105 protein-coding genes, 1 riboswitch and 1 other annotated feature (2 of these 107 cut by a window edge) are annotated in these 115,343 nt (G+C 42.9%); of the genes, 76 read left to right on the forward strand and 29 right to left on the reverse strand.

The window, feature by feature from the left end; genetic code table 11:
- On the forward strand, positions 1-698 hold the 3' portion of the coding sequence (gene lolE / locus ELZ11_RS02785; RefSeq protein WP_137355839.1) for a lipoprotein-releasing ABC transporter permease subunit LolE. It extends 547 nt beyond the left edge of the window; only the last 698 of its 1,245 coding nucleotides appear in the window; its start codon lies beyond the left edge, outside the window; the stop codon is at positions 696-698.
- Between the two features lie 159 nt (positions 699-857).
- Here the strand turns inward: lolE and ELZ11_RS02790 are convergent, their stop codons facing one another.
- A complete protein-coding gene (locus tag ELZ11_RS02790; RefSeq protein WP_137355840.1) occupies positions 858-1,367 on the reverse strand; it encodes a DUF2062 domain-containing protein in 510 nt (169 codons plus the stop codon).
- 17 nt (positions 1,368-1,384) lie between these two features.
- On the opposite strand from ELZ11_RS02790, the gene ELZ11_RS02795 reads away from it, so the two are divergent.
- The 19 genes from ELZ11_RS02795 to ELZ11_RS02885 all read left to right on the forward strand — a co-directional run bounded on the left by ELZ11_RS02795 (position 1,385) and on the right by ELZ11_RS02885 (position 24,913).
- Positions 1,385-3,631: a DNA internalization-related competence protein ComEC/Rec2 gene (locus tag ELZ11_RS02795; protein WP_244291590.1), complete on the forward strand. Its 2,247-nt coding sequence runs from the start codon at positions 1,385-1,387 to the stop codon at positions 3,629-3,631.
- A 31-nt stretch (positions 3,632-3,662) separates the two neighbouring features.
- On the forward strand, positions 3,663-5,411 hold the full coding sequence (msbA, locus tag ELZ11_RS02800) for a lipid A ABC transporter ATP-binding protein/permease MsbA (RefSeq protein ID WP_137355841.1): 1,749 nt from the start codon (positions 3,663-3,665) through the stop codon (positions 5,409-5,411).
- Positions 5,412-5,423: 12 nt separating this feature from the next.
- Entirely contained in the window at positions 5,424-6,431 is a 1,008-nt protein-coding gene (gene lpxK / locus ELZ11_RS02805; RefSeq protein WP_137355842.1) for a tetraacyldisaccharide 4'-kinase, read from the forward strand.
- On the forward strand, positions 6,412-6,591 hold the full coding sequence (locus ELZ11_RS02810) for a Trm112 family protein (RefSeq protein ID WP_137355843.1): 180 nt from the start codon (positions 6,412-6,414) through the stop codon (positions 6,589-6,591). Before lpxK ends, ELZ11_RS02810 begins: the two co-directional genes overlap by 20 nt.
- Positions 6,591-7,343 carry a 3-deoxy-manno-octulosonate cytidylyltransferase gene (kdsB, locus tag ELZ11_RS02815; protein ID WP_137355844.1) on the forward strand — a complete coding sequence of 251 codons (753 nt, stop codon included), beginning with the start codon at positions 6,591-6,593 and terminating at the stop codon, positions 7,341-7,343. The genes ELZ11_RS02810 and kdsB overlap by 1 nt, the downstream gene beginning before the upstream one ends.
- Before the next feature lie 142 nt (positions 7,344-7,485).
- Positions 7,486-8,286 (forward strand): GGDEF domain-containing protein, encoded by an 801-nt coding sequence (locus tag ELZ11_RS02820; protein WP_167494612.1) that lies wholly within the window; start codon positions 7,486-7,488, stop codon positions 8,284-8,286.
- 138 nt (positions 8,287-8,424) lie between these two features.
- Positions 8,425-9,105 carry a (d)CMP kinase gene (cmk, locus tag ELZ11_RS02825; protein ID WP_137355846.1) on the forward strand — a complete coding sequence of 227 codons (681 nt, stop codon included), beginning with the start codon at positions 8,425-8,427 and terminating at the stop codon, positions 9,103-9,105.
- A 106-nt stretch (positions 9,106-9,211) separates the two neighbouring features.
- Positions 9,212-10,882 (forward strand): 30S ribosomal protein S1, encoded by a 1,671-nt coding sequence (gene rpsA, locus ELZ11_RS02830; protein ID WP_137355847.1) that lies wholly within the window; start codon positions 9,212-9,214, stop codon positions 10,880-10,882.
- A gap of 99 nt (positions 10,883-10,981) precedes the next feature.
- Positions 10,982-11,266 carry an integration host factor subunit beta gene (gene ihfB, locus ELZ11_RS02835; protein ID WP_137355848.1) on the forward strand — a complete coding sequence of 95 codons (285 nt, stop codon included), beginning with the start codon at positions 10,982-10,984 and terminating at the stop codon, positions 11,264-11,266.
- A 141-nt stretch (positions 11,267-11,407) separates the two neighbouring features.
- Positions 11,408-11,680 (forward strand): LapA family protein, encoded by a 273-nt coding sequence (locus tag ELZ11_RS02840; protein ID WP_137355849.1) that lies wholly within the window; start codon positions 11,408-11,410, stop codon positions 11,678-11,680.
- A 24-nt stretch (positions 11,681-11,704) separates the two neighbouring features.
- Positions 11,705-12,874 (forward strand): lipopolysaccharide assembly protein LapB, encoded by a 1,170-nt coding sequence (gene lapB, locus ELZ11_RS02845; protein ID WP_137355850.1) that lies wholly within the window; start codon positions 11,705-11,707, stop codon positions 12,872-12,874.
- Between the two features lie 97 nt (positions 12,875-12,971).
- Positions 12,972-13,673, forward strand: coding sequence for an orotidine-5'-phosphate decarboxylase (gene pyrF / locus ELZ11_RS02850; protein WP_137355851.1), 702 nt, complete (start codon positions 12,972-12,974; stop codon positions 13,671-13,673).
- A gap of 460 nt (positions 13,674-14,133) precedes the next feature.
- Positions 14,134-15,156 carry an ABC transporter permease subunit gene (locus tag ELZ11_RS02855; protein WP_137355852.1) on the forward strand — a complete coding sequence of 341 codons (1,023 nt, stop codon included), beginning with the start codon at positions 14,134-14,136 and terminating at the stop codon, positions 15,154-15,156.
- Positions 15,153-16,196: an ABC transporter permease gene (locus ELZ11_RS02860; RefSeq protein WP_137355853.1), complete on the forward strand. Its 1,044-nt coding sequence runs from the start codon at positions 15,153-15,155 to the stop codon at positions 16,194-16,196. The genes ELZ11_RS02855 and ELZ11_RS02860 overlap by 4 nt, the downstream gene beginning before the upstream one ends.
- A 24-nt stretch (positions 16,197-16,220) precedes the next feature.
- A complete protein-coding gene (locus tag ELZ11_RS02865) occupies positions 16,221-18,062 on the forward strand; it encodes an extracellular solute-binding protein (RefSeq protein WP_137355854.1) in 1,842 nt (613 codons plus the stop codon).
- A 17-nt stretch (positions 18,063-18,079) separates the two neighbouring features.
- Positions 18,080-18,946: an ABC transporter ATP-binding protein gene (locus ELZ11_RS02870; protein WP_137355855.1), complete on the forward strand. Its 867-nt coding sequence runs from the start codon at positions 18,080-18,082 to the stop codon at positions 18,944-18,946.
- Positions 18,947-18,951: 5 nt separating this feature from the next.
- Positions 18,952-19,758, forward strand: coding sequence for an ABC transporter ATP-binding protein (locus ELZ11_RS02875; protein WP_137355856.1), 807 nt, complete (start codon positions 18,952-18,954; stop codon positions 19,756-19,758).
- 200 nt (positions 19,759-19,958) lie between these two features.
- Positions 19,959-20,795: a hypothetical protein gene (locus ELZ11_RS02880; RefSeq protein WP_137355857.1), complete on the forward strand. Its 837-nt coding sequence runs from the start codon at positions 19,959-19,961 to the stop codon at positions 20,793-20,795.
- A 29-nt stretch (positions 20,796-20,824) separates the two neighbouring features.
- Positions 20,825-24,913 carry a zinc-dependent metalloprotease gene (locus ELZ11_RS02885; RefSeq protein WP_137355858.1) on the forward strand — a complete coding sequence of 1,363 codons (4,089 nt, stop codon included), beginning with the start codon at positions 20,825-20,827 and terminating at the stop codon, positions 24,911-24,913.
- 83 nt (positions 24,914-24,996) lie between these two features.
- Here ELZ11_RS02885 and miaE read toward each other — a convergent pair whose 3' ends face one another.
- Together miaE and ELZ11_RS02895 are read right to left on the reverse strand one after the other, a co-directional pair.
- Positions 24,997-25,770: a tRNA isopentenyl-2-thiomethyl-A-37 hydroxylase MiaE gene (gene miaE / locus ELZ11_RS02890; RefSeq protein WP_137355859.1), complete on the reverse strand. Its 774-nt coding sequence runs from the start codon at positions 25,768-25,770 to the stop codon at positions 24,997-24,999.
- A 69-nt stretch (positions 25,771-25,839) separates the two neighbouring features.
- The gene (locus ELZ11_RS02895) at positions 25,840-26,604 is read right to left on the reverse strand and encodes a DNA repair protein (protein ID WP_137355860.1); all 765 of its coding nucleotides are present in this window, start codon (positions 26,602-26,604) and stop codon (positions 25,840-25,842) included.
- Positions 26,605-26,934: 330 nt separating this feature from the next.
- Between ELZ11_RS02895 and cysB the strand changes: the two genes are divergently transcribed.
- Entirely contained in the window at positions 26,935-27,909 is a 975-nt protein-coding gene (gene cysB / locus ELZ11_RS02900) for an HTH-type transcriptional regulator CysB (protein ID WP_137355861.1), read from the forward strand.
- A gap of 72 nt (positions 27,910-27,981) precedes the next feature.
- Complete coding sequence (locus ELZ11_RS02905) at positions 27,982-29,172, forward strand: methyltransferase (RefSeq protein WP_137355862.1); 1,191 nt, start codon at positions 27,982-27,984, stop codon at positions 29,170-29,172.
- Between the two features lie 49 nt (positions 29,173-29,221).
- Here ELZ11_RS02905 and ald read toward each other — a convergent pair whose 3' ends face one another.
- Complete coding sequence (gene ald, locus ELZ11_RS02910) at positions 29,222-30,346, reverse strand: alanine dehydrogenase (RefSeq protein ID WP_137355863.1); 1,125 nt, start codon at positions 30,344-30,346, stop codon at positions 29,222-29,224.
- A gap of 156 nt (positions 30,347-30,502) precedes the next feature.
- On the opposite strand from ald, the gene lrp reads away from it, so the two are divergent.
- From lrp to ELZ11_RS02940, 6 genes are all read left to right on the forward strand, one after another.
- Entirely contained in the window at positions 30,503-30,997 is a 495-nt protein-coding gene (gene lrp / locus ELZ11_RS02915; protein ID WP_137355864.1) for a leucine-responsive transcriptional regulator Lrp, read from the forward strand.
- Positions 30,998-31,161: 164 nt separating this feature from the next.
- Entirely contained in the window at positions 31,162-34,206 is a 3,045-nt protein-coding gene (locus ELZ11_RS02920) for a DNA translocase FtsK 4TM domain-containing protein (protein WP_137355865.1), read from the forward strand.
- A 74-nt stretch (positions 34,207-34,280) separates the two neighbouring features.
- A complete protein-coding gene (lolA, locus tag ELZ11_RS02925) occupies positions 34,281-34,877 on the forward strand; it encodes an outer membrane lipoprotein periplasmic chaperone LolA (protein WP_137355866.1) in 597 nt (198 codons plus the stop codon).
- Positions 34,878-34,887: 10 nt separating this feature from the next.
- Positions 34,888-36,237 carry a replication-associated recombination protein A gene (locus tag ELZ11_RS02930; RefSeq protein ID WP_137355867.1) on the forward strand — a complete coding sequence of 450 codons (1,350 nt, stop codon included), beginning with the start codon at positions 34,888-34,890 and terminating at the stop codon, positions 36,235-36,237.
- A gap of 143 nt (positions 36,238-36,380) precedes the next feature.
- Positions 36,381-37,688 carry a serine--tRNA ligase gene (gene serS, locus ELZ11_RS02935; RefSeq protein ID WP_137355868.1) on the forward strand — a complete coding sequence of 436 codons (1,308 nt, stop codon included), beginning with the start codon at positions 36,381-36,383 and terminating at the stop codon, positions 37,686-37,688.
- 279 nt (positions 37,689-37,967) lie between these two features.
- Positions 37,968-38,234, forward strand: a complete 267-nt coding sequence (locus tag ELZ11_RS02940; RefSeq protein ID WP_137355869.1) for a DksA/TraR family C4-type zinc finger protein — start codon at positions 37,968-37,970, stop codon at positions 38,232-38,234.
- A gap of 65 nt (positions 38,235-38,299) precedes the next feature.
- Here the strand turns inward: ELZ11_RS02940 and bioA are convergent, their stop codons facing one another.
- Entirely contained in the window at positions 38,300-39,577 is a 1,278-nt protein-coding gene (gene bioA, locus ELZ11_RS02945; protein ID WP_137355870.1) for an adenosylmethionine--8-amino-7-oxononanoate transaminase, read from the reverse strand.
- Positions 39,578-39,742: 165 nt separating this feature from the next.
- Here bioA and bioB point away from each other — a divergent pair, with 165 nt between their 5' ends.
- The 4 genes from bioB to bioD are packed head-to-tail and all read left to right on the forward strand — an operon-like array spanning position 39,743 to position 43,428.
- Entirely contained in the window at positions 39,743-40,795 is a 1,053-nt protein-coding gene (gene bioB / locus ELZ11_RS02950; protein WP_137355871.1) for a biotin synthase BioB, read from the forward strand.
- Positions 40,782-41,945: an 8-amino-7-oxononanoate synthase gene (gene bioF / locus ELZ11_RS02955; RefSeq protein WP_137355872.1), complete on the forward strand. Its 1,164-nt coding sequence runs from the start codon at positions 40,782-40,784 to the stop codon at positions 41,943-41,945. Before bioB ends, bioF begins: the two co-directional genes overlap by 14 nt.
- Positions 41,945-42,748 carry a malonyl-ACP O-methyltransferase BioC gene (bioC, locus tag ELZ11_RS02960; RefSeq protein ID WP_137355873.1) on the forward strand — a complete coding sequence of 268 codons (804 nt, stop codon included), beginning with the start codon at positions 41,945-41,947 and terminating at the stop codon, positions 42,746-42,748. The genes bioF and bioC overlap by 1 nt, the downstream gene beginning before the upstream one ends.
- Positions 42,745-43,428 carry a dethiobiotin synthase gene (gene bioD / locus ELZ11_RS02965; protein WP_137355874.1) on the forward strand — a complete coding sequence of 228 codons (684 nt, stop codon included), beginning with the start codon at positions 42,745-42,747 and terminating at the stop codon, positions 43,426-43,428. The genes bioC and bioD overlap by 4 nt, the downstream gene beginning before the upstream one ends.
- A gap of 75 nt (positions 43,429-43,503) precedes the next feature.
- Here bioD and ELZ11_RS02970 read toward each other — a convergent pair whose 3' ends face one another.
- A complete protein-coding gene (locus ELZ11_RS02970) occupies positions 43,504-43,719 on the reverse strand; it encodes a hypothetical protein (protein ID WP_137355875.1) in 216 nt (71 codons plus the stop codon).
- Positions 43,720-43,940: 221 nt separating this feature from the next.
- On the opposite strand from ELZ11_RS02970, the gene htpX reads away from it, so the two are divergent.
- The gene (gene htpX / locus ELZ11_RS02975; protein ID WP_137355876.1) at positions 43,941-44,810 is read left to right on the forward strand and encodes a protease HtpX; all 870 of its coding nucleotides are present in this window, start codon (positions 43,941-43,943) and stop codon (positions 44,808-44,810) included.
- Positions 44,811-45,078: 268 nt separating this feature from the next.
- Here htpX and purB read toward each other — a convergent pair whose 3' ends face one another.
- The 3 genes from purB to mnmA all read right to left on the reverse strand — a co-directional run bounded on the left by purB (position 45,079) and on the right by mnmA (position 48,380).
- Entirely contained in the window at positions 45,079-46,449 is a 1,371-nt protein-coding gene (gene purB, locus ELZ11_RS02980) for an adenylosuccinate lyase (protein WP_137355877.1), read from the reverse strand.
- 139 nt (positions 46,450-46,588) lie between these two features.
- A complete protein-coding gene (gene hflD / locus ELZ11_RS02985; protein ID WP_137355878.1) occupies positions 46,589-47,206 on the reverse strand; it encodes a high frequency lysogenization protein HflD in 618 nt (205 codons plus the stop codon).
- Positions 47,207-47,255: 49 nt separating this feature from the next.
- Complete coding sequence (gene mnmA, locus ELZ11_RS02990) at positions 47,256-48,380, reverse strand: tRNA 2-thiouridine(34) synthase MnmA (RefSeq protein WP_137355879.1); 1,125 nt, start codon at positions 48,378-48,380, stop codon at positions 47,256-47,258.
- A gap of 203 nt (positions 48,381-48,583) precedes the next feature.
- Here mnmA and ELZ11_RS02995 point away from each other — a divergent pair, with 203 nt between their 5' ends.
- Positions 48,584-48,853, forward strand: a complete 270-nt coding sequence (locus tag ELZ11_RS02995; RefSeq protein ID WP_137355880.1) for a hypothetical protein — start codon at positions 48,584-48,586, stop codon at positions 48,851-48,853.
- A 103-nt stretch (positions 48,854-48,956) separates the two neighbouring features.
- Complete coding sequence (locus ELZ11_RS03000) at positions 48,957-50,261, forward strand: inosine/guanosine kinase (RefSeq protein WP_137355881.1); 1,305 nt, start codon at positions 48,957-48,959, stop codon at positions 50,259-50,261.
- Positions 50,262-50,340: 79 nt separating this feature from the next.
- On the opposite strand, the gene ELZ11_RS03005 is transcribed toward ELZ11_RS03000, so the two are convergent.
- Positions 50,341-50,748: an H-NS family histone-like protein gene (locus tag ELZ11_RS03005; RefSeq protein ID WP_137355882.1), complete on the reverse strand. Its 408-nt coding sequence runs from the start codon at positions 50,746-50,748 to the stop codon at positions 50,341-50,343.
- A gap of 399 nt (positions 50,749-51,147) precedes the next feature.
- Positions 51,148-51,326, forward strand: a riboswitch (Lysine riboswitch).
- A gap of 108 nt (positions 51,327-51,434) precedes the next feature.
- Between ELZ11_RS03005 and ELZ11_RS03010 the strand changes: the two genes are divergently transcribed.
- The 10 genes from ELZ11_RS03010 (at position 51,435) to hisIE (ending at position 62,377) form a co-directional block, all read left to right on the forward strand.
- On the forward strand, positions 51,435-53,030 hold the full coding sequence (locus tag ELZ11_RS03010) for a Na+/H+ antiporter NhaC family protein (RefSeq protein ID WP_137355883.1): 1,596 nt from the start codon (positions 51,435-51,437) through the stop codon (positions 53,028-53,030).
- Between the two features lie 184 nt (positions 53,031-53,214).
- Positions 53,215-53,349: a sequence feature (His leader region), on the forward strand.
- A gap of 54 nt (positions 53,350-53,403) precedes the next feature.
- A complete protein-coding gene (gene hisG / locus ELZ11_RS03015; protein WP_137355884.1) occupies positions 53,404-54,300 on the forward strand; it encodes an ATP phosphoribosyltransferase in 897 nt (298 codons plus the stop codon).
- Complete coding sequence (gene hisD, locus ELZ11_RS03020) at positions 54,300-55,601, forward strand: histidinol dehydrogenase (RefSeq protein WP_137355885.1); 1,302 nt, start codon at positions 54,300-54,302, stop codon at positions 55,599-55,601. The genes hisG and hisD overlap by 1 nt, the downstream gene beginning before the upstream one ends.
- Before the next feature lie 9 nt (positions 55,602-55,610).
- Positions 55,611-56,651 (forward strand): histidinol-phosphate transaminase, encoded by a 1,041-nt coding sequence (gene hisC / locus ELZ11_RS03025; RefSeq protein WP_137355886.1) that lies wholly within the window; start codon positions 55,611-55,613, stop codon positions 56,649-56,651.
- A 132-nt stretch (positions 56,652-56,783) separates the two neighbouring features.
- Positions 56,784-57,872: a bifunctional histidinol-phosphatase/imidazoleglycerol-phosphate dehydratase HisB gene (gene hisB, locus ELZ11_RS03030; protein WP_137355887.1), complete on the forward strand. Its 1,089-nt coding sequence runs from the start codon at positions 56,784-56,786 to the stop codon at positions 57,870-57,872.
- A 9-nt stretch (positions 57,873-57,881) separates the two neighbouring features.
- The gene (hisH, locus tag ELZ11_RS03035; RefSeq protein WP_137355888.1) at positions 57,882-58,496 is read left to right on the forward strand and encodes an imidazole glycerol phosphate synthase subunit HisH; all 615 of its coding nucleotides are present in this window, start codon (positions 57,882-57,884) and stop codon (positions 58,494-58,496) included.
- A gap of 43 nt (positions 58,497-58,539) precedes the next feature.
- Positions 58,540-59,271 carry a 1-(5-phosphoribosyl)-5-[(5-phosphoribosylamino)methylideneamino]imidazole-4-carboxamide isomerase gene (gene hisA / locus ELZ11_RS03040; RefSeq protein ID WP_137355889.1) on the forward strand — a complete coding sequence of 244 codons (732 nt, stop codon included), beginning with the start codon at positions 58,540-58,542 and terminating at the stop codon, positions 59,269-59,271.
- A gap of 174 nt (positions 59,272-59,445) precedes the next feature.
- Positions 59,446-60,660, forward strand: a complete 1,215-nt coding sequence (locus ELZ11_RS03045) for a hypothetical protein (protein WP_137355890.1) — start codon at positions 59,446-59,448, stop codon at positions 60,658-60,660.
- A gap of 311 nt (positions 60,661-60,971) precedes the next feature.
- Complete coding sequence (gene hisF / locus ELZ11_RS03050) at positions 60,972-61,745, forward strand: imidazole glycerol phosphate synthase subunit HisF (RefSeq protein WP_137355891.1); 774 nt, start codon at positions 60,972-60,974, stop codon at positions 61,743-61,745.
- Complete coding sequence (gene hisIE / locus ELZ11_RS03055; RefSeq protein WP_137355892.1) at positions 61,742-62,377, forward strand: bifunctional phosphoribosyl-AMP cyclohydrolase/phosphoribosyl-ATP diphosphatase HisIE; 636 nt, start codon at positions 61,742-61,744, stop codon at positions 62,375-62,377. Before hisF ends, hisIE begins: the two co-directional genes overlap by 4 nt.
- 60 nt (positions 62,378-62,437) lie before the next feature.
- Here the strand turns inward: hisIE and ELZ11_RS03060 are convergent, their stop codons facing one another.
- The 4 genes from ELZ11_RS03060 to ELZ11_RS03075 form a co-directional block, all read right to left on the reverse strand.
- A complete protein-coding gene (locus ELZ11_RS03060) occupies positions 62,438-62,953 on the reverse strand; it encodes a YchJ family protein (RefSeq protein WP_137355893.1) in 516 nt (171 codons plus the stop codon).
- Between the two features lie 66 nt (positions 62,954-63,019).
- The gene (locus ELZ11_RS03065; RefSeq protein WP_137355894.1) at positions 63,020-64,231 is read right to left on the reverse strand and encodes an EAL and HDOD domain-containing protein; all 1,212 of its coding nucleotides are present in this window, start codon (positions 64,229-64,231) and stop codon (positions 63,020-63,022) included.
- Between the two features lie 126 nt (positions 64,232-64,357).
- A complete protein-coding gene (gene lpxH, locus ELZ11_RS03070; RefSeq protein ID WP_137355895.1) occupies positions 64,358-65,089 on the reverse strand; it encodes a UDP-2,3-diacylglucosamine diphosphatase in 732 nt (243 codons plus the stop codon).
- 71 nt (positions 65,090-65,160) lie between these two features.
- Positions 65,161-65,655 (reverse strand): peptidylprolyl isomerase, encoded by a 495-nt coding sequence (locus ELZ11_RS03075; protein ID WP_137355896.1) that lies wholly within the window; start codon positions 65,653-65,655, stop codon positions 65,161-65,163.
- 190 nt (positions 65,656-65,845) lie between these two features.
- Here ELZ11_RS03075 and cysS point away from each other — a divergent pair, with 190 nt between their 5' ends.
- Together cysS and ELZ11_RS03085 are read left to right on the forward strand one after the other, a co-directional pair.
- On the forward strand, positions 65,846-67,228 hold the full coding sequence (gene cysS / locus ELZ11_RS03080; protein ID WP_137355897.1) for a cysteine--tRNA ligase: 1,383 nt from the start codon (positions 65,846-65,848) through the stop codon (positions 67,226-67,228).
- Positions 67,229-67,296: 68 nt separating this feature from the next.
- Positions 67,297-67,875, forward strand: a complete 579-nt coding sequence (locus ELZ11_RS03085; protein WP_137355898.1) for a thymidine kinase — start codon at positions 67,297-67,299, stop codon at positions 67,873-67,875.
- 45 nt (positions 67,876-67,920) lie between these two features.
- Here ELZ11_RS03085 and ELZ11_RS03090 read toward each other — a convergent pair whose 3' ends face one another.
- The 3 genes from ELZ11_RS03090 to ELZ11_RS03100 form a co-directional block, all read right to left on the reverse strand.
- The gene (locus ELZ11_RS03090) at positions 67,921-68,559 is read right to left on the reverse strand and encodes a YdcF family protein (RefSeq protein ID WP_137355899.1); all 639 of its coding nucleotides are present in this window, start codon (positions 68,557-68,559) and stop codon (positions 67,921-67,923) included.
- Positions 68,552-69,394 carry an NAD(P)H-binding protein gene (locus ELZ11_RS03095; protein ID WP_137355900.1) on the reverse strand — a complete coding sequence of 281 codons (843 nt, stop codon included), beginning with the start codon at positions 69,392-69,394 and terminating at the stop codon, positions 68,552-68,554. Before ELZ11_RS03095 ends, ELZ11_RS03090 begins: the two co-directional genes overlap by 8 nt.
- 105 nt (positions 69,395-69,499) lie before the next feature.
- The gene (locus ELZ11_RS03100) at positions 69,500-69,730 is read right to left on the reverse strand and encodes a TIGR02647 family protein (protein WP_137355901.1); all 231 of its coding nucleotides are present in this window, start codon (positions 69,728-69,730) and stop codon (positions 69,500-69,502) included.
- Between the two features lie 264 nt (positions 69,731-69,994).
- Here ELZ11_RS03100 and ELZ11_RS03105 point away from each other — a divergent pair, with 264 nt between their 5' ends.
- A complete protein-coding gene (locus ELZ11_RS03105) occupies positions 69,995-71,302 on the forward strand; it encodes an ATPase (RefSeq protein ID WP_137355902.1) in 1,308 nt (435 codons plus the stop codon).
- Between the two features lie 351 nt (positions 71,303-71,653).
- The gene (focA, locus tag ELZ11_RS03110) at positions 71,654-72,496 is read left to right on the forward strand and encodes a formate transporter FocA (RefSeq protein ID WP_137355903.1); all 843 of its coding nucleotides are present in this window, start codon (positions 71,654-71,656) and stop codon (positions 72,494-72,496) included.
- Between the two features lie 221 nt (positions 72,497-72,717).
- Here the strand turns inward: focA and ELZ11_RS03115 are convergent, their stop codons facing one another.
- Positions 72,718-73,515 (reverse strand): ABC transporter permease, encoded by a 798-nt coding sequence (locus tag ELZ11_RS03115; RefSeq protein WP_137355904.1) that lies wholly within the window; start codon positions 73,513-73,515, stop codon positions 72,718-72,720.
- 441 nt (positions 73,516-73,956) lie between these two features.
- Between ELZ11_RS03115 and torE the strand changes: the two genes are divergently transcribed.
- The 5 genes from torE to ELZ11_RS03140 all read left to right on the forward strand — a co-directional run bounded on the left by torE (position 73,957) and on the right by ELZ11_RS03140 (position 81,291).
- On the forward strand, positions 73,957-74,139 hold the full coding sequence (torE, locus tag ELZ11_RS03120; protein WP_137355905.1) for a trimethylamine N-oxide reductase system protein TorE: 183 nt from the start codon (positions 73,957-73,959) through the stop codon (positions 74,137-74,139).
- A 50-nt stretch (positions 74,140-74,189) separates the two neighbouring features.
- On the forward strand, positions 74,190-75,371 hold the full coding sequence (gene torC / locus ELZ11_RS03125) for a pentaheme c-type cytochrome TorC (protein WP_137355906.1): 1,182 nt from the start codon (positions 74,190-74,192) through the stop codon (positions 75,369-75,371).
- Positions 75,372-75,394: 23 nt separating this feature from the next.
- The gene (gene torA / locus ELZ11_RS03130; RefSeq protein ID WP_137355907.1) at positions 75,395-77,857 is read left to right on the forward strand and encodes a trimethylamine-N-oxide reductase TorA; all 2,463 of its coding nucleotides are present in this window, start codon (positions 75,395-75,397) and stop codon (positions 77,855-77,857) included.
- Between the two features lie 473 nt (positions 77,858-78,330).
- Positions 78,331-79,299, forward strand: coding sequence for a porin (locus tag ELZ11_RS03135; protein ID WP_137355908.1), 969 nt, complete (start codon positions 78,331-78,333; stop codon positions 79,297-79,299).
- 252 nt (positions 79,300-79,551) lie between these two features.
- Entirely contained in the window at positions 79,552-81,291 is a 1,740-nt protein-coding gene (locus ELZ11_RS03140) for a glycoside hydrolase family 36 protein (RefSeq protein WP_137355909.1), read from the forward strand.
- A 159-nt stretch (positions 81,292-81,450) separates the two neighbouring features.
- Here the strand turns inward: ELZ11_RS03140 and ELZ11_RS03145 are convergent, their stop codons facing one another.
- Positions 81,451-82,650, reverse strand: a complete 1,200-nt coding sequence (locus ELZ11_RS03145; RefSeq protein ID WP_137355910.1) for a putative manganese transporter — start codon at positions 82,648-82,650, stop codon at positions 81,451-81,453.
- Positions 82,651-82,729: 79 nt separating this feature from the next.
- Positions 82,730-83,455: a transporter substrate-binding domain-containing protein gene (locus tag ELZ11_RS03150; protein WP_137355911.1), complete on the reverse strand. Its 726-nt coding sequence runs from the start codon at positions 83,453-83,455 to the stop codon at positions 82,730-82,732.
- A 221-nt stretch (positions 83,456-83,676) separates the two neighbouring features.
- Here ELZ11_RS03150 and ELZ11_RS03155 point away from each other — a divergent pair, with 221 nt between their 5' ends.
- Entirely contained in the window at positions 83,677-84,582 is a 906-nt protein-coding gene (locus tag ELZ11_RS03155) for a manganese-dependent inorganic pyrophosphatase (protein ID WP_137355912.1), read from the forward strand.
- A 121-nt stretch (positions 84,583-84,703) separates the two neighbouring features.
- On the forward strand, positions 84,704-85,093 hold the full coding sequence (locus ELZ11_RS03160) for a DUF2750 domain-containing protein (RefSeq protein ID WP_137355913.1): 390 nt from the start codon (positions 84,704-84,706) through the stop codon (positions 85,091-85,093).
- A 38-nt stretch (positions 85,094-85,131) separates the two neighbouring features.
- Here the strand turns inward: ELZ11_RS03160 and ELZ11_RS03165 are convergent, their stop codons facing one another.
- The 7 genes from ELZ11_RS03165 to pspF all read right to left on the reverse strand — a co-directional run bounded on the left by ELZ11_RS03165 (position 85,132) and on the right by pspF (position 92,301).
- Complete coding sequence (locus ELZ11_RS03165) at positions 85,132-85,950, reverse strand: DUF2927 domain-containing protein (RefSeq protein WP_137355914.1); 819 nt, start codon at positions 85,948-85,950, stop codon at positions 85,132-85,134.
- Positions 85,951-85,955: 5 nt separating this feature from the next.
- Complete coding sequence (locus ELZ11_RS03170; RefSeq protein ID WP_137355915.1) at positions 85,956-86,738, reverse strand: peptide ABC transporter ATP-binding protein; 783 nt, start codon at positions 86,736-86,738, stop codon at positions 85,956-85,958.
- Positions 86,735-87,736 (reverse strand): peptide ABC transporter ATP-binding protein, encoded by a 1,002-nt coding sequence (locus ELZ11_RS03175; RefSeq protein ID WP_137355916.1) that lies wholly within the window; start codon positions 87,734-87,736, stop codon positions 86,735-86,737. The genes ELZ11_RS03170 and ELZ11_RS03175 overlap by 4 nt, the downstream gene beginning before the upstream one ends.
- Positions 87,736-88,623 (reverse strand): putrescine export ABC transporter permease SapC, encoded by an 888-nt coding sequence (sapC, locus tag ELZ11_RS03180; protein ID WP_137355917.1) that lies wholly within the window; start codon positions 88,621-88,623, stop codon positions 87,736-87,738. The genes ELZ11_RS03175 and sapC overlap by 1 nt, the downstream gene beginning before the upstream one ends.
- Positions 88,610-89,572, reverse strand: coding sequence for an ABC transporter permease (locus ELZ11_RS03185; protein WP_137355918.1), 963 nt, complete (start codon positions 89,570-89,572; stop codon positions 88,610-88,612). The genes sapC and ELZ11_RS03185 overlap by 14 nt, the downstream gene beginning before the upstream one ends.
- The gene (gene sapA / locus ELZ11_RS03190) at positions 89,572-91,194 is read right to left on the reverse strand and encodes an ABC transporter substrate-binding protein SapA (RefSeq protein WP_137355919.1); all 1,623 of its coding nucleotides are present in this window, start codon (positions 91,192-91,194) and stop codon (positions 89,572-89,574) included. Before sapA ends, ELZ11_RS03185 begins: the two co-directional genes overlap by 1 nt.
- A gap of 102 nt (positions 91,195-91,296) precedes the next feature.
- Positions 91,297-92,301 (reverse strand): phage shock protein operon transcriptional activator, encoded by a 1,005-nt coding sequence (gene pspF / locus ELZ11_RS03195; RefSeq protein WP_137355920.1) that lies wholly within the window; start codon positions 92,299-92,301, stop codon positions 91,297-91,299.
- A gap of 179 nt (positions 92,302-92,480) precedes the next feature.
- Between pspF and pspA the strand changes: the two genes are divergently transcribed.
- From pspA to ELZ11_RS03240, 9 genes are all read left to right on the forward strand, one after another.
- The gene (gene pspA, locus ELZ11_RS03200; protein WP_137355921.1) at positions 92,481-93,152 is read left to right on the forward strand and encodes a phage shock protein PspA; all 672 of its coding nucleotides are present in this window, start codon (positions 92,481-92,483) and stop codon (positions 93,150-93,152) included.
- A gap of 14 nt (positions 93,153-93,166) precedes the next feature.
- A complete protein-coding gene (gene pspB / locus ELZ11_RS03205) occupies positions 93,167-93,400 on the forward strand; it encodes an envelope stress response membrane protein PspB (RefSeq protein ID WP_137355922.1) in 234 nt (77 codons plus the stop codon).
- A complete protein-coding gene (pspC, locus tag ELZ11_RS03210) occupies positions 93,393-93,779 on the forward strand; it encodes an envelope stress response membrane protein PspC (protein WP_137355923.1) in 387 nt (128 codons plus the stop codon). The genes pspB and pspC overlap by 8 nt, the downstream gene beginning before the upstream one ends.
- Before the next feature lie 154 nt (positions 93,780-93,933).
- On the forward strand, positions 93,934-94,968 hold the full coding sequence (locus ELZ11_RS03215) for an efflux RND transporter periplasmic adaptor subunit (RefSeq protein WP_137355924.1): 1,035 nt from the start codon (positions 93,934-93,936) through the stop codon (positions 94,966-94,968).
- Position 94,969: 1 nt separating this feature from the next.
- Positions 94,970-96,055: an efflux RND transporter periplasmic adaptor subunit gene (locus tag ELZ11_RS03220; protein ID WP_137355925.1), complete on the forward strand. Its 1,086-nt coding sequence runs from the start codon at positions 94,970-94,972 to the stop codon at positions 96,053-96,055.
- Positions 96,048-99,143: an efflux RND transporter permease subunit gene (locus ELZ11_RS03225; protein ID WP_137355926.1), complete on the forward strand. Its 3,096-nt coding sequence runs from the start codon at positions 96,048-96,050 to the stop codon at positions 99,141-99,143. Before ELZ11_RS03220 ends, ELZ11_RS03225 begins: the two co-directional genes overlap by 8 nt.
- 53 nt (positions 99,144-99,196) lie before the next feature.
- Positions 99,197-99,754, forward strand: a complete 558-nt coding sequence (locus ELZ11_RS03230) for a DNA-3-methyladenine glycosylase I (RefSeq protein ID WP_137355927.1) — start codon at positions 99,197-99,199, stop codon at positions 99,752-99,754.
- Between the two features lie 129 nt (positions 99,755-99,883).
- Entirely contained in the window at positions 99,884-101,356 is a 1,473-nt protein-coding gene (locus tag ELZ11_RS03235) for a diguanylate cyclase (RefSeq protein ID WP_137355928.1), read from the forward strand.
- 100 nt (positions 101,357-101,456) lie between these two features.
- Positions 101,457-101,915, forward strand: a complete 459-nt coding sequence (locus ELZ11_RS03240; protein WP_137355929.1) for a globin family protein — start codon at positions 101,457-101,459, stop codon at positions 101,913-101,915.
- Positions 101,916-101,973: 58 nt separating this feature from the next.
- On the opposite strand, the gene ELZ11_RS03245 is transcribed toward ELZ11_RS03240, so the two are convergent.
- Complete coding sequence (locus ELZ11_RS03245) at positions 101,974-103,185, reverse strand: cystathionine beta-lyase (protein ID WP_137355930.1); 1,212 nt, start codon at positions 103,183-103,185, stop codon at positions 101,974-101,976.
- A 98-nt stretch (positions 103,186-103,283) separates the two neighbouring features.
- The gene (gene cls, locus ELZ11_RS03250; protein WP_137355931.1) at positions 103,284-104,738 is read right to left on the reverse strand and encodes a cardiolipin synthase; all 1,455 of its coding nucleotides are present in this window, start codon (positions 104,736-104,738) and stop codon (positions 103,284-103,286) included.
- 350 nt (positions 104,739-105,088) lie between these two features.
- On the opposite strand from cls, the gene ELZ11_RS03255 reads away from it, so the two are divergent.
- From ELZ11_RS03255 to ELZ11_RS03305, 11 genes are all read left to right on the forward strand, one after another.
- Positions 105,089-106,522 carry a sodium-dependent transporter gene (locus tag ELZ11_RS03255; RefSeq protein WP_137355932.1) on the forward strand — a complete coding sequence of 478 codons (1,434 nt, stop codon included), beginning with the start codon at positions 105,089-105,091 and terminating at the stop codon, positions 106,520-106,522.
- Between the two features lie 319 nt (positions 106,523-106,841).
- Positions 106,842-108,458, forward strand: coding sequence for a methyl-accepting chemotaxis protein (locus tag ELZ11_RS03260; protein ID WP_137355933.1), 1,617 nt, complete (start codon positions 106,842-106,844; stop codon positions 108,456-108,458).
- 98 nt (positions 108,459-108,556) lie between these two features.
- Positions 108,557-109,255, forward strand: a complete 699-nt coding sequence (locus tag ELZ11_RS03265; RefSeq protein WP_137355934.1) for a TIGR01621 family pseudouridine synthase — start codon at positions 108,557-108,559, stop codon at positions 109,253-109,255.
- 8 nt (positions 109,256-109,263) lie between these two features.
- A complete protein-coding gene (locus ELZ11_RS03270) occupies positions 109,264-110,202 on the forward strand; it encodes a class I SAM-dependent methyltransferase (protein WP_137355935.1) in 939 nt (312 codons plus the stop codon).
- 441 nt (positions 110,203-110,643) lie between these two features.
- A complete protein-coding gene (locus ELZ11_RS03275) occupies positions 110,644-110,847 on the forward strand; it encodes a Flp family type IVb pilin (protein ID WP_137355936.1) in 204 nt (67 codons plus the stop codon).
- 4 nt (positions 110,848-110,851) lie between these two features.
- On the forward strand, positions 110,852-111,289 hold the full coding sequence (locus tag ELZ11_RS03280) for an A24 family peptidase (protein WP_244291601.1): 438 nt from the start codon (positions 110,852-110,854) through the stop codon (positions 111,287-111,289).
- 10 nt (positions 111,290-111,299) lie between these two features.
- Positions 111,300-112,094 carry a Flp pilus assembly protein CpaB gene (gene cpaB / locus ELZ11_RS03285; RefSeq protein WP_137355938.1) on the forward strand — a complete coding sequence of 265 codons (795 nt, stop codon included), beginning with the start codon at positions 111,300-111,302 and terminating at the stop codon, positions 112,092-112,094.
- Between the two features lie 13 nt (positions 112,095-112,107).
- Positions 112,108-113,439, forward strand: a complete 1,332-nt coding sequence (locus tag ELZ11_RS03290; RefSeq protein ID WP_137355939.1) for a type II and III secretion system protein family protein — start codon at positions 112,108-112,110, stop codon at positions 113,437-113,439.
- The gene (locus tag ELZ11_RS03295; RefSeq protein ID WP_137355940.1) at positions 113,436-113,942 is read left to right on the forward strand and encodes a hypothetical protein; all 507 of its coding nucleotides are present in this window, start codon (positions 113,436-113,438) and stop codon (positions 113,940-113,942) included. The genes ELZ11_RS03290 and ELZ11_RS03295 overlap by 4 nt, the downstream gene beginning before the upstream one ends.
- Before the next feature lie 11 nt (positions 113,943-113,953).
- Complete coding sequence (locus ELZ11_RS03300; protein ID WP_137355941.1) at positions 113,954-115,189, forward strand: CpaE/TadZ family protein; 1,236 nt, start codon at positions 113,954-113,956, stop codon at positions 115,187-115,189.
- Positions 115,189-115,343, forward strand: partial view of a TadA family conjugal transfer-associated ATPase gene (locus tag ELZ11_RS03305; protein ID WP_137355942.1) — the 5' portion only. 1,126 nt of this gene lie beyond the right edge of the window; only the first 155 of its 1,281 coding nucleotides appear in the window; its start codon is at positions 115,189-115,191; the stop codon falls past the right edge of the window. Before ELZ11_RS03300 ends, ELZ11_RS03305 begins: the two co-directional genes overlap by 1 nt.

Raw genomic sequence — 115,343 nt, forward strand, 5'->3', positions numbered from 1 at the left:
AACGAGTTCGAGTTAAAGTGGTAGGGCTGTTATCGTTAAATGGGCAGATAGACCATAACTTGGCGCTTGTACCGATTGAAGATGCTCAAAGCTACGCGAACTTGGAAAGCGGTGTGACTGGTGTATCGCTGAAAGTTAGTGATGTTCTCAACGCGAATACAATTGTCCGCGAAGTTGGGAATACGCTTGATGTTTATGTCTATTTACGGAGTTGGCAGCAAAAGTTTGGTTTTTTGTATCGAGATATTCAGTTAGTCAGAACCATTATGTATTTGGTGATGGTGCTAGTGATTGGTGTTGCCTGTTTTAATATTGTGTCTACGCTAATGATGGCGGTGAAAGATCGAGCAGCAGAGATCGCGATACTTAGAACTATGGGCGCAACTGATGGTTTGATTAAACGAATTTTTGTGTGGCAGGGTGTTTTTTCTGGTGTTCTTGGCAGCTTGATCGGTAGCGTGATTGGCGTATTGGTTGCGTTAAACCTCACTAGTATGATTAAGATGCTAGAAACATTGATCGGTCATCAGTTTTTATCTGGGGATATCTATTTCGTCGATTTTCTTCCGTCTCAACTCAATATAGTTGACGTATTAGTGGTATCCGGTACAGCAACCATTTTAAGTTTGTTGGCGACTTGGTACCCAGCTTCACGTGCCGCGCAGCTAAACCCCGCATCAGTATTAAGCTCTAAGTAGTTTTATCATCAGATGTAAAAAAGGACCCAGATGGGTCCTTTTTTGTTTTACCTTATTGAAACTCACACTTCGTTACCGACATTTGCATGTAAAAGTGATTACCATGCTTGGTTTTCAAATAAGACTCTCTTTTTTACGAATTACACTCAATACACTAGCTTAGCGTGCTTGACGTTTTTGCCAGCTTCTTACTACAGAGTAACGCCATAGGCCTTTAATTCCGAAATAGCCGATGATTGCTGAAATCGTACCGCATATTAGGCAACCCAAAAGGAAAGGGGGCCCGATTGTTGTCATCTGCGCCATGATGAAATCCCAAGACAACTGGAAGTGAAATGGCTGCGGTGGGACGTGTAATACAAATGCGCCAACTTTATAAGCGAAATAGAAAAGCACAGGCATAGTCACGGGGTTACTGATCCAAACTAATGCAACGGATAATGGCAAGTTCACACCGCAAAGCATCGCAAGACCTGCAGACATGATCATTTGGCTTGGCAGAGGAACAAACGCCATAAATAAGCCAACGGCAAAAGCGCCTGCAGCGGAACGGCGATTTAAACACCATAAATTAGGGTTGTATAAAACATTGCCAAAAACTTTCAATGCCTTCTGACGTTTAATCAGCTCATGGTCTGGCATAAATCGCTTGATAAACTTTCTTGGCATAATGGGAAAGGACTCTCTTGTTTAGCTACTGGTTTCTAATTTCTTTTGCTGTAACCATTGTCACGTCCGAGTTTTGGCCGTGGTTACCAAGTTCGGTTTGGTTAATGTTTCTGTTAGTGGCATGGGGTACCTCTATCAAGTATAGGGTGTTACCGCTAACAGGAGGTCTACTTTGTGCGTGCTTCCTTATTATCCTACAAGGAAACTTGCTAAAGCTTCAGACGCATCAACTGTTCCAATCTGGCCAGAATACTACCATAAATGCTTCAGTTGTTAGTCTTTTTAAGCAAAATATACACGGTTATGAAAGCTTAATTATAGTTAGATCAATTGGAGGCGAAAAAAGCATCTTATTCTCTAATTCTAAATTAAAAGTTTATACGCCTTTTCCATTAAAGTTGGGTGACACCGTTGAGTTGTCGGTCACTTTAAAGCCAATATATGGAAAATTGAATGCCGCCGGGTTTGATAAAGAGCGGGTATTTTTCAGTAGACAGATTATCGCTAGCGCTCATTACGTAAATGGTACTTCGTTCAGAGTTCACTCGCCAGTAAGCTTAAGGCATCAGTGGTTTCAAGAAGTAACTAAGAGTATCGAAAACCTCAAACATTCAGGTTTAATATTAGCGCTAGCTTTTGGTTATCGCGAAGCCATCACTGAAAACGTGTGGCAAGGTTTACAGGCCAGTGGGTTGTTACATTTGGTCGCAATTTCAGGCCTGCACATTGGTATCGCATTTGGAATCGGCTACTGGCTTGGAGTGGTTTGGAGGTGGTTTAAGCCCAAATGGTTATGGTTACCTTTCGTTTTTGGGCTAAGTTTGGCGTGGAGTTATTCATGGCTTGCTGGTTTTTCTTTGCCAACTCAACGCGCTTTTATTATGTGCTTATTAGCGAGTTTGCTGATTTTGACGCAAACTCGGGTTTCCATTCCTAGGTACGTACTTATTAGCCTTTGCTTGGTACTTTCGATAAATCCGTTTTCGGTAATGTCGAACAGTTTCTGGCTGTCATTTAGCGCTGTAGCGGCAGTATTATATTGCGTCGTTCGAATGAACTATTCGCCGAAAAGCATTTCAGGAAAGTTAGCTTATGCGATTAAGCTTCAGGTCTATGTTAGCTTATTGCTTCTTCCTGCATCGGCGTTGTTTTTGGGGGGAATAAGCCCGCTTTCATTCTTTTTTAACTTGATGTTCCTCCCTTGGTTTTCTTTGGTCGTGGTTCCGCTTCTCTTCTTCGCTTTATTCGTCTCTATCTTCCTTACTTCCCTAAACATTAATGCTTGGTGGCTTGTCGATGCAGCACTCTGGCCAGTCACGTGGAGTTCTGGATATGCAGAAGGTCATTGGTTGGACATTAGCCAAGAGGCACTTTATTTGTTAGTGCTTTTAGCTAGCGTATTGTTGTTTTCATTTGTCTTAAAAAGAAAAGCTATCTTGACGATTGGTGTGCTTATTCTGTTCTCGACGCTGACTCAATCAAAGGATACATCACTGACTGTCGATGTTTTAGATGTTGGGCACGGGTTGGCAGTTACGTTAGTGAAAAATGATAGAGCCATATTGTATGACACCGGAACGACGTGGGCTGGTGGTGATATTGCTGGAGCGGTTATCAAACCTGTATTGAATAAACAGGGTGTTTTTAATTTAGACGGGCTTATTGTTAGTCATTTCGACTCAGATCACGCAGGGGGTTACCAGTCGATTTTGCAAGATTTCCAGCCGACTTGGGTGCGTAGTAGTCAAAAGTTAAAAGATCATTTGCCGTGTATAGAAGGTGAGGTTTGGTATTGGCAATCCGTTAAATTTGAAAGTGTATGGCCGCCAAATACGTCTAATCGAGCTTATAACCCACATTCTTGCGTCGTGAAAGCTACAGAAGCTCATAGTGATGTGTCCATACTGCTGACTGGTGATATCGACGCCTTGAGTGAGTGGCTCTTAATTAGAAAACCAGAGGTTCTAGATAGTGACATCATGTTGGTTCCTCATCATGGTAGTAGCACGTCATCAACCGAACGGTTTATCAGGGCTGTTTCTCCTAAATTGGCGATTGCATCTCTTGCGAAAGGGAATAGATGGGGAATGCCCAATCTGGCCGTTGTAAATCGTTATACTTCGAATGGTGTTAAGTGGGTGGACACAGGGGAATCCGGTCAAATTACCATCAAGCTTGAAGGGCAGAGTTGGAGTTTTACCAGTTTAAGAGATGAACGATGGCCTTCATGGTATAGGCAGATGCTACGGAAGGGAGTAGAATAGTGGGAATATTGTAAGAAAATAAAGCACTTCTATGTCAACACAAACCGACGAAACTACTTGGGTAACCTTTAAGAGACTTTGGACTTATATACGTTTATATAAGTCAGGGTTGGCTGTAGCTGTGGTTGCTCTGGTGGTTAATGCTATCTCTGACACTTATATGATTTCGCTTCTTAAACCTTTATTGGATGAAGGTTTTGGTAACGCGGAGTCTGATTTCTTGCGCACATTACCGCTAATCATCTTTGCAATGATGTTTATCCGAGGTGTCAGTGGGTTCGTGTCGACTTATTGCCTTAGCTGGGTTTCCGGAAACGTGGTTATGGAGATCAGGCGGAAAATATTTAGTCATTTCATGCATATGCCCGTGTCTTTTTTTGATAAAGAACAAACCGGTGCGTTGTTGTCTCGTATCACCTACGATTCCGAACAAGTTTCAGCAGCAACAAGTAAAGCCTTAGTGAGCATCGTCCGTGAAGGGGCAAGTATTATAGGTTTACTGGTTTTGATGTTTTGGAACAGTTGGCAGCTGTCTTTAGTGTTATTTGCTGTCGCTCCGTTAGTCGCCTGGGGCATTAGTATTGTATCCAAGCGTTTTAGAAAGATTTCTAAAAACATGCAAACGGCGATGGGTAAAGTGACGGCTTCCGCTGAGCAAATGCTGAAAGGTCATAAAGTGGTACTGAGTTACGGCGGCCAAGATGTAGAGAAAAAGCGCTTTGATAATGTAAGCAATCAAATGCGTCAGCAAACAATGAAGTTAGTGACTGCACAAGCCGCGGCAAACCCGATCATTCAAATGATTGGCTCAATTGCGATTGTGACGATTCTGGTTCTTGCAAGTGTTGATTCGATACGTACTGAGTTGACCCCAGGTACATTTACGGTCGTATTTTCAGCAATGTTTGGTTTGATGCGTCCTTTGAAGGCGTTGACTAATGTAACTTCTGAATTCCAACGTGGTATGGCAGCGAGTCAGACGTTGTTTGGATTGATGGACCTTGATGTTGAAGAAGACAAAGGGACGCTCAAAGTAGATCGCGCCAAAGGCGATATTGAAGTTAAAGATATAACGTTTACCTATGAAGGTAGCGAGAAGCCAGCGTTGGAAGAAGTTAGCTTCTCAATTCCGAAAGGTAAAACTGTAGCATTGGTAGGGCGTTCAGGTTCTGGTAAAAGTACCATCGCGAATCTGTTTACACGCTTCTATGATGTTGATTCAGGGCATATTGAGCTTGATGGTCATGACGTTAGAGATTATGAATTACGTAACCTTCGAGGTCATTTTGCATTGGTATCGCAAAACGTTCATTTATTTAACGATACGTTAGCGAACAATATCGCTTACGCTGCTGAAGAGAATTATACCCGTGAACAAATTGAGCATGCGGCAAAGCTAGCCCATGCTACGGAGTTTATTGATGGGATGGAGCTTGGGCTCGATACCCTCATTGGCGAAAACGGTGCAAGCCTGTCTGGTGGGCAAAGACAGCGGATCGCAATTGCGCGAGCGTTGTTACGAGACGCACCTGTTTTAATTTTAGATGAAGCCACTTCTGCTCTAGATACTGAATCTGAACGTGCAATCCAGTCTGCTTTAGATGAACTTCAGAAAGACAAAACGGTGTTAGTTATTGCACACCGCCTGTCTACAATAGAAGAAGCGGATGAAATCTTAGTCGTGGATGAAGGTCGAATCATTGAGCGAGGCCCTCATGCCCAGCTGATTGAAAAAGATGGCGCTTATGCTCAGTTGCATCGTATTCAATTCGGTGATTAAGGCTTCATAATCGTGATTGAAAAAATATGGTTCGAAAATCATCCTCTTAAATACGTGTTGTGGCCATTGTTATGGCCACTTAGTGTTGTTTTTCGTTGGGTGAGTACATCACGTAAAAACGCGTTTGAGTCTGGTAAAAAGCCAGTCTACCGACCGCCAGTCCCTGTTATTGTTGTTGGTAATATCACTGCGGGGGGGAATGGTAAAACTCCAGTAGTCATTTGGTTAGTTGAAACACTAATCAAACAAGGCTTTAAGCCAGGAGTTGTGTCTCGTGGATACGGAGCCAAAGCCCCTCAGTATCCATTAATAGTCGACAGTAGTACGCCAACTTCCCATTGTGGTGATGAACCAAAATTAATATTTAAACGAACAGGAATACCTGTTGCGGTCGATCCTGTACGCGCAAATGCTGTTAAATCTCTTTTAGAGTATGACGTAGATGTTGTTGTTACCGATGATGGTCTACAGCACTATGCGTTAGCGCGCGATATAGAGTTTGTGATAGTTGATGGGGCTCGCCGCTTTGGCAGCGAATTATCAATACCATTAGGCCCTATGCGTGAGCCTACCTCCCGCTTGAACGATGTCGATTTCATCGTGACTAACGGCGGAGAGCCTCAAGTTGGCGAAATTTCAATGTCACTGGCGCCTAGTTCTGCTGTGAATCTGCAGACAGGTGAGCGAAAGTCAGTTTCGGAATTGAAAGAGTTGGTAGCATTTGCTGGCATTGGTCATCCCCCTAGGTTTTTTAAAACGCTTGAGATGTTAGATGCCCAGGTAGTAAAAACAAAAGGTTTCGCTGACCATCAAGACTTTAAGCAACAAGAGTTAGAAGAGCTTGCAAGCCAAGGCTCTAACGTCATAATGACAGAAAAAGATGCTGTTAAGTGTAGTAACTTTGCTAAACCAAATTGGTGGTATCTACCAGTGTCAGCACAGTTAGATACGCAGTCTGAGCAGCGTATATTGAACAAAATTAATGAGGTTATGGAATACTATGGATCACCGTCTACTTGAAATTGTGGCTTGTCCAGTATGCAAAGGTAAACTGACTTTTGATAAAGATAAGCAAGAGCTGATTTGTAAACTAGACCGCCTAGCGTATCCAATTAAAGAGGGTATTCCAGTACTTCTTGAGCCAGAAGCTCGTGAGATGTCTGTGGACGAGGGCAAATAATGTCATTTACTGTTGTTATTCCTGCTAGGTATCAGTCTACTCGTCTTCCTGGAAAACCTTTGGCTGATATTGCCGGTAAGCCGATGATTCAATGGGTTCATGAACAGGCAGAAAAAGCTGGGGCTGAACGCGTTATTATTGCGACTGACGATAGTCGTGTAGAAGCGGCTGCTCTGGCGTTCGGGGCAACAGTGTGTATGACGTCAGACAAACATGAGTCAGGTACTGAACGATTAGCAGAAGTCGTGACAAAAATGAACATTCCTGATGATCATATCATTGTTAATGTTCAGGGTGATGAGCCTTTGATTCCTCCTAGTATTATCAATCAGGTCGCGAGTAACCTTGCGAGCAGTCAAGCCCCAATGTCGACACTTGGCGTAGAAATAACCGATGAGGAAGAGGTGTTTAACCCTAATGCGGTTAAGGTTGTCACCGACAACCAGGGTTATGCATTGTACTTTAGCCGAGCTTCCATCCCTTGGGATAGAGATAATTTTTCGGGCGAAGATAAAAAAGTGATCACACCACTTTTACGCCATATTGGTATTTACGCTTATCGCGCTGGTTTTATTAATACTTATATTAACTGGGAGCCAAGCGTATTGGAAAAGATTGAATGCTTAGAACAGCTTCGGGTACTTTGGTATGGAGAAAAAATCCATGTCGATGTTGCTATAGAGCCACCGGCTGCTGGTGTAGACACACCGGAAGATCTTGAAGCTGTAAGACGATTAGTCAAAGATTTTTAACTCTTAGAATGTAAAGCCTCACGATGTGAGGTTTTTTTTGCTTACCCAACAGTACGCTGTTTTTATTGGGTTTCACTGGATTAACTTAGATAGAGGCTTGTAAATATGACGTTGGCGGTTGGCTTGAGGTATGGGAATCGTAATGTATAAGAAATTGCCTGATGATCAATATGCATTTTATGTGTCGTTTACCATTTTTGTATACGTCACATTGTTTGCATTGTCATACAGCCCGCTCTTAGAGTTGTCAGATCAAGTTGATTTCATTACTGAAAGTGCTTATTTCATATTACTGTTATATATCCGCTTAGTTGTCCATAAAGGTTTGAATAAAGAGAAACTAATTCTTAACGGTTTGTCATTAATGTTGGCGGCCGCTTTCTATGATATAGCAACTGAGTCAAAACCAGTAAAAGCTGCTATTGACCAAATTCAGTACTTAGATAACGCGATTGAAGAGGGGCTATGGGTTGCTTCAATCGCAATGATAGCTATCGGAGTGACGAACTTATTGCGTAGGACAGAGCTTGAATCGGTTAGAGATGCGTTGACAGGACTCTTTAATCGGAAGTACTTAGAAAAAGTTACAGATAACTATTTTGACCTTATCTATATCGACTTAGATGGACTTAAGCGAGTGAATGACGAACAAGGTCATGAAGAAGGTGACCTGTTTATTTCACGATTCTCTTCTATATTATTGTCTACGATTGATGAAGATGAACTCGCTTTTAGAGTAGGGGGAGATGAGTTTATTTTATTGGTTAAGCCTTCTAGAAGGTTACTTGTTTTAGATAATATTTTCTTACTGTCACAGATGAAAAGTATTGAGTTTTCGTTTGGTGTATCGACAGTAGAAGAAGGGACACTTAAAGATAGGATCAGAATAGCGGATAGAAGGATGTACGAAATGAAGCTTGGTGTTGAAGGAAATGGAGTATAGCTGCATAGAAAGGAAAGACTAGCGATGGATATTTTGCTCGCTCCTTTGGTTAAAAATCTTTATAATATGCCGCCTATAAAAGTACGGCTAATTGGTTGCTACTAAAAACGAAAATCTACAAATAACGTGGAGTAAAACATGTCCTCACTAACTCCGGTAATTACGGTTGATGGACCAAGTGGTGCAGGTAAAGGCACACTTTGTATGTTGCTAGCTGACAAATTAGGCTTTCATTTATTAGATTCAGGAGCTATCTATCGCGTACTTGCGTTAGCAGCGATTCATCACGGTGTTGATACCGAATCAGAAGACGCATTAGTACCTCTAGCGACGCACCTAGATGTTCAGTTTATTGCCGAAGGTGATCTTGTTAAAGTGATCTTGGAAGGTGAAGACGTTTCTGGTGAGTTACGCAAAGAAGAAACAGGCATGGCAGCTTCGAAAGTAGCAGCTTTACCTCGCGTTCGTGAAGCTTTGCTTCGTCGCCAACGTGCATTCAGCGCCGCTCCAGGTTTAGTGGCTGATGGCCGTGATATGGGAACGGTCGTTTTCCCTAGCGCTGAGGCCAAAATTTTCTTAGATGCAAGTGCCGAAGAGCGAGCGAATCGCCGCCTGAAACAGTTGCAACAGAAGGGGTTAAATGTTAGATTTGACGACCTTTTGAGCGAGATCCAAGAGCGAGACGATAGAGATCGTAATCGCCCAGTAGCGCCATTGCGCCCTGCTGAGGATGCGCTTGTGCTCGATTCTACTTCGATGAATATCGAACAAGTCGTAGAAAAGGCACTACAATATATTGAATCGAAACTAGCTGAGTAATTCTACTGAGCTAGCAAGACCGTTGGTCGCAAGGATGATGACCGGCGAATTTATCAACCCCATGCGGTAGGATACCCATGGACGTTTAATTATTGAAGATTAAATAATGACTGAATCTTTTGCTCAACTCTTTGAAGAGTTTCTAAACGAAACAGAATTCCAACAAGGCAGCATCGTTAAAGGTACTGTAGTAGCTATCGAGAACGGTTTCGTTCTTGTTGACGCTGGTCTTAAGTCTGAATCTGCTATCCCTGCTGAACAGTTCAAGAACGCTGCTGGCGAACTTGAAGTTGAAGTTGGCGCTGAAGTAGACGTAGCTCTAGACGCTGTTGAAGATGGTTTCGGTGAAACTCAACTTTCTCGTGAGAAAGCTAAGCGTCACGAAGCTTGGATCGTTCTTGAGAAAGCTTGCGAAGAAGCTGAAACTGTTGTTGGTATCATCAACGGTAAAGTTAAAGGCGGTTTCACTGTTGAACTAAACGGTATCCGTGCTTTCCTTCCAGGTTCTCTAGTAGACGTACGTCCAATCCGTGATACTGCTCACCTAGAAAACAAAGAGCTAGAGTTCAAAGTAATCAAGCTAGACCAGAAGCGTAACAACGTTGTTGTTTCTCGTCGTGCTGTTATCGAATCTGAAAACAGTGTTGAGCGTGACGAACTTCTTGAGACTCTACAAGAAGGTACTGAAGTTAAAGGTATCGTTAAGAACCTTACTGACTACGGTGCGTTCGTTGATCTTGGCGGTGTTGACGGTCTTCTACATATCACAGATATGGCTTGGAAACGTGTTAAGCACCCATCAGAAATCGTTAACGTTGGTGACGAAATCCTAGTTAAAGTTCTTAAGTTCGACCGTGAGCGTACTCGCGTATCACTAGGTCTTAAGCAACTAGGCGAAGATCCATGGGTAGCAATCGCTAAGCGTTACCCAGAAGGTCACAAGCTTTCTGGTCGTGTTACTAACCTAACTGACTACGGCTGCTTCGTTGAAATCGAAGAAGGCGTTGAAGGTCTAGTACACGTTTCTGAAATGGATTGGACTAACAAGAACATCCACCCTTCTAAAGTTGTTAATGTTGGCGACGAAGTTGAGGTTATGGTTCTTGATATCGACGAAGAACGTCGTCGTATCTCTCTAGGTCTTAAGCAGTGTAAAGCGAACCCGTGGCAGTCATTTGCAGAAATGCAAGCTAAGGGCGACAAAGTTACTGGTAAGATCAAGTCTATCACTGACTTCGGTATCTTCATCGGTCTTGAAGGCGGCATCGACGGTCTTGTTCACCTATCTGACATTTCTTGGAATGCAGCTGGTGAAGAAGCAGTACGCGAATACAAGAAAGGTGACGAAATCTCAGCTGTTGTTCTTGCAGTAGATGCAGAGCGTGAGCGTATTTCTCTTGGCGTTAAGCAAATGGAAAACGACCCGTTCAACGCATACGTTGCTGAGAACAAGAAAGGTACTCTAGTAAACGGTACTGTAACTGCTGTTGACGCTAAAGGTGCTACTATCGAACTAGTAGACAGCGTTGAAGGTTACATCCGTGCTTCTGAAGTATCTCGTGACCGTATCGAAGATGCGTCTCTAATCCTAAGCGTTGGCGACAGCGTTGAAGCGAAGTTCACTGGCGTTGACCGTAAGAACCGCGTAATCAACCTATCTATCAAAGCTAAAGATGAAGCTGAAGAGCAAGAAGCAATGGCTTCACTGAACAAGTCTGAAGAAGGCGCGTTCGGTAACGCAATGGCTGACGCTTTCAAAGCAGCTAAAGGCGAATAATTTAATTTTTCGCTAAGAAAGGAGCCGTAAGGCTCCTTTTTTTTGCTTATTTTGTCGATAGGTCTATAATTTCTAAAAAGAAAACTAATGAGGGAAACTATGACTAAGTCTGAGTTGATTGAAAGACTATGTGCTGAGCAAACACACCTTTCTGCGAAAGAAATCGAAGATGCTGTAAAAGATATTTTGGAGCATATGGCTTCAACCCTTGAAGGCGGTGATCGAATTGAAATTCGTGGTTTCGGCAGCTTCTCATTACACTATCGAGAGCCACGTGTTGGGCGTAACCCAAAAACTGGTGACAAAGTTGAATTGGACGGTAAATTCGTACCTCACTTTAAACCAGGTAAAGAGTTACGTGAGCGTGTAAACGCAGGCATGTAGCAGCAAAATTAGATTCTAGAAAAAGCGGCATACTATAATGTATGCCGCTTTTTTATATTCATATTGTTGGTAATATTCATGGTTTGATTGTCGATTTTCCTGCATAATCGTACCTGCAAACTAACTTATGAGTGATGAACTATGAAAATTATAAAAATAGTCGCTGTTATTGCACTTTTCTTAATTGCATTGGCGTTAGGTTCTCAAAACCAAGCGGTTGTAACCTTTAATTATTTGCTTGCTCAAGGTGATTTCCACCTATCAACCCTTTTGGGTGTTGTGTTTGTATCAGGCTTCTCATTAGCTTGGTTAGTGTTTGGAAGCTTACACTTAAAATCGCAGTTGCAAGTTCGCCGTTTAAAGAAAAAATTAAATAAGCAAACTAACCAAGCTGTTGTTGAAAGTAAGGCTTAATAGTTTCTTAAAGGCTAAGATTTAATGCTTGAGTTACTCTTCTTGTTATTGCCCATTGCCGCCGCTTATGGATGGTACATGGGTAATCGTAATGCACAGCAAGAAAAGCAAAAACAGTCCCACCAGATATCTCGTCAGTATGTTACGGGTTTAAACTTGCTGTTGTCCGATCAGTCGGATAAAGCCGTAGATCACTTCATTGAATTACTTCAAGTAGATAATGAAACGATTGATACTCACCTAGCGCTAGGTAATCTCTTTCGCTCCCGTGGTGAAGTCGACCGCGCCATACGCATCCACCAAAATTTAATTTCCCGTTCCGGTCTTACATTGGACCAAAAGAACTTGGCATTACAGCAGCTGGCTAAAGATTATATGGCTTCTGGTTTTCTGGACCGTGCCGAAAAAATCTTTGAGCAACTAGTTGAAGAACCGGATCATAAAGAAGGGGCACTTCAGCAATTAGTGTCTATTTACCAGCAGACTCGTGAATGGACGAAAGCGATACACTATGCGAATGCCTTAGTAAAACTAGGCCGAAAGCGAATGAAGTCGAACGTCGCACATTTTTGGTGTGAGTTGGCGATGCAGGAGCAGGCTGATGGTAATACTCCTAAGGCGATACAGAATTTTAAGAAGGCGCTTGCAGAAGATCCCAAATGTGTACGCGCGAGTATCGCGCTAGGAAAAGTCTATCTTGATAGTGAAGAGTATCAAAAGACTATCCAGTACATGGAAATGGTGTTAGAGCAAGATATTGATTTCGTAAGCGAAGTGCTGCCTACATTAGCGGACTGCTATCATCATTTAGGACAAGAAGAAGACCTTGTAACCTTCCTGCGTGCTTGTATTAATAAAAAAGCAGGTGTATCTGCAGAATTAATGCTGGCCCAACTCGTTGCACATCATGAAGATGTGGGGTCTGCGCAAGATCTACTTACAAGGCAGCTAATTAAAAATCCTACAATGAAAGGCTTCTACCGTTTGATGGATTACCATTTGGCGGAGGCTGAAGATGGCCGAGCTAAAGACAGTTTGACAACATTACAGTCGATGGTTGGCGAGCAGCTTAAAACTAAGCCCCATTACCGTTGTAGAAAATGTGGCTTTTCCACTCATTCAATGTATTGGCATTGTCCTTCATGTAAGGGGTGGGGAACGATCAAGCCTATTCGTGGGCTTGATGGAGAATAGAATTATTGGTCATTATGACCAGATTATTTAATTGCAGCCTTAGGGCTGCATTTTTTTAAGTGTTATTTATAGAAAGTGAATCACGTTAGGAGATGAAATGATCGATCAAAAAGTCATCGTAGCACTAGACTACGACAACCAAGCTGACGCCCTTGCATTTGTTGATAGAATTGACCCAAATTCTTGTCGACTTAAAGTTGGCAAAGAGATGTTCACACTGTTTGGTCCTGACTTCGTAAAAGAGCTTCACAAGCGTGGTTTTTCAGTGTTTCTAGACCTTAAGTTTCATGATATCCCTAACACTTGCTCTAAAGCGGTACGTGCTGCAGCAGAGATGGGCGTATGGATGGTAAATGTACATGCGGGTGGTGGCGAGCGGATGATGACGGCTTCGCGTGAAATCTTGGAGCCTTACGGAAAGGACCGCCCACTGCTTATTGGGGTTACGGTATTAACGAGTATGGAACAGAGCGACCTTGCGGGTATTGGTTTGGATGTTGCGCCACAAGAGCAAGTGATGCGATTAGCAAATTTAACGAAGGCGTCTGGGCTAGATGGTGTTGTATGCTCAGCACAAGAAGCTTCATTACTTAAAGGTCAGTTAGGCGCAGAGTTTAAATTGGTGACTCCAGGTATTCGACCTGCAGGCGCTGCAGTTGGCGATCAGAAGCGAATTATGACACCTGTAAAAGCAATCGAATCTGGCTCAGACTATTTAGTTATTGGCCGTCCAATTACTCAGGCAGAAGATCCTGAGGCTGTTCTAAAGTCTATCAACGCTAGTTTATTACATTCGTAGCAATAATTATTTACATACTCATATTTAGATAGAAATATCAATTAAAGCCTCTGAACGAAGTCAACTTAATGACGCAAACGTTTAGGGGCTTTTTTATTAGCATAATCGACTGAATTTTTTATAAGCATAACTAAAATGTATAAGTTATGGTACGAAAGCTGTGCTGATAACGCTGTCTTTATCACTATCCTTAGTTCTATATGTTATCTGCGACGCTTCGCACACACAGCTAAATTGTATCCAAATATATTTCATGTCAAAAATATGACTTAGCTCGATTAACTTGAGTGAATAGATTAATAATATTTTTATTAGTAGTGCTTATGTCTTAACGTTGTCACTAGTAATGAAATTGTTGCTAATATTAATTTGATATTAATTAGGTTGCATTTTGTTGGGTTGATAACGCTGATTTTCAGTAAGAACTCTCTTTTGGCGATAGGAATGGAGTATATCCCAATTGTTAGCATATATATTAAGACGTCTATTATTAGTCGTACCGACATTTCTAGGAATAACAATATTAATCTTCGCGATTACTCGTTTTGTACCTGGCGGACCCGTTGAAAGAATGTTGTCTAGCATGCATTCTGGAAGCGATAGTGCCTCTGTAAGTGTTGCTGGAAATAGCTCGGCATTGTCTGATGACCAAATAGCTGATCTAAATGCCTTTTACGGTTTAGATAAACCAATATTTGAATCGTATATAGATTGGCTATCAAAAATTATTGTATTGGATTTCGGAGAGTCGACGCGTTACTACGAGCCTGTAAGCGATATGATTGCGGAGCGACTTCCCGTATCGCTATTTTATGGTGGAATGACGTTTTTTATAAGCTATTTTATTTCTATTCCGCTTGGTTATTTTAAAGCTATTAAACATGGTTCGGTATTTGATTCCGCATCTTCTATATTAATTTTTATTGGGTATGCATTACCTGGTTATGTAGTGGGCGTGTTTCTAATTACGGTGTTTGCATACAATTTAGATTGGTTCCCTATGGGAGGCTTTGTTGGTGATGACTTTGATGACTACGAAACATTATCAGAACAAGTTAAAGACATTATGTGGCATGCAGTGCTTCCATTAATCTGTTATTTAATCGGTGATTTTGCGACGCTCACTATGACCATGAAAAATAATTTAATGGAAAATATTTCGGCGGATTATATCCGAACTGCGATTGCTAAAGGTTTACCGTTTAAAACTGCAGTTCGAAAGCATGCGCTTCAAAATAGCTTGATACCCATTGCTAGTCATTTTGGAAACTCTTTGCTGTTTTTCATGACAGGATCATTTTTGATTGAAGTGATCTTCAATATCGATGGAATAGGCTTATTAGGCTATGAATCGATAGTGGAAAGGGACTACCCAGTCGTAATGGGAATCGTCGCAATCAATGCAGTAATGTTAATGGTCGGGAATATTTTGTCTGATCTGTGTGTTGCGCTTGCGGATCCTAGAGTGAGGTTCGGATCATGATTACATTGACGCCATTGACTCAGAAAAAAATTAAGCACTTTAAAGAGATTAAGCGTGGCTATTGGTCTCTGGTCATCCTATCTACGATGCTGTTTTTATCCTTGATTGCTGAAGTATTGGTTAACAATAAAGCGTTGGTTGTGAAGTATAATGGAGAGTGGTCGTTTCCAGTTTTTAGTGACGTAAGAATGGGTACTGAGTTTGGGCTAGATTATTCGAGTGAAGCTGACTATAGACAGTTGAAAGAGCAATTTGAGCAACAAGCTGAAGGGAACTTTGTTGTTCTACCAATTGTACCTTGGAACCCTTATGAACAGGATTTTTCTGGTGACTTTCCTCCTTTAGCTCCAAGCTTAGATTCGAAGCATTACCTAGGTACCGATGTTATCGGGCGGGATATACTAGCCCGCTTAGTTTATGGCTTTAGAATCGCAATGGGGTTTGCCTTAATGACAATGGCAGTTTCCTTCGCTATTGGTACGGTGGTTGGCTGCGCGATGGGGTATTTTGGTGGGAAATTTGATCTATTTGCACAACGTTTGATTGAAGTCTGGTCTATGGTGCCATTCCTATATGTGATTATGATTTTGGTGTCAGTTACTCAACCAACGTTCACATTATTTATCGCGATCAATGTGTTGTTTGGTTGGATGCCTATCACTTGGTATATGCGAACGATGACTTACAAAGAGTCTGCTCGTGAATACGTTATGGCAGCAAAAGCGTTGGGTGCGTCAACTACGAGAATTTTACTGCATCACATTCTCCCAAATACTATGGTTATGATTGTAACGCTCGCACCGTTTACGATCGCAGCTAACATAACAGCGTTGACTGCCCTAGATTATTTAGGCTTAGGTTTAATGCCGCCAACGCCTAGTTGGGGAGAATTGCTACAGCAAGGGAAATCAAACTTGGATGCTCCTTGGATTGTTGTCTCTGTAGTTTCCTCAATAGTCGCAGTGTTGGTGATGGTGACGTTTATAGGCGAGGCTATTCGTTCAGCTTTTGATCCTAAGAAATTCACTCGTTACGTCTAATGCCAACTTACAAGGAAAGTAAAAATGAAAAATAATAAAGTAACATTGGCAGTCACAGCCGCATTCGCTAGTTTTTGTTTTCAATCACAGGCTGCAACACTACCTAGTGATTTAGAGTGGCGCACGAACAACGCTGAACCACTGTTTGCATCGGATGAGGCAAAGCGAGGCGGTACTTTACGTACCTTTATGGCGAGCTTTCCTCAGACATTACGTAGCGTTGGGCCCGATGCAAATTCAGGTTTGCGACACTATTTTATGGATGGTGCACCAAAACTCGCCGAAAGACACCCAAATACCGGTAAATGGATCCCTCAACTTGCTACTGAGTGGGCATTTTCGGATGATAACCGTACGATCTTTTTCAAGTTAGATCCTAATGCTAGATGGTCAGACGGAGAAAAAATCACCGCTGATGACTACGTGTTCATGCTCAAGTATTACCGCTCTAAAGATATCATCGATCCTTGGTATAACGACTTTTTCAGTACATCGATAACCGATGTTACGAAAATCGACGATTATACGATTGCAGTGGAAACTGCGATTGAACAAAGTGACGATGCTTTGATGGTACTTGTAAACATGCCAAGTAATGGGTTCCAACCAAGGCCGGAGCATTTCTTTAAAGGTGGGAAAGACGAAAATAGTGATGGCATGGATGATAATTTCGTTCGTAAATATAACTTTAAAAGTGAACCGACAGCGGGCCCATACTACTTAGACAAAGTTAAAAAAGGCAAAAGCGTAACTTTTAAACATGTCGGAGAGGAGTGGTGGGGTTATTCCAATCGTTACTACCAAAATCGTTATAACGTCGACAAAGTGCGTATTACAGTCATTCGAGACTTTGACATTGCGTTAAAACACTTCGAGAAGGGCAAGCTTGATTTCTTTGACCTCGTTTTACCTGAATACTGGCACGGAAAATCAGATTCGGAAGGCACTGAAAAAGGCTATATTCATAAGTTCTGGGGGTTCAATCAGACTCCTCAGGGGGCTGGCGGTTTATGGATGAACACCGCGCAACCCTTGTTAGATAATTTAGACCTACGTAAAGGCGTGATGCTCGCTACAGATTACGACGGTATGATCAAAAATATCATGCGTGGTGATTACACCCGCAAGCCGCATGGGCTTGGATTTGGTCATGGTGAATATGACAAAAAAGACAATAAGGCTCCAGAATTTAACCCTAGTTTAGCCGCTGAATATTTTGAAAAAGCTGGGTTCGATAAAGTTGGTCCTGATGGTATTCGTGTTAATAGCAAAGGGGAACGCCTTTCTTTTGCGATAACTTATGGTTTTACCACTTGGACACCGCGAATTGCTTACTTGAAAGAGCAAGCTAAATTAGCGGGTTTAGATTTTACTTTGAACTTAGTCGATGGCTCTTCTGCATTTAAATATATTCTTGAGAAAAAACATGAACTGGCATTCTTGAATATGGGATCGGGTGAAATTCCCGCTTACTGGGAGTATTTACACTCAGATAATGCAAACAAACCTCAAACTAACGCACATACCAATTACAGCAGTCCTGAACTAGACAAACTGATCGAAGCTTATGACGCAGAGTTTGATCAACAAAAACGTATCGAGCTGTCGCATAAAATTCAGGATTACGTTGCTGACGCAAGCATCATTGTTCCAGGTTATATGGTGCCGTATACAAGGGCAGTCCATTGGCGTTGGGTTCAATACCCAAGTAACCCAATGACTAAGCAGACGTTGAGCATGTTCCACCCTATGGATACCGGTAACTTCTGGATTGATACTTCTGTTAAGAAAGAAACCCAGAAAGCGATGAAAGACGGTACTTCTTTTGAGCCTGTCACCGTTACTGATGAGCAGTACAAGCTTTAATGGAAGGTGTAAACGCTATGAAGAATGAAGTAATCCTGAGCGTTAAAGGGTTAGAAGCTGAATTCAAAACGGATGAGGGACTAGTTAAGGTACTTCACGGGGTGAGTTTTGACGTGAAGAAAGGTAAGACCTTAGGGTTAGTCGGCGAGTCCGGTTGCGGTAAAAGTGTCACTTCGATGTCGATAATGGGCTTGCTCCCTAAACCCTACGGAAACGTAGTCTCAGGGCAGATCCTTTATAAAGGTAAAGACCTAGTGACCGTTCCAGCTGAAGAAATGTACTCGATGCGTGGAGATGCGATATCGATTATTTTCCAGGATCCTATGACAGCACTCAATCCGGTTCATACGGTTGGCAAGCAGATAATGGAAGTTCTAGAGCTTCATCGCCCAGAATTAGCGAAGGAAGAACGTCGAGCCTATGCAATCTCTATGTTAGAGAAAGTAAAAATTCCATTACCAGATAAGCGAATCGATGAATATCCTCATAATTTATCAGGGGGAATGAGGCAAAGAGTCATGATCGCAATGGCATTGGCTTGTAAACCCGATTTATTGATATGTGATGAACCAACTACAGCGCTGGATGTGACTGTACAATCATCAATACTGGAATTGATGAATGAGCTACAAGAAGAAACAGGAATGGGAATGTTATTCATCACACATGATTTAGGCGTTGTCGCTGAAATTTGTGATGATGTTGCGGTGATGTATGCGGGTAAAGTTGTTGAATATGCGGATGTTTATGATTTGTTTGATAGCCCGCAACACCCTTACACCAAGCGTTTACTAGGGCTGATGCCGAACTTGGATAAGCAGCCAAAACAAATCATCGATATTCCTGATATTGACCAAAGCGCGTTTCCAGAGTTTCGAGGATAAGAGTTGTGGAAGAAGTACTTAGAATTGAAAACCTGAAACAACACTTTGTCTCAGGAAAAAGGTTGTTTGCGAAGGGTTATACAGTTAAGGCAGTTAACGGTGTATCTTTTTCGCTCAACAGAGGTGAAACGCTTGGGCTTGTGGGGGAGTCCGGGTGTGGAAAAAGCACATTAGGTCGAACTATTTTAAAGTTATTTGAACCAACACAAGGCTCAATCTTTTTTGAAGGGGAGGATATAACCAAGTTAAACCCAAAAGAAATGCGTCCTTTGCGTAGAGAAATGCAAATCGTCTTTCAAGATCCTATGGAATCCTTAAATCAGCGTCATACGATTGGGATGATTTTAGAAGAGCCCTACGTAATCCATAATGTCGGGTCGTCAAAGGAGCGCAAAGAGTGGGTACTTGAACTACTTGATAAGGTAGGTCTGCCAAGAACTTCAGTCAATCGCTACCCTCACGAGTTCTCCGGGGGCCAAAGGCAAAGGATCGGTATTGCACGAGCGATTGCACTAAAACCAAAGCTTCTTATTTGTGATGAATCAGTATCTGCTTTAGATGTATCCGTTCAGGCGCAAATAATTAATTTATTGTTAAAGCTTCAATCAGAAATGAACTTAGCAATCATATTTATTTCACACGATTTATCTGTAGTAAAACAAGTTTCAGATAACGTAGCAGTGATGTATTTTGGAGAAATCGTAGAGTATGGAACTGCACTAGAGGTTTATAATAGCCCTCAAAATGATTACACAAAAAAATTACTATCAGCAATTCCAATTACGCACCCTAGCCAAAGAAAGAAAAGATAGTAAATAAAATAATAAATACAATCTCTATATAAATAGAACTTAATTTCGCTTGTTAATTTGATATTAGATTTTAGGGCTAAGCCCTATTTCTGATGGTTATTATCGAGGATTGAAAAATCCCTCGAGGAATAGTTACACCTCGTGAATTCGGTAATACATGGATGACTCTTGTGAGTCTAATATTTCATGGAAGTTAACATATGCAGAACACACATAAATGGAAACTGAGTTCGATATCTCTACTTGTTTCTTCTTTATTTGTCTCGCCATTATTGGCGGAAGAAAGTATTGAAATAAAACAAGAAGAAAAAGAACAACCAAGTAAGTTTGGCGGTTCAGTTTCTTTAGCTTACGACACCAATATATATAACAAAGATGATTACCGCTCTGTAAGAAACTTTTCCTGGAGTGGTACGTTGACCTACCAAATTAATGACAACCTCAGCAGCTACCTTTCAAGCGGTGGATATCGCGCGCTAGAAGATGAAGTAGGTACTTACGCTACGGACTCTGTCGCTGGATTAAGCTATTCAAGCTTATTTACTTTTGGCGAAACAGGTAAAGCTGGCCTGAGTGGTCAGTTAACAATACCTACCTCGGAAACTTCACGAAAAGATGAACTGGTTACTGCTTTACGAATTGCAATGCCAGTAAGCGCCAAAGCTCTTGGCGTCAATTTTTCGCTTTCCCCTCGATTAAGAAAAAACTTCCACGAATACAAGACGGCTGGTGGCCGTTCACTCACAGAGTGGACTTACTCACTTTCAGCTGGAGCGAGCTACAGCTTTACGAAATTGACATTAGGAATTTCAGCTCTTGGTGGAAACACAATCAGTTATCAGGGTACTCGACGCGAGAGTATTACTTATGGCGGCTCATTATATGGGGCTTACCAGGCAACGGATCATTTCAATTTTAGTCTGACGGCTGCTACGTCAGGTTTTTATGCAGATGCAGAAAGAGGAACGCTAGGAAGTATAGATCTATTTGATGCAGACCGCGCTTCATATATTGCGCAAGTTACATATTCCTTTTAGGGAAATAAAAATATAACAAGGAACACGACATGAATTTTAAAAAGATAGCATTAGCCTCTGCGATAGGCGGCATATTAGCCGGCTGTGGTGCAGACGACCAACAATATGAAACAGTAGAACGTGATGCGAAGGAATTCGCAGTAAAAGATTTGAAAGTCGATGGTAGGTGGTTTTATGTCCCTACGACTGGCGCGGCTCCGCGGTTTGCGTTGAATCAGTTTCCTTTTCTTCAAGGCATGGGACGATATGTAGAGCTTTGCTTTACTGAAACTGGTCTCGATGTCCGACATTTTGATCGAAACAACCCAGACTTTAATATTCCCAAAGACTCTAACGGATATTGTTTAGAGCAAGACATGGTAGGTTCGGATGACATATCTAACTTTGCTCATGTTTTAACTATTCCTGGTGATTTTGCTGCTTACCGTTGTGCTGAAGATTCGTATGGCGATTGTACGAATAAAGAAGAAGTGAACAAAGATGCGAGTTTAGGTTACCGTTCTAATACGCACTTTACCCCTGATCCAACCGAATTAGATGTCGTAGAATTTAACTATGAAGAGCTTTACGGATTAACTGATGGTTTAGATGAAGTAAACGTAGAGCTTGTGTCATGGGATTTTGACCCTAAAGCAGGAGTTCTAAACTTCGAATTAGAAAGAACGTTCCGTGTTGATTTAGCTAAGATCTCTAACTACATTAATTTCAATACGAAAGCAGGTATTGAAGACGCTCTTTCTGACGGTGCGTTTAAATCTCGTTTCCATTATTCACTTGTGCACGAAAGCATCGTGGCATCAAAAGACTATGAGCCAATCTTGTACCCGGTAGGAGATGAAAATGATATCGGTTACTTTACTACGGCTAGCAAAAAGCTAAATCCAATCACCAACAAGTACGACCGTGATGTAGTTTATCTAAATCGTTTTAATCCGAATTTGGAAAGTATTAAGTACTATTTATCGGACAACTTTTTTGAAGATAAAAATAAGCTGTTTTTAGATTCAACGATCGAAACTATCGACAAAATGAATAAAGCGCTCGAATTGTTTGGCGCGGATTCAGGTAAGCCACACATTGAAATTGTGAACCAAGCTGAGCCTGCTGGTATCCACCCAGGTGACTTACGTTATAACGTGATAAACCTCGTCGATGAACCATTAGCCAACGGTCTTCTTGGTTATGGACCATCAGTAGGAAACCCTGTAACCGGAGAAATCATCAAGGCTCATGTGAATCAATATTCCGGTGTAGCTCGTACAGGAGTACCATTCTATTGGGATAACTTGGTTCGTTTTTATAATCGAAATCAGTTAGATATGGATGGGCTCCCGGCAGAGGCAGTTTCCACTAATGCAACCCAAGATAATGATCAAAGTACGACTCAAGAAGTGACGGCTCGCCTGGCTGAACTGTCAGTTATGAATGCGATTAGTAATCTTCAAGATTCTGATGTGACGGCTCCAAGCTATATTGATGACTCAATTCAAGATCGAAATTACAAAGCTAGGCCGACATTATTAACATCGAACGTAAACGATGAGATGGACTTAAGTGACATTGTTGAAGCGGAAGACAATCGATTATCGTTCTGGGCTGAGAATAATGCCTATCCGATTGAAGCCTCGTGGGTGTCTTCGACTAGTAAGGCATCATTGGAAACTCTGTCTTTTAAAGATGACGATCGTTACTTCAACAGTGATGGCGAGTTGCTTCGTTGGAAGCACCTTCCAGCAGAGGTGCAGCGAGAAGTCGCTGATGCGATTACTGTTGCGACTTACAGTAACACGCTAGTTCATGAAATCGGTCACAACGTTGGCTTACGCCATAACTTTAAAGGCTCCAATGACAAGGACAATTATTACACGCTTGAACAAGCCAGAGCATTAGGCTTACAAAACATTCCTGCGTACAGTTCAACAATGGACTACGCACCTAGTATGTTAGATGAGACTCCAACATGGGGTTTGTATGATATTGCTGCATTTAAATTTGCTTATGGTCGTATTGTTGAGACGGTCCAAGATTCATCAGGTAACCCTGTGGATCCTGTGACGTTGCCAGAGAACCCTTCCGCTGAGCAATTAGCAGATTATCAAGCATACCAAGACTATCTAGGTTCGTTTGCAGGCAAGTTTGGTGCAGATAGTGATGCATTAATGACGTGTACCGAAGTAGAGACGTTAAAGGATGACGCTGGCAATGAAACAGGTCAGTCTTTGTACAATTGTGATTTCTCAAAATTTGATGAAGCGGCTCGTAACAACTCAGAGTATGCGAAGACTCGTTATGGTGCATTGTATTACTTAGAGAACTTTGCACAATTAGAGTCTATTCAGCGTAAGAGTTACGCTTTCTGTACGGACGGAAACGTATCTCTCAACAGTGACTGTAACCGTTTTGATGAAGGGACTAACTTAGAGGAGATCGTGCAATATAAATGGCAAAACTATTTAGATAGTTTTGATCGCCGTAATGCCGCGGAATACACACCGCATGGTATGTATTTATCTGACTACCCTAGCTACATCGTTAGGCGTTTCAGTGAAATGAGTGGAATCCGAGATAAGATAGAAGACCTTGAAAGAATTGATAACGTCTTCACTGGTGGGCAAGGTAAGCCAGGTGATTTGTTATTATCTTTGGCAAACAACGAAACCTATTGCCGCGAGGGCGATGATACTAGCCGTTGGTTCTGTGATTATGCCAATGGTGCCAAACTGTCGGCAGCGTTCTTCTTAGATGTTTTGAGGACTCCTGAACATCAATGTGTTATTCAAAATGGGACAGGTGAACAGAAAGTGGTTTCACTTGGAGATACTCTAAATCGATTTAGTTTCTCGATTCCTGCCGATTACGACATCGTTGAAGCTAACTGCTTCGACAATGTTGCCGCAGATGCTATTGAATACGTTGAGTCAGGCTATACTGCTGTAGCTGAAACAGCCAATGGTAGGTTCTTGAATTCGATTGGTAGCTTTGATCCTGACGTTCCTTATAGCAATGCTATAGCTGTGTTTGGGCATTGGCCGGATAAAGTGATTGCGAGCCATTTCTTAGCGCGTCGAGATTCAGGTCGTTATACAGACGAAGTGAGTTTTGCTTCATTGTTAGATCTCCCTGGTGTTAAAGCTGGTTACGATGAAATTATTGCTAACCTTCTGGCAGAAGAACCATTGACCACACCTATAAAACTGGTCGATGAAGAAGGCAATGAATTTTCCGCTTTAAATGGTGTAACGGTGAACTTGCACAAAACAGTACAGATGGAATCACTGAACCAAATGCCAAGAGGTATCGAAAGCTTCCTAGGCATATCAGATGAGAGCCGTGATCGTATTTCAGATGTTATTTTGAAAGCAGGTCTACGTGAAATGCGCTCAAATGATTACAAAGTATCAAGTCGAGGTAAAACGCAGTTTGATTCTTTAACTAAGCAGCAAGACCATTATGGTTTGATTGCAGGCAAAAAACTGAACTTTGTTGTAGATGGTCAAAGCTATGTCGCAACAGATGCAAATACGCTGGCATATAAATATGCAACGCAATTAGTGACATCAGAAGGTTACGACTTGAAACTTTACTTTGATAGTTATGCAAGAGCTGACTTAACTACCACGCAACAAGCAATTTTATCGGCGTGGGGTGGCTTCCGTACGGAAATCATACCGGCATTCCACGATGCGGTGTTGTTACTAGATGCCCCAATGGTGAACGCAATGAAGACCAACATAGATGCCGATATTGTCGCGAATGTCGCAACCATTGGTGAGTCATTCAATAACTTTGTGAATGCTAATATTGCTTCTGGTGATTTGGTGTTTGACCAAGCAGCAAATACGCTGACTTACAATGATGGAAAAGCCCATTTAGTCGATGATGCTTATGCCGCTTACTATGATTCGTTCCTTCTGACTTACAATGATTTTGGTACATCGATGATGTTTGCAGTAGATAATGTTTACGCAGGTTACGTAGCTGCTTCAGATGAAGACAAACAATTGTGGTTGTCAGATGTTGAACTATTATCGGCTTACTTAGAAGGTGATATTAGCGCTGTGGCGGGTAAATACTATGAGTTATTAGAACGTATTCCGAACGCGTATAACATTCACTAATAGGCATAGAATCATATAGTTATAAAAAAGCCCTATCAAACGATAGGGCTTTGTTTTTATAAGCGAATATTAACCACTCAGTATTATAAAGATGGCACACCACTATGAAATTTAAAATCAGTGTCAGTTGAAGAGATTAACTCTGCTTCTACTTTTCCAAAATAGGCAACGCGCTCGCTAATATCTTTGTCGGTAATTTGCTGAGCGAGGCTCAAGTAGTCTTGATAGTGTCGAGCTTCTGAACGCAGCAAAGAAATATAAAATTTAGTGATGTCTTCATCTAGGTGCGGAGCCAGTTTGGCAAAACGCTCACATGAACGAGCTTCAATGTAGGCACCAATGATTAGCTTATCCACCAAGGTTTGGGGCTCATGAGTCTTAACGTGTGACAGTAATCCTTTCGCGTATCGGCTTGCGGTAATGTTCTCGTAAGGAATATCGCGGCTGTCCATGATTTCCAGCACTTGATAGAAGTGATGGAGTTCTTCTTTGATTAACAGCACCATTTTATCGATCAGCTCTTGGCTGTATGGAGCGCCGGACTTCGCCATGATGGCTTTCGAGATGCTGTTTTTGCCTTTGAGAGTTTCTAGAGAGCCAACCTTGCGGTATGCAAAATCTTCATAAGGTTTAAACCATTCAAGCAAGGTATTTGCGCTTTCTTTGTCGACAGCGTATTTACGGATCAAGTACATCGCAGATTGACCAGCTTTCAATTCACACAGCAAGTGATCAAGTAAGATGGTTTTTAAGTTCTCAGGCTTCTTGGCTTCATTGATCCACTCATCTGGAGTTTCACACTGCAAGAAACTATTAATTGGTGCAAGAAGGTCCTGCATGGTCTCGTTATCAATCATGTTCTTTACCGCATAAAAAAGGTCACCATCGGTGACCTTGAATTAGGAATTTGGAGAATTAGGCGAAAATTACCATTTTTTCTTCTGTCCGAATAGTGCGTCCATGTCATCGTCACGTTCTTTGGACTCAATTTGCTGTAATTCTTCCGCATTTTTGTCTTGGCGTTTCTGATCAAGATCATTAAGCATCGATTGAAGCTTCTCACGTGCTTGATTTGAGTAAGCGTCATTCTTAGAACTTAAGGCGTCAATCCCCTTACGTAATAACTGGATTGCAGTGCCTGGTTGGCCACGTGCAATGGAGTCGTTAGCTCGCTTAATAACGTTTTCGATGTTGATACGAATTTGAATGGTTTCAAGACGCGCATTTTCTGCTACGTAAGCTTGGGTCTCGAATCGGCCTTTATTATGTTCATTGCGAATTGTATCACGCAGCTTTTTCACTAGCTTAAGCATCATAATCGCTTGTTTATCACTGCTAGGTACTTTGAAGGTCGTGCTTTCACCACCTTGGTAGTTGTCTTTTAGTTGAGTGATTTGCTGTTTTACACTTTCAATTCGCTGAGCAAGCTGTTTGTTTTTGGGATCTAACTGATACATGTTCTCAAGCGCATCGAGAATACGAGTGTTCAAGCACACTAATAAATCTTGACTGAAAGGCATGTGGTGCGCGTTACCGATCAAATCTTCGGTAGCATCGATAGTGGTTAGGTAGCGAGTAGACTCCTGCTTCTTAGCAGTCTCTACTTTAACTTTGTATTGAAGCATGATGTTGTAGCCCAAGACTAACACCAGTAGAACCGCTACCAAGGCGATGATTAAACCAATATTCATATATTTATGTCTGCTTTATGTATGTCGTAGCTACGGTAAAGGATACATGATCCGGTCACTAGTCTGCACCAAGAAAATGCAATTAATGATTATTCACTCTCTATAGCCTTTTGATAATCAAAAAATTCAACTATTCCCTAATAATGAGGTATAGGTTGCAAAATGTCAGGCTAGGGTCGAATAACTTTTGGCCGATAGCTTCTTTATACGACGATTTCTCTGTCATTTTATTATATTAGGCGTTATAACTAATAATTATATTACATATACAGCCAGTGCTCATTTTTTGTTGCCGTTGCACTGAAAAAGTAAAGGATTACGAGGTTAAAAATGAAGTTACAACAACTGAAGTACATTGTTGAAGTCGTTAATCATAACCTGAATGTTTCAGCTACAGCAGAAAGCTTATATACCTCTCAACCGGGTATCAGTAAGCAAGTTCGTTTGTTGGAAGATGAATTAGGGATTCAAATTTTTGAGCGCAGCGGTAAGCACCTCACACAAGTGACCCAAGCGGGCGAAGATATTATCCGTATTTCTCAAGAAATACTTGCTCGCGTTGAAAGTATCAAAGCGGTAGCTGGGGAGCACACTCACCCTGAAATGGGCACACTTAATATTTCTACCACGCACACTCAAGCTCGTTACGCACTACCAGACGTGATCAAAGGTTTTACTGCTCGATACCCGAAAGTGTCTCTGCACATGCACCAAGGTACGCCGAGCCAAATGTCTGAAGCGGTTGCCAAAGGAACGGCAAATTTCGCTATCGCGACAGAAGCTCTACATTTATATCAAGATGCGATCATGCTGCCTTGTTACCACTGGAATCGTTCGATTGTTGTGACAAAAGACCACCCATTGGCGCAAAAATCTCATGTGACAATCGAAGATCTAGCGGCGTATTCACTTGTGACGTATGTTTTCGGGTTTACTGGTCGTTCAGAGCTAGATACTGCCTTCAATAAAGTTGGCTTAACTCCTCGTGTTGTCTTCACGGCGACTGATGCAGATGTGATTAAAACGTACGTTCGCATGGGGATTGGTGTTGGGGTAATTGCGAGTATGGCGATTGACCAAGAACAAGATACAGATTTGGTCGCAATTGATGCGAGCCATCTGTTTGGTGCAAGCACGACAAGTATTGGCTTCCGTCGTGGTACGTTCCTACGTTCATACATGTTCGATTTCATGGAAAGATTTGCACCACATCTGACAAAACCAGTGGTAGAGCAAGCTATTTCATTGAAATCTAATGAAGAAATAGAGGAAATGTTTAAAGATATCGAATTACCAGTGCGTTAAATCTGATATTTCTCTTTTCTTTACTTTCTATTGTGAAATCTTCCCCCTACAATCCTCGTTTTAGGGGGAAGCATGCAAACCAATTTTCTAGCCATTGACTCTTTTCTATTGTCTTACCAAGAATTTTGGAGGCAAGATCCTTTCTTTCTTTGTCAGGAAGAATCCGTCTCGTGGCAAAATACTTCTCCTCCATTAATGCAGTGGCTAGATGAACTAAGCCATCAAGATATTACCGACCTAAAGGCGCAATCTGACCGCTTAGTGACGTGCCTATCGCGTTTTTTCCCAGAGTTGAATGAAATGACAACGATGATTACCTTACCAAGGGAAAATCTTAGTGGCCTAACACTCTCAAGAAACACTAGTGTTGGCGTGCCAGGACGCAAGTTAGAACAAATCCTGGCTATGGGAGAAAGTGCTCTGTCTGATCATTATGGAAATGAGTGGTTAGAGTGGTGCTCAGGAAAGGGTTTTTTAGGTCGCATACTCGCACAGCAATCTGAGCAGAAAGTGACAAGTTTTGAATGGCAGCAAAGCTTGTGTGAGAGTGGGCAAGAGGTAGCGGATGCCCAACGTTTGAACATGCAGTTCGTCCAAGGTGATGCATTCTCTCCAAGTAGCGAACTCGTGTTTAATTCGAATCAACATGCAGTCGCATTACACGCCTGTGGTGATCTTCACGTGAAGTTACTGCAAAACAGTGTTGCTCATCAACTTCCGGCGGTCACAATATCGCCATGTTGTTATCACCTCATTCAAGACGAAAGCTATCAAGCTTTGTCATTACTTGCTCAGCAATCACAATTAGTTTTAAGCAAAGCAGACTTAAGGGTGCCCCTACAGGAAACGGTGACCGGTGGTGAGAGAGTGAAGCGTCATCGCCAACTAGAGATGACCTTCCGTTTAGGGTTTAGCGCCTTGTTAAAAGCTGAATTAGGCTTTGAAGAATACATGCCAGTACCGAGTATTAAGAAGTCTCTGCTTGACGATGGATTTCAAGCATTCTGTGAGTGGGCGGCCGCGCAAAAATCGCTTGAGCTTCCGAAAGTTGAATTCGAGCAATATCAACAACTGGGAGAGGTGATGTTTTGGAAGATGGAAAAATTCAGTTTGATTCAACAGGTTTTTAGAAGGCCGTTGGAAATCTGGTTGGCCTTGGATAAAGCGATGTACTTACAAGAGCAGGGGTACCAAGTCTCGATCTCCGAGTTTTGCGAGAAACGAGTGACCCCCAGAAATATTTTGATTCATGCCCACAAATAAAAAGAGCCAGCAAACATGCTGGCTCTTTTTTGAAACTTAATCGTAGTTCTTAGTTGAACATTGCGATTGCTTCAGCAGGATCTACGTATTCTAGGTCGAAGCTTTCAGCAACTTCTTTACAAGTTACTTTACCGTGGATAACGTTTAGACCTTCTAGGAAGCCTTTGTCTTCTAGAAGTGCTTCACGGTAACCTTTGTTCGCTAGCTTAACAATGTAAGGAAGTGTTGCATTGTTTAGTGCGAAAGTAGAAGTACGAGCAACAGCACCTGGCATGTTAGCAACACAGTAGTGAACAACATCATCAACAATGTAAGTTGGATCTGCGTGCGTTGTTGCGTGAGATGTCTCGAAACAACCACCTTGGTCGATTGCAACGTCAACAACGGCTGCGCCTGGTTTCATCTTAGCAATGTGCTCTTTTGTAACCAGTTTAGGCGCTGCTGCACCAGGGATTAGTACTGCACCAATCACTAGGTCTGCTTCTAGAACATGCTTCTCAATAGCGTCTTCCGTAGAATAAACCACTTTTGCGCGACCTTGGAATTCTTCATCCAAACGACGAAGTGTATCAACGTTACGATCTAGGATTGTAACGTCTGCACGTAGGCCAACAGCCATACGAGCCGCGTTAGCACCTACAACACCGCCACCAACAACTACTACTTTAGCTGGCTCAACGCCTGGAACACCACCTAAAAGAAGACCACGACCACCGTGAGATTTCTCTAGAGTTTGTGCACCTGCTTGAATAGACATACGTCCTGCTACTTCAGACATTGGCGCAAGTAGTGGCAAGCGACCCATATTATCTGTTACAGTCTCGTAGGCTACACAGACAGCTTTGCTCTTGATTAGCTCTTCAGTTTGTGGAAAATCTGGTGCTAGGTGCAAATAAGTAAATAATATTTGTCCTTCACGAAGCATAGCTCGCTCGACAGCTTGAGGTTCTTTAACCTTTACAATCATTTCTGCTTTCGCGAAAACGTCAGCAGCAGTAGGAAGAATGGATGCGCCTACAGCGATGTAATCATCGTCTGAAAAACCGATGCCGCTACCGGCAGTGGTTTCTACAAAAACTTGGTGACCTTGTGAGATTAGCTCTCTCACGCTAGCTGGGATCATACCAACACGATATTCGTGGTTCTTGATTTCCTTAGGTACGCCAATGATCATCCTGACTCCTTAATTTATTTTGGTTGTATTATCTATGTGTAGGGTAATTCTGTCGAATTAATATCTAGTATAGATACGTTTTTAAAAAATTTGATACTGAATATTAAAAAGTTGTAGTATATTTTTTTGCAAGGAAGTAATAAGGTGGAATAAAAAATGGCAGAGAACTATAAGAAGCCGTCCAAGGAACTAGATCGTATTGACCGCAACATTCTAAACGAGTTGCAAAAAGACGGTCGTATTTCGAACGTCGAGCTTTCAAAACGCGTAGGTTTATCACCTACACCATGTTTGGAACGTGTTCGTCGTTTGGAGCGTCAAGGTTACATCACGGGTTATACAGCATTGCTGAACCCTCAGTACCTAGATGCATCTCTATTAGTGTTTGTTGAAATAACGCTGAACCGTGGGGCTCCAGATGTATTTGAACAATTTAACACTGCGGTACAAAAGCTAGACGATATCCAAGAGTGTCATCTAGTGTCGGGTGACTTCGATTATCTTCTTAAAACACGCGTATCTGATATGGGTGCGTATCGTAAACTGCTTGGTGACACGCTACTGCGTTTACCTGGTGTGAACGACACTCGTACATACGTAGTTATGGAAGAAGTGAAACAGACCAATCAGCTGGTGATTAAAACTCGTTAATCTCAATTGATTAGTAAAAGAAAGCGGACTTAGTTTCCGCTTTCTTGCTTTCTGGAATTGGGTTTTTCAGTTTGATATGGTTAAATCAACAGTAGTGCCTTGATTGAACGAGCGGCTTTATGCCGCTCGACATGTTTTTACAGATTAGAATTATAAGTTGATTTATGTTCAAAGAGAGCAATAACAAAGTGGAAACGATCATTAAAACGAGTGAAGAGCCTCAGTCTTCTCGTTTGAATGGCGTTCAACGTTTAAAAGAGTGCTGCCTTATCCTCGGCGTTCTGTCTTCTATATTACTTGCAATCGCCTTATTTACCTTCAGCCCTGCAGACCCGTCTTGGTCGCAAACCTCGTGGGGTGGAGAAATACAAAATGCTGGTGGCCATATAGGGGCATGGCTAGCAGACACCCTGTTTTTTACATTTGGCTCTTTAGCGTACCCATTGCCAATTTTAGTCACGATAGCGGCGTGGGTGCTATTCCGTAAGCGCGATGAAAATGAGCCACTTGATTTCATGTTGTGGGGCACTAGGTTGCTTGGCCTCATTATCTTGATTTTAACCAGCTGCGGTTTAGCTGATATCAACTTTGACGATATCTGGTACTTCTCGTCTGGTGGTGTCGTTGGCGACGTGATTACTAGTCTAGCCTTACCGACATTAAATATCCTAGGTAGCACGCTTGTTCTGCTATTTTTATGGGGAGCTGGCTTTACACTGTTAACCGGTATTTCTTGGTTAAGTATGGTTGAGTGGCTTGGTGAAGCCGCCATACGTTTATTCACACTGCTATTGAATAGAGTTCGAGGTGAAGACAAAGAAGTCTTAGAGCCTCAATTAAAAGATATTGAAGAGCCAGAGTTGAATTACTCGTCTCCAGACGCTGCTGAAAATGAAATTCAAGACACTGTCGAATTCGTCGCTGAGCCGCTCGTAGAGCCGGAACCTGAAATTGTAGCGCCTAGCGTAGTGCCTGAGAAACCTAAGACTCGTCATTACAATATCCATATGCCAGAACCGACACCAGTTCCGTCTATTTCGGTTGAAGATGACGAACCTGTAATTGAACGTTCTAAGCAGTTGAATGCAACAATTGAAGAACTTGAACATGCCGCTATCTATGACAACGATCTGGCAGAACAAGATAATGCAGAGTCGGCAGAACTATATCAGCAATACATTGAAGAAGAATCTGTAAAACCAACTTTCGAGCCAGAGCTACCTTCAGTTCCGGACGTTGCTGAAGAGTTAGAGCCCGCTATTGAGCAACGTATAGATGAAGTTCAATACACAGAAAGTACAGATGAACAATTCATCGTTGAAGACGACTTCACGCAACCAACTATCTCTGATAGCGGACTTGAGCAGATTATCAGTGACAGTGGATCCACGACTCAGCAAGTAGAGCCTATTATATCTTCAATTGACGTTGCAGAACTGCCGAGTCAAGAAACGCAAGAGCTTGTTAACGAGGCTGTTGATGAGCATCTTGGGGTGTCCGTTGAGGAGACTACCCCAGTGTCAAACGTACCTGACGAACAAACCCCAATAGATTTACCATGGGAAGAAGTTACTTCGGAATCAATAGAGCAGGAAAACCAACACGCCGATGATGATGTGGCAGCTTTCCAAAGCTTAGTGTCTGAAGCTCAAGCGAATATGGCGGCAACGCAAAACCCGTTCTTGATGCAAAATGAACCTAATTTGCCTAAACCTACGGAGCCTCTACCAACACTTGAACTACTGTTCCACCCGGAAAAGCGTGAAACCTTCATCGACCGTGAAGCATTGGAAGATATCGCTCGCTTAGTTGAGTCAAAATTGGCGGACTACAAAATTAAGGCTGAAGTGGTCGATATCTTCCCTGGGCCTGTGATTACTCGTTTTGAACTAGATTTAGCCCCGGGCGTAAAAGTAAGTCGTATATCTGGTCTTTCAATGGACTTAGCACGTTCATTGTCAGCAATGGCTGTACGTGTTGTGGAAGTTATTCCGGGTAAGCCATATGTTGGCCTCGAATTGCCAAATATGAGCCGCCAAACGGTATTTTTCTCTGATGTAGTTGGTAGTCCTCAATTCCAAGATGCGACTTCACCAACAACGGTAGTGTTAGGTCAAGATATCGCGGGCGAAGCAGTTATTGCCGATCTGGCGAAAATGCCGCACGTACTTGTTGCTGGTACTACTGGTTCTGGTAAGTCGGTTGGCGTGAACGTTATGATTCTGAGTATGCTTTACAAAGCCTCTCCAGAAGAAGTTCGCTTCATCATGATTGACCCTAAGATGCTTGAACTATCAGTTTATGAGGGCATCCCACACCTGCTTTCTGAAGTTGTAACAGATATGAAAGATGCCTCGAATGCGTTGCGTTGGTGTGTCGGAGAAATGGAACGTCGTTACAAGCTGATGTCTGCACTTGGTGTACGTAATATCAAAGGTTATAACGATAAACTGAAAATGGCCGCAGAAGCGGGGCACCCAATTCACGATCCTCTTTGGAAAGAAGGGGATAGTATGGATGCCGAAGCACCTTTGTTAGAAAACTTGCCTTACATTGTTGTGATCGTTGATGAATTTGCTGATTTGATCATGGTTGTAGGTAAGAAAGTAGAAGAGTTGATTGCACGACTCGCGCAAAAAGCACGTGCAGCAGGTATTCACTTGATCCTTGCTACTCAGCGCCCTTCAGTAGACGTTATCACTGGTTTGATTAAAGCGAATATTCCAACTCGTGTGGCATTTACAGTTTCAACCAAAACAGACTCGCGCACTATTCTCGATCAAGGTGGTGCGGAGTCTTTGTTAGGTATGGGTGATATGTTGTACTTACCTCCAGGTTCAAGTCATACCATTCGTGTTCATGGTGCGTTTGCTTCGGATGATGATGTACACGCGGTTGTAAATAACTGGAAAGCGCGTGGAAAACCAAACTACATCGATGAAATTACCAACGGTGAACAAACTCCGGAAACATTACTTCCTGGTGAAAAAATGGAAGGCGATGAAGATATGGATCCGTTGTTTGACCAAGTGGTAGAGCACGTTGTGCACTCTAGAAGAGGGTCGGTTTCAGGTGTTCAGCGTCGATTCAAAATTGGTTATAACCGAGCTGCACGTATTGTCGAACAACTCGAAGCTCAAGGTATTGTGAGTGCACCGGGTCACAACGGTAATCGAGAAGTATTAGCCCCAGCGCCTCCGAAAGAGTAATCACTGGGAACTAGTTAAAATTTGATAAGTCCAACATTACTCAAATGAGCTTATCGTATTAAGTAGGAATATTAATGAAGAAGTATTTGGCACTTTTGTTTATGAGTTTTTCTGTTTTCGCGACTCCAAAAGAAGAACTTAGTAACCGTCTTGCATTAAATGAAGGTTTTAGTGCCCAGTTTGATCAGTTAGTCACCAGCCCGGATGGTGAAGTGGTGATGGAAGGTGAAGGTACCGTTGAAATAGCAAGACCAAGCCTATTTCGTTGGAATAGTACATTTCCAGATGAAAACTTATTGGTTTCAGATGGAGAAAGTCTTTGGTACTACAACCCTTTCATTGAGCAAGTAAGTATTTACTGGCAGGAGCAAGCGGCAGCCCAAACACCTTTTGTCTTGCTAACTCGCAACCAGCAAAGTGACTGGGATAACTACTCGGTAACTCAGCAAGGCGATAAGTTTGTATTGTTACCGACGGCCAAAGATTCAAATCAAGGTCAGTTCGAGATCTTGATCAATGAAAAAGGGATGATCCAAGGTTTTAATGTTGTCGAGCAAGATGGGCAAATCGGCGAATTTAAATTTAAGAACGTGAGCTTGCAAACTCCGAAAGCAGAACGTTTTACGTTTGATATTCCAGACGGTGTGGAAGTCGACGACCAAAGAAATTGAGAGAGAATAAGTGAGCAACTACAGCTTAGACTTTTCAGGGGACGAAGATTTTCGTCCCCTTGCTGCTCGTATGAGGCCAGAAACGGTTGAGCAGTATATTGGACAGCAGCATATTTTAGGGCCCGGTAAACCTTTGCGTCGAGCGCTTGAGGCGGGCCATATCCACTCAATGATCTTATGGGGCCCCCCTGGTACCGGTAAGACGACTCTAGCGGAAGTGGCAGCAAATTATGCTAATGCAGAAGTGGAGCGCGTCTCAGCGGTCACGTCTGGTGTCAAAGACATTCGAATTGCTATCGACAAGGCTCGTGAAAACAAACAAGCAGGCCGTCGTACCATTTTATTTGTGGACGAAGTCCATCGATTCAATAAAAGTCAGCAAGATGCTTTTCTTCCGCATATAGAAGATGGCACCGTCACGTTTATAGGGGCCACTACAGAGAACCCTTCATTTGAGTTAAATAACGCTCTGCTTTCTCGGGCTAGGGTTTATAAGTTGACGTCCCTTGATACACAGGATATTGCCTGTGTGATCCGCCAAGCGATTGATGATAAAGAGCGTGGTTTGGGGCAAGTAGAAGCAGAATTCGCAGATAACGTTTTAGATCGTTTAGCAGAACTGGTAAACGGTGACGCGAGAATGTCGCTGAACTATTTAGAGCTTCTGTACGACATGGCGGAAGATGATATTCAGGGCACCAAGCAAATTACGTTGAAATTGCTCGCTGAAGTTGCGGGAGAAAAAGTGGCGCGTTTTGATAATAAGGGCGATATTTGGTACGACCTTATTTCAGCAGTACATAAATCAATTCGTGGCTCAAACCCTGATGCCGCCTTGTATTGGTCGGCTCGAATGATCGCGGCAGGTTGTGATCCTTTGTATATTGCACGGCGTTTACTGGCAATAGCTTCTGAAGATATCGGCAATGCTGACCCAAGAGCAATGCAAGTTGCTTTGTCCGCATGGGATTGTTTTGCTCGAGTAGGGCCTGCGGAAGGGGAGCGAGCGATTGCTCAAGCGATCGTATATTTGGCTTGTGCGCCGAAAAGCAATTCAGTGTATACCGCGTGGAAACAAGCGTTAAGAGATGCGCATAACTTACCAGAATACGAAGTACCGGTTCACTTGCGTAATGCGCCGACAAGTTTGATGAAAGACATGGGCTACGGACAAGAGTATCGATATGCGCATGATGAGCCTGGCGCGTATGCGGCTGGCGAAAAATACTTACCTCCGGAAATGGGTTCGACACAGTACTATTTTCCATCAAAACGAGGCTTAGAGAGCAAAATTGGCGAGAAGTTAGATTATCTAGCAGATTTAGACGCAAAAAGCCTACAAAAGCGCTATGAAAACTAGCCTTTTTTGGATATCTTTACTCTGTCAATATATTCAGATTAAATTGCCAAAAATTGGTTGAATAACCATCACTTTTGGCGGTTTAGTAGTAATTCAGTGGTCAATCTACTGAATATTCAAATAACTAAAGCATAGGATTAGCAATGCTGGATTCTAAATTACTTCGAGCTGAGCTGGATGAAACAGCAGCAAAATTAGCACGTCGAGGCTTCACTCTTGACGTAGAGACAATTCGTGAACTTGAAGAAAAACGTAAGTCCCTTCAGATTAAAACTGAAGAACTGCAAGCGTTACGTAACTCTCGCTCGAAGTCCATTGGTCAAGCGAAAGCAAAAGGCGACCATGAAGAAGCAGAGCGTATCCTTGCTGAAGTAGGTAACTTAGGTTCTGAACTAGATGAAGCGAAAAAAGCACTTGCTGAACTTCAATCTCAACTAGATGAAGTAACACTGTCAGTTCCAAACTTACCGGATGATTCTGTTCCAAACGGTAAGAACGAAGATGAGAACGTAGAAATTTCTCGTTGGGGTGAGCCAAAAACTTACGACTTCGAAGTAAAAGATCACGTTGATCTTGGTGAAATGTCTGGCGGCTTAGACTTCGCTAGCGCAGTTAAGATCTCAGGTTCTCGTTTTATCGTTATGAAAGGCAAATTTGCTCGTCTGCACCGTGCAATTGCTCAGTTCATGCTGGATCTTCACACTGATGAGCACGGCTATACAGAAATGTATGTTCCGTACCTAGTGAACCCTGACAGCTTATTCGGTACTGGCCAGCTTCCTAAATTCGGTGAAGACTTGTTCCATACTAGCCCTCTAACTGAGCAAGTAAGTGATGTTCCACTTAAGAAATTATCACTGATTCCTACTGCTGAAGTACCAGTCACGAACATGGTTCGCGATACCATCAGCGATGAAGCTGATCTGCCAATTAAGATGACGGCACATACTCCATGTTTCCGTTCTGAAGCTGGCTCTTACGGTCGTGACACTCGCGGTCTGATTCGTATGCACCAGTTCGATAAAGTTGAGCTTGTACAGATCACCAAACCAGAAGATTCAATGGCTGCTCTAGAAGAGCTGACGGGTCACGCTGAGAAAGTTCTACAAATGCTAGAGCTTCCTTACCGTAAAGTTATCCTTTGTACTGGCGACATGGGCTTCGGTGCTGCGAAAACTTACGACTTAGAAGTATGGGTTCCAGCTCAAGAAACTTACCGTGAAATTTCATCTTGTTCGAACATGTGGGATTTCCAAGCTCGTCGTATGCAAGCACGCTTCCGTCGTAAAGGCGAGAAAAAGCCTGAACTTGTGCACACACTAAATGGTTCTGGTCTAGCGGTTGGCCGTACTATGGTTGCTATCCTTGAAAACAACCAAGAAGCTGATGGTCGTATCGCGATTCCAACCGTACTGCAGAAGTACATGGGTGGCGAAACTCATATCGGCTAATTGCCAAAAATTTAATACTAAGCCCAGCTATCTAGCTGGGCTTTTTTGTGTGCTGAGGTAAGTATATTATTACGCATGTGTAACAGTGTTTTGGCTTTTACGTTGATTATCATTTTATATAAGAGGTATATAATTCACCCATCGATTTAGAAGCTCAAAGGCTCGCCAATAATGGTTACGATGATGGCGCAGTGAGCATTATGTACATATTGGCTTAAACGGCAGCTTCTAATAATAGTCGTGTACAGATTTTCTCAAATAGACCATTGAGGAGGACTTATGGCTGTAGGATGGGCCGGCGACGATAGTGTGAGCCAGCAAATTCAAAATACAATTGAAGATGAAATATCGAGAGTGAGAGGCAACTTTAATCGCGGTGCAAGTGCGCATACGTGTGATGAGTGTGGGGACATAATCCCAGAAGCAAGACGTATGGCTATCCAAGGTGTGCGTTTGTGCATTGATTGCCAATCGTTACAAGAGCACGCTTCTCATAGACAAGCATTGTTTAACCGCAGAGCAAGTAAAGATAGTCAGCTCAGATAATGGATTACAGAAATAAAGCGGTTTGAAGCTGAGGTTTCAAACCGCTATTCTAATTTACCAAAGGCTTATGCGAAACAGTCTTTACTTTCTAATGCGCTTTGAATTGCAAGTACAAGTTTTTCTATGTGTTGTGGCTGGCTAATAAACGGAGGCATCATATAAATGAGTTTACCAAATGGTCTAATCCAAACCCCTTGTTCAACAAACTTTGCTTGAATGACTTCCATATTCACAGGGGAGTGGGTCTCGACGACGCCAATCGCGCCTAGCCAACGTACATCTTTTACATTTTTATATTCAAGCAACCTTGGTAGTTGCTGAGAAAACTGTTCTTGGATAGCTAGGGTTTGTTGCTGCCATTCACCGTTTTCTATCAACTCCAAGCTTGCTGTGGCGACGGCGCACGCTAATGGGTTCGCCATGAAAGTTGGGCCATGCATGAAGCAACCGGCTTCTCCTCCGCACACTGTATCAGCGACGTCTTTAGAGGCTAAAGTGGCAGACAAAGTCATATACCCGCCAGTTAACGCTTTACCGACGCACAAAATATCAGGTTCAACCTCCGAGTGCTCACAAGCAAATAGCTTACCAGTACGGCCAAACCCCGTAGCGATTTCGTCCAGAATCAGTAGCACATTGTACTTATCACATAGTGCTCTTACTTGTTTAAGGAACTCTGGATGATAGATCCTCATTCCTCCGGCCCCTTGGACGATAGGCTCCAAAATAACTGCGGCGACATCTTGATGGTGAGACGATATTTTTTCTTCGAAATCAGAGATATCGCTTGGATCCCACTCTTGCCAGTAACCTGTTTGGGGGGACTTTGCAAATATATGCTCGGGTAAGAAGCCTTTGTACAAGCTATGCATGGAGTTATCTGGATCAGTGACAGACATAGCGGCAAACGTATCGCCGTGGTAACCATCTCGAAGTGTCAGAAATTTGGACCGCGGTTGACCTTTGGCATGCCAGTATTGCAATGCCATTTTTAAGCTAACTTCAACGGCAACAGAGCCGGAATCTGCTAAGAAAACATGTTCAAGATTACTAGGTGCCAAACCTAGCAGTTTCTTACATAAATTGATCGCTGGTTCATGGGTGATGCCGCCAAACATAACATGAGACATCTTATCGATTTGTCCGTGAGCTGCAGCGTTTAAGTGTGGGTGATTGTAGCCATGAATGGTGGACCACCATGATGACATCCCGTCGATTATCCGAGTTCCATCTTCTAATTGAAGGTGAACGCCTTCAGCTTGAGTGACTGGGTAGCAGGTCAGAGGTGTTAGTGTTGATGTGTAAGGATGCCAGATGTGCTGGCGATCAAAGGCGAGATCCATTGCAACTTCCAATTTAGTTGTGGTTGAAAATCAACCAGATGTAAACTTTTAATATTCTCAATATGTTGACAGTCTAAAGCTTGTCGGTAGACTATCCAAGCATAAATGTAGGCAAGTACAGTAAAGCTTGTTTCTATACCAAAAAATAAAGATAAGGAACGACACGTGGAAGTTCGTCATGACTGGACAGTAGCTGAAGTAAGAGCATTGCTTGATAAACCATTTATGGATTTGATGTTTGAAGCTCAGCTTGTACACCGCCAATATCAGCAACACAACCATGTACAAGTCAGTACATTACTTTCAATCAAGACAGGTGCATGCCCTGAAGATTGTAAATACTGCCCACAGAGCGCACACTACCGAACCGATGTCGACAAAGAACGTTTGATGGAAGTTGAGCGAGTATTGGATGCTGCACAAAAAGCTAAGGATGCAGGCTCAACTCGTTTTTGCATGGGCGCTGCATGGAAGAACCCAAAAGAACGTGATATGCCGCACCTGACAGAAATGATCAAAGGCGTAAAAGGTATGGGTTTAGAAACCTGTATGACGTTAGGCATGCTTACACCGGAGCAAGCCGGTGAATTGTCTGACGCCGGCTTGGACTACTACAACCATAACTTGGACACCTCGCCTGAGTTTTATGGCAGCATCATTACTACTCGTACTTACCAAGACCGCCTAGATACTCTTTCGCACGTTCGTGATGCGGGCATGAAGATCTGTTCAGGTGGCATTATCGGTATGGGTGAAAGTACTAATGACCGTGCGGGCTTGCTTGTCGAACTGGCGAACTTGCCTGTGCATCCTGAAAGTGTGCCGATTAATATGCTGGTAAAAGTAAAAGGTACACCAATGGAAAACGTTGATGATGTTGAATCGTTCGATTTCATCAAGCTTATCGCTATAGCGCGCATCATGATGCCAAAATCAGCGGTACGTCTATCTGCTGGTCGTGAAAATATGAATGAGCAAATGCAGGCTATGTGTTTCATGGCTGGCGCGAACTCAATCTTCTACGGCTGCAAGCTTCTTACCACGCCAAACCCAGATGAAGATACGGATATGCAGCTTTTCAAAAAGCTAGGTATCAATAGCCAAGAAGTGGCTCAAAAGCCAGATGAAATTCAAGAGAACGAATTGTTAGATCAAGTAGTAGAACGTGTCGCGGCTCGTCCTACGAAAAATGACATGTTCTACGATGCCAGCGTTTAAGACCCGTATTAATCAAGCCCTTGAAAGCCGCAAAGCACAAGGGCTTACTCGTGTACTTAAACCGCTTGAACATTCGAATCAAGCTATTCTTGTGGATGAAGGTAAGTCGTATGTCAATTTTTCAAGTAATGATTATTTGGGGTTGGCGAGCGACAAAGAGCTAGTAAGTGCATGGCAGCAGGGACTCGATATCTATGGAGTAGGGAGCGGCGCTTCCCCTCTTGTGTCTGGTTTTAGCCGAGCGCATCAGAACTTAGAGGCTAGCCTATGTGAATGGTTGGGCTTCGAACGGGCCATTTTGTTCAATTCTGGATTTAGTGCTAATCAAGCACTGATTTTTTCATTGTTAGAGAAGCAAGATACTCTGGTTCAAGACAAACTGAATCATGCGTCGTTAATGGAAGCGGGGATTAACTCTCCAGCCTCAATGAAGCGCTTTAAACACAATGATGCTCAGCATTTGGCAAAAATCCTGAGTAATTCTAGCGATGCACTTGTGGTTACCGAAGGCGTGTTCAGCATGGATGGAGATAAAGCGCCTTTATCCAACATTGCGGAACAGTGCCAAATACACGATGCATGGCTCGTCGTAGACGATGCGCATGGTATAGGGGTCCTTGGCGAAGATGGTGCGGGGAGCTGCGGCCAAGCTGCAGTTAAGCCTGATTTATTAATCGTGACTTTTGGAAAAGCCTTTGGCTTATCTGGGGCTGCAATTCTATGTTCTTCGGAAGTTGGTGACTACTTAACTCAGTTTGCTCGTCATCATGTTTACTCAACCGCGATGCCGCCTTCTCAAGCCCATGCATTGACTCATGCTTGTCAAATGATCCAAACACAGCAGTGGCGCAGGGATAAACTTGCTGAATTACAACTTGCTTACCAGGCATCGCTGTGTGATTTGAAAGGGTACGTTGACACTCAAACGCCAATCAAACCGTTTGTTTGTGGGGAGTCGCACATAGCGCTAGCACTGGCGGAAAAGTTGAAGCAACAACAGCTTTGGACGACGGCTATTCGCCCACCTACGGTACCTAATGGAAGCGCAAGGCTGCGAATCACGCTTACTGCAAATCATTCACTCGAACAGGTTAATCGCTTGGGTAAGGTTATTCGTCAGGCTGTCGAATCTGATATAGGAAATCGCTAATGACACAAGAAGTAATAGTGGAAAGCTATAGTGTTGTCGATAAGGCTGCGATTGCTGAGGCCTTTGGCAAGGCGGCGCATTCTTATGATAAGCATGCTCAATTTCAGCGAGATGTAGGCCACCAACTATTGGATAAGCTGCCCCAAGATTTGTCTGGTTACTCAGTTTTGGATTTAGGGTGCGGCACAGGTTATTTTTCAAAGCAACTCGCTCTGCGCGGAGCGATAGTGACTTGCGCAGACCTATCGGTTGGAATGCTACAGCAGGCGAAAATTTGTTGTGGCGAGCTCGTCAAGGATTATCAAGTAGCTGATGCTGAGCAACTGCCTTTCGAATCCAATACTTTTGATTTTGTATTTACCAGTTTGGCACTTCAGTGGTGTGAGGATTTGTCTTACCCATTGAGGGAGATGAAACGTGTGACCAAAATGGGAGGTAAGTTGGCTTTTTCAACTTTGCTCGATGGTTCGCTGCGTGAATTGGAAAAATCATGGAGCAGAATTGACTCATATCAACACGTAAATCAATTTATTTCATCCAATCAGGTAAAAATTGCGTTAGCTCAAGCAAGCTGTAGCAGTCATCAACTAGACTTGCCCTCCATCACCGTTTGGTATGACACAGCTTTTGAATTAATGCGCGACCTTAAAGGTATCGGCGCTAACCACGTAAGTGGTCGCTCACAAGGTTTGACCAGTCGACGTATGTTACGCCTGGTCGAAAATGAATATCGAAAGTTCCAAAACCATCAAGGTTTCTTACCAGCAACATATCAAGTTTGTTTAGGGGTTGTTCAATTATGATTGATGCATTATTTATTGCAGGTACGGATACCGAAGTTGGAAAAACAGTGGTTTCAAAAGCTATTTTGCAAGCATTTGCCGCTGAAAAATTATCAACTATTGGCTATAAGCCAGTAGCTGCAGGCTGTGAAGAAACAGCCGAAGGTTTACGTAATTCAGATGCGTTACATCTACAAGAAGCCGCAACGAATGACATTGCTTATCACGATGTGAATCCATACGCTTTGTTGCTTCCAGCATCGCCGCATATTGCTGCAAAGCATGACAATGTTGTTATCGAAGATTCAGTTCTCAGCGATAAGTTAGCGCAGCACAAAGAGTCTTCAGATATCGTTTTAGTCGAGGGTGCTGGTGGATGGCGTGTTCCGGTATCGGATTCAGACTGTTTATCTTCTTGGGTAAAGCAAGAGCAGTTACCGGTAGTATTGACGGTTGGAATTAAGCTGGGCTGTCTGAGCCATGCGCTTTTAACCGCAGAAGCAATCAGAGCGGATGGACTAAACCTAGTTGGTTGGGTGGCAAACCGAATTAATCCAGGGACCGAACACTACTCCGATATCATTGCAATGCTAGAAGACAAAATGGGGGCACCTAAGCTGGGTGAGATCCCTTACGTACCAAAAGCGAAGTCAAAAAATATTGGTCAGTATATTGATGTGTCACCAATCTTAGCTTTGTAGCTTGGTGATGATGTAGCTTTGTTTGAAATGACAAAGCGTTAGAAATGAAAAAGGGCTGCGATTGCAGCCCTTTTGTTATTTGTCTTTTGTTAAACCCATTAGCGCTTGTTGAGTTTCGCTAATCTGAGTTTGGATATCCGGTTGCGGTTGGATACCAATTTGCTTTCTAGCTTCTTCTTCTGAGATGCCTAAGTGACAGCAAAGTAAGTCGATAGCCATTTGGAAGTTACTACCTTCAGCCATGATCCTTTCCTTTTGTTGCATGGACGTGCCATCTAATATCTGAGACATAATCTAGAGCTTTTATTAGAGCTACTCAATACGACTTAAGTCTAAGACTGCAAAAAGTGTGTAGACTGTGAACAGTAGAAATCAAATGTTTCAATTTAAGACTTAACCTTGTTTTCTAAATCTTAGACTATATGTATAAGTAATAAATACTTGAAGAGTGCAGGTTTAAGGATGACTTAAACTCTTTATATAACAATAAGCTTCCAGTGCGGAGAAATGTAATGAAGCGAGTAATGTTGTTCCTAGCGACGAACTTGGCCGTTGTTTTAGTGCTAAGTGTTGTTTTGAATGTGATAAGTGCCATCTTTGGAATCCAATTAGGCGGCGGTAGTACGTCTGGGATTCTATTAATGGCTGTTGTATTTGGTTTTGGTGGTTCTTTCATTTCACTGATGATGTCAAAGGGGATGGCATTACGTTCAGTAGGTGGAGTGGTAATTGAGAATCCACGTAACGAAACAGAACATTGGTTAATGGAAACGGTGAGCCGTCAAGCTCAGCAAGTTGGTATTGGTATGCCAACGGTAGCCATTTACGACGCGCCGGATATTAATGCGTTTGCAACAGGTGCGAAGCGTGATGATTCTCTAGTCGCAGTTTCAACGGGTTTGTTACATAACATGACTCGTGATGAGGCTGAGGCGGTTTTAGCTCACGAAGTTAGCCACATTGCGAACGGTGATATGATCACTATGACTTTGATGCAAGGCGTTGTGAACACGTTTGTTATCTTCTTATCTCGTTTCATTGCCAATATTGTGGCATCAAATGATAACGAAGAAGAAGGCGGCAGCAACATGATGGTCTACTTTGGTGTATCGATTGTTCTTGAACTAGTATTTGGCTTCCTAGCGAGCTTTATTACTATGTGGTATAGCCGCCATCGTGAGTTCCATGCTGACGCCGGAGCCGCAAGACTTGTTGGCAAAGAAAAGATGATTGCAGCGCTTGAGCGCTTAAAGATAAGTCACGAGCCACAACTCGAAGGTTCAATGATGGCATTTGGTATCAATGGTAAGCGCACTATGACTGAGCTGCTGATGAGCCACCCACCATTAGACAAGCGTATTAACTCACTACGCAATCTATAATAATATGGTTTATGCAAAAAGGCTTGGTTAGTACCAAGCCTTTTTTGATCTATGCACTAAGAGTTTTTTGATAAGACGTATATGCGCGAGATAGAGATAGGTCTATTGGCTGAATTTGGAATCATCTTGTGAAGAGTCGGATATCTCATATATTGTTAAAACTGCAATCTTTTAGGGATGAGACTAGACCTAAAGAACTAGTAGTTCGGATGTGGTGAAAACAAAAAAGGCTTCCTGGTGGAAGCCTTTTGTAATCGTAAATTACTAACTACAGTTTGTCAGTCAGCTCGATTGCTTGGCCGATGTAATTAGCTGGCGTCATCTCTTTTAGACGAGCTTTTTCTTCCGCTGGGATTTCTAGGCCATCGATGAATGCGCGCATGCCTTCGCCATCTACACGTTTACCACGAGTTAGCTCTTTAAGCTTCTCGTATGGCTTTTCGATGCCGTAACGGCGCATAACTGTTTGTACTGGCTCAGCTAGAACTTCCCAGTTTTGGTCTAGTTCAGCAAGTAGCGCTTCGCGGTTTACTTCTAGTTTGCTAATGCCCTTCAGAGTCGAAGTGTATGCAATGATTGCGTAGCCAACACCAACACCTAGGTTACGAAGAACTGTTGAGTCAGTTAGGTCACGTTGCCAGCGAGAAACAGGTAGCTTCTGAGCTAAGTGGCTAAATACCGCATTTGCTAGACCAAGGTTACCTTCAGAGTTTTCGAAGTCAATTGGGTTAACTTTGTGTGGCATTGTTGATGAACCGATCTCACCAGCAATTGTCTTCTGCTTGAAGTGACCAAGAGCGATGTAGCCCCAAACGTCACGGTCGAAGTCTAGAAGGATAGTGTTGAAACGTGCAACCGCGTCGAACAATTCAGCGATGTAATCGTGTGGTTCGATTTGAGTTGTGTAAGGGTTCCAAGTTACGCCAAGAGATTCAGTGATGAACTCTTCGCTAAATTGGTGCCAATCAACTTCAGGGTATGCAGATAGGTGAGCGTTGTAGTTGCCCACTGCGCCGTTGATTTTTGCTAGAATTTCAACGTTTGCAATTTGCTTGTATTGACGCTCCATACGGTACGCAACGTTCGCCATTTCTTTACCCATAGTAGATGGAGAAGCTGGCTGACCGTGTGTACGAGACAGAAGTGGGATATCGCGGTATTCAACGGCAAGTGCTTTGATAGCGTCGATGATGTTTTTGATTTCAGGAAGAATCACTTCGTCACGTGCTTCTTTAAGCATTAGAGCGTGAGACGTGTTGTTGATGTCTTCTGAAGTACAGGCAAAGTGAATGAACTCATTTACTGCATCAAGTTCAGCAACACCAGCTACTTTCTCTTTAAGAAAGTACTCAACCGCTTTAACGTCGTGGTTAGTGGTGCGCTCGATCTCTTTGATGCGAGCTGCGTCTTCTTCAGAGAAGTTTGCTGCAAGTTCATCAAGGAACTGGTTAGCTTCTGCACTGAATGCTGGTACTTCTTTGATTGCATCTGTTGCTGCAAGCTTTTGTAACCAACGAATTTCAACGATAGAGCGGTACTTTAGTAGGCCAAACTCACTAAAGATGCTGCGTAATGCAATTGTCTTACTTCCGTAACGGCCGTCTACTGGTGAAACAGCAGTCAATGCTGACAGTTCCATGGTGTTCTCCTGAATTGAGTTTCTAAATTTCGTGGGCTTTATACCAATAACAATCGCATTTGTCACGAATTATGCGCAAACGTTTGCGTGGGGTTTGTTTTGGCAAAAAAATTAGCTCGCACAAGGGCGAGCTATTACATTAAATTCGGGCTAAAAGTATTTGAGCCTGCTCGATCATTTTCTTGCGACCGAAAATCAAGTGGCGTCGTTTACCGCCGACTTGACGCCACAGTACAGCACTTCGAATACCAGATAAAAGCAGGGCTCTTACCTTATGTTGGTTAGAGGTTTGTTGCAGTACTGAAGGAGTACCTGAAACCTGAATTCGAGGGCCGATTGGACTAACGACGTCTAGATAAATGCTCGCTAAATTGCTGATCATTTGATCATCAAGTAAATCAAAGTGATCGACTTGGCGTTCAACCATTTGAATGCGGTCACCTAGTTGCGACATCGCGTCATTTCGAGAGGTTAGCTTACGCTCGAGTGCCATCAGGCTTATGATGTATCGCGTAATGTCACTGCCTGCAGGGGTACTATCAATACCTTTTACCAAGCATTCCAAACCTAACTTTAAGTTTGCCTCGCGGCCAAAAACACCAATCGTATTCGCTGGATTGGTATTGATGATTGCATTCATTGAAGCTTCGAAGGCGTCTGAATCACAGTGACCGTCTTTTGCTACTTGTTGAACCAAAGCCACAGCTTGGCAAATCCCGGCAAACGCTATAGTACGGTCATAAAGTGTATTGGCCACGTAACAACTCCTAAGTGATGGGTTAAATCAAATGCTGACTAATTGAAGCTTAAATTCGTTTCTCGATGATGCCACCACCAAGACAAACTTCATCTTGGTAGAACACTGCAGATTGACCAGGAGTCACCGCAATTTGTGGCTCATCAAAGATAACTTTAATGTTCTCTTCATCAATTGGGATGATTGTACAAGGAATATCAGTTTGGCGGTAACGCGTTTTTACTGTGCACTTCAAAACTTCTGTAATAGGGGAGCGATCAACCCAGTGCAGTTGTGATGCGATTAAACCTTCCGACTTAAGAAGTGGATGGTCTTTACCTTGTACGGCGATCAATACATTGCGTTTTAGGTCTTTTTCACCAACAAACCATGGTTCTTCGTTACCACCGCCACCTTTGGTGCCGCCAATGTGAAGGCCTTTACGCTGACCTAACGTGTGGTACATCAGACCGTTGTGCTTACCAATCACTTTACCTTCTGGTGTTTCGATGTCACCTGGTTGTGCTGGCAGGTATTTGCCAAGGAACTCTGTGAATTTACGCTCACCGATAAAGCAGATACCTGTAGAGTCTTTCTTCTTCGCTGTGATCAAGTCTTGCTCTTCAGCAATGCGTCGCACTTCTGGCTTCTCCAATTCACCAACTGGGAATAGGCTGCGCGCAACTTGATCTGAGCTTAGCGTATAAAGGAAGTAGCTTTGGTCTTTGTTACTGTCTAGGCCACGTAGCATTTCAGGTTTAATACCTGCATCTAATTCTTCTTGAGTCGGGAAAGTACGACGAACGTAGTGACCCATCGCGATGTAGTCTGCGTCTAGTACTTCGTCGGCAAACTCTAAGAATGCTTTGAATTTGATTTCTTTGTTACAAAGAATATCTGGGTTAGGAGTACGACCAGCTTTGTATTCAGCAAGGAAGTATTCGAATACGTTATCCCAGTACTCTGCAGCAAAGTTGATCGTGTGCAGGTGGATACCTAGTTTGTCACAAACGGCTTGAGCATCAGCCAGATCTTCAGCTGCAGTACAGTACTCTTCGTTATCATCTTCTTCCCAGTTTTTCATGAAAAGGCCTTCCACTTGGTAGCCTTGCTGTTGAAGAAGGTAAGCTGATACTGATGAATCTACACCGCCGGACATTCCGACAATTACTTTCTTTTGGCTGTTATCTGACATGTCTTAACACCGTTAATATTACTTGGTCGCAGATTCTAACAGAAAGAGAAACAACGTGACAGATCCGAGACAGGAATCACAGTTTCATTTGCACACTTAGTATGCTGGTTTTTTAATAGAATCTAATGAGAGCGAAGTGAGTCGCTAGGATGTCAGACTTATATGTGGCATAGTCGCCCAAAATCCAAGAGTAGAGATTAAAAATGTCTGAACAAAATGAGTTTATGCAAGAAGAGCAGTTGATTGAGATCATCGAGAATCAACTTGAAGATGGCCAGCCTATCAAAGTGAAAGAAACATTAATGCGTTTGGTGATGACAGGAACACCACGCGAAGAAGCGATTCAAGCAATGGCCTGCGCGTTAGCTATCGAGGTTTTTGACGTGATGAAGAACGGCGCCGAATTTAATCAAAAGCGTTATTCAGAGCACCTAGATATGCTACCAGATTTGAGCTTCATGGAAGGTGAATAAAAAAAACACCCTGCAAACGTTTGCTATAATTTGAAATATTGCCGCGTTAATAATGGCGCGGTAGAATCCGGCTCCCATTCTCCCCTTTACTTAGACTAACTTTATGAAATTTCCTGGACAACGCAAATCTAAGCATTACTTTCCAGTTCACGCTCGCGATCCTTTAGCCAGCCAAGCACATGAAAGTAAGAAAATGTCGCGCACTCATATCATAGGTATTGACCAAACTTTGGTTGATATTGAAGCTAAAGTGAGTTCTGAGTTAATTGAAAAGTACGAATTAAGTAAAGGTCATTCATTAGTAATTGATGACACTACGGCGGAAGCGTTATATCAAGAGCTAAAGCAGAGTGAATTAATTACTAATGAATATGCTGGTGGCACTATCGGGAATACATTACACAATTACTCAGTATTAGCGGATGACCGCTCTACTTTATTAGGTGTGATGAGCCAAGATATAAAAATTGGCAGTTACGGCTATCGTTATTTATGTAATACCTCAAGCCGCATGGACTTGAATCATTTACAAGGGGTAGATGGTGCGATCGGTCGTTGTTTTGCATTGATCACTGAAGATGGCGAACGTACTTTTGCTATTAGCGAAGGTCAGATGAACCAGCTTCAACCAGATAGCATTCCAGAGAATATTTTTGAAAGCGCGTCTGCATTAGTATTAACCGCATACTTAGTACGTTGTAAAGCGGGCGACCCGATGCCTGATGCAACAATGAAAGCTATCGAGTATGCAAAAAAACACGATGTGCCTGTAGTACTAACATTGGGTACTAAGTTTGTGATTCAGGATGACCCAGAGTTTTGGAAAGATTTCTTAAAGCAACACGTTAGTGTTGTGGCTATGAATGAAGATGAAGCTGAAGCATTAACAGGCGAAAGCGATCCGCTTGCTGCGTCGGACAAAGCTCTGGATTGGGTTGATCTAGTGCTATGTACAGCTGGCCCTGTTGGTCTATTTATGGCGGGTTACACAGAAGAAGAAGCGAAGCGCGAAACTTCTCTGCCTTTATTACCTGGGTCTATTGCAGAATTTAACCGCTTTGAATTTAGTCGCCCAGCATCTCGTGATTTATGCGTTAATCCAATTAAGGTTTATTCACATATTGCGCCTTACATGGGGGGACCTGAGAAAATTAAAAACACCAATGGTGCTGGCGATGCAGCTTTATCTGCATTATTGCATGATATGGCTGCTAATAAATATCATAAAGAAAACGTGCCAAACTCTAGTAAGCACCAACACCCATATTTAACTTATTCTTCTTTCTCACAAGTTTGTAAATATTCGAACCGCGCGAGTTATGAAGTATTAGTCCAGCATTCGCCACGTTTATCTCGCGGACTGCCAGAACGTGAAGATAGTTTAGAAGAAGCGTACTGGGAACGCTAAGCCGTTGAAAGTTGTTGAACTAAAATGAGATACAAAAAAGGCTCCTGAATTAGGAGCCTTTTTATTTAATTCAAATTAATTAGATTGCGAAATCTTCTAAAGATTTACCTGCATCTAATTGCTCTTGGATTGCAGAAGGTGTACGACCTTGACCTGTCCAAGTTTTTTCATCGCCATTACCATCTACATATTTGTATTTAGCTGGGCGAGGAGCACGTTTCTTTTTAGTTGTCGCTTTTGCTTCACCAGAAAGCGCTGCAATTAAGTCTTCAACATCAATGCCATCTTTAGCAATCATTTGAGCGTATTCAGCTAATTTCGCTTCACGCGCTTCTTTTTCAGCTCGGTCTGCTGCTTCCGTTTCTTGACGTTCTTGAACAACGATTGTTAGCTTATCTAGCGCTTCTTCTAATTGCTCAAGTGTTAGCTCACGTGAAAATGCGCGTAGGCTGCGAATATTTAATAGAGTTTTTGTTAATTCAGACATGGCTTTTCCCATCAAGATATAATTATTAATCTTCCTAATAATAAACAGTGCAATAAGATAAGACAAATATTATTTACTATCTTTAATATTCTCGAATATGTTCTAGGCTAGATTAGTTAAATAAAATAGAAAATAGATATGTTTTATATAACGAATGCTAATGTATCTCATCTAAGAACGATGTTATCTAAAAGGTTCAGTAACAATGTACCATTATGAGCTTAATAGAATAATTGCTGCAAAAGAGATGCAACATGTAGCATTTTTGTATTACTGAGAATGAACTTTCTTGGAATGATATGTTGCAATGTGGTGATTCATGAGTACAATTGCGGCTACCTGATGCGATGTGTTAGTTAAATTGTTGTTAAATACTAGTAACGACAGTGAAAAATACGTTATCGCCGTAGAGGTGCAATTACAAAGAGTAGCTTTTATTGGGGTGATGCCTATGAATAGAAGTAAAAGGTGTAATTGCCGAAGTAAGTTGTATATCAAAGCAGCTTGCTGGGGTTGTACTCAATAGGTACATCACTGCCATAGTCTTAATATTTAAACTATGGAGCGCTACTGTGGGGTTGGGAGAAGTGTTCACTTCCCTTTCGCTTAGTTCAACATGAATTTGATTCTATCAAATTTGTCTGCAGTAGATCTCTAGCCAAATAAAAAACTGGTTTTTGAAGATCATGAATTTAATAGATTTTGCAACATCTCCTTTATCATTATTGCCACCTATTGTGGCCTTGAGCCTTGCTATCGTAACACGTCGAGTATTGATTTCTCTGGGCGTGGGTATTGTTATGGGCGCAATTTTACTTGCTGATTACTCAGTAGGTAACGCGCTAAGTTATGTAGGAACAAAAGTTTCTGGTGTTTTCATTGAAGACGGCGGTATCAATACTTGGAATATGAGTATTGTCGGCTTCTTATTGCTACTTGGTATGATGACTGCACTACTGACTTTGTCTGGCGGTACACGCGCATTTGCTGAATGGGCTCAGTCACGTGTAAAAAGCAAACGCGGCTCTAAACTTCTTGCGGCTTTCTTAGGTGTATTTATCTTCGTCGATGATTACTTTAACAGCCTAGCAGTGGGTGCAATTTCGCGTCCAGTAACAGACCGTTTTTACGTATCACGTGCCAAGCTTGCGTATATTCTTGACTCTACCGCTGCACCAATGTGTGTAATCATGCCGGCTTCAAGCTGGGGTGCATACATCATGACGATTATCGGTGGTATTCTCGTTACTCACGGTATGACGGAATACTCAGCTCTTGGGGCTTACGTTCGCTTAATCCCAATGAACTTCTACGCAGTCTTTGCATTACTAATGGTATTTGCAGTGGCATGGTTCGGTCTGGATGTCGGTAAAATGCGTCAGCATGAAATCGAAGCTTCACAAGGCCGCGGTTTTGATGGTGATACTGATCAAACCGAAGCGAAAGATCTAAATGAAGAGCTAGACATTGAAGAGAGCAAAAACGGCTCTGTCTCAGATCTAGTAATGCCGATCGTGTCGCTTATTGTCGCAACGGTAGCTGCGATGTTGTATACCGGTGGCTCAGCACTGGCAGCAGATGGTCAGGCGTTTAACCTTTTAGGCGCTTTTGAAAATACAGATGTAGGCAAATCGCTAGTATATGGTGGTGTTGTCGGTTTACTCGTTGCTCTAGCAACGGTTCTAAAGCAAAAGCTACCAATGGTAGAAGTAGCAAGAACGATGTGGATCGGTGCTCGTTCAATGTTCGGTGCGATTCTAATTCTTATCTTTGCATGGACAATTGGTTCTGTTATCGGAGACATGAAAACAGGTACATACTTGTCGTCATTGGTTCAAGGCACTATTGATCACCACTGGTTACCAGTTATCTTATTCTTGCTTGCTGGCTTAATGGCATTCTCTACAGGTACATCTTGGGGTACTTTCGGTATCATGTTACCAATTGCAGGTGACATGGCTGGCGCGACTGATCTAGCACTGATGTTACCTATGCTAAGTGCGGTTCTAGCGGGTTCAGTTTTTGGTGATCACTGTTCACCAATTTCAGATACAACGATCTTGTCTTCTACAGGGGCACGCTGTAACCATATTGATCACGTAGCGACTCAGTTGCCTTACGCACTTTCTGTTGCTCTAGTATCGTGTGTTGGCTTTATTGTTCTAGGTATGACTGCTTCAGTAGCGATGTCATTCGTAGCCGCTAGCGTTACATTTGTGGCTGTATGCTTTGCGCTGGCGTATTTATCTCGCTGTAAAATGGCGAAGTGCCAGAACGCGTAACACCATTCAGTTGTAAGTAGAGGGAGGCTAAAGCCTCCCTTTTTTATGCGTGATAGATTAATTTGCAAATAAGTAAAAAAACTTCGAATTAATAGTTGAAAAAGAATGTCAGCTTGGTTAGTGTGGAGACAAGACAGCAAACAACCTAAGAGCTGATAAGTATGCGCAATTTAGTAATGAACATTCATCACCATCATCACCCTATCTAGTCTTTCGGGGAGATTTGCGTATACCCGGGAGCAGGAAACTCCCGGAGGTTAAGTCAAATAAATTAGATTTAAACCCTCGGGAGAGAAAGTCTCACCGAGGGTTTTTTAGTTTTAGCAATTTAAAAATACTTAACAAATTCAATAATTTGCACAGGGATACAGCAATGCAGACACAACGCCTAAGAATCGCAATCCAGAAAAAAGGCCGCCTAAGTAAAGAGTGCCAAGAGCTACTTAAAAAATGTGGTGTTAAATTTAACATCATGGGTGAGCGCCTAGTTGTACATTCACTAAATATGCCAATCGACCTACTTCTAGTTCGTGATGATGACATTCCAGGTCTAATCATGGATGGTGTGGTTGACCTTGGTTTTATCGGTGAAAATGAGCTGGAAGAAGTTCGCTTAGATCGTGTTGCTCTTAAAGAGCCATCTGAGTTCCAAACACTACGCCGTTTAGATTTCGGTGGCTGCCGTTTATCTATCGCTATCAATAAAGACGAACAGTACAACGGTCCACAAGACCTAGCGGGCAAGCGTATTGCAACAACCTACCCACAACTACTTAAAGCCTACATGGACGAGCAAGGTGTTGATTTCAGCACTTGTATGCTAACAGGCTCGGTTGAAGTGGCTCCTCGCGCTGGTCTAGCTGACGCAATCGCAGATTTGGTTTCTACTGGTGCGACACTCGAAGCAAACGGTTTGAAAGAAGCGGAAGTGATTTTCCAATCTAAAGCGACTTTGATTCAACGTACCGGTGAATTCGATGCAGACAAAACGGCGTTGATTGAAAAGCTACTGACTCGTATGCAAGGTGTTCAGCAAGCGAAAGAATCGAAGTACATCATGCTACACGCGCCAACATCTCAACTTGAGCAAATCAAAGCGCTATTGCCTGGTGCTGAAGATCCAACTGTTCTACCTCTAGCGTCAGAACAAGATAAAGTTGCGGTACACCTAGTGAGTACCGAGAATCTATTTTGGGAAACGATGGAACAACTCAAAGAGCTTGGTGCTAGTTCGATTCTAGTATTGCCTATTGAAAAAATGATGGGGTAATTGAAATGAGAACCGTTGTTTGGCAATCCCTGAGTGAATCTCAACAAGACTCTGTTCTTGAGCGCCCGGCAATCAGCGAAGGTGCAAATATTACAGCAGCTGTAAAAGAGGTGATTGGTAAAGTTCGTGCTGAGGGTGACTCAGCGCTTTTCGAACTGACTGAAAAGTTTGACCGAGTGAAACCTAACTCTATTCGAGTCAGTAAAGCTGAAATTGAGCAAGCTTGTGGGCGTTTATCTGATGAAATGAAGCAAGCTCTAGAGCAAGCTTATCAAAACATCGCGAAATTCCACGAAGCGCAAAAGCCTCAGACTATTAAGGTTGAAACTCAGCCAGGTGTCGTGTGTGAACAAGTGACCCGAGCAATTAATACTGTCGGCTTATACATACCGGGCGGAAGCGCACCATTACCTTCAACGGTTCTAATGTTAGGCGTTCCAGCTCAGATAGCAGGGTGTCGTAAAGTGGTACTTTGTTCACCACCACCGATTGCGGATGAAATCCTTTACGTGGCAAACCTTTGTGAAATTGATGAAGTGTACAACGTAGGTGGTGGTCAAGCCGTTGCGGCAATGGCGTACGGTACGGAAACTGTTGCGAAAGTGGATAAAATTTTTGGTCCAGGCAACGCGTATGTAACGGAAGCGAAGCGCCAAGTGAGCAATGACTTCCGCGGTGCAGCGATTGATATGCCAGCGGGTCCATCTGAAGTATTAGTCATCGCCGATGAAACGGCAGACCCTGATTTCATCGCGGCGGATTTGCTTAGCCAAGCTGAACATGGCCCTGATTCTCAGGTGGTACTTGTTACTCCATCTCCAATTGTGGCAGACCAAGTAACCGAAGCAGTGCAGAAGCAGTTGAAGGAGCTTTCGCGTGCGGATATCGCTCAGCAAGCGTTAGCATCAAGCTTGATTATTATCTCTGAGTCAATAACTCAGGCTGTCGCTATTTCAAACTTTTACGGCCCTGAGCACTTGATCGTTCAAACCAAGAATCCACGAGAACTGCTGCCACTTCTAGACAATGCTGGCTCTATTTTCTTGGGCGATTGGTCTCCAGAATCTGCAGGCGACTATGCTTCTGGTACTAACCACGTATTGCCGACTTACGGTTACACCAAGACATACTCTAGCCTTGGCTTAGCGGATTTCTCAAAACGTATGACAGTGCAAGAACTGAGTGCTGATGGCTTAAAAGGTTTAGCACCAACAGTTGTTACTATGGCGGAAGCCGAAGGCTTGGATGCACACAAACGCGCTGTGACTATTCGAGTTGAAAAGTTAAACCAAGCTAAATAAGGGCAGGGCATGGAAAAGTTAGCAAGAAAACAAGTTCAGGCTCTCACACCTTACTTGTCTGCAAGACGCATTGGTGGCACTGGCGATGTATGGCTAAATGCCAACGAATCTCCGTTTGATAACGAGTACAACTTAAATCTGTCTCGTCTTAATCGTTACAGCGAATGTCAGCCTAAAGAGTTGATTGATGCTTACGCTCAATATGCCGGTGTGAAATCAGAGCAAACTCTGACAACGCGTGGTGCCGATGAAGGTATCGAACTACTGATTCGTGCTTTTTGTGAGCCGAACGAAGACGCTATCCTTTACTGCCCACCAACCTACGGTATGTACGCAATCAGTGCAGAAACCATCGGTGTTGAGCGTAAAGTTGTGCCTCTAACTGCAGAGTGGCAACTTGACCTTCCTGCGATCGAAGCTCAGCTAGACAACGTGAAAGTGGTGTTTGTTTGTAGCCCAAATAACCCGACTGGTAATTTGGTTGAACGTAAAGACATCATCAAGCTACTTGAGATGACTCAAGATAAAGCAATTGTTGTGATGGATGAAGCTTACATCGACTTCTGCCCAGAAGCGTCAACCGTTGATTTGCTTGAGCAATACCCGAACTTAGCGATTCTGCGTACTCTGTCTAAAGCTTTTGCATTGGCTGGACTACGCTGCGGCTTTACGCTAGCGAACCAAGAGCTTATCGAGGTATTGTTGAAAGTTATTGCGCCATACCCAGTGCCAATCCCCGTTGCTGATATTGCAGTTCAAGCACTCTCAGAGCAAGGTCTTGCGAGAGCGAAGTTTCAAGTTCTGGACTTAAGCGCTAACCGAGCGTACCTACAGGCTGGTCTGATGGGGATGCCTAATGTTACGGTATTCGATGGTTGGGGTAACTACCTTTTGGTTAAATTCCCGAACGGTGACGAACTATTTAAAGCTGCATGGGACAGCGGCATTATCTTACGTAATTCGCCAATTGAAGACTGTGTTCGAATTAGTATTGGTAACCGCGAAGAGTGCGAAAAGACACTTGGATTCATTCGTAACTTTTACCAGTAACGAAAGGCTTGCCAGTAATAACATTTGTCAGCTTTTATTTGATAAATAACAGGCTGACAAATGAAACCAATATTTTGGGTTAGCGTTTAATTTTAGCTAGGCCACCAGATTTAAAATTAAAAGGAAGTTCAAGTGAGTAAACAACAGAAAATACTTTTTATAGACCGTGATGGTACCTTAATTGTTGAGCCGCCAGTCGATTTCCAAGTAGACCGTTTAGACAAACTGAAATTTGAACCGCTAGTTATTCCTAGCCTGCTTGCATTGCAAGAAGCTGGCTACCGCTTAGTTATGGTCACTAACCAAGATGGCCTTGGTACTGATAGCTACCCGCAAGAAGATTTCGATGCGCCACACAACATGATGATGGATTTCTTCGAATCTCAAGGCGTAAAGTTTGATGACGTGCTTATTTGCCCTCACTTTGACGAAGACAACTGCTCTTGCCGCAAGCCAAAACTGGGCATGGTTAAAGAGTATCTGCAAGGCGGTAAAGTAGACTTCCAACACTCTGTTGTGATTGGTGACCGCGTGACTGACCTGCAATTAGCAGAGAACATGGCAATCCGTGGTATTCAGTATGGTCCAGATGCTGAAACAGAAGGCACACTTAACTGGCCACAAATTGTTAAAGACTTAACGGTTAACGCTCGTGTTGCTGAAGTGGTTCGAACGACGAAAGAAACGGACATTAAGGTAGCGGTAAACCTTGATGAAACAGGCGGTAACAAGATTGATACAGGCATGGGTTTCTTCGACCACATGCTTGATCAAATTGCGACGCATGGTGGTTTCCAAATGAATCTGACTGTGAAAGGCGATCTACACATTGACGATCACCACACGGTAGAAGATACCGCACTTGCGTTAGGCCAGGCTCTGAAAGATGCGCTAGGCGACAAACGTGGCATTGGTCGCTTTGGCTTTAGCTTACCAATGGATGAGTGTTTAGCTCAGTGTGCGTTAGACCTTTCTGGCCGTCCATACCTGAAGTTTGATGCAGAGTTCAGCCGTGAGCAAGTGGGTGACCTTTCAACGGAAATGGTGGTTCACTTCTTCCGTTCTTTAACCGATACGTTAGCTTGTACGCTACACCTTTCTTCTGCCGGCAATAATGATCACCACATCATTGAGAGCCTATTCAAAGCATTTGGTCGTACTCTGCGCCAAGCAATTAAAGTTGAAGGTAATGAATTACCAAGCAGCAAAGGCGTTCTGTAAGGAATCGGTATGAAAGAGCAGAAAGTAGTTATTATTGATACTGGTTGTGCCAACGTCTCATCGGTTAAATTTGCGATTGAGCGTCTGGGTTACACCGTTGAGGTTTCAAAAGAGCCTGAAGTGGTTCTTGCAGCCGACAAGCTATTCCTACCAGGTGTAGGTACAGCAAGTGAAGCAATGAAAAACTTACAAGAGCGTGATCTTGTCGCTCTTGTAAAGCAAGTGGAGAAGCCTCTGCTTGGTATTTGTTTAGGTATGCAGCTTCTTGGGAAGTTATCTCAAGAAAAAGGCCAAAAGGCCGACGAGCTAGTTGAATGTTTAGGCTTGTGTGAGGGTGAAGTTCGTTTGCTGGATACGGGCGATTTACCACTGCCACACATGGGTTGGAACACAGTAACTGCAGCACCGAATCACCCTCTATTTAAAGACATTGAAGAAGGCGAGTATTTTTACTTCGTTCACAGCTTCGCAATGCCAGTAGGTGACTACACCATCGCACAGTGTGACTACGGCAATCCGTTTACCGCAGCAGTGCAAAGCGGTAACTATTATGGTGTTCAGTTCCACCCAGAACGCTCATCAAAAGCTGGTTCTAAGCTGATTCAGAACTTCTTGGAATTGTAATAAGGATTAGGCAGCGGCTAACGTTGCCATATAAGGAATGTAAATGATTATTCCCGCATTAGATTTAATTGAAGGCCAAGTAGTTCGCTTATTCCAAGGGGACTACGGTCAAGTAACAGAATACAAAGTAGACCCAGCAGAGCAGTTCAACCTATATCACCAAGCTGGTGCTGGCTGGTTGCACCTTGTTGATCTAACGGGTGCAAAAGACACGACAGCTCGTCAGTTAGACCTGATCGCTAAGCTACTTGATAGCACGCCGGCTAACATTCAAATTGGCGGGGGGGTGCGTAATGAGCAAGATGTGATTGATCTACTGGAAGCCGGAGCACAACGTGTTGTTGTTGGTTCAACAGCAGTGAAACAGCCAGAGCTTGTTAAAGGTTGGATGGAAAAGTACGGCGCTGAAAAAATCGTTCTTGCTCTGGATATCAACATCGATGAAAACGGCACTCGCAAAGTTGCGATTTCAGGTTGGCAGGAAGATTCTGGCGTGACTATTGAAGCGCTGATTGAAGATTACCTGACCGTTGGCCTTAAGCACGTTCTGTGTACTGATATCTCTCGTGATGGCACGCTAGAAGGATCAAACGTAGAGCTTTACGTGGATCTTTGTAGCCAGTACCCGCAGGTTCAGTTCCAATCATCGGGCGGTATCGGCAGCCTAGCAGACATCGAAGCTCTAAAAGGTAGCGGTGTGGCTGGTGTGATCGTAGGCCGAGCATTACTTGATGGTAAGTTTACGGCGGAACAAGCTTTCGCGGTTTGGGAGTAATCTTATACCTTTAGTCGGCCTTATCGCGGGCGTGAAACATGTATTGTAACTAAGTATTATTTAAACAGGATTATGTACGAAATGTGACCTTGAAGGGATTGATATCAATATATAGTTTGGTATTCTGTATGCTGAATTTATTAATGTGATATCGGTTCAGTTCAAGGGGGGAGTATGAGGCAAGGATACCCGCTTTCTATTAATAAACTGGCGTCAAGTCAGCGATATACTGCTGAAGCAATGTGTGCCGCGCAAGATGTAGTCAATATTAATACGAAAATATATACAAGGTGGTTAGTTAGTGAACGCTACCTTGTAGCCCCTAATGAGCCTTCTTCTTCCCATCTTCCTGGTTACGGTGAGAATGCGATCTTAGACGAAAAAGATCGTGTGAATGCTCATCAAAGGATCTTATTAGGTTGCGAGAAGTCTAAAGTCATCGATCGGGTAGAGTCGTTAAAGAAAGAGCAAGTTCAGCTAGAAGATATAAAAGAAGAGATTCAAGCTGAGATAATTAAAGCGCTCATAAAAGATATTCGTAGTAATCAAGCGGTAGGGTCAATTTGCGATACTGATAAACTATCTGAATTGATGGAGCTACTCACTCACCCACACGTCGATAGTGAAGCGATGGTGAGCTTTGCAATAAGAAATCATAGTATTGATTTCGGGCTGAAGAAGTACATGAAACGGTATTTTGATAGCCGTGCTATCGAAGGTGGGCATCCGAGTTCTAGGACGGCTATTGGCCACTTAGGAATAGAGCGTTGTAGAGATATATTTCCAACGATCCTGATTCGCTCACGCTTCGATAAAGGAAGTGAGTTGCATAAGTTCGTATATCGAAAGTTGTGGCACCAAGTAGAGCTTATGTCTAATTCGATATCTAGCCGCTTAGAATGTGCAGAAGTAGATGACAAGGTGGTTTCGAGCTTATTTGCGATCTTATATACGTTGCCAAGCTTTGTGATAGTTGAGAAGTATTCGCAATTCTATGATGAGGTATACGCAAAGAAATTATACGAGTATCGCTCTTTGAAAGATGCGACTAAATATAATATGTGCTTAACATTGAAGCCCACATTATGCCCAGCCAGTGTCATATATAAATTTGAAAAAGTAGTGAGAAAACAACTGCTGAGCTCATTAAAGTTTGGTAGCCATTTAGAGCCGATGAAAGTTGCTTTTCTGGAAGATTTAAAAAACCAGCCGATCATTGACCGTTCATTGTTTGGCATGGCTTTGGCTCAAGGGAAAGCCTACACCATGTGGCGGGTACTAGAAGGCTATAAACTGACGAAGAAAAATCATAAGCCATTGTGGTTTGGCTTTTTTCAAATGGATAAAACGGCACTGTCGAGTATTAATGAAAGGTTTCCAACGAGATAGTTAAACTTGTCTGTTGACACTACAGCTAGAAACGACTTTTTGGTAAAAGCCAAAATGATAACTGGCGATCTATTTATAGGTTAAAGCATTTCATCCTATTAATTAATGTCATTCTTATAGCGGAAGAACATAGGTGATTTATATAGGTTTTTACTTTGTATATTTATTATCTCAAGGTGAATCCATTTATAGGTAACGTTATCACTCTAGGGTTTTAATGCCATAAAAACTTAGGTAGATTAGAGTCAGCATAGACAGGTTAAACAGGAGTGTTTTGGTGATTTTTGAATTAACAAGGAGCAGGTTAGACAGTGCTAGCTAAAAGAATAATCCCTTGTTTGGATGTCCGTGATGGACAAGTAGTAAAAGGTGTGCAATTCCGCAACCATGAAATAATTGGTGACATCGTACCGCTTGCGCAGCGCTATGCGGAAGAGGGCGCAGATGAGTTGGTCTTTTACGATATTACAGCTTCAAGTGATGGTCGTGTTGTTGATAAAAGCTGGGTAAAGCGTGTAGCAGAAGTTATTGATATCCCTTTCTGTGTTGCTGGTGGCATCAAATCGGCTGAAGATGCAGCGCGTATTCTGGAGTTTGGAGCTGACAAGGTATCCATTAACTCACCAGCACTCGCTAACCCTCAACTGATCACTGATCTTGCTGACAAATTCGGTGTACAGTGTATTGTTGTTGGTATCGATTCATACTTTGATAAAGAAACCGGTAAGTACCAGGTTTATCAATTCACAGGCGATGAAGCGCGTACTAAAGCAACCAAATGGGAAACCAAAGATTGGGTGCAGGAAGTTCAAAAGCGCGGTGCTGGTGAGATAGTATTAAATATGATGAATCAAGATGGTGTGCGTAATGGCTACGATCTTGAGCAACTCAATATGGTTCGTGAGGTTTGTCAGGTTCCACTTATTGCTTCTGGTGGTGCTGGTGCAATGGAACACTTTGCTGAGGCTTACAAAAAAACGAATGTGGATGGCGCATTAGCGGCTTCTGTTTTTCACAAGCAAGTCATCAATATTGGTGAGCTGAAACAATATCTAAAACAACAGGGTGTGGAGATACGCTTATGAGTTTTGCAGCAGCAGACGTAGCAACGCTTTCAGAGCGTATTGATTGGCAAAAAGTCGATGGTTTAGTACCGGCGGTTGTTCAAGATTTTCAATCAGCTCAAGTGTTAATGATGGGATACATGAACCCTGCGGCTTTAGAAAAAACAGCCGAGACGGGTCAGGTCACTTTTTTCTCAAGAACGAAGGAGCGCCTTTGGACCAAAGGTGAAACCTCAGGTAATGTGCTACAACTGAAAAATATCTCTTTAGATTGTGATAGCGACACATTGCTCGTTAAAGTTGAACCTATTGGCCCAACGTGCCACACAGGAACGACGACTTGTTGGGATGCTGATCAGCAAGAAGAAACACAGATGGTGTGGCTTCATCAACTTGAGCAACTATTGGCTTCCCGCAAGGACGCCGACCCTGAATCCTCTTATACTGCCAGTTTATATGCCCGTGGCACCAAGCGTATTTCGCAGAAAGTGGGCGAAGAAGGCGTTGAAGTCGCGCTTGCGGCGACGTCGGGCGATAAGGCGGAGCTAGTGTGTGAATCGGCTGACTTGATTTATCACTTGATGGTGTTGTTGCAAGACCAAGGTTTATCGATGAATGACGTCATTAATAAATTGAAAGAGCGACATAAGTAGTAACCTGCTTTAATCGAAAACAGCCTCATAAGAGGCTGTTTTTTGTTGAAGAATAGCGAACTAGCCACAGCACTTCTTATATTTTTTACCGCTTCCACAAATACAAGGGTCGTTCCTACCTATCTTGAAGCTTTCAACGGTCTGGTTAAGACGTGGGTCTATTTTTTCTTCCGGTGGCTCTTCCGATTGTTCAGGAAAGGTGCCGTCGATGTAATACCATAAGCCATTTTCGCGTATAAAACGTGAACGTTCTGCCAAGCAGTATTGCTGACCATCTTCGTTGAAATACGCTTTAAACTCGACAAAACCTTCGTCTTTGTGACTCCCGTCGTTGGTGTTGAGGACTTCTAATCCACACCAATCACTTTGAATGGAATCTGAAATACCGCTTCTTTGTTCCTCTGCATTGCAGCTTGGATGGTAAGTGTTGATGACGTAGTCAACAAGGCCAAACACGTGTGCAGAATAGCGAGAGCGCATTAGCTGCTCGGGGGTAGTGACGGCACTGTGGTTTGTATGCGCTATTTGACAGCATTGTTCGTAGGCAGCTTTACTTCCGCAAGGGCATGAAGACATGGATAATTTCCTAATAAAAATGGCCTCTAACGAGGCCAAAGAATATAGTGGAGTATATAAAAAGGGTTACGCTTGTGACAACAGCTCTTGAGCCCAAGCTGTCGCTTCATCGTAGGCTTGGCCTAGTTGTTCTTCTGAAACCTTTAACCTTTGCCTGATAATACCTGCTTGTTCCCATTCGGCTTTCTCGTAGGCGATAACCATAGCTAAAACTTCTCCGAGAAGCCCTCGTTTTTCTAATAGCGCGACTTTAATATCTTCGTCAATTGGAATCGAGTTAACCACTTCATCAAGGGGTTGGTCGAGCAATGAGTCAAGTAACGAGAACATCCCGGTTAAAAAGGCATGCCCAGCGTCTCCTGTGGCGCTCATTCGTTCGATAAGCAATTCACATTGACGGGCTCTAATGATTGCGAGCCCATATAAAGAATCTGGCTTGTCTTCTTTAGCTGAAGCGATCGCTACTAATGACACGAACTTACGCAGTTTCTGTTCACCAAGATAAACCATCGCTTGTCGGAACGAACGAATCTTAGTAGTGGTTTCACATGATGAGTTCACATACGTTAGTAGCTTATAAGAAAGAGTAACGTCTAGGGTGATCAAGCGTTCGACTTCTTTGAAATCGATAGGATCGTGAGAGATCTCTTTACATAACTGAATGATGGTCAGGAATGCTGGGTTTAGCGCACGACGCTGAATCATTTCAGGTTTACTGAAGAAATACCCTTGGAAATAACTGAAGCCAACTTCTTTCGCATGTTGAAATTCTTGGTAAGTTTCTACCTTTTCCGCAAGGAATTCGATGTTTGACCCTTTTAGAGTCGACATAAACATCGCAGCTTTGGAGATAGGTACCAATTGAATATCAAACTTGATGATCGAAATATAAGGGAGGAACCGCTTCCAAGCCTTACTTGGTACAAAGTCGTCCAGTGCAATCGTATATCCGTCAGCATGCAAGGTTTGTATTGCTTGCAGTAATTCATCGGTTGGTTGGCAGTCTTCCAATATTTCGACGATCAAACTTTGCTTAGGAAAAAGCGTCGGAACTAAGTTGATTAAACTTGTATAAGGAAAATTAACAAAACCGAGTTTATCGCCAAGAGTATTGTAATGCGTGGACAAGAAGTGGTCAGAGAGTAAGCGGCTGGTCGCTAACTCTGGCTCCACTTCGGGGAAAGTATTTTTAGGGCCATCCCTAAATAATAATTCGTAACCGATCGTTTTTTTGTTTCTGTCTAATATAGGCTGACGAGCGACGTATGAATATTTCAACTTTGTATCGTGTTCGGTTTAAGTGTAATGAATTGATGATAGCTAGTTTATTAGAAATTACTATGTTGGTAATAAGAATTTCTGATCGACCTTACCTATCGAGTTAAAAGATAGCCTTTTATCATTTTATTTATTGCTAAATGGCCTTTTTTGTAGATCGAAGTCGCCCGGCGTCGCAACTAAAACAGAGCCCTGAGTATACCAATCCCCAAGAACAATACGGGTACACTGCAACTGATTTGATGTGAAATGGTGGACGTCTGGGCGGTGTGTGTGGCCATGAATCATTAAGTCGACATTTGCTTCGGTCATGACTCGCTCTACTTCATGTTGAGTAACGTCCATGATCTCCAGCGATTTAGTTTGCTTATCGTCTTTGATATCGGATTGCACTTTAGACACGATTTTCTTCTTAATGAAAAATGGAATCCGGTTGAAAACCCATTGTAGCCAAGGCTGATGTACTTTTTCTCTGAAGGCCAGGTATTTGACATCATCGGTGCATAAAGTATCACCATGTAGCACGATCACTTTTTTACCGTAAACATCGATTGTGGAAAGTTCGTCTAACAGTTGGATACCCGTTTGCTTAGCAAACTTTTTTCCGACCAAGAAATCTCGATTTCCTTGAGTGAAGTAGCAAGGAATACCTAAAGCCGTTAGTGATTGAAAAGCTGAGCGGATGGTATTTGAAAAGTCAGAACGATCGTCATCACCAATCCAGAATTCAAAAAGGTCACCAAGAACGTAGAGAGCGTCTGCGTGGACAGCTTCATTGTTCATGAAATCCAAGAAGCACTGAGTGATATCTGGTCGAGAGGGGGTTAAGTGCAAATCGGAAATAAAGTAAGTTTTCATGGAGTTTAGCGGTTTTCCTTAGGTCTAAAAAAGGGGAGCATCGACGCTCCCCATATCCTAAATCGATTCGATTAAGCTTCGATTGTAGTACCAGCGATGATTACTTCTTCAAGTGGTACATCTTGGTGCATGCCCATTGAACCAGTGCTTACACCTTTAATCTTGTTTACGATGTCCATGCCTTCAACTACTTCAGCAAATACACAGTAACCCCAACCGTCTAGGCTTTCGCTGCGGAAGTCTAGGAAAGTGTTGTCGTTAACGTTGATGAAGAATTGTGAGCTAGCTGAATGCGGTTCCATTGTACGAGCCATTGCTAGAGTACCCACTTTGTTGCTTAGGCCGTTGTTTGCTTCGTTTTTGATTGTAGCGCGAGTTGCTTTCTCTTTCAGGCCAGAAGTCATACCGCCGCCTTGAATCATGAAACCATCGATAACACGGTGGAATAGTGTGTTGTCGTAAAAACCGTCACGGCAATACTCTAGGAAGTTTGCGCTTGTTTCTGGTGCTTTTTCTTCGTTTAGTTGAACTTTGATGTCACCAAAATTTGTGTGAAGGATGATCATGATTGTTACCTTACTGTCTTTTTTAATATGAAGTTCGAATTCTAGCGCATGTTGAGTGACTTTCAAATCATCAAATTACCCAGTTACCACGCCACTTTCAGGGAATTACTGTGAATGGGTATTACCTAATAACTAATGAGTTGATATACTGCCACCTTATTTTGGTACATACACAATATAGATAGAGATCATGTTGAAGATATATAACACACTCACAAGACAGAAAGAGGAATTCAAACCAATTACAGCTGGCAAAGTCGGCATGTATGTCTGTGGGGTAACCATTTACGATCTCTGTCACATCGGTCATGGCCGTACGTTCGTTTCATTTGATGTAGTTTCACGTTACTTACGTTACTTAGGCTATGACTTGACGTTTGTACGCAATATCACAGACATCGATGACAAGATCATCAAGCGTGCGAATGAGAATGGTGAGTCTTGCGATTCACTGACCGAGCGCTTAATCGGCGAAATGCACGCTGATTTTGATGCCCTGAACATGAAGCGCCCAGATGTAGAGCCTCGTGCGACAGAGTTCATTCCAGAGATTATCGCTTTGGTTGAAAAGTTAATTGAACGTGGTTTCGCATACGTGGCTAGCAATGGCGACGTGATGTTTGAAGTGAAGAAGTTCGACGAATACGGCAAGCTTTCTAAGCAAGATCTTGATCAGCTTCAAGCAGGTGCTCGCGTTGATGTGGAATCAGCAAAGCGCAGCCCACTCGATTTCGTACTATGGAAAATGTCTAAGCCGGGTGAGCCGACTTGGGAATCACCATGGGGTGCTGGTCGTCCGGGTTGGCACATTGAATGTTCAGCGATGAACTCTTCGATTCTGGGTAATCATTTCGATATCCACGGTGGCGGTTCTGATCTTCAATTCCCACACCACGAGAACGAAATTGCTCAGTCTTGCTGTGCGCATGGCACTCAGTATGTAAATACTTGGATGCACAGTGGCATGGTAATGGTAGACAAAGAGAAGATGTCTAAATCGTTAGGTAACTTCTTTACGATCCGTGACGTGCTAGAGCATTACGACTCTGAAACAGTTCGCTACTTCCTAATGTCTGGCCACTACCGTAGCCAACTAAACTACAGTGAAGAAAACCTGAATCAAGCTCGTGCTTCACTAGAGCGTTTATATACATCTCTACGTGGTTTGGACTTAAACGCAACGCCTGCTGGTGGTGAAGAATACGTAACGCGTTTCTCTACTGCAATGAACGATGATTTCAACACCCCTGAAGCATACTCAGTACTTTTCGAAATGGCGCGTGACATTAACCGTATCAAAGGTGAAAGCATTGAGAAGGCGAGCGCTTTAGGTGCGTTAATGCGTGAACTAGCAGACGTAATCGGTATTCTGCATCAAGATCCTGAAGCTTTCCTTAAAGGTGATGCAGGTAACGATGATGAAGTTGCTGAAATTGAAGGTTTGATTAAGCTTCGTAATGACTCTCGTGCATCTAAGGATTGGGCGAATGCCGACCTAGCCCGTGACAAACTGAATGAGCTAGGCATCATTCTAGAAGACGGCCCTGAAGGCACAACTTGGCGTCGTAAGTAATAAAAAGAAAGGGCTGATTTTCAGCCCTTTTTTCTAATTCAATTCTTATAAATTACAGGAATATTTCTGTGGCTCAGATGTATTTTTATTACTCAGCAATGAATGCGGGTAAGTCAACAACACTTCTTCAATCTTCTTTCAACTACCAAGAGCGCGGCATGACTCCGGTTATCTTTACCGCCGCACTCGATGACCGCTATGGAATCGGTAAAGTAAGCTCTCGAATTGGTTTACAGTCAGAAGCTCAGTTATTCAAAAATGATACGAACCTATTTGAAGCAATACAAGAATTAAACGAAACACAAAAGCACCACTGTGTTTTGATTGATGAGTGTCAGTTCTTGTCTAAAGAACAAGTATATCAACTTACTGAAGTGGTCGATAAGCTGCACATCCCAGTATTGTGTTATGGGTTGAGAACAGACTTCTTAGGCGAATTATTTGAAGGAAGTAAGTACCTACTTTCTTGGGCAGATAAGTTGGTTGAATTGAAGACTATTTGTCACTGCGGACGTAAAGCGAACATGGTGATTCGAACTGATGAACATGGTGTTGCGATTGCCGAAGGTGATCAAGTCGCGATTGGCGGTAACGACAAGTATGTTTCAGTGTGTCGTTTGCACTACAAAGAAGCATTAGGCAAGTAGCAGTAATGAAGGCGAAAAAAGCGATGGTTGATATCATCGCTTTTTTTATTGGTAGAGCCCCGTTGCTTTTAGCGTTTGGTAGGCGGATTCCACATCTTTTGGAATTGGCATTTCGATTTGGAAACCTTTCGCTGGATAATCTTTCACTCGTTCGAAATCAGCAATTAGAGCGCTAATCACCATATCTAGTGGCAGCTCTTCGTTGTAATAGTCGACCCAGTTTTGCCATTGGGAAGTCACTCGCATGTTTGCGTATGGGCTTGGCCATTGCTTGCAGAAAGTGGCGTAAGTGCGCTTTTCCATGAAAGGCTTTTGCACCAAAATAAACGTTTGAGGATCAAGCCCCAATTCACTTAACTTTTGGTGGGTGAAACGAACATTCTCACCGGTATTGGTCGCTTCAGTCTCTAAAATAACCTTTTCTCTCGGTACGCCACATTCATAGGCAATGGCTGCAAAGGTTTCAGCTTCGGTTTTATCGAATAATCCATCCGTGAAACGACCTTCACCTCCTGAAAATACGATATAGGGAGCCAGTCCTTTAAGGTATAGAGAGGCCGCATACTCAGCGACTCTTAAATCATTGCTACATAGAACGAAAATACAGTCAGCAGGTGTGAGTTCATGTCCCATTCTCATGTAGTCCCACAGCGTATCAATATGCCTGAATAGCGGTTTAGTCATTGAGTGCGTCCAAAGTTGATTGGAAATGGAATTGATAACCGAACTCGAGGATTTTCGAGGCGCTGATCTTTTTGTCTGGTATGTCGTTGGTTGGCGGTAAGGTCTCTTTACTGTTCACGCAGTCGAGCGCAGCTTGGTAATAATGAGCTTTGCTCACGGTATTTGGAGTAGTTGCATTGACGACTTGTCGCGATATGTTGGTGAGTGCGAAAGACACTATACCTACTGCATCTTCGAGGTGGAGCATATTAGCAGGTGCGACAGTACTGACTTGCTTCAGCTTACTTGCAAAGCGAGATGGGTGGCGATCTGGTCCAACTAAGCCACTGCATCTAACTACGGCGTAATCCAAGCCAGAATCGATGACATATTGTTCTGCTTGTAGCATAATTTTCGCATTGTCTGAAAACTTATCATTGCTCTGTGAAATCGCGTAGGAAGCCTGTTCTTCGTTTAAGGTTTCAGCAATATTAGGGTAAACCGTCGTTGAACTGACCATGATTACTTTCGACACTGAAGCTTGCTGAGCGGCATCAGTTACTTGTTGCCAATATTGTGCATATTCTTCTCCTGAACCTTTTCGAAAGCCTGGCGGAAAGCTACCAATAATGACGTCACATCGATGCTGGCGAAGTAGGCTTACTAACGACTGAATGCTTGCGGTAGGGTTAACCGAATCGAATTGAAAGGGGTGGCACGGTACGCCTAGTGCACTGATCTTGGAAGCACCTTCCTGTGTGGTCTTGGTTGCGTGAACGGTTAGGTTGTCGCTAATAAGTTTTTTGGCTAAGGGAAGCCCAAGCCAACCAGTCCCTATGATAAATACAGATGTCATCTAAGCCTCAGTAACGTTGAAAGCTGAATTTAAGCTTTAGAGTAATAAGCACAAACAAAAAACTCCACTATTTAGGAGTGGAGTTTGTTCAAACTATATCTTACGTTATTTAAGGACACGTAGAAGCTTGTCGGCACGCTCAGCTATTTCAATACCTTCGTCTGTAAGGTAACCACCGTCAGGAAGTGTACATAGTCCTTTTTCATATAAACGCGCAACGGCTTGTTGGGCTTCTTGGGAGGCTTCTTGGTGGACTTTAATACCAGTTGCGGCACTGCTAATGTCAAATTGGAGTAGAAGGTTTAAATCTGCAATGTGCTGTTCGCTATATTTCATTTTTAGCCTACTTTTCTTGGTTTCATTATCTTCACCTTAGTGCTCAAATATATTTCTAGCAACAGCTAATAAATGGTTTTGTTAAATGAAACTGAAATGCGGGATTATTAAGCGCTTACACGTTAAATTAGTGTTGCAGTGGTTGAATTTTATGCTTTTAGTTTGCTAGGCGTGTCAATTTTATAAGAGGTGTAATATAGTCAAAATCAATATTTTCTCATTTTTGCATCTGCATAGCGGATGTAATGCTCAGAAGGACTAGTAATGACAAAAAGTAAAGTTGCATTGATCACCGCTATGCTACTTGGCGTTGTAGGATGTCAAAGTACTCCATCTTCTACAGAGGGTACGAATTCAGGGACGAATAAAGACAGTGCACAAACTGAGTTACGAACCTTCGATTCTATAGACAGTATTTATCAAACATGGTCAACCAAGCTTATAGATGTTGATGCGTTAGAGATATACGCTCCTGAAAATTATGGTGAATTGGTTGATGCTTGGAAGGACGCGCAAGAGATTTTTGCTGATATGGTGTCAAAACCAGAGCTCATAAGTAAAGGGTACTCGATTTTTTCTAGTCAGACTTATGCACAAGCATTTGACGAAAGAGTTGCGCTTGTCGAGCAAAACTATGATGCAATTATGACTCTGAAAAAGAAATCAGATGCTATTTTAGCCGTCGCAATTGATCAGGTTGCGTATTTAGATGACCTCGAAGCGAATGCTTTGTTCCCATCGAGTTACAAACGATTGTACTCGCAGTACCGCGGTTTATTTAATCTGGTGTTGCTTGACGAGTTAGAAAGTGTTCAAGAAGAGCAAGTAAGCTTTTTGACTAAAGCTCGAGTGCTAGAAGTTAAGGTGGTTCGACATAAGTTTGTAGAACCGCTGCTTGCTCAATATGAGCTTCTTGTTGATGAAGATTTCGACGAAGTCGCACCGTTAACCTTAGCTCGCGCTAAATCCCAAATTGAACTTACCGAAAATCGTATCGAAGCGAATCCAAGAGCGATCACTGTTATCAAAGAAGCGGTTGCTCAAGCTGAATTTGAATTAGATCATGTCCGTAGCGTTGCACAAGAAGTAAAACTGATTGCGAGTGTGGAAGACGAGCAATTTGAGCAAGTAGTGCTAGATATGGAAAATAGACTTTTAGCTATTTCTAGAGCGGTAAATGGCCGAGATTATCGTAACCTAGCCTTAAGTCAGCAGTCTGACAACATTGTAAGCAATATTGAGGACATTCAAAGCGCTGATAAAACCGATGCGTTAAATAGCGATCTTGAAGAGTTGAGAGCTAAACTTGCTGTATTAGAAGACCGAAATAAACAATATGTTTCTCAGCTTGCGGATGCGAAGAAGCAAAGTGAGATGCTTAGCGATCAAGTGACTCGCAGTGATGCTCATATTCAGAGCTTAGAAACGTTAGTCGATAGCCTAAAGAATCTTGACAAGAAAGTAGCATCGGAAGCAGAACCGTCTAGCGCGCTACCTGTAGAAGAGGTGAAGCTTTCACCTGAGACGGAAGGCGTAGAATTGACACCTGTAGTGGAAGGTGAAGGCGCTTAGCCACTGTATCTTCTTTTCTAAAAAAGCGCCTGAGGGCGCTTTTTTAATGTCAGTTGATCTGTATCAAATTTTTAAACTTTGGCGGGGCAATTGAACTTGAAGCTAAAGCTTATCTATTACCTGTAAATATTAATACTTTGAAATATATAGCTTTTATTTAATCGTCTGTTTTCTTTGAGAATTATAAAAGTCTTCATGAATACTACTTTTGTATAGTGCGATGCTCGTTAAAATAACTCTAAAACCTCACTAAAGGCTTACGACTAAGCTGATGAAAAAATTAGCACTTGAATTACTTTTTGAAAGGGAGGATTATCGTCGCCCCTAGCATGTTTCAAAATGTAAATCGCGATGAACCTTAATCAATTCGACTCACTACTCCCTCCTCAAATGGCCGAGCGTGCCGCAGAATTAGGAGTGGGTAAGGCCACTAAAGATCCTGTTAAATCTTTCCTATTAGCCATTTCAGCCGGTATTCATATCGGTATTGCGTTTGTTTTCTATACAATAGTGACAACCGGAGCAGGTGATCTCCCTTGGGGAATGACGCGCTTTATCGGTGGTCTCGCTTTCAGTTTAGGATTGATTTTAGTTGTTGTGACTGGTGGTGAGTTGTTTACGAGCTCTGTTCTGACTTTGGTGGCTCGTGCAAGTGGTAAAATATCCTGGGGTGTACTCATTAAGAACTGGGCGACAGTTTATGTAGGTAACTTAGTCGGCGCGCTATTGCTGGTGGTATGTATGTTAATGACCAAGCAATATATGTTTGATAATGGTCAGGTTGGGCTGAATGCCATGGCGATTTCTCAGCATAAAATGCACCATGGTTTTCTCCAGGCGGTTGCACTGGGCATTATGTGTAATGTTTTAGTGTGTATTGCCGTTTGGATGACGTTTAGCGGACGAACCCTAACGGATAAAATTGCGGTGATGATCTTACCTGTCGCCATGTTTGTATCTGCTGGTTTTGAACACTGTATCGCCAATATGTATCAAGTTCCGCTTGCGATTGGGATCAAAACCTTTGCGCCAGCTGAATTTTGGACAATGACAGGGGCTAATCCTGCTGACTATATGGATCTTAATTTGATCGATTTTATTCTAAATAACCTGATTCCTGTGACTATGGGTAATATTATAGGAGGAGGGATTTTTGTAGGGATGTGGTACTGGTTGATATATTTACGAGACTAAATTAGTTTTTAATAGCCCGCAGAAAGCGGGCTTTTTTGTACATGACTATTACTGGTCAATGAGATTTGTATGTGATCGGCCTTCAAGAGTCGTAGGAAATAAACTCTGTGTATTACATAAGGTTATCCACATTTTCTGTGGATAACGTGTCTCAAATTGAGTGAGTAAATCGATCTTTAGGGCAGGTGATGAGTGCTGCTATCCCTTTATTGCCTTAGGTCTCAGCTTGTCTTGTTGATAAAAGACACTTTAACGCGACCTTCTTTGGTGATTGCCGCTTTTAAAGATAAATGCAGGGCAAGCGTCAAGGAACAAGCCATCATCACAAAGATCGCGATCATGATCATTAGCTGGTATTTGATTGCGACCATAGGCGAAGCGCCACCGAGAATTTGACCAGTCATCATTCCAGGCAAGGTAACGATCCCCGTCGTTGCCATAGAGGCCATTATTGGAGATATAGATTTTTGAATTGCGGTGCGAATAAAAGGAGCAGAGGCATACTGTGGGGAAGCCCCTAAAGATAGAGCCCCTTCATACTCAGATTTACGTAATTCAAATGCGCCAAATAAATTTTGTAAAGCCACTATATTGCAGCTCAAACAGTTTCCTAGCAGCATGCCCGCAATTGGAATGAGATATTGAGCGCTGAATATAGGGTTAGGCTTAATCACAAGTGCACAGATGAGGATGACAAGCGGAATTGCAGTGGAGGCTAGGCTGAATGAAATCGGAAGTAATAGAGGCTTCTGAGGGAGCTTTGCTTTACCAATTATTGAGTTAGCTCCAATCAAAACCATAATTAGAAGCCAGCTAAGGTTTACCCACCAACTATTTAGATCAAAAAGGTACTCGAGATATACGCCTACCAAGGCGAGTTGTATCGTCATTCGCAGGATGCTGACTAAAGCTTCTTTCGCAATTCCCAGCTTAAAGTAATAACTGATGCCCAGCGGAATAAGCAGAATAGAACTGAATAATAAAAGTTGGAACCAGGAAATATCAACGACGTCTTGCATGAATTCTATCTCAGTAATGAAGTCATCATGATAACTGAAATAGCCTCGAATTGAAGCGAATACAGATTACATTTATTACGTAATTTTCAAGTCTCCCATTAACAATATTTAAACAATTGGGCGCAAATAACATAAATAATAATCTACTACTAACTGAGTAGAACGTTAAATAATGTCATGTTTATGTTGCATTTTTGTTTGATCTTATCATTTCTGCTACATTATTAATTTGTCATATCTATTAATAGTTTTTAACATGCTTTTTTAACTAAACACATACTTGGATGAGCTCAAAAAAGTGTTGAATAACAAGGGGTGTAAGCCCTTATTTGATTGAACCCTACTCTTAGTAGGTCTAATATTTTTTATCAGAAATAGAAAAAACTTTGGCTCTGCATACAGGGCTATCCAAAATTACTAAATACAAAATAGGCAAAATGTATGAGTGATGTTAATAAAATCGAAAGTGGCGAAAAGCGCTCGCTGGAGTGGAAGTCATTCCTCTTCATCGCGGTTGTTCTCTTTCCAGTTTTAAGTGTGGCTTTTGTAGGGGGTTACGGCTTCCTTGTTTGGGCTCTGCAAGTGTTTGTATTCGGACCTCCAGGTGCTCACGGCGGTATGTAACGCCTTCTGATTCCACATTTTTGATTGAATAATTTTTAAGAGAGCTAATCATGAAGTCATTTTTAGTTAAATTGTGGCGAACTATGACTCGCCCAGCAGTACACATTAGTCTTGGTGTGCTAACCATGGGCGGTTTTATCGCCGGCGTAATTTTTTGGGGTGGTTTTAACACGGCGTTAGAAGCAACCAACACAGAAGAGTTCTGTATCAGCTGTCACACTATGCGTGACAATGTATACGTTGAACTACAAGAAACCGTTCACTGGAAAAACACTTCTGGTGTTCGTGCTACTTGTCCAGACTGTCACGTTCCTCATGAATGGACAGCAAAAATCGCTCGTAAGATGCAAGCATCTAAAGAAGTATTCGCGCAAGTTTTCGGTGACCTAGATACACCTGAGAAATTCGAAGCACGTCGTATCGAGCTGGCAAAACACGAATGGGATCGTTTCTCTGCGAACAAATCTCTAGAGTGTAAAAACTGTCATAACTACGACTCAATGGATTTCGAAAACATGCGTCCTACAGCTCGTATTCAAATGAAGAATGCAGCAGAGCGTGACCAAAGCTGTGTGGATTGCCACAAAGGTATCGCACACAACCTTCCTCTTGATATGGAATCGGCGAGCGGCATCGTTGGCGAGTTAGAGCAAGTTGCAAACAGCACCTCTTACTCTACTGGTAATGATGTTATTTCAATCCGTCACCTTCCAATGTACACGGATGAAACGGCAGAAGTCGAAGCTGGTCTATTAAGCCCTGCAAGTAAAGTGGCTGTGATCGACGAAAAAGGCGATATGATCAAGATCCAAATCGACGGTTGGCGTAAAGCGAAAGGCTTTGGACGTGTAATCCAAGAAGATTTCGGTATGAACATCTCGACCGCTATTTTGACAAAAGACGTATCTCAAAGTGACGTAATCACTGTTGGTGAGAAGAAAGAAGATGAGCTAACAGGCCTTCCATGGGAAAAAGTTGACCTAGCACTTTGGATGAAGAAAGAGTCTATGGTTGATAACTTTGACCCAATTTGGAACGCGGCTGGTCAAGCTTACCAATCGAACTGTTCAACGTGTCACTCTCAACCTGACGAAGCTCACTTCAGCGCCAACGGCTGGGTAGGCATGCTAGACGGTATGATTGCATTCGTTAACTTCGATACTGATACAGAAGCTCTAGTTCTTAAGTATCTACAGAAGCACTCATCAGATTTTTCTGAAGGCCATCACTAATAGACGTCAATTGGAGTAACACAATGGCAATTACAAGAAGAAGTTTTCTGAAAGGTGTCGCAACAACTAGCGCGGCATCAGTTATTGGCCCAAGCCTATTAGCGTCGGCTTCTGCTTCAGCAGCAGAAACGGACGGCACTTGGAAAGTATCGGGTTCTCACTGGGGCGCATTCCGCGCTCGAGTGTACGCAGGTAAAGTACAAGAAATTAAGCCGCTAGAGCTTGATAAGCACCCAACAGACATGCTGAAGGGTATTAAAGGCATCATTTACAGCCCATCTCGTGTGCGTTACCCAATGGTACGTCTAGATTGGCTGAAGAAGCATAAATACAGTGCCGACACTCGTGGTAACAACCGTTTTATTCGTGTGACTTGGGATGAGGCACTCGATCTTGTTTACCGTGAATTAGAGCGCGTACAAAAAGATTACGGTCCTTGGGCTCTGCACACTGGTCAAACTGGTTGGAGACAGACTGGTCAGTTCCACAGCTGTACTAACCATATGCAGCGTGCAATGGCACTGCACGGTAACTCAGTTAAGAAGATTGGCGACTACTCAACAGGTGCTGGTCAAACGATCATGCCTTACGTGTTGGGCTCAACCGAAGTTTACGCTCAAGGTACTTCTTGGGAACTTATCCTAGAGAACAGTGACAACATCGTTCTTTGGGGTAACGATCCGGTTAAAAACCTGCAAGTAGGCTGGACATGTGAGACGCATGAATCTTTCGCTTACTTAGAGCAACTGAAAGACAAAGTCGCGAACAAAGAAATTAATGTAATTTCTGTTGACCCTGTTAAAAACAAAACAGGCCGTTACCTAGAAAATGAGCAAATGTACATTAACCCACAAACTGATGTGGCGTTCATGCTTGGTGTTGCTCACGTGCTTTACAATGAAGGTCTTTACGATGAGAAGTTTATCGAAACTTACTGTCTAGGCTTTGAAGACTTCATCAAGTACGTTCAAGGTGAGACAAAAGATAAAGTTGAGAAAACACCGGAATGGGCTGCAGAAATTTGTGGCGCAAGCGCTGATTCAATTCGTAAGTTTGCTCGCATGTTGGTTAATGGTCGTACGCAGATTCTTGTGGGTTGGAGTATCCAGCGTCAAGAGCATGGTGAACAGCCTTACTGGATGTGCGCAGTTATTGCAGCAATGGTTGGCCAAATTGGTCTACCTGGCGGTGGCATCTCTTACGGTCACCACTACTCAGGTATCGGTGTTTCTTCAACAGGGTTTGCGGCTCCGGGGTCATTCCCTCTGAACATCGACCAAGGTCAAAAGCCTAAGCATACAAGCATGGACTACAACGGTTACAGCCGCGTTATTCCAGTTGCTCGTTGGGTGGACAGCTTGCTTGAACCTGGTAAGAAGATCAAAGCGAACGGTTCAACGGTTACACTGCCTGATATCAAGATGATGGTATTCAGTGGTAACAACCCTTGGCACCACCACCAAGATCGCAACAAGATGCGTAAAGCATTCAAGAGTCTACAAACGGTAGTGGCTGTTGATTTTGCTTGGACAGCAACTTGTCGTCACTCTGATATCGTGCTTCCAGCATGTACTCAGTGGGAACGTAACGATATTGATGGTTACGGCGCATATTCTGGGCGTGGTTTGATTGCGATGCATAAGCTAGTAGATCCGTTGTTCCAGTCTAAGACTGATTTTGAGATCATGTCTAACCTAACTAAACGTTGGGGTCGTTACGACGATTACACTCGTGGCATGGATGAAATGCAGTGGGTTAAATCTCTGTATGACGAGTGCCGTGCATCGAACGAAGGCAGCTTTGAAATGCCAGAATTTGCAGAATTTTGGGAGAAAGGTTTCCTAGACTTCGGTAAAGGTAAGCCTTGGACTCGCCACGCTTCATTCCGTGAAGACCCTGAGATCAATGCATTAGGTACGCCTTCTGGTTTCATTGAAATTACAAGCCGTACTATTGGCAATATGGGCTACGAGCACTGTCAAGAGCACCCGATGTGGTTTGAAAAAACAGAACGCTCTCATGGTGGCCCTGGTTCAGAGAAACACCCGTACTGGTTACAGTCTTGTCACCCAGATAAGCGTCTTCACTCACAAATGTGTGAATCTGAAGAGTTCCGTGCGACGTATGCAGTACAAGGCCGTGAGCCTATCTACATCAACCCAACCGATGCTAAAAAGAAAGGCATTAAAGATGGTGATGTAGTACGCGTGTTCAACGACCGCGGTCAACTGCTAGCGGGTGCTGTTCTTATGGATAGTTACGCCCCAGGTGTAGTACGTATTGAAGAAGGTGCTTGGTATGGCCCGATGAATGAGAAAATTGGTGCGCTAGATACTTACGGCGATCCAAACACTTTGACTCAGGACATTCCAACCTCTGAGCTAGCTCAAGCGACATCAGCAAATACTTGCCTAGTCGACTTCGAGAAGTTCACAGGTAAGCTACCTCCTGTTACTTCATTCGGCGGACCGATTGAAGTAGCATAACCCAAGCTTACATGTTGAAAGCCCGCTCACTGTAGCGGGCTTTTTTGTGTCCGTTTATTAGATGCTCTTGTAAGTGCAATGCTGCAGGGGTTTAACTTAAACAAACCGGATTGTTCGTTATTGGGGCGCAGCTTATTAATCCTTCTATTAAAAGCTAATAGGGGCTAAAAACTGAATGCTTTTTGGATAATGAGATTTGATTTTATATTCGTAAAATACCGCTACTCCAAATTTATATGGAACTAATTAGAAACCTGTTTGTTGCATGGTTTTCTGAGAAGTAGATCAAGTTTAATGGTGCCTTTTGCTCGGTTTATGGCCTGTTTTTAGAAGTTTTGATGCGTTGAGAAGTGAAATCTCAACCTTATTGAAAGTGTTTGATTTGTTCGTATTAGCCGATGTATCTAAGTTTGCTGTCAGAGCGGTATGAGGAAACTCTGCTCATAATTAAATACACATAGGACAGTATTAAAATGAAAAAGACAGCAGTAGCATTAGCACTTTCTCTTGTAACAGGTTCAGCTTTCGCAGTAGAAGCTCTATCTGGCGATCAATTCACAGTTTCTGGTGAGTTTGCAGTAGGTGGTTATTCAGATTCTTCTGAAACCGTTGCTGGACGTGACGTATACAACGGCGGCGCAACAGGTTTCGATATCTTTGCTGATTACGAAAATGGCAACATTGTTGGTAAATTTGGTGGTGAATTCGATATTGAGAACGACTACGGTACGTCTCAGTCCACTTTCACAATCACAGATACTTGGGTTGGTTACAAAACTGACCTAGGTGTAGCTTCTGTTGGTTATGCAAATGACACTGCACTAGATGCGATTGACGGTGCTGCTGACCAAACAATTGAATTTTTATGGTCTCCTTCTGATGCTTCTGACGCTCGTCAAGTTGTGAAATTTGAAGGTGAAAAAGAAGGCTTCATCTACGGTATTTCTTACTTTGGTGACCGCAACTACCACGATGAGAATTCAGCAGAACCTGCAATCGCACAAGATGGTATTAACGGTTACGTAGGTTATGGTAGTGATGTATTTACTGTAAACCTAGGTTATGAAGACAACGGTGAAGCTGAAGGTAATGTTGCTTTAGATGAGCAAACTGACAAGCTACTTATCGTTAATGGTACGGTTAAAGCGGGCGATTTCGGTGTTGGCGCAACATTCGGTGAAGAAGAAAACGCTGCTGGAGAAAAAACTAAGCTAGTAAACACTTCTGTTGGTTACTCAATGGATGCACTTTACCTTGCTGCTGGTTACGTAGTTATCGAAGAAACACGTGAAGCAGTAAACGTAGGTGGTTCTTACGCTTTCTCTGAAAACCTAACTGGTCTTGTGGACGTTGCTTACCACGTTTCTGATAAAGGCCTAGTAAGCCAAGGTATTGAAAAGGGTGACATCGAGTCATTCGTTAAACTGGCTTACGCATTCTAATTCTAAGCTACATTTCGGGCTAAATTTTGGCTTCGCCTTGGAGCTATTGAAAGCTGGATGCTTTTCAAATAATAAACTGCCTTTGCCCTCCGGAGTTGGAGGGCTTTTTCGTTTTTGTGTTTTTAATTGCTTGTTAGTACTTGGTTGCGCACAAGGTGAAAACGGTCACGATTTGTAAGTGAGTTATTAGTCACTATAAATATGCCGTGCTCTAATCTATGCATTCTTAGCTCGCTAGATTGGAAGGCATTGATGTCTCAAAGTATTAATTTAAGTTACGACTACCGGGTTGAAATTATTCCCCATGATTTGGTTGTTAAACATGATGGCAGCCAGCTTCACTTTTCATTGCAGAGTATGCACTCTGATCCCATTAATGATCACTTCCAGCTAGCTGACATTATTGGCCCAATTGAGCCGCAAGCCAATATCTTGGGTGATGGGTTTCAAATGCTGGCGCAAACGGCTGGTACAGCAGAAAGCCCAGTAGATGTTGGACGCTGTCCTGACAATAATTTGAGCTATCGGATTTATGAAGCGGAGGCGGCGAAGCGGTTTTATAACTATCTCGTTGTTGAACAATCCACAGGCTTCACGCTGTTTGGCTTTACTTCATGTCATCGCTTTTCAGGATACTTTGAGTTAAATCGCATTGGCCATAGCGCGACTATTTCAGTTTGTCTGGATGGTGAGGGTATCAGCCCGCAGTTCTGGGAAACCAATCGCTTGGAAAGCATCTGTGTTTTGCAAAGCTCGTCGTTAGATGACGTGTACAGTGAATATTGCCGCTATCTCAATCTACAACATCCTCCACGTATTGGTACTTTTAAGCCAGCACCCATTGGTTGGTGTTCTTGGTATGCTTATTATGCCGATGTGACCGAGGGGGATGTTGATGCAAATATTCGATGTATGGATGGAGAGTTAGACGTACTTGAGTGGGTGCTACTTGATGATGGTTATCAGGCATTTATGGGGGATTGGTTAACACCATCTGATAAATTTCCGAGCGGTGTTAAGGAGTTAATTGCGGGCATACGCGAGCGAGGAAAAAAGCCTGCGATATGGTTAGCCCCGTTTATTGCTCAACCGGAATCTGAAATTTTTAAACAACATCCAGACTGGTTTGTTCGCAACACTGATGGTGATTTACTCAAGGCAGAAGACGCGACCTATGGTGGATGGCGTTGTACACCATGGTATGTATTAGATACTTCACACCCAGAAGTTCAAGAGCACCTGATGCACGTTGTGTCGGTTATGCGCGAAGAGTGGGGCGTTGAATTGTTTAAGTTGGACGCTAATTACTGGGGAACACTCAAAGGAAGCCGTTTCCAGAAAGGTATTACCGGAATTGAAGCGTATCGTTTAGGGATGCAGGCAATAGCGAAAGGAGCAGGAGACGCTTGGTTGCTTGGGTGTAACGCGCCGATGTGGCCTTCTTTAGGTACGGTAGATGCAATGCGAGTTTCTGACGATGTCGAGCGTCGACCAGAACGTTTTCAGCAAATTGCTCGAGAAACTTTTTACCGTAGCTGGCAGCACAAAAAAATTTGGCAGATAGATCCTGATTGTGTGACGCTGACGTCTTTAGCGAACCAATCAACGGACCGTGCTAGTTACGAGTTTCATCGCAATGTAATGCTGACTTGCGGTGGCCTACTGCTTAGCGGGGATCCTCTGCCTGAGTTGTTAGGGTTTGCTAAGCAATCTTTATCTAAGTTGATTGAAAGGCAGCGCATCAATCAGCAAAGTGCGATTTTTAGCTCTTTAAGCTTAAATCACGCATTTTTACAGCTGGATGAACACAGGCAACTTCATAGTTTGTTTAACTATGGAAAGGATGAAAAAGAATTTACGTTGACCGCCGAAAAGCCAACTGATTGGTACGATTTCTGGTCGGGAGAGAAACTTAATTCCGAGCCTAGTGCATGGCTAGAGTTGACGGTGTGCGCGGGAACATCTTCAAGAGTCGTTATTAGCAGCATGTAACTACAGACGTGGGAAGGATTGTCACCTTCATTCATTAACTCTATGTCGCGCAAAATAAGCTGTAAGTGCTGGCGGCATTATGGTGAGAAAACGAATTCATCGACTCTCATGCGCACCATTGGTTTGAATGAGAGTCGATGTATTAAGACTTGTCGACCACTATATTTCAAATAAGAAGAAGTAGCTGTACCCAACAATGAGCGCGGGTAAAGCGGAGTAAATCGTGGCTACGGCAGCCGCTTTAGGTGCCATTGCGATTGCAGGAAATAGGGCATCACCGTCATTGGATATTGAGTTTGATATTTGAGCGGATAACGGCATTACACCTGACAGGTAAAGGCTGGTAACAAGAATTTGAGGTCCACAGCCAGGTAGTAATCCCACTGCCAAACCGACTAATGGCATCCAAATACCCCAACCAGATACGAGTGCGACAAGGTCTAAGTGAGTAAAGAAAATGGATAACTCAAAAAGCATAAACGCCATAATTACCCACGCGCTGACAAAGTTAGTGTCTTGAGCGGTTTTTTGCAGTGGGTGGGAGGACAGTGATTTCTTATCTTCGGCAACGGTCGATTGGTAGTCTTTAATATCTTTTGTTAAAGACCAAAGCAGCATGCTACTGACCGCAAGAATCGCTCCCGTCCATTCCATTGTGGATTCTTGTAGCTGAAAAAGTTGGTTCACATCGACTTGGAATGAGTCTAATAGCGCAATGATGGTGGCTGGGAGCAATAACCACTTCCAGAATAAACCTTGAAGGTTGATGGCTTTATCTTCAAGTTTGCTGTGGGCCACATCTTTAGATTCAATTTGATCGTTGTTCGTCTTCGGTCGAAGAAAATTATCTGCATGAAAAAGGTTTACGATTAATCCGCTAATAGAGCCAACGACAATTCCCATTAGAATAATGCCGAAGCCAACTTTTGGTGAACTTGCGAGTAGTAAGAAAGCAGCATCGCCCATGGTGGAGGTTAATACCGCAACCACCGAGCCAAATCCAACTCGGCCATTAATGAATTGTGTAGTCACCACAATAGCCCCGCCACATCCAGGTAGTGCACCAAGCATAGATGCGAAGACGACTTGATGAGAGCGAGAAGAGTGATATAGCGTGATGAGCTTGTTTTTGCTACTCATCAAAGTGGAAAGGTGGTGGTAGACGGCTAAAGTGAATGCAACATAGCAAGATACAGCCCAAAAAGAGTCTGATAAGGTCGATACGGTGATATCGCGAGTGGTTTCATTCGCGATCAAAGCGATTAGGGTAATGGGCAGCAACAAGCGCTTATAAGCAAGGTGAAAACTAGATATTTGAGGAAGCTTGGCCGCAAAGTGCATGAGTTTTACAGGAACCATTCCAGAAAAGCCTTTCGTAATGAGAATTATTATCAGTATATGTAAATGATAATTATTCGCAACTAAAAGTTTGAATAAATTATTTATATTGTTCAATTAAGCGATCGTACTCACCTGATTGCTTTATTTGGTGCAGGCCGATCATGAATTTCACGAGTAGTTTTTGCTTATTGGGGTGGTTTTTAGAAACCGCGAGGTAAACGGGTTTGATCATCAAACTTCGATCGACGAAATAAAACAGGTCGGGGTCGATTCCGAGTTTCCTTATAGTGTGCATCGTGGCTCTTTCGTCCGCGATAATAGCGTCGACGCGTTTGGCTTTGAGTTTTCGAATGTTGGTAGCAAGATCGCTTCCGACCTCTCTTGTGAAATAGGCAGAAGAATTAAATGCTTCACCATATCCATAATCTTCGATAACCCCGACTGTCATACCTTTTAAAGATTCGTAGTTTTGATAGTCGAATCTATTCTCCTTAAGAACGATAAACTTTAGGTGAACCGTCAAGTACGGAACACTGAAGTGGAGTGAGTCGGTACGGCTATCAGACCACCAAATGGAGACCATTGCGTCTTTCTGCTGGTTTTTCACTTCTTTGAGAGCTCTTAACCATGGTTTGGTTTCAAATTCAAGTTGGTAGCCCTGTGTTCGATACGCGGCTTTCACGATTTCAACAGCGAGTCCTGAATTTTCATTAGCAAAGACATACGGTGGCCAAGTTGCTTGAGTCGCTTGTATGAGTGTGTTGTTAGATAGTGCGTGAAAAGGAAAGAACAACAAAAGCCAAAACCCAAACAGATTCTTCATAAATCGCCCTCCAGACAATGTGTTAAGTCTAGTCAAGAGTTTGAATTTCTGATCTCAATATTAGGAATTTTTATAAGTGACAGGTTAGTGATAATTACAAAGTAAAAATCTGTTACTTGTAGAGAATGACAAATTTTAAAATTCAGGTAAAGTAACGACCTTTGTGAGCAATTTTATCTACAAGATAGTAGATCTCTAATTAGACTTGAATAGGAAGAAAGATGATTCTAGTTGTCGGTCATAAGAACCCAGATAGCGATAGTATTTGTAGTGCACTAGTAGCAACTGAGCTACTAAAATCTCGTGGTCTTGAAGCAATGCCAATTCGCCAAGGCGAAATCAACCGCGAAACTCAGCACATTTTAGAAGTTGCTGATGCTGAAACTCCAGAACTGCGCACTTCTGTAGCTGGCGAAAAAATTTGGCTAGTAGACTACTCTGATCTAGCACAGGCACCGGATGATGTAGCAGAAGCTGAAATTCTAGGTATCGTTGACCACCACCGTCTAGGTGATGTGATGACAGTTAACCCAATGGAAGCTTGGATCTGGCCTGTAGGCTGTACTAACACTGTTCTATTCAACATGTTCAAGATTGAAGGTCACTCAATCTCGCAACAAATTGCTAAGCTAATGATGTCAGCTATCCTTTCTGACACAGTAGGCTTCGCATCTCCTACATGTACTCAAAAAGATAAAGACGCAGTTGCAGAACTGGCTGAAATCGCTGACGTACAAGACGTAGACGCGTTCATTAAAGATCTATTGATTGCTAAGACAAACATTGAAGGCCTTTCTGCTGCTGAGCTAGTAGAGAAAGATCTTAAAGGCTACCCATTCAACGGCCGTGACGTTGTAGTTGGTCAAGTTGAGCTTGCGACTCTAGAGCAAGTTGACGGTATGATCGAAGCACTAGAAGCTGACCTTGAAGCTCGTTGTGAGAAAGACGGTCTAGCATTCGCTGCAGTGATGCTGACAGACATCACAACGGCTCAAACTCGTCTTCTTTACAAAGGTGAGTGGGCTGAAAAATTAGTTAAGCACGAAAAAGACGGCTTACTAATGATGGAAAACACGCTAAGCCGTAAGAAGCAAGGCTGGCCTTGGCTACAAGCTGAGCTAGTGTAAGCGTTAGCTATGCAACTTTAAACGCCTGCTGATTTTCAGCGGGCGTTTTTATTTTTACTACTAATAAGTTTATATTTAAGACATCTAAGCCTGTTGGTACGAATAACTAGGAAAACCTAGCATGACAAAACAACTTGATGATACTCAAATCGCAGCGATCAACAAATATGATGGTGAGCAGCGTTTCAAATACTGTATTAAAGAAATCGTTGCGAACCGTGAAGTATGGATCTTAACGGATGAGCATGGTTGCGTGATGTTGAATACAGAAGAAGAAGATTGCGTTCCTGTATGGCCAAACCAAGAATTTGCTGAATCATGGGCAACAGGCGATTGGGAAGAGTGTAAAGCTGAAGCAATTTCATTGAATAAATGGCACAGTCGTTGGACTGTTGGCTTGGAAGACGATGAGTTAGCTGTGGTTGTATTCCCTAACGAGCAAGAAGAAGGGGTGATTCTTTTCCCTGATGAATTCGATTTTGAATTGAAGAAGCAAGCTTCTCGCCGTTAAGTATTTTCTCTGTCAGTTAATTTCTGACTGAGACATTATTAGTATCCCACAAGTTGGTATAGCGGAGCTTGTGTGGATACTTTTGCCGCCCCTTTCAATACACCTGTTTTTTCGTAGCGCCTTAGTATCTTTTTTACAATTGGTTTGAGCTCTTCCTCAACCATTCCTGCCTGCAGCTCTGGTTCATAGAGCAACTTCAACAAGACCACATCGAGTGGTGACAGCAAATCGTTCGGTGTTTGATCGTTAAAGATGGATGGGTAAGCATCTTCCGAGTCATTCGGTAATCCAAGTACTTGAGTTATTTCTTCTACAATACACGCGAGTAATTTACCTTTGTCGCGAGCTTGGTCAACGGGGATAACAATGCCCGCTCGAACGATTTCTCGCTTAGCATTCATACTAAACCCTGCAGTACAAATGGCACCTTTAAGATGGTCCGTTGAGCTGACTCCCGTTGCCTTTGGTACGTCTTCGACCCAAGTCGATTCTTGAGTGAATATCCACTTCACATTAGCGTTAGATTCTTGCTGAACTAAAGATATGGATAAGCCAGTGATGTCTTGTAAATGCTGGAGGTGCAACTCAGTCAGTTGCTGGTGGAGCTCTTTGTCTCCGACCTTATGTTCTACCCATACCTTGAGTGGTTTGCTCCACTTCGCGAGTGGTTTCGCACCTGCTGCGTATTCGTTTCTGAGTGCAACTTGATAGAAGGCGTTTTCTACAAATGCTTTATCCAGCCAAGTGAGGCCGGTAGCATAAGCTATTGGCGCTACACCAAACAAAGCACAACTGAGCGAAAGTAGCAGCTTTGCGTTTAGTGGGTATGTGAATATTGGCTTCCTTGCAATATTCATAGAGGTTAGTGACAGGGCGCTTTGAAAAAGTGGCTTTCAACCAGTCTCTGGGTTATTTGATGTGACGGATTCGTGAGGATTTCTTGGGTATCACCGGACTCCACGACATTGCCTTCGTGCATCACCATGACCTTGTCGGTGATGTGTTTCACAATCCCAATGTGCTGAGATACGTAAACGAAAGACACTCCCATCTCTTCTTGAAGTTCTAAGAATAGATTAATGATTTGAGAGCGCATTGCCATATCTAAACCGTTGAGTGCTTCGTCAGCCACAATGATGGATGGCTGCAAAATAAGTGCACGTGCTAAACATACCCTTTGCTTTTGTCCGGTTGCCAACATCTGTGGGTAGAAGTAGGCGTGTTCAGGTAGCAGGCCCACACGTAGCAGTGTCTCTTTCACACGTTTCATGCGCGCTTCCGGTGGCATGCTGGTATTACGCTTAAGTGGGCCTTCAAGTATGCGACCAATCTGAATTCGTGGATTGAGCGAGGTATTTGGGTCTTGGAAGATCATTCGGATCAACTTGCAGCGCGTCGAATAATCTTTATGTTCCAATTTTTCGCCGTTTACGCGGATCTCCCCAGACGTTGGCTCGACCATGCCCGCTAGCATTCTGGCGAGCGTCGACTTACCGGAACCGTTTTGGCCGATAAAGCCTATGGTTTGTCCCGCTTCTAAGGTGAAGTTCACTGGTTTAACCGCTTGGTGCACCTTCTTACGGAAAAGACCAGAACGAGTGGTGAACTCTTTTGAAAGTCCACTGACTTCTAATAACGCACTCATGATTTCTTTTTCTTCTCCATGTTCAACGGAAAGTGACAGCTAAACTTATGATTCTTAACCGTTCTTGCATATGGAATTTCAACACATTGGCGCTGAGCATATGGGCATCTAGGACCTAAGCGACATCCAATCGGCAAGTGCTGAAGCGGTGGAATAGACCCAGGCAAAGATTGGAGCTTTTCTTTGTGTGGGATCCAATCACTAAAGTCAGGCATCGCTTTCAGTAGCGCTACAGTATACGGGTGCTTAGGAGCTGCGAGTAGTTTACTCGTATCCGCCGATTCCACCGATTGGCCGCAGTACATCACAGTAATTCGAGTTGCCCATTGAGTAATGGTCGTTAAATCATGACCTATTAGTACAATTGTAGTGTTATTCACCTGATTCATCCGGCTCAATAAACGCAGTATCTGCGATTGAGTGATCGGGTCTAAATCGTTGGTCGGTTCATCCGCAATCAAGACTTTGGGTTTGGTCGCTATCGCCATCGCGATCATGACTTTTTGGCATTCACCGTCAGTCAGTTCGTAGGGATAGCTTTCCATTAAACGAGTGTGATCTTTAATGCCGACTTTATGGAGTAGGGCTATGGCTTGCTTTTTACGCCACTTAAAGCGTTCCCACCATTTTCCGTCAAACGAATCTGAAGGAATGGATTCTATCAGCTGACGTCCCACTTCTTCCGAAGGATCTAAACAGGTCGAAGGCTCTTGGAAAATCATTGCAACATCGCGAGCAATTACACGTCGTCGCTCTCGTGGTGTTAGCTGAAGGAGATCGACATTACCAAGTCGCATTCGGTCTGCTGTAACCCGCCAGTTTTCTTTACATACCCCGACGATGGCTTTGGCAACCAAACTTTTACCGGAACCAGACTCGCCCACCAAACCACGGATTTCACCCTCGTTAAGGGTAATGCTCATGCGATCTACGGCTTTCACCAAACCTTGTGGTGTTTGGATCTCAATGGTTAGGTGTCGAATATCGAGTAATGGCATTATTCAATCCCCGCATTAAGGGCTTGGCGAACGCCTTCACCAACCAAGTTAATAACAATAACGGTAAAAAGAATGGCGAGCCCAGGAAGCGTTACTGTCCATGGCGCTAGATAAATAAGTTCTACCGAATCACCTAAGATTGCGCCCCATTCAGTACTTGGTGCTTGTGCCCCGAGGCCAAGGAAGCCAAGAGCTGTGATATCCAAGATCGCGACGGACAGTGCCAACGTAACTTCGATGGCAATCACGGTAAGAATGTTAGGTAAAATAGAGTTCCATAAAAGATAGAAGTTGTTCGCACCATCGAGGCGTGAAGCCAATATGTAGTCTTTCTCTACTTCAGTGTGTACCGCGATATACACTGAGCGTACAAAACGTGGGATAAGCGCTAAGCAAATGGCCAGCAAGATATTGAATTCGCCAAACCCAAGGAAAGCGACGAAGATAATCGCAAGTAGAAGAGAAGGGATCGACATTACGGTATCAAGTAAGTGGTTCAAAGTACTCGACACTAGCCCTTTGGTCATTCCCGCTAGAACACCGATCAAACAGCCAATGACTGCTGCGATCGCGGTAATAATCACAGCGGCCCCAAACGTTAATTGTGATCCAATAATCAGCCTGGAAAGAATATCGCGACCTAAGTCATCGGTGCCAAGGAAGTACTCAACTGTACCTGCTGGATTCCACGATGGCGGTATTAGCAGTTGTCCGGTTTGCTCTTGCGCATCATGAGGTGCGAGCCAAGGAGAAAACAGAGTGACGATGATAATAAAGCCTAAGCACCATAGCCCAAACATTGCAAAGTTGTTGGCTTTGAAGCTTCGCCAGAATCGCTCGAATTGAGTCGGGATCTGTTCTTCTTGGTAAACGTTATTTGTTAGCATACCACTCTTTCCTTACTAACGGATTTACCATCGCTCCGAATAGATCTGACAAAATATTTGCGGTTAAAACCAGAGTCGCAACTACCATTACCCCCGCTTGAATGGATACATAATCTTGGTTAGACAGCGCATCCAATAGCCAGCGGCCAATCCCCGGCCAGTTAAAAATCGACTCGGTAATGATTGCCAGAGTGAGCATACTCGAAAGCTGAACCCCGACTTTAGGAATGATTGGTGGAATAGCGTTTCTTAGTACGTGCTGAGTCACGATCTCGTGAGTTGAGAGACCTTTGATCCGAGCCGCTCGGATGTAGTTTTGAGTCATTACCTCAGCTACCGACGCTCTCATTAATCGAATAACTTGCGTGGTAGGGGCAAGAGCTAGCACCAAGCTTGGCAGTATCATGTGTTCCAATACACTTTGTAGTGCATGCGCTCGATAGGTGTTGTCTGATAAGAATGCGTCAATGATCGCAAAGCCTGTGACATGATCAATTTCGTAAAGCAGATCGTAGCGCCCGCCAACTGGAACGACTTCGAAGTGCAACGAAAATATCATGATCATTAATAGCGCTACCCAAAATATCGGCGCAGAGTAACCTGTCATTGAGGTAAATGAGATAATGGTATCAACGAACTTACCTTGTCTCATTCCCGCTAAGGTTCCTGTTGGAATACCGATGAATAGTGAAATAATGAAAGCGAAAAAACACAGTTCGAGGGTAGCGGGGAATACAACCGCTAACTCTTCCATAACTGGAGTGCCGTTTTTACTTAGGCCAAAGTTAAGCGTGGACAGTTCACTCACGTAATTTAGCCAGCCAGGCCAAAACTCCAACATTGACCACGGTGAAGTTTGATCTAAACGCAGTAAAGAGAAGCCCACCATGGTGAGGATGGCAAGCGTGATCACGAATAAGTTAATGCGTCGTAAGGTGTACCAAAGCATCAGTTCCCACTCCTTTCAACAAGATCAAAAGGCTGAGAGTTAAATGGGCTGAGTCTAAAGCCAGTTAACGATTTATCGTGCACTCTGAATTGAACGCCGTGTGCCAATGGAATCACTGGGAATTCTTCATTCAAGATATTTTGAGCTTGGTGGTACAGATTCATTCGGTGTCTTTGCTGATTGATTTCCAGTGCTAAATCCAACAAAAAGTCGAAGTCAGAGTTACACCACATGGATACATTAAGCCCTGCCCTGTCTGAACTGCAAGATAACAAAGGGCGTAAGAAGTTGTCTGGATCGCCCGTGTTACCGATCCAACCTGTCAATAATAAATCTGTCGATGAAATCGAGTTTAGCTGAGTTCGGTCGAAACGATCATCGGTGAAGAGCTTCAGTGATATACCGATGTCAGCAAGGTTTGCTTGAATTAGCTCAGCTGTTTTACGCGGGCTTGGATTGTAAGCGCGTGGTTCAAGTGGAACCCACATCGATAACTCAAGGCCCGGTTCAATACCAGCCTCGCGCAGTAGCGCCAACGCATAATTTCGGTCGTAGCGTACTTGGATACTGTCTTTTTGGTATGCCCAAGAAGTAGGGGGGAGCAAAGTGTACGCTTCTGTTCCGGTACCGTAGTACACAGAGTCCAAAATATTTTGGCGGTTGATGGCCAAATTTAACGCCTTTCTAACCCTAGAATCACTGAGCGCAGGGTGAGCGGTATTCAGAGCAATGAAAGAGACATTGACGGCTGGTGTCGCGCTGAGTTTTAACTCGTCACGCTGCTGAATGATTGGGATTTGACTCGAAATCGGCGAATTAAGAACGTCGCATTCGTTACGAAGTAGCTTCGCTAAAGTACCAGTACCACGTTGAGAGGTATCGAATACCACTTGTTCCATCTTGGCAGGGCCACGCCAGTAATTATCGTGGCGACGAAGACGGACTAAATCATTAAGTTGAAACTCACTGAGGTAAAAGGGGCCTGTACCTACCGGCTGGGAATCTAACGCGCCTTTATCGTCCTTTAGGATCAGCTGGTCGCCATATTCTTTGGAGTGAATGACAGCGTGGCTGGTGGCAATGTTATTCAAAAACGAGTTGTCTGGTCTGCTTAACGTAAATTTGACCGTTAAGTTATCGACCGCTTGAACATCTACCAACAAATTCTGGAAATCGATGCCTGCAAACCAAGGGTAAAGTCCGCCACCGACATAATGAAATGGGTGTGTGCTATCAATAATGCGTCTGAAACTAAATACAACATCGTGAGCATTAAGCGTTCGTGTTGGGGTAAACCAATCTGTGGTTTGGAACGAAACATCTTTACGAAGTTTGAAAGTGTATTGAGTCCCTGACTTGTTGGTTTTCCAACTCGTAGCAAGGTTCGCTACGGGCAGGTACGTACCCGCATCGAGCTGGAGTAAGGTGTCAAATATTTGAGGGCTAAGAGACTCTGAAGTGATACCGCTGTCGACCAATTGAGGGTTAAAGGTATAAGGGTAACCTTGCCCACAATATACGAAGCCGCTTTTGCGGATCTGTTCGTGATCTACTTCTTCACCACAGCCAACAAGGAGGCCGAACGTGAGTATTCCGAACGTGAGTCTGAGTAGTGCTTTCATAGAAAGAAATATGTTGAGAAACGAGGCATTACAAGCGCCTCAAGATCCGTGTAATTTACCATTTTATTTATTGTGCTCCAATCACTTATCAATTATAGGGAGCTATTTATCAACATTTTGCCCGACAATCGAGTATTTGCGGACCATTCCTCGTAATTGGTGATAGCTAAGCCCTAATAGTTCGGCGGCCTGTTTTTGATTGTACTTGCTGGCTTCTAAGGCTTGAGTGAGTAACTGAACATCTTGTTCTTCTTGCCAAGCTTTATAATCTAGAGGCAAATCAAATGCTTTGTTTTCAGTATGGTCGGTAGATGGGGCCTTGTCATTGTCTGTTGATTGCCAAGGTTGATTAAATGGGTCAAAGACTAATTCATCGATTGGGTAATCGGCTTTGCCGTGTTGGTAGATGGCTCTTTCAATGACATTTTTTAACTCACGTACATTCCCTGGCCAACGATAATTGAGTAGCTCTTGTTCGGCATTCGGTGTGAAGCCAACAAATAAATCAAAGTGTAATTCACGACACATTTTGATCGCGTAGTACTCAGCCAGTAAAAGAATGTCTTCTTTGCGTTCTCTCAGGGGAGGTAGCGCGATAACATCAAACGCGAGGCGATCGAGTAAGTCGGCTCTAAATTCACCTTTTTCAGCCATTTCAGGCAGGTTAGCGTTGGTTGCACATACCAATCGTACATTGGCATTAAGGACTTTTTGCCCACCAACGCGTTCGTACTGGCCGTATTCAATCACTCTCAATAATTTTTCTTGAACAGAAAGTGGAGCTGTAGCCAACTCATCTAAAAATAGTGTTCCACCTTCAGCTCGTTCAAATCGACCTTGATGACGCCCTTTCGAACCTGTAAATGAGCCAGACTCATGGCCAAATAATTCAGAATCAATTAGCCCTTCACTTAGAGTCGAGCAATTCAATGATACTAATGGCTGATCCCAACGTTTGGATAGATAGTGAAGGCGCTGTGCAATTAGCTCTTTACCGGTTCCTCGCTCACCAATAATCAACACTGGCCGTTCAATTGGCGCGAGCCGAGAAACTTTGTCTAGTACGGTGAGAAATGATGGAGATTCGCCAATCAGATTCTGTTGCATTCGAAGGTTTCCTTGAGCTGGTGAAATTTACCAAATGTTGGTTAAATTAATCATACCATGCTGTGTGAAAATTGGTCTAATTATTTAAGTTCTTGAAATTTATAGTTAATAAACTTGGCACGAGACTTGATATACCTATAGGGAAAGCAAATAAGTATTGTTAATTAAGGAGAATCATTATGGGTATTTTTTCTCGTTTCGCAGATATTGTAAATTCAAACATTAGCGCTTTACTGGATAAAGCTGAAGATCCTGAAAAAATGATCCGCCTTATTATTCAGGAAATGGAAGATACGCTTGTTGAAGTACGTACTAATTCAGCTAAAGCGATCGCAGATAAAAAAGAGCTTTCGCGTAAAGTAGAGGCGATGGGCTCTCAGATCGACGATTGGCAGCAAAAAGCCACGTTAGCATTAACGAAAGGTCGAGAAGACTTAGCGCGCTCAGCACTGATTGAAAAGCAGAAGTTAGAAGACATCATTAAGGGCTTACATACAGAGTTAACGCTAGTCGATGAAACCATCACTAAATTGACTGGAGAAATTGGTAAGTTGGAAACCAAGATTGCAGAAACCCGAGCTAAGCAGCAATCATTAGCAATTAGAAATCAAACCGCGACAAATCGCCGAGACGTTCAGAAGCACTTACATTCGAGCCGCACTCATGAGGCAATGGCGAAATTTGAACAGTATTCTCGTAAAATCGATGAACTAGAAGCAGAAGCCGATGTCTATGCGAAAACAGGTAATGCTAAGTCATTAGACCAAGAGTTCGCTGAACTACAAGCGCAAGATGAGATTGAACAAGAATTAGCGAAACTTAAGCAGCAAGTAGAAAACCGAGATAAATAATTTAGGAGTCATATATGTCAACATTTCTTATCGCAGGACCGTTAATAGTCTTTTTAATATTTGTTGCTCCACTATGGCTATTCCTTCATTACCGCAGCAAGCGTAAGTCTGCTAACGGATTATCTGATGCTGATATGGAGCGACTAAAGCAGCTTTCAGAGCGAGCGGAGTCAATGCAGGCTCGTGTTGTTACGCTAGAGAAAATACTGGATGCGGAGTCACCAAATTGGAGACGAAATTATGAGTAAAGAACTGTACCGAGATCCGCTGAATGGCAAGTTGTCTGGAGTATGTGCAGGTGTAGCGAATTTTTTCGGCTTGGAAGTATGGTTAGTTCGAATCATGGTGATTTCAGCTGCCTTATTGGGCGGTAGTTTTCTGGTCATCCTAGCGTATGTCGCAATGACATTTATGCTGGAAAAACAGCCGACTCAGTATGTTGAATCTTTAAAAGCGAGGCAGGAACATAAGCTGAAAAGCAAGCCTTGGGAGCAAGGGCAATCAGCGGAATCATTGCTCGATACGCTGGAAAAAGACTTCGATAAGCTGGAAAAAGGCGTAAGGTCGATGGAGGCGTATGTGACTTCCGATAGCTTCAAAGTAAATAGAGAATTTAAGAACATTTAATCTATATCTTGTATGTGAATAATAGCTTGGGTAAATACTTATCCAAGTTATTATTTTGTATGCAATTTTCTCGACGCAAATACAATATATTTCTGGAATCAGCAACCTTATTAATCTATGTTATAAGTTAAATTATTGATATGGATGATCTCAAATGCATAAAGCTGCTGTTGTATTATTAGCAACCTTAGCAGGCTTGTCCGGTTGCGGAAAAGACCTCCCTCCAGTCCCTGAACCTGAATCCAGACCCGCAAAGCTTTTTACTGTTTCTGTAGGCAACAACACTTTTGAACGACAATTTCCTGCCACAACAGAAGCCGGTGACAAAGCGGTACTAGCTTTCCGTGTCCCAGGGCTCCTTCAAAGTATTGATGTTAACGCTGGTCAACTTGTTCAAAAAGGGCAGTCGCTCGCTCATCTCAACCCAGATGAATACACGCTATTGTTGAAGCAAGCTCGTGCGAACTTCAAACTAGCAGACGTGCAATATCAGCGTTATAAGAAGCTACGTAAAGATCGCGTTGTTTCTGAGCAGGACTTCGATCAAGCAAAAGCCAATCACAATTCAGCATTAGCGGTACTTGAGCAGGCTGAAGCCAACCTACGCTATACCACGCTAGTCGCTCCTTATGACGGCACGGTTTCGATCATCCCCGCAGAGAATCATGAATACATTGCAGCGAAAGAAGGTGTAATGAATATTCAAACGAACCAAGTTCTTAAAGTGGTTTTCCTATTACCTGATCAATTGTTGAATCGCTTTTCTTCTGGAATTGAGAGTGAAGCAACAATGACTTTTGATTCTTTCCCAAGCCGTAGCTTCCCACTGACCTTCCAAGAAATTGATACCGAAGCGGACCCAAAAACAGGTTCGTATAAAGTCACCATGGTGATGGATCGTCCTACCGATGTCGGTATTTTGCCGGGAATGGCCGGTAACGTTCGCGTCGTTGCCGCTAAGAGTGATGCTACTAGTATCCCAACGTCTGCACTGTTTGATTTAAACAACAGAACGTACGTGTGGCGAATTGACCAAAACAATGTGGTTGAGAAAGTCCAAGTAAAATTAAACGACAAGCAACAAGTGCTATCGGGCCTTCAAGATGGTGACCAAATCGTGACTTCAGGGGTGAGCGGCATTGACTCCGGCATCAAGGTTCGAGAGTGGGTTAAGGAGCGAGGGTTATAATATGAAGCATTTTAAATCTATTGCTGCATTGTCATCGTTAATGCTCCTTGGCGGTTGTAGTGAAGGTGTGCAAGACGCACCTGATCAGCTTCCACGCGTTAAAGTGATGTTATTGGGAGAGCAAATCGTTCAAGACCGATTGTATTTCCCTGCGGTTGCCAACGCAGCTGAGAAGTCTCACTTGAGTTTCCGTGTCGCGGGAGAAATTAATTCTATTTCGGTGAAAGAAGGCTCTCATGTCAAAAAAGGTGATGTGATAGCAGAACTCGACCCTACGGATTACCAATTAGAAGTTAACAATGCGCAAGCGAGATATAGTGTTGTTGATAGCCAATATAAACGCTCGAGCCCACTGGTAAAAAAAGGGCTTTTGGCTAAGTCTCAGTTCGATGAGATAGCGGCGCAAAGGCAAATTGCTTATGCCGAACTTGAACTGGCGAAATTACGTTTATCCTTCACTAAATTAAAAGCGCCTGTTGATGGCATTATTTCCCGCGTAAGTGTGGACCAGTTTGAAAATATTCAAGTGGGTCAACAAGTCGTGAATATTCATAGTGTCGAAGACGTCGAGGTGTTGATTCAATTACCAGATCGCTTATATGTAAACCAACCGACAGAAGCGGACCTTTCGAAAGTAGAAGCGGTCGTACGTGTCCCAAGTGGTAATGAATACCCGGCAAGAATCAAAGAGTTTACGACTGAACCAGATCCTTCGACGGGCACCTTCACAGTCACTCTTTCTATGCCAATGCCTGAAGAGGAAATTGTCTTAGATGGTATGGCTGTCGAGGTGACCAGTAAAGGTGAAGACATTGGTTTGGACTTAAATGCTGGGGTCCGTATTCCTGTGGAAGCGGTGTTTAATGCCGACGGTGACAGGTTAAGTAAGTCGGAGTCATTCGTATGGATTTTAAATGACGACGACAGTGTGACTAAACAGCGCGTTACATTAGGCAAAGCAAGCGTGAATACTTTGCAAGTATTGGATGGCTTAGAGCAAGGTGAAACCGTAGTGGTGGCCGGTATTGCAAGGTTGAGAGACGGAATGAAAGTGGAAGTATTGTCTCAGGAGATGAGCAATGAGTGATTTGAATAATAAGCCGCAAACAGACGACGAAATCACTGGCGTAGCCGCGTATTTCATTCGTAACAAAGTGATTAGCTGGATGCTGTCACTGATCTTCTTAATTGGTGGTGTGTCGGCATTCTTCGGATTAGGGCGTTTAGAAGATCCTGCATTTACAATCAAAGACGCAATGGTAGTCACTTCTTACCCTGGGGCAACGCCTCAGCAAGTTGAAGAAGAAGTGACATACCCGCTAGAAAAAGCGATTCAGCAGCTCACTTATGTTGATGAAGTGAATTCCATTTCAAGCCGTGGTTTATCGCAAATTACTGTGACCATGAAGAATAATTATGGTCCAGATGATCTTCCGCAAATATGGGATGAATTGCGCCGAAAAGTGAACGATCTACAGGGGCAACTTCCGCCTGGGGTGAATACGCCTAAAGTGGTCGATGACTTCGGTGATGTATACGGTATTTTGCTTGCGGTAACCGGTGAAGGTTATAGTTATAAAGAACTTTTAGACTATATCGATTACTTGAGGCGAGAACTCGAACTGGTTGAAGGTGTGAGTAAAGTTTCGGTATCTGGTGAGCAGCAAGAGCAAGTGTTCATTGAGATTTCGATGAAGCGAATCAGTTCCTTGGGTTTGTCTCCAAATACGGTGTTTAATTTACTATCGACACAAAACGTTGTGTCGGATGCTGGTGCCATTCGAATCGGTGACGAATACATTCGAATTCACCCGACCGGCGAGTTTAAAGATGTGTCTCAGTTAGGTGATTTAATCCTAACTGAGGGCGGTGCTCAAGGGTTGATCTACTTGAAAGATGTTGCTGACGTTAAGCGTGGTTATGTTGAAGTACCAAGTAATATTATTGGCTACAACGGCAAACTGGCGTTAAACCTAGGGGTGTCTTTTGCTCAAGGTGTGAACGTAGTGGCGGTTGGAGAAACGTTTGACCGCCGTTTAGCGGAACTCAAATTCCAGCAGCCCGTTGGGATCGATATTGCAGAAGTTTATAACCAGCCAAAAGAAGTCGATAAATCCGTAAGTGGTTTTGTTGTGAGCTTAGGCCAAGCGGTCGCGATTGTAATTATCGTGCTTCTGTTCTTCATGGGGCTTCGCTCTGGCTTGTTGATCGGTTTGATATTGTTGCTGACGGTATTTGGTACGTTCATCTTTATGCAATATTTCAAGATCGATTTACAGCGTATCTCATTAGGTGCTCTGGTTATCGCACTCGGGATGCTGGTGGATAATGCCATCGTGGTCGTCGAAGGGATCCTCATAGGAACCCAGAAAGGGCGGACACGAATGCAAGCAGCGACCGATATTGTCACTCAAACTAAGTGGCCATTGTTAGGCGCGACAGTCATAGCGGTCACGGCGTTTGCTCCTATCGGATTATCTGAAGACGCGACAGGTGAGTACTGTGGTACGTTGTTTACGGTACTTCTTATCTCGTTAATGTTGAGTTGGTTTACGGCGATTTCCATTACGCCTTTCTTTGCTGACTTGTTCTTTAAAGGCCAGAAGCAGCCGGAAGGCGAAGATTCTGACCCATACAACGGCATGGTGTTTGTCATCTACAAAAACTTTCTAGAGTTTTGTATGAACCGTGCATGGTTAACCGTGATTGTTCTTGTCGTTGGTTTAGTTGTGAGCTTGTATGGCTTCACTCATGTTAAGCAATCTTTCTTTCCTTCATCTACAACGCCAATTTTCCAAGTGGACGTGTGGATGCCAGAAGGCACAGATATTCGAGCGACTAACACTAAGTTAAAAGTGTTGGAAAGCTGGCTATCTGAACAAGAGGAAGTTGAACACATCACAACGACTGCTGGTAAAGGTCTGCAGCGTTTCATGCTGACTTATGCGCCAGAGAAAAGTTATGCCGCTTATGGCGAAATTACTACTCGAGTGAAAAGTTATGAGGGGTTACAGCCCCTTATGAAACGCTTTAGAGCTCACATCGAAGAAACTTTTCCTGAGATTAATTACAAACTTAAGCAAATTGAACTTGGCCCTGGTGGCGGTGCGAAAATAGAAGCGCGCATTGTTGGTTCTGATCCTACGATTTTACGTGGCTTGGCCGCGCAAGTTATGGACATCATGCATGAGGATCCAGGAGCTTATAATATTCGTCATGATTGGCGTGAACGTACGAAGGTACTAGAGCCTCAGTTTAATGAAAGCCAAGCTCGTCGTTACGGTATCACTAAATCTGACGTCGATGACTTCTTAGCAATGTCATTCTCAGGAAAATCGGTGGGTGTGTATCGTGATGGTACTACCTTGATGCCGATTGTGGCTCGATTACCTGAAGATGAGCGAATTGATATTCGTAACATCGAAGGCATGAAGATTTGGAGCCCTGCGTTAAGTGAGTTTATCCCACTACAACAAGTGACATTAGGCTATGAACTGCAGTGGGAAGACCCGCTTATTATTCGTAAGAATCGTAAGCGTATGCTTACTGTATTTGCCGACCCTGATCTGTTAGGTGAAGAAACAGCTTCTACGCTACAAAAACGTTTAATGCCTAAGATTGAAGCCATTGAAATGCCGCCAGGTTATTCATTAGAGTGGGGTGGAGAATATGAGTCCTCACGTGATGCGCAAGCGTCCCTATTTACAACGATGCCACTTGGTTATCTATTCATGTTCTTGATTACTGTGTTCCTATTTAACTCAGTTAAAGAGCCGCTGATTGTATGGCTAACCGTGCCATTGGCCGTTATTGGTGTAACAACTGGTCTACTGGCGTTGAATACTCCATTTGGTTTTATGGCATTGCTTGGTTTCTTGAGCTTGTCAGGAATGCTACTGAAGAACGGAATTGTACTGCTGGATCAAATAGAAATAGAAATGAAGTCTGGCAAGGATCCATATGTAGCGGTTGTGGACGCGGCATTAAGTCGTGTTCGCCCAGTTTGTATGGCAGCGATTACCACTATTTTAGGTATGATCCCACTACTGCCTGACATCTTCTTTAAACCGATGGCGGTTACGATTATGTTTGGTTTGGGCTTTGCAACGGTGCTGACATTGATCGTTGTCCCTGTGCTTTACCGTATCTTCCACAAGATCAAAGTACCAGCGTAAATTTACATTAAATCAAATGCCCCTTAATAGGGGCATTTTTATAGGTGAACAATATGACGGATTTAACCTGTGCCTGGGCGATGAACCACCCCTTGGAGCGCGAATATCACGATCAAGAGTGGGGTAAACCTGTTCACGACGATCAAATTTTGTTCGAGTTCATAACTTTAGAGGGCGCACAAGCTGGGCTGAGCTGGATAACGATTCTCAAAAAAAGGGAAGGCTATCGAAAGGCTTTTCTAAGCTTTGATATTGATGAACTTGCCAAGCTTGATGAGGAGAATGTCCCGTACATCATCGAAAATTTTGATGTGGTAAGGCACAAAGGAAAGATTGCTTCTGTATACAATAACGCAAGAGCGGCTAAAGCATTACAGGAAGAGTACGGTTCTCTTTCTAAAGCACTGTGGCAATTTGTTGAAGGTAAACCGCTGATTAATCATTGGCAGTCGATGGACCAGATTCCCGCATCTACGGATATTTCGAAAGAAATGAGTAAGTTTTTGAAGAAGCGCGGCTTTAAGTTTGTCGGTGAGACGATCTGTTACGCGTTCATGCAAGCGGTCGGAATGGTGAATGATCATTTGGTAGACTGCCCGAAAAGAATGTAAGCACTTAGGTGCGTAACAAGACTTTGCGCTCACTTTTAGGTATTAAATACCTAATGTTGCACTGTTTACTTGAGAAGTCAGGGGATCTCTAACTAACTTTAATAGGTCAAACACTTATTAGGTAAAGGGATGGTCCTTTCTATTGTTGCACGCCATGTACTGCCGATTGCTGCTGTGCTATCGGTAGTTTCTTCATTTTTCCTAGTGACTCAGTTTAAAACGGTCGAGTCACTATTAGGGGATACCAATAGCGCTTTTTTCGAAGCGAGCGTCGATAGTAGCTACGAGATAATTGATACGTCAATTAATGATTCCATCCATTATTATCTCAAGGGTGTAGCAGAAACTTCACTCAATTATATTTTGAAATTAGAAGAAGCCTCACCGTTAACTCCGGCAGAGCAGTTATCGCTTATTCAAACATCGCTAGCCAATATTAAAATAGGTGACAATGGTTACGCATACTTAATGGACTCACAATTTAACCTGCTTTATCACCCCTACCTTCAAGACCAGAACATTTATGACAGCCCTTATGTCTCAAAGGGCGAACAACCAAAATCTGCATTTATCGAATACTTGTGGAAAAATCCTAAAGACGAACAAGCCGTTCAAAAAGTCGCCTACCGCTTGATTCTTGATGATGGGCGTCGACTTGGCATTTCCGCTTATAAATCAGACTTACTGCACCTTATCGATAAAGATAAATTAAAGACTAAGCTAGCCGATCAAAGTTTCGGCCATACTGGCTTTATTTACATTCTAAACAGTGCAGGTGAGGTGCTGCTTTATCCGGACAAAGACGGCACACACATCAGCGAGTTCGACAATGAAATCTTGAGTGAGTTGGTACGGCAATCGAAAAAGAAAGACAAGGGAAGAGTCCGTTTTAAGAAACAGTTAGATAGCCATAACATTGAGAAAGATATCGTGTACCGATATTACGACTATTTGGATTGGTTAGTCGTGGCAAGTATAGATAAACACGAATTGAGTCATCCTGTGAGTGTTTTTATCTCTAGTGTGATTGTAGCGGTTATTAGTCTTGCATGCGTGGTCACCACGTTAGCAGCAGCTTTGAATAAGCGATATCAGGCAGCGATAAATGTCCAAAGGCTAGACTATTTGACTGGACTAAGGCATCGAAGAAGCTTCGTCGAACTCGTTACCCCGATATCCAAAAGCCCAAAACGAAGTCACGACAATACGCTGTATTCCATTATCTTGATTGATTTAGATTTATTTAAACAAGTGAACGATAGCTTTGGCCATGAACATGGTGATTTGGTGATTCGGTCCGTAGCGGAAGTCCTATTAAAATATGAGAGTCATTTGGTTCATTCGGGGCGATATGGCGGTGAGGAGTTTATTATTTTTACTCACAGCACAGCTTCGAATGACGTAGTGATTTTAGCCGAAACTATTCGGCAAGACATCGAACAGATACAAGGTTTGTGTAAGCCGATCACAGCGAGCTTAGGGGTTTATAGTTGCTTTAGCAACGACGTGTCGCTATCTCGCTCAATTAGTTTGGCGGATGCAGCGTTGTACCAAGCTAAGTCTAGTGGGCGAAACAAAGTGATGGTTTCAGAGCACTTTTGATAAGGTTGTGATTATAAGCGTGTAGATGCATTTGGAAAAAGTCCGGTTTGAGCCTACGCTTTGATAATCAAAAAGATAATAAAGTGAGCTAGGAGAGCATATGTCAGTTACCCCTATCGAGAAGCAGCTAATTCAAAGTAGCTTTTCACAAGTCGCGCCCATCGCTGATAAAGCGGCAGAAATCTTTTATAACAAGCTATTTGAATATGATCCTTCGCTGAGAAAGTTGTTCAAGTCTGATCTAAGTACACAAGGTAAAAAGTTGATGGCGACATTGGGCGTCGCAGTGAAAGGGTTAGATGATCTAGATTCACTGGTCCCAGTTCTGCAAGATCTCGCAAAACGACATGTTAAATACGGCGTCACTGCGGACGATTACACACCTGTAGGGAATGCACTTATTTATACTTTAAAAGTGGGGTTAGGGCCGGAGTTCGATGAACGGACCAAACAAGCGTGGATTAAGATTTATAAGGTGATTGCGACGGTTATGCGTCAAGCGGCGTACCCTGATTTTGAACCAGAGTCGTACAAGAATAATAAAGTCTATTTGAATTGATATTTGAGAGAACATTTAGGCTGATGGAGTAAAGCCATCAGCCTAGTAATTTATAAGGTTAAAGCGTCGTAGACGTTTCTTTTTCTAATATAAGCGCGTTATGGCGTTCTAGTCCTGCTTCTAAATCTGTAATCAGGTCATCGACATCTTCTAGGCCAATGTGCACGCGAATTAAGGTACCATCAAAGTTAGGATTCGCCACTGTGCGTAGGCTATTAAAGCTTTTTGGTTCATTCGCTAAAATCAAACTTTCAAATCCCCCCCAAGAATAGCCCATACTAAAGTGCTTCATACCATCTAGTAGTGCTGTTGTTGCTCGTGGGTAGCTGGTTTTCAGGACGAATGAAAACAGCCCATTTCCTCCGGTGAAATCGCGTTTGTAGAATTCATGGCCAGGACAAGATTCTAGTGCAGGGTGGCGAACATGGTCCACTTCAGGCCTGCTTTGTAGCCACTTCGCTACTTTCAAACTATTTTCTGCATGTTGACGTAAACGAACATCAAGTGTACGAATGCCACGCAAGCCTAAGTAAGCGTCATCAGGAGACACACATTGTCCCATTAGATAGCTTTGTTCACGCAGTTGGTCCCAGCACTTTTCGTTAGCGACCGCAGTACCAAGCATGACATCGGAGTGACCAACAATGTACTTAGTTGCGGCTTGAATTGAAATGTCTACACCAAAATCAAACGGTGAGAAGTTAACACCAGCGGCCCATGTGTTATCCAGCATTACAATGATGTCGTGTTCGTGGGCTATGCGCGAAAGGGTCGGGATATCTTGCACTTCCATGGTGACCGAGCCAGGGGACTCAGTGAACAAAATCTTTGTATTTGGCTTAATAAGATCTTTAATACCTTCGCCAATTGTTGGTTGGTAGTAGGTAGTCTCGACGCCCATTTTCTTCATGATGGTGTCACAGAAGTCACGAGTTGGTTCGTAGCACGTGTCGACCATTAGAATATGATCGCCAGTTTCTACAAATGAAAGGATCGCATTAGAAATAGCAGCCGTACCACATGGGTACAAGGCACAACCAGCGCCCCCTTCAAGTTCGACCATAGCATCTTGGAAAGCAAAATGAGTGTTGGTGCCACGACGGCCGTAAAATAACGTCTTATTTGCACGATTTACTGTCGCCTTGTGCTTTTCTTCTACCGTATTAAATACAACGGTTGAAGCGCGTTGCACTGGTGGGTTTACGACACCGTTGGTCCATTTTTTATCTCGGCCAGCGGTGATCAATTTGGTTGTTTTGCTTTCGGACATTACGAATTCCTTATCAGTCTTCTATGCCCTATTTAAAACATGTGATAGGGGCTAAAAGCAAGCTTGTTTAGTTACTTTTAACCAATTAGGAACAATTTCTATAGCAAAGGGTTGAAAAGGTAAAAAACACGCTCGAAAAAGCGTTGGTATAAGCCACGTTTACTCCACTCTTCAGGATTCACCTGAATTGATTGGCTGATGTAGGAGTTTTGCAGTTCATACAGCTCCTGCGTGAAGTGAATGTCGTCGACTGCGAGAGTCACTTCAAAGTTAAGCCATAAGCTGCGCATATCAATATTTACGGTACCCACTAAGCAATATTGTTGGTCAATGACTACTGATTTTGTGTGCAATAAGCCGCCATTGAATTCATAAATCGACACTCCAGCATCTAGTAATTCGCTATAAAATGCTCTTGAAGCCCATTTAACCATTAGTGAATCGTTGATATGTGGAATGATTAACTCCACTCGAATCCCGCGTTGCGCTGTCATCTTAAGGGTTTCTAGCAGGTCGGCACTGGGTACAAAATAAGGGGTGGTGATCCTTACCGATTCATTGGCTTGGTTAATCGCAATATTTAGAACCTGCAAAATCAAGTGCTCTGGCATGCCCGGGCCTGATGGCACAACTTGAATTGGGTGTAAGTTCTGTTCGCTTTCCACTTTGCAGTCAGGCAAGGCTGGGAGGATTCGCTCTCCAGTTTCTACTTCCCAGTCCCAACCATGTATCGCAGATAGCACGTTAACGGCTGGCCCTGTCACCCGCACCATGATGTCGATCCATTGACCAACTCCAGCGGTTTGCTTGAAGTAGGCAGGATCGACCATGTTCATGGAGCCTGTGTAAGCAATCGCTTCATCAATAACAATAATTTTTCGGTGTTGTCTCAAATCCAATCGACGCAGGAAAATACGCCAAGGGCTAACTTCTAATGCTTGAACTAATTGAATCCCAGCATCAGACATCATTTTTTTCCATGGACTACGGAAAAAGCGAGGGCTACCCGCCGAGTCCAACAAGATTTTTACTTCAACCCCACGTTTAGATGCTTTGATCAATGCGGCTGCGACTGAGTCTGCTAACCCCCCCGGATGCCAGATGTAAAACACCATTTTAATACTGGATTGGGCGTTTTCGATATCGGAAATAATTGAGCGAAGAATGCTTTCTGGGGAATCTTGTAATGATAGGGTGTTACCGCTTAATGCCGGGATTCCCATTCTGTTGTTACATAACTCATCAATTTTATGTATCGGGGAGCCGACCTGTGCCGGAAAATGCGCTTGGCAGGTGTTGAGTTGGCGAAACCAATCACCAAAAGGCGTGAACATTTGCTTAGCACGTTCCGCTCGTTTTCTACCGAGATTAAGTTCACCAAACAGGAAGTAGCATCCAACACCGACAATAGGCACGATGTAAATTACCATTAACCACGCAAGCGAAACACTGACGGCTCTACGTTTTAGTACGACACGTAGAGTGACACCGGCAACTAACAGCCAATAAAGGACAAGCGCAGCAATAGTAAGGATTTGATAGAGCTGTTCCACAGGTAAATACTCTTTGAATTAGAGGTTTACATACTAATCCGAAATGATAGGAATGGGAATTTAAACGGGTAACATAATATTAATCAAAGTGCGTAATTAGAAAGGAGATAAATAGCTGGATTTTTATTCAATTATAACTATAACACGTGCGATTGAGTGTTTTTTCGACATATAACGAGGATTAATAGGACATAATCCGAAATTTACGCTGTTTGGACTTCCAATGTTAATCGTAAACTGTTTTACTTACCATACATCGCGCCTGACTTTACTTTTATTAGAGTGTAAAACAATATTTACACCGCATTTTTGGCGTGTTCCGATGCAAACACAACATTTTTGGAGTACTCGTGGCTACTAGTAACGCAACCACAAAACCTCGCGATACCTGGGGTTCGAAATTAGGATTCGTAATGGCCGCAGCAGGTTCTGCTGTAGGTTTAGGTAACATTTGGAAATTCCCTTACACAGCTGGTGAAAGTGGTGGCGGTGCATTCGTTGCTATTTACCTGTTCTTTGTAATCTTTATCGGTTTCAGTGTGATGCTGACTGAATTTGCGATTGGCCGTCATACGCAAAAATCAGCAGTAGGCGCATTTAAATCAACAGACCGTCGCTGGACCTTCGCTGGTGTTATAGGCGTAGTGAGTGGCCTATTGATTATGGGCTTCTACCCTGTAGTTGGTGGTTGGTCTATCGCTTACATCGGCAAAATTGCTGGTGGCCTGCTAGAAACGCCAGAAGCTATTGGTGATAGCTTCGGTGGTTTCATCTCTAACCCAGTTCAACCACTAATGTGGATGGGCCTATACCTACTACTTAACGTTGTTATCGTTATGAAGGGTATCTCTGGTGGTATCGAGAAAGCGGGTAAAATCCTTATGCCTCTGCTTTTCATCATCCTTATCGTTGTATCGATTAAAGGCTTGATGCTACCTGGCGCAATGGCTGGTCTTGAGTTCCTATTCAGCCCTGACTTCTCTAAAGTAGACAGCAACGTAATTCTAGCTGCACTAGGTCAAGCATTCTTCTCACTATCTCTTGGTATGGGTTGTATGATGACTTACGGTTCTTACCTTAAGAAGAAAGAGAACCTAGTTCAGACAACGGGTATGGTTACTGCAATGGATACTGGTGTTGCTATCCTTGCTGGTGTTGCAATGTTCCCTGCAATGTTCGCATTCGGCATGGAACCAGCAGCTGGTCCTGGTCTTGTATTCGTAGTTGTTCCTCAGCTATTTGCTGAAATGGGCGGCGTAATTGGTCTTCTATTTGCTCTTATGTTCTTCGTTGGTCTAAGTGTAGCGGCACTAACTTCTTCAGTATCTCTACTAGAAGTTGTGGTTTCTTACCTAATCGACGAGAAGGGCATGAAGCGTGTAACAGCGGTACTTTCTGCAAGTGTAGTAATGGCGATTCTATGTATCTTCGCTTCTCTATCACTAGGCGGCGTAGGTCCAACTCTGTTTGATACGGGCGCATTCGATATCTTCGACTTACTAACAGATAAGATCTTCCTAGCTGTTGGCGGTATGTTGGTATGTATCTTCGCTGGTTGGAGACTAAACCGTGCAGACCTAGAGAAAGAAATCACTAACGACGGTGAAGTATCTTTCCCACTATTCGGTCTATGGTACAACCTAGTTAAATACGTAATCCCTGTAGCAATCGCAATCGTTGCTTTCATGGGCGTATCTTCAGGCTTTGATAGCGGTAAAGGCGCAATCATGCTACTAGGTCTTGGTATCATCGCTGGTGCTGCGGTAATCTCTAAGAAGTTCTAATAACTAAACTTAGATTTGAATACAATGAAAGCGAGAGCCTCTAGGCTCTCGCTTTTTTTGTTGGTGTTTGCAAACCCTTGAAGCTTACAAAATCTCTTCTACTTTCAAGCCAATCAGAATTCTGTTCTAAACTTAAAAGATGATGACTTAGTTTTGGCATTAAATTAAATCGAAAATGGCCATCAAGATTCCTCTTTTTGAGCCGAAATAAAGTTAACAATAGTATTAATATCAATTGATATTGGTGTTTCTATACAAGGGCACACGGAAGATTGTCCGCGATGCTTACTGTCGTTTAGCAATAGTGTTTGGAGAAAATATGCAGTGGTCTGTAGGTAAAAAGTTGTACGCGGGGTTCTTGAGTATTATTGCCTTAGCATTCGTCATGGTCGCCATTATTTGGGTGGAAGTGATTGGTTCCCATAAAGTGGCAAATGAAATTCGCAACGATGATATTCCCGGAGTTGAGCTTTATTTGGTGTTGATCGACGAAGCGGGAGACGTGTATCGAGATGCGCTCAAAATCGTTAGTGGGGACCCTAATGCAGCGACTAGCTACCGTGAAAACAAGAATGAATTTGATACTGCGATGAAATCTTTAATGGTGTTAGAACAAAGCAGTGCAAAAGACGCGAATCGTCTGCGTGAAATTGACAGTTTAATGGCGCAGTTTACCCAGCAATTTGAAACTCAAGTTATGCCAAAGCTTAATGGCTCATTTGATAGCGCTGAGGTGTTTCAATCTCTGGACGCTATTAATCTTCAATCATTGGTCAAATTGGAAGAATTGCTCGATGCTGCATCTGCAGATGAACGTCGAGAAGCTGAAACGGCTCTGAATACTCTGAACGATTCATTTTCGACTATCGAGAATACGATTTTAATTGCGAGCCTCATCTTATTCGGTGTGGCGCTCACTATCGCTTATATGCTTTCGAAATCGATCACTTCGAGACTTACGGTTCTAGATTCTGTAGCTCAGAAAGTTGCGAGCGGTGATTTAACGGCTGAGGAAATTACCGACAACTCGGGTGATGAATTATCGAATCTAGCTCGCTCAGTGAACCAGATGCAAAACTCTTTGACCACCTTATTGCGTTCTATCAACTCGGTGAGTGCGGAAGTTCAATCTGTCACGACTGAGCTTTCTGCGGAAAGTAGTAATATTGTTCAAGGGGCATCTCAGCAAGCCGAGAAAGCCAATCTAATTGCTACTGCAGCGGAAGAGCTGAGTCTCACCATTGCAGAGGTTGCTCAGCAAGGTAATTCTACTTACGAAGTGGCCAGACAGTCGGAAAGTTCAGCTGAGACTGGACGCCAAGTGATCAGTGAAATGGTCAATAGCATTCAGCAAGTATCACAACAAATGTCAGACATGTCTGTGCAGATGAACGAACTTGGTTCTCATGGTGAGCAAATTGGCAGTGTAATCAAAGTGATTGAAGACATTGCCGAACAGACGAATTTATTAGCGTTAAACGCAGCGATAGAAGCTGCACGAGCTGGTGAGTTTGGTCGTGGATTTGCTGTCGTTGCGGATGAGGTCCGTGCGTTGGCAGAAAGAACGACCAAAGCAACGCGTGAAGTTGCTGGGATCATTCAAGCCATTCAGTCCGGCACATTAGAAGCGGTTAACTTTACAGAAGAAAACTGCCGTTTGGTGGATATTGGTGTGAGCCAAAGTTCAGGAGCGGTGAATGCCTTAGAAGAGATCGTGGAGGGTGCCTCTAACGTACAAAGCATGATTAATTCGATTGCAACGGCAGCTGAAGAGCAAACGGCGGTTACGAAAGAGATAGCATCTGATATTACTGCAATCAGCGATATCTCAGAGCAGTCTTTGCAGCAAGCTAACTCTAGCTCGCAAAATGTTACGCGTCTAAACAGTAAGGTGGGTGAGTTAGAGGCACTGATAGGCCAATTTAAGTTAAATTAACCATTTGACTGTTTGTGTATTGAGTTTACCAACATCTAAAGGCTGGTTTCCTAATAGAGAAGCGTTATACTCTTGCTTCAAATAGGAGCCAGCCTTCAATGTTCGACATTCTTTTCAATCATCCCGACTTTCTTGTTATCAATAAACATCCCGGTATCAGTGTCCATAAGGACGATGGAGACACCATGCTTTTGCAAGAAGTTGCCAAAGTATCGGGCGATCCCAAACTGTATTTGATCCACCGCTTAGATAAAATGACGTCAGGTATTTTGTTACTTAGTCGGCATCAACAAGCCGCTAGTATCCTTTCCAAGTTGTTCGCTGAACGCGAAGTTGAAAAGTATTACTTGGCTATTGGATGTAAAAAACCGAAAAAGAAACAAGGCTTGATCAGTGGTGATATGGAGCGATCTCGCCGTTCGAGCTGGAAACTATTAAACAGCACTAACAATCCTGCGGTGACCCAATTCATGTCGTTGGCAAGCGAGCCAGGTGAGCGTTTACTTCTTTGTAAGCCATACACTGGCAGGACCCATCAAATCCGTGTGGCGATGAAATCGATTGGTTCAGCAATTGTAGGGGATCCTATATACAATGCTTCTAGCCAGTCGGATCGTGGTTATCTCCATGCATTTGCAATCCGTTTTAGGCATAACGACGAACAATTTGAGTTTGTTTGCGATCCTAGAAATACACCTAAGTTAGGCTGTAAATGGAATGCAGAAAACACATCCAAAAGTTTAGAATCATGGCTTCAGCCTTGGTCATTAAATTGGCCGACGTTAAATATTAAGTGAGTATGACAATGCAAGTATCCGCATTACCAACCTTTTTCGAGCACGTTGAACAGCAACTAGCGTTAGTTCCTGATGAAGTCAGAAGAGTATTTCATGGTCGAGGTAAGTTCTGGCCTGGTTTAGAGCAAATCACGGCGGATTGGGTCGATGGACAGCTATTGGTGAATTTGTTTAAGCCTGTTGAGGACGAGTTTCTTCAGCAGCTAACATCGGGCTTATTAGCGTTAACTGAAAAATCAATTTGGCAGCAACGTAATGGCTCTGCTTTAGTTCTGCAGCACCGTTACACAGACGGCGCTCCGTCTGAGGTGCTATGGGGTGAATTAGAAACCTCTCCAGTCGTAAAAGAGCACGGCTTGAAATACCAGCTAGATATTGGCCGTAATCAGAACTTCGGTTTGTTTTTGGACATGCGTAATGGCCGAGAGTGGGTACAAAACAACTCGGCGGATAAGAACGTGCTTAACCTTTTTGCTTATACATGTGGCTTCTCAGTAGCGGCTGTTGCTGGTGGTGCAAATAAAGTTATGAACGTGGACATGTCGCGTGGCTCGCTGAACAAAGGTCGCGAAAATCATCGATTAAATGAACACGATATGCGTAAGGTGAACTTCTTAGGCTATGACATCTTTAAGTCCTGGGGAAAGATTAAAAAGGGTGGTCCGTACGATCTTGTGATTATCGATCCGCCTTCGTTCCAAAAAGGCAGTTTCGCGCTCACTAAAGATTACAAAAAGATATTGCGTCGTTTACCTGAGCTTCTTACTGAAGGTGGTGAAGTCATTGCTTGTGTGAATTCACCAGTGGTATCGCCTAACTTTTTAATTGAAACCATGACAGAAGAAGCACCGCAAGTTGTGTATCAAGAACGCCTCGAGAACCCGTCAGAGTTTGTGGATGTTGATTTAGAGTCTAGCTTGAAGGTATTGAAGTTTAAGCTCATCTGATAACTTAACTTACTGACTTCAAATGCAAAAACGTGTTTCCTTCTAGGGACACGTTTTTTTTTTCTGGTGATTAACTATTAATCTTAAATCAAAAGAAACTTTCGTAATTAGCTCACTAGAAATTAAATTGTGATTTGTGTCACACTTTTATTAAGTGTGTCATATGGTTAAAAAACGAACTATGAAATCGGTTTCATCTTCATTTCCTATGTAAGCGCTTACATGATTAGAGGTTTTAATCGGCGGTGCTTACAAAACCTATAGGTATGATGAATCTAAATGCTAATTAAATTACATTCTATAAATTTCATATCTTTATTTCTGATGTGAAATAAGGTTGTGATATTTGTCATGAATGCGTCAATTGTTTAGTATGCGCGTCAACTTTACGACGGAATGAAATTCCGTATGGTTTTTAATCAATACGAATGGAATATGATAATGCTAAACAAATTATTCATTGAGTCAAAACTAGCTTTAGAAAACTTTAAAAATAACGAACAAGGTGTCACTGCTATTGAGTACGGTTTGATTGCAGCGGCCACAGCTGTAGTTATCGGCGCTGCTATGACCCCTGTAGGTGATCAGCTGAAAATCATTTTCAATGAAATAATTGTAGCGTTAGGTGGTACAGCAATCGCATAGTGTTGTGGGTATTAATTTTTGGTGGCTAATTATATTAGCCACCGTTTTATTCTATATATCGTACTGCGATTTTAGAGTTAGAATTATTACGAATAAACATTGCGCGATTGTTACCGTTATAGCGTTATATTCGTTAGTCTGTAAAGATAACTTTGATGTGCTTCCTTTTTCTTTATCTATTTTGATCTTTGGGATCGCTCTTAGCTACTTTTCGATTCTTGGTGCTGGTGACTCCAAGCTACTATCGGCCATATCGTTAGCAATATCGCCAGAATATATCGTTCCCATAATATTCCTAATCGTATTTCTTGGTGGGGCGTTGTCGTTAGGTTATTACATTTACGGATTAATGACTGATATGGAAAAAGTAAGACGTCGTGGCTTACCTTATGGTATCCCAATAGTGATTGGCAGTTTAATCGGCGTAGTGGCTTCTTTATAAAGGTTTTCAAGTGAAAAAAAATATTGTAATCGGTATTGCGATTATCGCTATATTATTTGGTTTGTATGGCCTAGCAGGAAATCTATCTAAAGAAGCTGCTGCTCCCGTAGCTGAAGTGGCAGAAAAGACAGAAAAACAACTACAGGTCTGGATGCTCAATCAGGATGTCGAAAAAGGGCAATTGGCTACGCGCGACCAGTTAAATCTTGTATCTATGGGGGAGCGCGATGCAAACCTGAAAGGTGTGACTGACGATATTAAGTTAGATTTTCAATTAGGTACTGTATTCACACAAGCCCTCACAAAGGGGAGTGTAGCGTTTCCTGAACTAATGCTTAGCCCTGATCAAGACGGATATGTCGATCTAGTTATTGCACCAAACCGTGTTCCTTTTGCTATTAAGACACAAGCTGAATCAGTAGTTGGCGGGATTATTTCTCAGGGTAGTTTTGTCGATGTGTTGTCAGTTTCAACACCGGATACATTAATTGTTGAAACAACGACAAGTGGGAAAACTTCGGTTTCCGTGACTCCTATCGTTATGGGCGTCAAAGTTCTGCAAGTGAACAAACAGTTAGTTGAAGCTACGCGCAGCTTACCTGAATCTACAGAAGTTCGCGTGATCGTTGAACTTACGCGAAAACAAGTAGCAAAATTAACCGTTGCTAATCATATATCTCACCTCGAAATACATAAATCGATTGGGGAATATCAAAAATCAGATTTACAAGCTGATGCAGGTGACATACTGCCTGGATTTAAATCGATAGTAGAGTTTAGAGCCGACAAAGTCGTTATTAATTAATTCTAAGGTTAGTATGCGTTTAACTAAATTTAATTGGCTACTTTATATTCTAGCCAGCACCTTATCATTCTCTGTATCTTCACAAACAATTACCAACCTTTCAAAAGGTGGTATGCAGACTATTACTGTACTTTCAGATATTCAATCTGTATTTATTTCTGACCCAGAGATAGCCGATTACCAAGTTATCGATGAACGAAAGGTTGTCGTATTTGGTAAGCAATTGGGTTACGCCTCTCTAGCAGTCTACGGTGCAGAAGGTAAAACGTTAGCATCGAGAAAATTATGGGTAAACCCAAGTTTGGATTATATCCAACAGCAAATTCAAGTCTTATATCCTAACGCCAATGTAGTTGCTGCCAATATTGGAAAACAAGTAGTGCTATCTGGTGTAGTCGCGACTGAAGATGAAAAAGACAAAATTAATGAGTTAGTTGGAACATTGCTCGAAAAATCCAAAGAAGAATACAAGCTCGAATGGGATTTAGGCGAAGACGATAGTCAAGAAATTGAATTTATGAAGCGGCGCTATTTCGATGGAATCGTTAATAACATTGAAGTATCGGCAGTAAAACAGGTCAACGTTAAGCTTTCTATTGCTGAAGTTTCTCATTCTTTCTTAGAAGAGTTTGGCGTGACTTATGGAAGTGAAGGCGCAGGGGCTGGTGTTTTTGTAGACCAATTAACTAACTTCAGTGCTTCTGACATCATTTCTGTCATCACTGCGATTGGAAACGATACGGTTGGTCAGATACTCGCTGAGCCCAATTTATCGGTGATCTCAGGTGAGACAGCAAGCTTTCTTGTTGGTGGGGAACTGCCTGTCGTAACAGTGGTCGATGGAACGACAAATGTTGACTACAAAGAATTTGGTATTCGACTAGAGCTTGCAGCAAAAGTACATGACGATGACAAAATCACTTTAGCATTAATGCCTGAAGTGAGCTCTCTAGATACTCAGTACAGTAATGAATCTTATGATTTGCCTGCACTTAAGACGCGCCGCGCCCGCACTACGGTACAGCTAGGTGATGGCAAAAGCTTTGTTCTTGGTGGTTTGCTTAGCACTGAAGACAAAGAGTCGTTAAAAAAGGTTCCATTCGTCGGCGATATTCCAGTGTTGGGAGCGTTATTTAGAAATTCTGGGACTGAGCGAAGTAAAACAGAGCTGATCATTGTTGCGACCGTTAACTTAGTTAAGCCAATTGATGCAAACCAGATACAACTACCAACGATGAAAAAGACGACTACCCTAGAGCGTTTCTTTGTCGTGGAGCGAGAATATAAACAAGCAAGTTCTATTTGGACGCAGGAAATTATGTCTTCAGGGGGATTCCAGAAATGAAGCGACTTAATAGAACATTAGGCGTTGTTTCGCTGGTACTTGCCGGTGTGTTAAGTGGCTGTGCTGAGAAAGTCCAAGAACGACAGGGGCAAGCGATCAATGTAGTGCCTATTGAGCATCAAGTATCGTTCAAGGCTCAGTCAGTCTCTAAAACCGAAGCGGAGATCAGGCAATTTGTTGACAACAATGTCGCTGTCCTGCTCGAAAAGGGAACTACGCTCACATGGCACGGTGGAAAGGGTAAAGAGTTAGCACGTTTCACTCGTACCTACATGCAAGGCAAAGGGATCAATCACAGTTTGATAGCGATTCAAGAAGCGAAAAGCGATATACAACACGCTTTTGATTTGTCGTTGGCTTATACCGAGTTTCAAGTAGTGAGCCAAGTTTGCTCCTACGAATCGATCGATCACTTCGGACATGGTGAAACTGGCTGTTATGCAGAAAATGCCCGTTGGCAATCGATGGTTAATCCAGAAAAGATGCTGAATAGAAGTCGTTAGGTGAATGATAAATGTTTGATTTAGTTGATATCCTAAAAACCAAGGTCGAAGAAAAAGAAGTCGTTCAAGAACAGATCACTTCAGTGGTATTTCATCAGACCCAAGCATGTATCGATCTTGTAGAAGAAGCCTTTCGTTTTGAAGGTATTCTTCCTCCGTCAATGCTAAATAATTCTGACGAGAACATTAAACAACACGTCCGTGAAGCACACATAGAGATTGCTATTGTCGAGTTGAATGTGAGTCAGAATGTCACTGAAGATATGAAGCGTATTAGTCACCTTCTGCCAAACAGTGCATCAGTGATTGTTATTGGCAGTGAAGATGCAATTTCAACAATCCGTAACCTGAAAGATATGGGTTTCTACTACGTATTTTGGCCGATCTCTAAACAAGAACTTATCGATTTCGTTCGAAATGTTGATAGTAATCGAAAGCTTAATAGCGGTTTAGGTAAAGATAGAACCGCAAAAAAAGTGGCTGTTTGGGGAGCAAAGGGTGGCGTTGGTGCAACTATGCTGACCGCTGAAATAGCTTATGAATTGAGTGCGAAAAAGAAGAGCTCATGTTTGATTGTTGATCACGATTTTCGTGGTGGAAATTTAGACATCTTCTTAGGAGAAAAGCACTTTCAAAAGAAGCCTGTCGCTCCTGGAGCACTTACGGCGAACTTAGATGTAAGTTACGCAAGCAGCATGATCAAAAAGTTGAACGACATGTTAGCCGTATTGGCCGTCGAATCTGACGAACTTAATGAACTGGAGCTGAAAGAATATGCGCGTTCATTGTCCGCTCAAATGGCTGGCCAGTATAACTTTATACTAGAAGATTTATCTCGCTCTTCGAACTCTAAGCTAGACCTTAAATATATTGCAGAACACAACGACATTTTGGCTTTGGTATTAGAACCGACAGTTTCTAGCGTACGTGAATGTAAGCGGGTGCTAACCGCGCTTGATAGCATGGCCGCGAATGTTCGTTGCATTGTTGTTGTTAACTACACCATGGCGGAAAAAGCCGCGACCATTTCTACTGAAGAAATTGGTCAATTCCTCGGGCGCAAAATCGATGTGGTTTGCCCTAATGAGATCCAAGTAGGCAAAATGGTTTTGGAAGGAAAACATATTTACCAACTTGGTTTGCCTATCAGTAAGAGCTTGAACAGGCTGACTTCATTATTGTTAGGCGAAAGTGAACGCCAAGACAGCAAATCAGTATTTAGTAAGATGATGAAGAGGTTCAAATAATGGACCAAGCTAAATCGAACTATGTCGCGATACGTAGCCAGATCTTTGAAGCGCTAGATGCTGAAGCCGTTCAATCTTTGTCTAAAGAGGCGTTAAGTAAGCAGCTAACGAATGCTGTAGAAATGCTGATTGAGACGCTCGGTTTTTCGGTCGC

It is taken from the genome of Vibrio profundi, from assembly GCF_005281835.1.
Lineage (GTDB): Bacteria > Pseudomonadota > Gammaproteobacteria > Enterobacterales > Vibrionaceae > Vibrio > Vibrio profundi.

Excerpts from the sequence above, each read along its gene's own strand:
- ELZ11_RS02860 (WP_137355853.1), top strand. The coding sequence starts at position 15,153 with ATGATTACATTGACGCCATTGACTCAGAAAAAAATTAAGCACTTTAAA.
- ELZ11_RS03045 (WP_137355890.1), top strand. The coding sequence starts at position 59,446 with ATGAGGCAAGGATACCCGCTTTCTATTAATAAACTGGCGTCAAGTCAG.
- ELZ11_RS03075 (WP_137355896.1), bottom strand. The coding sequence starts at position 65,655 with ATGATCATCCTTCACACAAATTTTGGTGACATCAAAGTTCAACTAAAC.
- lapB (WP_137355850.1), top strand. The coding sequence starts at position 11,705 with ATGCTTGAGTTACTCTTCTTGTTATTGCCCATTGCCGCCGCTTATGGA.
- pspB (WP_137355922.1), top strand. The coding sequence starts at position 93,167 with ATGTCAACATTTCTTATCGCAGGACCGTTAATAGTCTTTTTAATATTT.
- ELZ11_RS02905 (WP_137355862.1), top strand. The coding sequence starts at position 27,982 with ATGCAAACCAATTTTCTAGCCATTGACTCTTTTCTATTGTCTTACCAA.
- ald (WP_137355863.1), bottom strand. The coding sequence starts at position 30,346 with ATGATCATTGGCGTACCTAAGGAAATCAAGAACCACGAATATCGTGTT.
- ELZ11_RS03010 (WP_137355883.1), top strand. The coding sequence starts at position 51,435 with ATGAATTTAATAGATTTTGCAACATCTCCTTTATCATTATTGCCACCT.
- ELZ11_RS03095 (WP_137355900.1), bottom strand. The coding sequence starts at position 69,394 with ATGACATCTGTATTTATCATAGGGACTGGTTGGCTTGGGCTTCCCTTA.
- ELZ11_RS02970 (WP_137355875.1), bottom strand. The coding sequence starts at position 43,719 with ATGTCTCAGATATTAGATGGCACGTCCATGCAACAAAAGGAAAGGATC.
- bioC (WP_137355873.1), top strand. The coding sequence starts at position 41,945 with ATGACACAAGAAGTAATAGTGGAAAGCTATAGTGTTGTCGATAAGGCT.
- ELZ11_RS03275 (WP_137355936.1), top strand. The coding sequence starts at position 110,644 with ATGCTAAACAAATTATTCATTGAGTCAAAACTAGCTTTAGAAAACTTT.
- bioA (WP_137355870.1), bottom strand. The coding sequence starts at position 39,577 with ATGGATCTCGCCTTTGATCGCCAGCACATCTGGCATCCTTACACATCA.
- hisH (WP_137355888.1), top strand. The coding sequence starts at position 57,882 with ATGAAAGAGCAGAAAGTAGTTATTATTGATACTGGTTGTGCCAACGTC.
- lpxH (WP_137355895.1), bottom strand. The coding sequence starts at position 65,089 with ATGAAAACTTACTTTATTTCCGATTTGCACTTAACCCCCTCTCGACCA.
- bioD (WP_137355874.1), top strand. The coding sequence starts at position 42,745 with ATGATTGATGCATTATTTATTGCAGGTACGGATACCGAAGTTGGAAAA.
- ELZ11_RS03240 (WP_137355929.1), top strand. The coding sequence starts at position 101,457 with ATGTCAGTTACCCCTATCGAGAAGCAGCTAATTCAAAGTAGCTTTTCA.
- sapA (WP_137355919.1), bottom strand. The coding sequence starts at position 91,194 with ATGAAAGCACTACTCAGACTCACGTTCGGAATACTCACGTTCGGCCTC.
- ELZ11_RS02820 (WP_167494612.1), top strand. The coding sequence starts at position 7,486 with ATGTATAAGAAATTGCCTGATGATCAATATGCATTTTATGTGTCGTTT.
- sapC (WP_137355917.1), bottom strand. The coding sequence starts at position 88,623 with ATGCTAACAAATAACGTTTACCAAGAAGAACAGATCCCGACTCAATTC.
- ELZ11_RS03225 (WP_137355926.1), top strand. The coding sequence starts at position 96,048 with ATGAGTGATTTGAATAATAAGCCGCAAACAGACGACGAAATCACTGGC.
- htpX (WP_137355876.1), top strand. The coding sequence starts at position 43,941 with ATGAAGCGAGTAATGTTGTTCCTAGCGACGAACTTGGCCGTTGTTTTA.
- msbA (WP_137355841.1), top strand. The coding sequence starts at position 3,663 with ATGTCAACACAAACCGACGAAACTACTTGGGTAACCTTTAAGAGACTT.
- ELZ11_RS03090 (WP_137355899.1), bottom strand. The coding sequence starts at position 68,559 with ATGACTAAACCGCTATTCAGGCATATTGATACGCTGTGGGACTACATG.
- hisA (WP_137355889.1), top strand. The coding sequence starts at position 58,540 with ATGATTATTCCCGCATTAGATTTAATTGAAGGCCAAGTAGTTCGCTTA.
- focA (WP_137355903.1), top strand. The coding sequence starts at position 71,654 with ATGAACCTTAATCAATTCGACTCACTACTCCCTCCTCAAATGGCCGAG.
- ELZ11_RS03185 (WP_137355918.1), bottom strand. The coding sequence starts at position 89,572 with ATGCTTTGGTACACCTTACGACGCATTAACTTATTCGTGATCACGCTT.
- ELZ11_RS03220 (WP_137355925.1), top strand. The coding sequence starts at position 94,970 with ATGAAGCATTTTAAATCTATTGCTGCATTGTCATCGTTAATGCTCCTT.
- ELZ11_RS02865 (WP_137355854.1), top strand. The coding sequence starts at position 16,221 with ATGAAAAATAATAAAGTAACATTGGCAGTCACAGCCGCATTCGCTAGT.
- ELZ11_RS03175 (WP_137355916.1), bottom strand. The coding sequence starts at position 87,736 with ATGCCATTACTCGATATTCGACACCTAACCATTGAGATCCAAACACCA.
- ELZ11_RS03060 (WP_137355893.1), bottom strand. The coding sequence starts at position 62,953 with ATGTCTTCATGCCCTTGCGGAAGTAAAGCTGCCTACGAACAATGCTGT.
- pspC (WP_137355923.1), top strand. The coding sequence starts at position 93,393 with ATGAGTAAAGAACTGTACCGAGATCCGCTGAATGGCAAGTTGTCTGGA.
- ELZ11_RS03245 (WP_137355930.1), bottom strand. The coding sequence starts at position 103,185 with ATGTCCGAAAGCAAAACAACCAAATTGATCACCGCTGGCCGAGATAAA.
- ELZ11_RS03105 (WP_137355902.1), top strand. The coding sequence starts at position 69,995 with ATGACAAAAAGTAAAGTTGCATTGATCACCGCTATGCTACTTGGCGTT.
- ELZ11_RS03155 (WP_137355912.1), top strand. The coding sequence starts at position 83,677 with ATGATTCTAGTTGTCGGTCATAAGAACCCAGATAGCGATAGTATTTGT.
- miaE (WP_137355859.1), bottom strand. The coding sequence starts at position 25,770 with ATGATTGATAACGAGACCATGCAGGACCTTCTTGCACCAATTAATAGT.
- purB (WP_137355877.1), bottom strand. The coding sequence starts at position 46,449 with ATGGAACTGTCAGCATTGACTGCTGTTTCACCAGTAGACGGCCGTTAC.
- ELZ11_RS02870 (WP_137355855.1), top strand. The coding sequence starts at position 18,080 with ATGAAGAATGAAGTAATCCTGAGCGTTAAAGGGTTAGAAGCTGAATTC.
- cmk (WP_137355846.1), top strand. The coding sequence starts at position 8,425 with ATGTCCTCACTAACTCCGGTAATTACGGTTGATGGACCAAGTGGTGCA.
- cysS (WP_137355897.1), top strand. The coding sequence starts at position 65,846 with ATGTTGAAGATATATAACACACTCACAAGACAGAAAGAGGAATTCAAA.
- ELZ11_RS02790 (WP_137355840.1), bottom strand. The coding sequence starts at position 1,367 with ATGCCAAGAAAGTTTATCAAGCGATTTATGCCAGACCATGAGCTGATT.
- ELZ11_RS02940 (WP_137355869.1), top strand. The coding sequence starts at position 37,968 with ATGGCTGTAGGATGGGCCGGCGACGATAGTGTGAGCCAGCAAATTCAA.
- ELZ11_RS03140 (WP_137355909.1), top strand. The coding sequence starts at position 79,552 with ATGTCTCAAAGTATTAATTTAAGTTACGACTACCGGGTTGAAATTATT.
- hisIE (WP_137355892.1), top strand. The coding sequence starts at position 61,742 with ATGAGTTTTGCAGCAGCAGACGTAGCAACGCTTTCAGAGCGTATTGAT.
- ELZ11_RS02840 (WP_137355849.1), top strand. The coding sequence starts at position 11,408 with ATGAAAATTATAAAAATAGTCGCTGTTATTGCACTTTTCTTAATTGCA.
- rpsA (WP_137355847.1), top strand. The coding sequence starts at position 9,212 with ATGACTGAATCTTTTGCTCAACTCTTTGAAGAGTTTCTAAACGAAACA.
- ELZ11_RS03135 (WP_137355908.1), top strand. The coding sequence starts at position 78,331 with ATGAAAAAGACAGCAGTAGCATTAGCACTTTCTCTTGTAACAGGTTCA.
- ELZ11_RS03170 (WP_137355915.1), bottom strand. The coding sequence starts at position 86,738 with ATGAGTGCGTTATTAGAAGTCAGTGGACTTTCAAAAGAGTTCACCACT.
- ELZ11_RS03265 (WP_137355934.1), top strand. The coding sequence starts at position 108,557 with ATGTTCGACATTCTTTTCAATCATCCCGACTTTCTTGTTATCAATAAA.
- cysB (WP_137355861.1), top strand. The coding sequence starts at position 26,935 with ATGAAGTTACAACAACTGAAGTACATTGTTGAAGTCGTTAATCATAAC.
- ELZ11_RS03115 (WP_137355904.1), bottom strand. The coding sequence starts at position 73,515 with ATGCAAGACGTCGTTGATATTTCCTGGTTCCAACTTTTATTATTCAGT.
- ELZ11_RS02895 (WP_137355860.1), bottom strand. The coding sequence starts at position 26,604 with ATGAATATTGGTTTAATCATCGCCTTGGTAGCGGTTCTACTGGTGTTA.
- ELZ11_RS03235 (WP_137355928.1), top strand. The coding sequence starts at position 99,884 with ATGGTCCTTTCTATTGTTGCACGCCATGTACTGCCGATTGCTGCTGTG.
- hisG (WP_137355884.1), top strand. The coding sequence starts at position 53,404 with ATGCAGACACAACGCCTAAGAATCGCAATCCAGAAAAAAGGCCGCCTA.
- pspF (WP_137355920.1), bottom strand. The coding sequence starts at position 92,301 with ATGCAACAGAATCTGATTGGCGAATCTCCATCATTTCTCACCGTACTA.
- hisC (WP_137355886.1), top strand. The coding sequence starts at position 55,611 with ATGGAAAAGTTAGCAAGAAAACAAGTTCAGGCTCTCACACCTTACTTG.
- ihfB (WP_137355848.1), top strand. The coding sequence starts at position 10,982 with ATGACTAAGTCTGAGTTGATTGAAAGACTATGTGCTGAGCAAACACAC.
- ELZ11_RS03230 (WP_137355927.1), top strand. The coding sequence starts at position 99,197 with ATGACGGATTTAACCTGTGCCTGGGCGATGAACCACCCCTTGGAGCGC.
- kdsB (WP_137355844.1), top strand. The coding sequence starts at position 6,591 with ATGTCATTTACTGTTGTTATTCCTGCTAGGTATCAGTCTACTCGTCTT.
- ELZ11_RS03300 (WP_137355941.1), top strand. The coding sequence starts at position 113,954 with ATGTTTGATTTAGTTGATATCCTAAAAACCAAGGTCGAAGAAAAAGAA.
- torC (WP_137355906.1), top strand. The coding sequence starts at position 74,190 with ATGAAGTCATTTTTAGTTAAATTGTGGCGAACTATGACTCGCCCAGCA.
- ELZ11_RS03290 (WP_137355939.1), top strand. The coding sequence starts at position 112,108 with ATGCGTTTAACTAAATTTAATTGGCTACTTTATATTCTAGCCAGCACC.
- mnmA (WP_137355879.1), bottom strand. The coding sequence starts at position 48,380 with ATGTCAGATAACAGCCAAAAGAAAGTAATTGTCGGAATGTCCGGCGGT.
- ELZ11_RS02885 (WP_137355858.1), top strand. The coding sequence starts at position 20,825 with ATGAATTTTAAAAAGATAGCATTAGCCTCTGCGATAGGCGGCATATTA.
- torA (WP_137355907.1), top strand. The coding sequence starts at position 75,395 with ATGGCAATTACAAGAAGAAGTTTTCTGAAAGGTGTCGCAACAACTAGC.
- torE (WP_137355905.1), top strand. The coding sequence starts at position 73,957 with ATGAGTGATGTTAATAAAATCGAAAGTGGCGAAAAGCGCTCGCTGGAG.
- ELZ11_RS03005 (WP_137355882.1), bottom strand. The coding sequence starts at position 50,748 with ATGTCTGAATTAACAAAAACTCTATTAAATATTCGCAGCCTACGCGCA.
- ELZ11_RS03215 (WP_137355924.1), top strand. The coding sequence starts at position 93,934 with ATGCATAAAGCTGCTGTTGTATTATTAGCAACCTTAGCAGGCTTGTCC.
- ELZ11_RS03100 (WP_137355901.1), bottom strand. The coding sequence starts at position 69,730 with ATGAAATATAGCGAACAGCACATTGCAGATTTAAACCTTCTACTCCAA.
- lolA (WP_137355866.1), top strand. The coding sequence starts at position 34,281 with ATGAAGAAGTATTTGGCACTTTTGTTTATGAGTTTTTCTGTTTTCGCG.
- ELZ11_RS03270 (WP_137355935.1), top strand. The coding sequence starts at position 109,264 with ATGCAAGTATCCGCATTACCAACCTTTTTCGAGCACGTTGAACAGCAA.
- ELZ11_RS02810 (WP_137355843.1), top strand. The coding sequence starts at position 6,412 with ATGGATCACCGTCTACTTGAAATTGTGGCTTGTCCAGTATGCAAAGGT.
- ELZ11_RS03145 (WP_137355910.1), bottom strand. The coding sequence starts at position 82,650 with ATGGTTCCTGTAAAACTCATGCACTTTGCGGCCAAGCTTCCTCAAATA.
- serS (WP_137355868.1), top strand. The coding sequence starts at position 36,381 with ATGCTGGATTCTAAATTACTTCGAGCTGAGCTGGATGAAACAGCAGCA.
- pspA (WP_137355921.1), top strand. The coding sequence starts at position 92,481 with ATGGGTATTTTTTCTCGTTTCGCAGATATTGTAAATTCAAACATTAGC.
- ELZ11_RS02880 (WP_137355857.1), top strand. The coding sequence starts at position 19,959 with ATGCAGAACACACATAAATGGAAACTGAGTTCGATATCTCTACTTGTT.
- ELZ11_RS02920 (WP_137355865.1), top strand. The coding sequence starts at position 31,162 with ATGTTCAAAGAGAGCAATAACAAAGTGGAAACGATCATTAAAACGAGT.
- bioF (WP_137355872.1), top strand. The coding sequence starts at position 40,782 with ATGCCAGCGTTTAAGACCCGTATTAATCAAGCCCTTGAAAGCCGCAAA.
- ELZ11_RS03295 (WP_137355940.1), top strand. The coding sequence starts at position 113,436 with ATGAAGCGACTTAATAGAACATTAGGCGTTGTTTCGCTGGTACTTGCC.
- ELZ11_RS03150 (WP_137355911.1), bottom strand. The coding sequence starts at position 83,455 with ATGAAGAATCTGTTTGGGTTTTGGCTTTTGTTGTTCTTTCCTTTTCAC.
- pyrF (WP_137355851.1), top strand. The coding sequence starts at position 12,972 with ATGATCGATCAAAAAGTCATCGTAGCACTAGACTACGACAACCAAGCT.
- ELZ11_RS03165 (WP_137355914.1), bottom strand. The coding sequence starts at position 85,950 with ATGAATATTGCAAGGAAGCCAATATTCACATACCCACTAAACGCAAAG.
- ELZ11_RS02995 (WP_137355880.1), top strand. The coding sequence starts at position 48,584 with ATGTCTGAACAAAATGAGTTTATGCAAGAAGAGCAGTTGATTGAGATC.
- ELZ11_RS03260 (WP_137355933.1), top strand. The coding sequence starts at position 106,842 with ATGCAGTGGTCTGTAGGTAAAAAGTTGTACGCGGGGTTCTTGAGTATT.
- ELZ11_RS03160 (WP_137355913.1), top strand. The coding sequence starts at position 84,704 with ATGACAAAACAACTTGATGATACTCAAATCGCAGCGATCAACAAATAT.
- lrp (WP_137355864.1), top strand. The coding sequence starts at position 30,503 with ATGGCAGAGAACTATAAGAAGCCGTCCAAGGAACTAGATCGTATTGAC.
- ELZ11_RS03000 (WP_137355881.1), top strand. The coding sequence starts at position 48,957 with ATGAAATTTCCTGGACAACGCAAATCTAAGCATTACTTTCCAGTTCAC.